The organism is Pseudoalteromonas sp. CO348 (assembly GCF_004208845.1).
Taxonomy (GTDB): domain Bacteria; phylum Pseudomonadota; class Gammaproteobacteria; order Enterobacterales; family Alteromonadaceae; genus Pseudoalteromonas; species Pseudoalteromonas maricaloris.
The window spans coordinates 1-115,343 of the sequence record NZ_SGPI01000011.1 but is presented as its reverse complement, the minus strand read 5'-3'; the positions used below and the strand labels follow the sequence as shown (position 1 = coordinate 115,343).

The following is a 115,343-nucleotide window of genomic DNA, read 5'->3' as shown; positions in this document are numbered from 1 at the left end:
TCACCTCCCCCGTCGGTGAGGTGAGTCGATATGCTTATGCCAATAGATATTAACCTGCGTCTTGCTTTTGCTTCAGCAGCCTTGCTCGCTCTAATTTATATTGTGCAAAGAAAATACTATCCATTTCACTTGTTTGCGGATCGATAAAATAGGCAATATCGCTTCTATATGGTTCGGGTGAGAAGTGTTTGCCATCTTCCCAATAAAGCACAGCGTGTTTTACTAATTCACTCAGATAGGTGTGATCCCACGCATAGTGACAAAAGCCATGGTGCTCCCCCAAGTTGGGTGAGTATTTTTTTTCAATATGCGCCATTTGCCCAGTATTTTTGTAATCTGCAAATTGTTTAGCATCTTGCTCTGCAGATTGGGGATCGGTGAAATAGGCAATATCACGCCGAGGGGGTAAGGCTTGCGGTAATCCAAATTTATCCGTTACGCCACTGCATTTTACGACGATCCACTGAACAAAATGTGCTCCGATAACGTGGTCCCATTTTAACGCAACGTACATATAACCTCCTTATGAACATCATTTATCAATTATTGCAAAGAACTGATCATGCTCGGCTAAGTTTAGCCACTTTTATTGATCTTACTAGTACAAGTTCAGTTGCCCTTAATTCAGATCAAAAAGTTTTTCAAACTATAAAAAAGCGTTACAAGGTATTACAGAAATGCGCTTTATCGCTTATTTTCGCCGATTTAGCGCTAACTTTAGCAAACGTGAATTTCACCTTACTGGCACTTTTTTTACATCCCACTACAATGCAGAAAAAGCAAGATTGGAATATGTCAAATGAACGTGACACGCGGTTCGCTAAAAAATCCAGCGAGTGTAATTGTCATCTTGGTGTTGATTGTTTTATTTGGGCTGTTAAGTATATTTAAACTGCCCATTCAGTTGACGCCAGATATTGAGCAACCACAGATCACGATTTTCTCGGGATGGCGCCAAGCCGCTCCAGAAGAAATAGAATCAGTGATCATCGAACCGCTAGAAAATGCGGTAAAAAACACACCCGGCGCACTTGAAGTTAATACCAACATCAATCGTGGTAACGGCTCTATTACGCTAACATTTGCGGTGGGTGCGAATATGCAACAAGCGATGCTTGATGTGCTAACAAGCTTAAATCAGGCTCCGCCGTTGCCACTTGATGCGCTAGACCCAGTCGTATTCGCCGGCGGTAATAACGGTGAAGCAGCAGCCACTTTGTTGGTCACGCCCAAAGACTATCAATCAAATAGTCTCGACTTTGATATGGCGCAGTTTCAAAAGCAAATCGACGAGTTTATTGAACCAAGACTTGCACGTATTCCCGGTGTGGCACGCGTTGATCTTGCAAGTGAGCGGCCAAAAGAGCTGCGTATTACTTTCGATCCGCACAAAGCCGCAGCGCTTGGTATTAGTTTAGATCAAATCAGTAATGTACTTGCGAGCTCTCGCGATACCTCTGGAGGTCTTGCCAACGTTGGACGTCGTCAATATACCGTGCGATTCACCGGCCAATACGACCTTTCCAGTATGGCCCAAATGCGTGTCGGCTATTCAGGAGACAGGCCAATCTACTTAGGTGATATCGCGAGTGTGGAACGCACCTTCTCAGACCGTTTAGGCATGAGTGGCCGCAATGGTAAACCAGCCTACTATATTCGGATCTCACGGGCCAACGAGGCAAACACCGTTGCCTTACTTGATGAAATCAACCTTGCAATTGATGAATTAAACCAAGGGCCGCTGGCTGAGAATGGCTTGTCGATTGAGCTCAGCTTTGATGCCTCCGTCCACATTCGTAATGCACTTTCTTTAGTAAAAAGTAATTTAGGCCTTGGGGTACTCTTATCTTGTTTAATTCTGTGGCTATTTTTTAGAGGCTTAAAAGCAACTTTGGTGATTGCAGCTACAATCCCCATTTCATTGATGGTCGCCTTTCTCGCACTCAATATCTTTGACCGCAGTCTGAATGTGATCTCGTTGGCAGGGTTAGCGTTTGCAGTAGGCCTTGTACTAGACGCCGCTATCATAGTTCAGGAGAATATCTCACGCTTAAGAGCAGAAGGACTCGATAACAAAAAAGCCGCCTTAAAAGGAGCGGCCCAAGTGACCGGAGCATTATTTGCTTCGACAACCACCAGCGTCGCCATCTTTTTACCTATTCTCTTTATGGCGGGTATTGAGGGACAGCTATTCTCCGATTTAGCACTGACACTCTCGATTGCCGTTATTGCGTCAATGTTGTGTGCTATTACCCTTATTCCACTGGCAAACCATTTGTGGCCAGACTCTGAACTAAAGCCAGATCCTTATCATCAATACTGGCAAAAACTCACAAATTTCATCATGAAGTTGACCAATAACAGAGTAAAGCAACTTACTTGGATTGGCGTATTACTGGGTGGCTCTGTGGTTGCAACCATGACCATGCTGCCAAAAACTGACTTTATGCCAAGAGCTCCTACCGACGGCTTTTTCTTTAACCTAGTGACACCACCTGGCGGCAACGTACAGTTTATGGAAGAAGAGTTGCTGCTGCGCGTGAAAAAACGCTTAATGCCCTATTACCAAGGCGAAAAAGAACCAGGTATTAAAGACTTTAATTTCTATGCGTTTGGTTCTAATGCTGGCGGCTTTATCTATTCAGCCGACCCTCAACGTGTTGAAGAACTGATGAAAGTGGCCAGAGAAGAAATCTTCGTCGACCTTCCCGATACTCAAGTGTTTTTCTTTCGCGGTTCCATGATCCAAGTCGCCAATGGCGGCGATGGTCGCGATATTAATATTGACCTCACAGGTCCCAATATGGACGACTTAATCTCAGCTGCTCAGGTGGCTTTGCAGGCAGTACAAACCGCGCTACCAGAGGCAACTGCCAGACCTCAGCCGCGATTGGATATGGCAGAGCCAGAACTTAGATTAACGCCTAACGATCGCAGGATCACCCAAGCGGGATTAACCCGTCGAGATGTATCTCAAGCGGTACAAGCCTATACCGGTGGATTATTCGTCAATGAGTATTTTGATGGTAACGAGCGTATGAACGTTATCCTTCGTGGTATCCCTTGGCAAAGCCCTGAGGAACTAAAAGCCTTGCCCATCGTAACACCTCAGTCAGGAATTCAAACTCTCGGCGAGTTGGCGAATATAGAACGTACAGTTGGCCCGACGCAGCTGCGACGTGTCAACGGCCGTCGCACGGTCAGCATAGTTGTCACACCTCCGGCTGATATGAGCCTGCAGCAAGTGCAAACCATCTTGAGTGAACAGGTAATGCCAAAAGTGCGCGCAAGCCTGCCGGCCAGTGCTGGTGCTATTTTGGCGGGGAATGCGCAAAAGATGAATTCCGCAATGGAAGAAATGGCACTGAATTTTGTCCTTGCGTTGTTCATTTTGTTTTTGTTGATGACCGCGCTATTTAAGTCTGCCAAAGACAGCGCCTTGGTATTGTTAGTGATGCCACTGGCTATCGCAGGTGGCGTGCTGGCTCTGTATATTTTAAACCTCTTTACCTTCCAGTCCTTGGATTTACTGACCATGATAGGCTTTATCATCTTGCTTGGGCTGGTCGTAAATAACGCCATTTTGCTGGTGGATCAGACTCGCGTTGCGATGGCATCAGGCATGAGCCGTGAAGAATCGGTCAGACAAGCGGTGTTACTAAGAGCAAGGCCCGTTTACTTGAGCACCTTAACCAGTCTGTTTGGCATGCTGCCACTCATGCTCATGCCAGGCGTAGGCTCAGAAATCTACCGCGGCCTTGCGACCGTCATCGTCGGTGGCATGGCTATCAGTGCACTATTTACCTTAGTGTTGATGCCGAGTTTATTGCAACTTGGGCGGCAAACTCCGCCATCCGAAACAAACAAATCAACGGCCAAAGCCCCGCTCAGCCTAGTTGCCAATCAGTAAGTAGTGAGAACAGAATGAAAAACCCGATAAAACAGACACTTCAGGCCCTAGCACTATGTGCTGGGATCGTTGCGCCACAAGCCATCGCCGTGGTGCCAGTCACCGTCGCAGAAGTGACAAAAGCCCCTCTCACGAGCGAAATTGAAGTTAGTGGCACACTGTATGGGAAAGACGACGTGACGCTGACCGCTGGAGTTAGTGGCCGTTTGTTGTACGTAGCAGAACCCGGTACCAGTGTCGCAAAAGACGAAATCTTAGTACGTATGGACACACTTCCGCTGGAACTCGATAAGGCCCGCCAAGCCGAATTATTAAATCGAGCCAAGATCAACTTACGCTTATATCTGCAAGAATTGACGCGATTAAAGAAGCTCGCAAAAACCAGTAGTGCGGCAGAGAGTCAAGTCGATGAAATGCAAAATAAACATGACCTAGCGCTGTCGGATATCGCCTTAGCGGAAGTCGAACTTAGGGTTATTGACGATAAGTTGTCTCGCGCAACGGTCCGTGCACCATTTGATGGCGTTATCAGTGAACGTTTTAAGCGCGCGGGTCGAGAAATAAACCGCGCCGATGAACTGCTCACCATATTAGATATCCATCATCTTGAGGTTCGCTTATATGTGCCCGTTAAATACTTAAAGTTTTTGCAAAAAGGCATAGCGCTGCCAATCCGTTCTGGTGACTTATCGCAGCCAGATAATACGTCAGCAAAAGTCACAGCTGTGATCCCCTCAACCGATCCGCGCTCACAAACCGTTGAAGTGCGTGCAACACTTGCAGCAGATCAAACCCATACGTGGGCAATTGGTCAATTAGTTGATGTGGCAGTGCCGCTCACCAGCAAACAAGCCGTATTGCTAGTTGACCGGGACGCCTTGATATTACGCAAGCAAGGCACCCATATCGTTAAGATAGACGAGCAAAATAAAGCCGAACAAATTCCTGTCACCGTCGGCAATGGCAAAGGCCAATGGGTGGAAATTACTCCTCGCACCAGCGATATCTTACATGCCGGTGATAGAGTCGCCATTCGCGGCGCAGAGCGCCTGCAAACAGGACAAGACGTCGAGGTGACAAACCCTTAATAACAAACCAGTTACTAGCCCAATGAGCTCACTCATGGACGAGCGGCTCATTTTTAAAAGCATCACAGCTTCCGTATGCAGTTGAATTAATTATTCACAGCTTTACGCCTACCATTTTTTAGCTGCTTGGGTAAGGTCAACAAAAACTCCACTCCTTTATCATCTGAATATGCCTTAATACTGCCCTGAAGCACATGGCTCACGCTGTTAAATACAATGGTTAAGCCAAGTCCTAATTGTGCCGCTAGATTTGTACTAAAAAAGGGATTAAACACTTGCTCTGTATTATGATCAGGCAGGCCTCGGCCATTATCTTTATAGCTTAGCTGCCATGCATCATCGTATTCATTCACACGGATGGTAATAAGAGGTTGGTCTTCTACATGATTGTCGATAAATCCGTGTTGCACTGAGTTGTGCATAAACTCCTTCAATACCTCAAGCAAGATATTGGGATAGGTTTGTACCTCAAGGCTATCGTTATCCAACATTAACTTAGCAGTTGGCGCTGTGCGGATCAGCATTTCACGAATGTGTAAATTTAAAAAGTCTGATAATTCTATCGTTTTAAGTTCTGCACTACCAATTGAGGTATTAATTGCTTTAAATCGCTCGACTGTGGCATTGAGGCGATTGGCACTACGGTCAACAATATCTGATGCCACTAAAGCATCCCCTATAAAGTGATTAAGTTGACTAGGCGACAGGGTTTTTTGTTCAAATTTATCTTGAACGTCGCGTAGCGAGCCATTAAGGGATGAGTTTGCGGTGATCACTAAACCTATTGGTGTATTGAGATGATGCGCCATCCCCGAAACCAATCCAGCTAGTGACGACATTTTCTCCGCTTCAACGAGCATTTCTTGCGTATTGGTTAACTCTTTTAATGTGGCCCGTAGCTTGCCATTTCGACGTCGAATTATTTGGATCACTAAAATAGTTGATACGGCATAAATCAACATAAATATGATAATACTCAATAGCCACTTTTGTTGTGCGCTTGCCTCTGCAGCTTGAACCGCCTGCACTCGTTTAAGCGACTCTATTTCTAGCTCTTTTTCAACCATTTCAAGTTCGTAAGAAGCACGAGATAAGGTAATATTGCGCTGCTGAGCATAAATCTCTCGCTCCACTTGGCTTAACTCCTGTGTTAAAGCCAGTGCGTGTTTGCTGTCCCCCTGAAGCTCGGCTATTTTCGCCAACACAGACAAAGCGCTTACCTGCTTACTTTTAGTACTTGTTTGCTTCGCAGATCCCAAGACTTCTTCAGCCAGCTTTTTAGCTTCCGTGATATCTCCTTGTTTGATATCCAAGGTAATTAAATCGAGCTTAACGTCATTGACTTCGCGAACATTACCAAGCCGTTGAAAAGTCACGATGGCTTTCCTGAAATAGGCCGATGCAGCACCCAGTTGACCTCTAGCAAGCGCGACTTTTCCTCTAAACTGTGACGAATACGCTAGATGGTAGTCTGACTTGCTATTCTTTTGAATTTGCTGTGCTTTATCAATAAACTTTGTAGCGTTATCGTATTCACTTTTAGCTATGTAGACTTTAGCAATGTTGTTGTAAAGTAATGATAATGACAGCTCATCTTTATTTGAATTCAGAAAGTGCAGGTACTCGTTATAGTAATCTAACGCAACATCATATTGGCCGAGCAAAAAATAAACGTCAGCAATATTATTTTTTGTTTGGTATACCATGTCCTCGCCTCGTTGCTCCGCAACAATCAATGCATCTTTGTACTGCACTAAAGCAAGCTCATACAATCCTAGTTTAGAATAAACTCCCCCCGACAAATTATAGTATGCATAAATCAGCGATTTATCTTGAGCGTCACTTATCAGCTGTTTGATTTCATTTGTCGTACGCATAGCAGCCGAAAATTGATTCAGCTCCATTTGAAACCAAGCTTTGTAATTCAGGATTTTGATTTTTTGATCTGCGCTCAAACGACTAGTATTTAAGGCTTGTTCAGTGAGTTGAAGCGCAATTTTAGGGTCAACGGTATATTGTTCTCTAATTTGCAGCCGAAGAGACTCAAAATCCTCTTCATTCAGTTCTGCTTGAACGTAAAACGGACACAAAAGCAGCAGAAACACTGCAAACTTAAACATATATTTACCTTTACTAATAATAAAGAACTAAAGATATACAGTAATTTATTTTTATTTCGAATAAAAGAACAATCAGATCCGAGCTGTTTGCCTTTATTCCTTCATATTGCACGCATCTATCGGTGTAATCTCCCTTTTTGATCTATCGTAAAACCAGTTAAACTAGCGCTATCTGAGAGTTAGGGGGTGTTATGAAACGAACCAAATTAGTGAATCAATTAACGGAATTACTGAAGCCATTTCAAATTAACGATTACTGTCCAAATGGTCTGCAAGTAGAAGGGACAGACGAAATCCAAAAAATCGTCACAGGTGTTACCGCCAGCCAAGCTTTAATTGATGCCGCTATTGAACGCGGTGCAGATGCCATTTTGGTTCACCACGGCTATTTTTGGAAAGGGGAAGATCAATGTGTCACTGGCATGAAAAAGCGCCGACTACAAGCCCTGCTTGCCAATGACATCAACTTAATCGCATACCACCTTCCACTGGATGTTCATCCTGAACTCGGAAATAACGCACAGCTCGGTAAGTTACTTGGGCTTGAATATGAAAGACCACTTGAACCTTGGAATAAAAATAGCGTAGCGGTAAAAGGCAAGTTAACGACGCCAATGACTGCTGTTGATTTTGCCGCTTTAGTTGAAGAGAAACTCGGTAGAAAGCCGCTCTTAAATGTTGCAGGCGATCATCCAATCAGCACCATAGCTTGGTGTACAGGTGGTGGACAAAGCTTTATCGATCTCGCAGCAAGCCAAGGCATTGATGCCTACTTAACGGGTGAAGCATCAGAGCAAACCATTCATTCATCAAACGAACAACAGATCCACTTTATCGCGGCGGGACATCATGCCACAGAGCGTTACGGCGCGAAGGCACTTGGTGAATATTTGGCAGCGCAATATGGTTTGGATGTTGAATTTATTGATATCGACAACCCGGTTTAACCGTTTGGTGTGATCTCGCATATGGCTAGAAAAAAGCAGCAGCAAAAACCGGCACCGACAGATAGAAACTTTGCTGAACTAACGCACAAGTTTAAAAACAATATCTATGGCACCAATAAAGGTAAAATCAGAGAAGCGGTGCTCAAGCGTGACTTAAGCGCACAAGTTGACTGGCTAACGCAATCAAGTGGCAAACGCATATTAGATGTTGGCGGCGGACAAGGGCAATTGGCGCTCTATTTAGCTTCGCTTGGCCACCATGTCACTGTGATTGATATTTCAGAAGAGATGCTTGAACTTGCCAAAACGCGCGCGCATGAAGCTGGACTAAATGACCACCTTCATTTTATCCACGCGCCCCTGCAAGCGCTCGATACGCTGAACTTAGGACAATTCGACTTAGTATTGTGCCATGCGGTGCTTGAATGGCTGGTTGAGCAACAAAGTGCGCTTATGCTGCTAAAGTCGCAGCTAAGCGAAACTGGCTTGCTTTCGCTAATGTATTTCAACCATGAGGCGCATCTGATGGCCAATATGGTGTACGGTAACTTCGACTATGTGCAAAAAGGCCTTAAGGTAAAGCAAAAAGTAGGTCTCAGTCCCAATAAACCAATTAGCCAAACTGATATGGCAACTTGGCTGGATGAGGCACAGCTCAGCGTTATGCAAAAAACCGGTGTTCGCTGTTTTCATGACTACTTAAGGGAGTTGAGTAAGGCGGATGAAGGTTTTGATGCTTTGCTCGCCTTGGAGCTTAAATACAATCGCCAAGAGCCCTATGCGTCTCTAGGTCGTTATACCCACTTGATGTTAAAAAAAGCGTAAGTACAGCACTGCTTACGCTTCTTCCGCTCTTAGGGTTAACACCTCAACACCGTCATCTGTTACCAGCACCGTATGCTCCCACTGCGCCGATAGCTTTTTATCTCGGGTTACTACAGTCCAGCCATCTTTTTTGGTTTTAATTTTTGCGCTTCCCTGATTGATCATCGGCTCAATGGTAAAGGTCATCCCAGGCTTTAACGTCATCCCGGTATTTGCTTTGCCATAGTGCAATACATTTGGCGCTTCATGCATTTCTCTACCTATCCCATGACCACAATACTCACGTACCACACTGTAACCGGCTTTTTCAGCCACTTGCTGTACAGCCGCACCGATATCCCCAAGCTTTGCTCCAGGTTTAACTATTTTTATTCCAGCCCACATCGCTTGATAAGTCGTTGCCACTAACTTTTTGGCTGGGAGTAATGCGTCAGGCATCACGTACATTTTGCTGGAGTCGCTGATAAAGCCATTTTTCTCAAGCGTAATATCGATGTTTACAATATCTGAAGACTTTAAGATTTGTGATTTACTCGGCACACCATGGCACACAACCTCGTTTACAGAGCTATTGAGGACGAACTGATAACCATATTGACCAAGGCTGGCAGGACGCGCTTTAAGCTCATCAACAATAAAGTTGTGCACTTTATCATTAATCTCTAGCGTAGAAATTCCGGGTTCAATCCAACTATCAATGTAGTCAAACACCTGCGTAAGCAATCGCCCACTTTCGCGCATCAATTGGATCTCATCAGCGGTTTTGAAGGTAACCTCTTGCATCTCAATTTCCTTTTGGCTGTTGTGACTTCACTCGCGTCATTTCTGCCGTAATGATCTCTGTAAACGTAAGCGTTGGATTGCGCTCGGCAAGTCGCCCAATTTTAATCCAGAACTCAGCCTGTGAATTGATTGAGCGCGACATCACAGTGCTCGCTTCACGGATCTCATCGTGTAGTTCATCTGAAATTTTTACGATACCCATTTATATAAACCATATACATATCATTATGATTCATATAATAACGAAGTTGCGGAACAATGCAAAATCTAATGCCAATTTGCTTATTATTTTGAGGCAAAAGATTTGAAGCAAAGAATTTAAGGCAAAAAAATGCACCGCCTCGGCGGTGCACTCCGTATTTTAAGCTTACGTCACCCAAGCTTAGGTTGACTCACTAAAAGCTATAGCGCATCCCTAATTGCCAATTGAACGGTTCGCCGTGCATTACGTAGCCGTCCCAAGATGAAATACTGTTGTAGTAACTTTCATCCAGTAGATTGTTGAAGTTAAGCGATACACTAAGTTGTTCACTCACTTCATATCTTGCCATTAAATTAAGTAACGCACCGGAAGATTGTGTGATCTTATACGCCTCGCTACCGCCGCCCGGCAATGGCCTTTGTGGTATTGCATAAAAGCTACCTTGCCAATTAATTCCAAGCCCCGCAGTAAAGCCGTCAACAAACGCGCTAAAGTCATAGGTGGTATACAGATTGATCAGCTCTTTGGGCTGATCCGTTAACAGCTCTTTGCCATCTTTTGATTCAGTTTTGTGTTTTGACAGCCCTAAGCTGATATTCCACTGCTCATTGATAGAGCCCGTGAATTCAACTTCAAAGCCTTCTGTCGTATCGCCTTCACCGCGCTGAATATATGGCCTATTGCCCTGCGGAGTTAGATAGCTGTCTGGATAGTTTGGATCGGCAATCGCAAGTCCATTTTCAACATTGCGATACACCGCTGCCGTAAAGTTCAAGGTGTCATCAAGTAACTCACCTTTTACCCCTAGCTCATAGCTTTCGCCTGTGCTTGGGTCGAGCATTTTATCATTGATATCAAAATAGGCTTGCGGCTGAAATGCTTCTGTGTAGCTTGCGTAAACACTATATTGTTCATTGATATCAACCACGATTCCGGCATAAGGCGTAATTTCTGTATCCACCTTTTCATGATAGCGGTTACGAAGAAACTTACCGTTGTTAGGATCATATAGGTCAATATCGTACTCCCAATTGGTGATCCTAGCGCCAACAATAAGTTTAACATCATCATGCGGGTTAACACGCACGGCTACAAATCCACCATTCGAGTCTGTTACCGTCAAACTATCACGGCCTAAATCTTTAAACGGATAGCGCGGCACGTCACCAGTCCAATCGTGAAAATTTAATCCTTCTAATGAAATCGTGGTTTGGTCTGCTTCATTACCAAATGACGTACGCTCTCGCTTGAATTGGTTGTAGCTGAAAATAACATCGTGCGTACGACCAAATAGCTCTACTGGGCCTTGGAGTGACAAGTCTATTGTCTTTTGTTCATCTTCAGAGCTACTTATTACAGCACTGTAACCGAATCCATTATCGCTGCTACCATCTGGGTTGATAGGCCCATCAGGATAGACGAAAAACAGCTGCCCACCTTGCATCTCAATGGTATTGTAAGTCGCGATGGCATGAAGTTGCCAATCGTTTTCAAACGCGTGATCAAGCCCAACAAAATAGGTGTATTCTTCAATTGGCCAGCTACTCCATTTTGCCGTCATCCCGGTGTCACCACGGCGTCCCTGATAGCGACTCCCATCAGCGTAAAAGTATGGTTGAGAGTGGCTATTTATCGCCCCTTTTGAAGCAGTATCAGCATATTCCACACCGAGTCGTAATAAGGTGTAGTCGGTCAGATCTGCCTCAATAGTAGAATATATGGACGTCTTCTCTTGGCTATAACGCTCAATATAAGAATCTCTTTCATAATGTGCAGCAACAAAGCGGCCGCGAATACTGCCTTCTTGGTTTAACCCGCTCGCCACATCCACCTCTGCGCGGTAATTATCCCAACTACCGGCCGAAACCGCCACACTGCCCTTAAATTCATCGCTTGTTGCACGTTTTCTTACTAAGTTTACGGTGGCGGTTGGGTCACCAACGCCAGTTAATAAACCATTTGCACCACGTACAATCTCAACGCGCTCATAAGCAACCGCATCCCCGTTTACATTTGGTCTTCGGCCACCTGGAAACTGTTGCACGCCGTCTATTTGGATTAAATTGACATCACCGCCACGTACAGAAAAACGTGTCCTATCAAGACTGGCTTCCCGCTTTGCATAAAAGCCCGTTGCATGTTCCAAGATCTCATCAATGTTAACCGTTTGCCAATCTTGCATCATTTGATTAGTGATAACGGTCACCGCTTGAGGCGTTTCACGTTGTGATAAAATCATTTTTAATGCTGCTTTGTTCGAAGACTCGGTGTAATTTTTTACACTCGTACCAGTCACATAAATATGCTCTAGTTCTTGAGCCCTGCCATCACCCACAGCATCAGCAGCTAGCGTATCATCAGCAACTAGCGTATCATCAGCAACTTCAGCGGCATGTGCATTGCCGTGTAGTGAGAGCAGCACAAAAGTGGCGCAAAGAGAGAGTTTTAAAGAATGGTTTAGTGTACGTGGAGATGAAGAGCGCATCGTTTTTCCCTAAATTAACTTCATTTTGAAAACGATAGTGATTATCATTTATATTAACTTTTCTTTCAAGTCCCTTTTTTAGTTATATGAAGTTATTTTAAGTGCTATTCAAACGTACCAGCGACCAAACCCTATTGAGCTTTGCCGTTTACCTTTTGTTTTTACCCTCTACTATTTACTCAAAAAGTAGGGAGCACCTACCTCTTCACCACAGGTAAAGACTCCGCCAGCCACTTATTCATATCACCTTCTAGGTGTTTTAAGGTGTAGCCTTTTGGCGCCAGTGCCTCAATAAATATGCCTGCCCTACGCCCTGAGCGGCAGTACACAACAAGTGGTATATCAGTCAATTTAGTCAGTTCTTCCTGATGCGTCTCAATCTCGTTAAAGGGAATGTTTATTGCCCCTTTGATATGTCCTGCGGCAAACTCTTCAGGGCTTCGTACGTCCACTATAGTGTAAGCATCTGCAGACATCTGATTTACCATCAGCGCTTGTTGTGTGATCGTTTCCGACTGTGCGTAGCAAATACTGCTAACAAACCACATAAAGCTAATAATCAGTTTTCTCATTTTTCAGTCTCCTTTTTGTATAATCCATCAAATACTATTTGCCACTTATCGACCCCTTGCTTACTCTGCCAAACTTGACGTACCGTACCATCGGGATTCGCAGTCCATGTTATCTTATCCGTCACCTTAATACCTGCTGCATTTTTCCTATCCCCTTGTAATACCATTTTCCCTTCATGAAACTCACCATCCAACCGTAACAACAGCCCGCTATTATCCACCCAAGTTTGATGCCAACGATGAGTGGATGCATCATAAATATTTATACTCTCACCACGATACCCAAGTTCAGTGGTATAACTTTCTTTAATGACACAACCATCATACTCACGGGTAATGCGATTACGTCCAGACTCAAAGCCTCCTACGCTCGTTACCGACCAATCTCCAAGCCAAAAATCAAACTGTCTAAATCCTTGTTCTTCACATTTAGCTAAGCTATTACAGCTAAAAAACAAAATACTAATAACCAACCATACCTTCATTTCGCTGACTCCTTATACCCAACCTTGTTAGCTTAGCGGGGATTAACCAAACAGCTAAAGAAATCAGAAAATACTCCGATACAGTTAGAAATAGAGATAACAAGGATAACGTTATGGAAATTCAAATGAAGCCACATCACTTTGCCGACGCACTAAACGCAAACAACGAAACATCCACTGCCACAAGTAACTCCACAGAAGATACGGAAGAAAAACCAGCAAATGAAACCATACTGACTGAGTTTATGGATAAAAAGGCAAAGAAATACAAAGGTAACAACCCTAATTTTAAGCAACAATATGAAATGTTAGAACAGTCAGAAGCCCTAATGAAAGAGCAAATCCAACATTTACAACAGCTTATTAGCGAGTTAAAAAAAACACCTCTGCAACGAGCTATAAAGGTATCCACAGTAAGCGATGCTGATATCCCAACAACACAAGAAAATATCCTGAGATATGAGCATACCGGCGCAAAACAGTACCACGATAATGAAACAGAAAAAGAAATTGAGATTTTAACCCAACAACTTGATGAACTTAAATCACAGCATGCAGATATAAAGCAACAGATGATCCAAATGGTACTTGATGAAATGACTAGGCAACGAGATAAAAGGTATGAAGTCTAAATCAGGGCGGGATCGTACTTTAAATTGGCGAGTCTTGGGGTTTGATGATCTGATTGCGCATCGCAATTTTTTATTTAGAGTGGATTGAAGATCTTAGAACCGATGTTAATATCAAACATAATCTTGTCGACGTCTTGTTTTTAACTTTGAGTACCGTGCTTAGTAGCGCTGACGGATGGAAGTCACTTCAAGAGTTTGGTGAATTGCAACTGGATTGGCTAAGGCAGCATCGTCCTTTTGAAAATGGCATTCCAAAACGTCACTGTATTGCTAATATAATCAGATCATTAGACACAGGAGCTTTACTCACGGCACTGTTAAATTGGATTAGCTCCCATCGTAAAGAAGCTCAAAAGCCACACATTGCGATTAATGGGAAGGTGCTTAGAGGTTGCTGAAAAGACAATGTGTACAATGCGCTAAATGTGGTTAGTGCATTTGATGTTGATAATGGGCTAGCCTTGTATCAACAAGCTGCGCAAAACAAAGGCCAAGAAGGTAAAATTACCTGTGATATCATCGACATATTAGCGTGTAAAGGTTGTATTGTGACGCTTGATGCTCAGCATTGCCAAACGAAAACATTGGAGACGATTGTAAAGAATAAGGGCGACTTTATTATCCAAGTCAAAGTCAATCAGCGTAATTTACACAATGCTATCGCTGAGCACTTTAAAATTCACTATGACTACATGGACTCACACGAAGAAGCACAAAGCAATGGTAATGCTCATGGCCGAGGCGAAAGTCATCTAGTTATACAGATACCGATTAAATTACCACAGAAACTCAAAGAAAAATGGCCTCATGTCAAAACGCTGATTGAGGTTGCAAGAGGTCGTAAATTAGGTGACAAAACCAGTTATACCCCCCACTTCCATATCAGTTTAATGGCGGTAGATCCAGGGTTAGTGGCAAAAGCAATAGGCGAACATTGGCACATAGATAATCGGCTTCACTGAGTCTTAGGTGTTGTTTTCAAAGAAGATAAGTTAAAGGTATTAGACCCCGACGGGGCGGCACACATCGCTTTGTTCAACAGAGTATGCTTAAACATAATCAGGCAACATCAAGGTAAAAAAGACAGTTTAGCAGCGAAACGAAGAGGAGCAGCTTAGAACGGTGATTTTAGGACGGAGTTACTTTTTGGTTAAGCTGTGAACAAAGTGGAATTCCCCCTGTGTTCGAGCCAGTTTTGACGATGAATTCAGGGCAGAACTTATCTTCGGTTAATGGCAGTTAACAAAGTGTGCTCTCACCTTGGAGTTTCAGTGAACTTGCTTTTCTCATCGTAAATTTTCCTATTGTTGTTAATGGAAAACTCTACTTATGAACTGCTTCATTTTATGGGGTAGTTGTAATTTTTTATACTTTGAGTGCTTAAAATCATACTCAATTATCAGTTCAAGGAGAGAACGATGGGATTAGTAAGAAGCGGTAAATCAATGTGTCGGATACACCGTATTATCATTGTGTTTCACGCTATATTCGCCACGCATTTTTGTGCGGTGAAGATGAACTCATGGGTAAATCATATGAACACCGACGAGGCTGGGTAGAAGAGCTGCTGCTGTTTTTGCTCAAGTATTTTGTGTAGTGGCCAATACTTTTTGCCCACCTCATTATAAGTTTCCCAGTATTGTTTTTCTTTAATAATCGGTGACCAATCATGAATAGGCTTTTTCATATAGTGGTATATCAAGATATAATATGCTTCTGTTGAAAGGAGAAACAATGAGAAAAAATATATTAGCCATGTTAATGATCGCTTCATTAAATGCGTATGCATCTAAAGTAGTTGTTGTTGACAATTTTGAGCAAATTGAAATTGAGCTTAAGACTTTAAGCGACGGAGATTTCATCAAAACAAATAGCTATAGTTCTGGCACCTATCCTTATGGCAGCGCTATATATAAGGTGATTTCTAGTAGCAATTGTCAAAGTGGTATCGATATAAGGGCAATGCAGGTAAAAAGTGAGAAAGTCTGTGCGGAATTAGTGATTAAGACCGAAATGGAGTTAGAAGCTTTTGGTGTTGAGAAAGTAAGCGTTCCTGATGAGTGTAATGATGAAACTAAGGATAGTACAAAGCAAGTTAATGCAGCCTTGGACAAAGTTAGTACGTTAAAAGTGAATGGCCTCTACTGTGCGTCAAAATTAGAGCTTAAATCAAAGCCAAATAGTCGCCAGTCGATTATTGGCTCAAACCCCTTAATCGCTGGCTTTTACTCAACAAACATACAAGCAAGTACAAATACAGGTATAACAAGTTTTGTTACTACAAATGAACAGCGCTCCTTTCCCATAACATTAATGAACCTAACACTTGATGCGCGCCAAAACCATGATGTGGTGCTCGGTGTTAATTGGTTTTTTGGATACCATTCAGACCTTATTTTATCTGGAGCTAAAACAACGACACTTAATATAAAATCCGACCAAGGCACTATCGTCAATAATGTTTTTAAAAACATTACTTTCAAAGGAAATGTTAGCAAAGCACATATGTTTGTTAAAAATGCGACAGATTGGCATCTAGAAGGCGGTACATTTGAGTCAACAAGTAGTGTGAATTTACAGGTGGACTCTGACAGTTTAGCTGGTGTGTTAATTAATGGTGTGAAATTTAATGGAAAAGTCATAATACCTAATAATTCGTATGGCTCAAGAATTATAAGCAACCAAATCGAAGATCTTAATATTTCTGCGAGCTCTGGTTTTGGTAGTGGTCAAATAGGACCTAACAACAAGATTAAAAAACTTAACGTTACACCGGGAGATAACCGTATTAACCTAGTAAGATCTATTTCTAATACAATCTCAAGCCTTGAATTTAATAGCGAGACAGGGGGAAGTAAAGGGGTTAGATTTGTTTCTCATCTAGATGATATAGGCCAATTCCCCGATAGTCAGCGCAGTACTGATCAATACATTTTCAAAAAATCCAAAGTTAATTACAGAGATGTTACATATAATCTTTGTGGTGAGTTTAATTCTGGAGATTTTTCAAATGGCTTAAATTCTAAAATCTATGGTTGTCAATAAGGGATGATGATGAATAAAAATTATATATTGGTGCTTTTTATTAATGCATTCTTCATTAACCAAACTCTAGCTAGTGAAGAAATTTACTTACACTATAAAACAGTAACAGCCCTTATTAATAGTGAAACTAGTGAAAATTTAGACGGCGAAAAGGTAACTACATTAGGCTATTACAGTGTTGGTGACTTTGGCGCAGCAACTTATAATTTTAGTGTTAATAAAGGTGATTGTATATTTCAGCTTGAAAATTTGGGGCAGACACTTTGTGCTAAATTAGATATGGGAAATACACAAGGTATCAATATTGAAGCATTTGGAGTGAGGAGCAATACCAGCAACCGGAATGAAGTGGAGCACAACAACGCTGCCATTCAACTTGCATTTAAAACCGCTTCCAAAATAGTTTTGAATGGTCAATATGAGGCATGTCAACTGAGCATCGAAGCAGGAACAGCGATATCAGAAATTGCGACAAATGCTCCTTTTTCCTCACAGGGTTCAAGCCGTGATGTTGGATTTATACGTGGTAAAGACTGCCTAGAGATACCTAATACGTTTCTTGAAATAAATAAAAGCGTTATTCTAACGAATATTCATGTAAAAGGAGCACTTTCAGGTACAACCCATAAGCTTCAAAGTGCTATAAAGTTAAATAACGGAAATTTAACTATAAATAGAAGCAACGTTTCAAATAATGGAAATGCAATAATACATGTTGTATCGGGCGATTCATCTTTAACATTAACTGATTCATTTATCAGTGGCAGTGCAAATCATGGTGTATATTTCGATGAGTACGCTAATGGAGGTTTAATTGTTCACGGAGGTTTTTTCTTTAATTATGGATCTGAAGATGCCAGTTTTTCATCAAGCATATTGATTTCAGATAGTGCAACTCCTACTTTGGATATAGACGGGACTCATTTATATCAATACTCTCCTGAAAATAATGTTAGGAGTAAAAATCATATAGCTTTGTGTTTGAGAAGCTGGGGGGATAATTCTAGAATTAGTAATTCTTATTTTGAAAATGACGTCTATATTAATTTCGGGAATCACTGTAAAACAGGTTTGGCTTCACCTAAGTTTAGCTTTAGAACCGCAATTTATAGTATTAATAATACGTTCATGAGGGACTTTTCTTCTAGTGCAACGCTACGTTCAATTGGAAACAATTATATGGGTTTGACCGGTGAGGCTGACTTCCCTAGTAAAATAGATGTTTCAAGTAATTACTACAATGTATTATCTCAGTTTGATCATGTTAGAGATGCTAAAAGTGTTAATTTGCATTACCCCGTGCTTTCAGACACTAAAAGTCTAAGTGCCGCAGATGATAGGTGGGTAGAAAGCTTTAATCTAGAAAACAATCAAAATGATGATGTATATAATACGCTAGTAAATAAACTACATAATCTACCAAGCAAAGAGCAAAAAAGTTGGTTAAACCGCTGGTCTATTAGTCATCAGGCCCATTCAAGTAAACAAGTGATTTCCGACGTTATTGATGGAGCACTAGTACTAGGTAATACAGGTATAGGAGGTGACTGGGCTAATGCACAACGCTTGACTTGGAAAAGCCAAAGAATTCGTATAAAGGGTAGTACGAAGTTGTATATAGCATATAAAGGTTCAGAGGGGCTGGATGGTAAAAGTTCTGCATACAGTGATTTTATTAAGTTTTATTATGTTGTTTATAATGGTGCGGCAGAAGTAAAGAGGGGCACATTCTTTACTAGGTGGGGACAAATAGAGCAGCACTATATTACTCAAGGGTTTGATATTCCACTATCAGGTGAAGGTGAACTGGTATTATTTATCGACGCAAAAACAACTTCAGATACTGAAAAGTATTATATTAATCAGATCAAGGTAAAGTAAGTTATATTAAGTGTACTAGTGTGATTACCAAGGGATACTGACGGTATAAGTACCAAGCGACTTTGACGTAATCACACTATCAATGTTGCCGAGTTTCAGCAAGTTTTGCTAACTGTAACACAGTAGTATTCGTACTTTCCCTTAGCCAGATATTGCGAACGCCGCTAGCATGTATGTCGACGTTTCTTTCAGACTTGAGCAGTCGTGACACTTTGGATTGTCCCATGTATGGGTTAGCTAGTGAGAATTCGATGACAACTTCCTCAATAGCTCTGTCAGTACGATTTTTGTGGTGACGATTTGGCATTTCCTGACGTTTTAACGATTCGATCCCACCTTGTTTTATCAGCTTACGATGGCAGTAAATAGTATCGCAGGGGACACCACTTTGACGTGCCACATTTCCCTAGCTTGTCAGCCAGAGCCAATACATCAAACTTCTTCTGGATCTCATGGTTTTCAGAGAATAGCTTATTAGGCTCACTGACTTCGGTTATCTAGTCGATTCTGAATATTGACGTTTTGATGCTTAGATTGGCCGTACAAAATCAGCCCAGACTGAGCATTACCTTTATTGACAGCGACGTTATTGCACAGCGCTTCGCGCTGTTAAGAGCTGATATAAAATCCAGGCATAGAAAAGCCGTAGTTGTTGAGCTAGGATTTTACGGCAGTTTTGACCTACACGCGCAAGTACTGCGTTAAGCTTATCACCAAGCTTCCCTTTTAAACGGTTAAGACCAGAGTGACCGTCTTGTTTTATGTACCCGATGATTGGCTCTATCGCATTGCGTCGCTTGAGTTTTTTCTTAATACTCGGCGTCACTCAACGTTTCCCATAACGTGTCACCATCATAGGGATTGGAGTGTATTGCATGAGCGCACACCACAAACAGCTCTTTCAATGTAGTTGCGACACCCACTTTGACACCAAACTCATATGGCTTGGCGCTTTTTCCCTCGGAGATACATTCAACACTAGGCTCATGTAGGCTATATAGTTTGTTTTTACTCGTTCTTCTTGCTTCAACAGTTGCTCAGTAATTTTCCGCAAGATGTCTTTTATCACTCATCTGAGATAGTTTTTCTGTTTTTTCAGTGTTTTCTTAATGCGTTTGAATTGTTTGCCATGAACATAACACGCTACTTTTTTGTGCTGTCTTACGGCCAGTTCGTTCATAACTTTGCCTAAGCGCAATGCCAGCTTACTGAGCGAAATTAACCAGTTTATTGCGGTATTGTTCGAGCAACTTGCTGTCTGTTGAGTTAGCAATATTTTTCTCCATGACAGCTTGAACGTTGAATTGTATTGTTTTTAAGACCCGCATCTACCGTGAGTGACAGCATCAACTCAACGCCATCTTCGCCAATTCTCTTGCGAATACGTGTCATGAACTGGGATCGCAAGGCGGCTCATGCGTAAAAAATTGCATGCCACAATAATATTGCCAATACGGGTTTTCGCACCACATGACCACCGTGTTTTCATCAGACAGTTTATGAATTTGTTTCAGGTATTCGAGACCCGTAAGTAGGCGGATAGGCTTTGCGCAAGTACCTTTACCCCTATAATGCTGTTTGAATTTAGCCTCTAGACGCCGCCAATCAATGAGTTTTTCCAGCTTCACGAGCTCGTGACGCGATGAAACGATATCAATAAGTTCGACTCTTTTGTGGAGTGTGCGTGGTTGATTTTGGTGTCATTTTTACACTCAAATTGCAATGTTTTGGTTATGTGGTTCAAAAAAGCTGCAATTTTAGGACAGAGTTACTTTTTGGTTAAGCTGTGAGCAAAGTGGAATCCCACCCTGACTTCATAACAACTGAACTAAATCAATATTATGCAGATTTCTACAACTAAAATTTTGGTGAATTTTAATTCACCTAGGCTACATACTCCAATCTCATCGTTCAACACTATCTATAAAGCTCCATAAAACAAAGATTTTAAACAAAAAAGTAAGTGATGTGACAAAGTTAAAAACCGGACATTTTTTAGAAAATAAAACCACAAAAAAAGGATAAAAAACCACACTGACTTTCAGCTAAAAAATCACAAATCTAAAATACAAAATATAATCAACAAATAATACAAACTGAAAACATTAGCAAAAAACATTTAATTATTAATATCACCTGCTTTTCAAATACAATACCGCCCCTTTAAATATCAATCATCATCCATGGATTCATTGAGCTTCAATAATGCAGTTAAAAAAACTATCTATTTCTAACCAAATAACGTTAAGTTTCACCTTACTTTTTGTCATTTTCATTGGAGTTGGCTTGATGAGCTACCAAGGAATGAAAGAAGTAAACGCCAATCTGAACGACATAGTCAGAACCAGTATTCCATCGATGGAAACCATCAAAGACATTAAAATTGACTTAGCAACGATACGTAAAGATGAGTTTAGTACTGCGTTAAACCCTGAAGACTCAGAGGTACGAAATTGGCTCGCTATATTAAGAGATCTGAAGAAGTCATTGAATGACAAGATAACATTTTATCAATCATTACCTGTCAGCAAAGAAGAAAAGGCACTGTTCAATGCGTTTATTACCGCTTGGCAGCGATACGTCAATGCCACGTACCGTTATGAGAGCCTCATCATCAATGGTGATGCCAAAGAAGCGAATCGAATCATTTTAGATAGCTACCCCCTGTTTGCCAACGCCATGTCTGAGCTTAGTGAACTGGAAGCACTAAATGATAGCAGTGTTGAAAATTCTGAGCGCTCGGCTATATCAGCAGTTAATAGTACCTTATTTACTTTAGCGATTTCTGGATTACTCGTTGCAATAACCATAGTCATTATCTGTATGCTGTTGAGTAAAGCGATTAAGACACCGCTCGCTTTATCCGTGGATCTTGCGAGTAAAATCTCCCGTGGTGAGCTAAATCATGCGATTACACTTGAAGATACAGGCAAGAACGAGCTCGGTTTATTGACCCAATCTTTAGAAAAAATGCGTTCACAGTTACACGCCTTAATCACCATGATCAATGACTCTGCCATTCAATTAACTGCAGCAGTAGAAGAAGTAAATGCCATTTCTTACCAAAATGCCCAAGGTATGAATGTACAACAAAATGAGCTGCAATCCGTCGCATCCGCGATGACACAAATGCAAGCAGCGATTAGTGAAGTAGCTAAAAGTACAGAAATGGGCGCTGAGTCAGCAAATCAAGCAAGTGAAAAAGCCAGAGAAGGCAGCGACGCACTTAAATCAAATATTAATCATATTTCAGACGTTGCGCAAACAGTCACAGCTGCAGGCGAGCTTGCCAATAATCTCGAGAAAAACTCACACAACATTAATGTGGTTGTTGACGTAATTAGAGAAATCGCGGAGCAAACGAATCTATTGGCATTAAATGCCGCCATTGAAGCCGCTCGTGCAGGCGCGCAAGGGCGTGGTTTTGCCGTTGTTGCGGATGAAGTTCGCTCACTGGCCCAACGCACCCAAGATTCAACCACGCAAATTGTTGAAATCGTCAACGACCTACAAACCAAGTCGAAGGAAACTGGCGTGGCAACCAAGACCTGTGAACAAGGTATTGCACTTTGTGTTGAGCAATCAGAAGTCGCTGGCAATATGATCCATCAAATTGAATCTCAAATTGATAGCATCGCAGCCATGAGTACACAGATCGCGTCAGCTTGTCATCAGCAATCAGTGGTTTCAGAGGAGCTGAACAAGAATATCGAGACTATCAATTATTCGGCCGTTGAAATGACCGAAGGTGCCAACCAAACCGCGACGGCGTGTAATGAAATGAGTAAACTTGCCCACGACTTAAAGTCACAAGTCGACAAGTTTACGCTCTAAAATACCGCCATAATGGATAAATAACGCCTAAGCCTACGTACGGCTAGGCGCTATATAATTGAGGCACTTTATCATCGGAAAACTATGCTCGGTAACAGACATCGCAAAAGTTGATTGCTGCGATCACTTCAAGGTTGATTCTACAAACCTCTTAGCCGCCTCATGGTTACTATCTAATTGCAATAACTGCCGATAAGTAACACCTGCATTGGTTTTATCTCCTTTAATAAGATAGGCTTCGGCAAGACTGTCATAGGTATTCACGCTTTTTGGGTGTGCCGTAACATTCAATTTGAAAAATTCAATTGCGGCGTCGTAATAACCGACTTCCAATAATTGATACCCAAAGCGATTTAGCTGGCGCTCACTCAGCCCCTTCCCTTTGCGAACCTGTTGTTGATAGTTTTTAATCGCAACTTCAACGCCGTCAGATAAAATCGTTGCTAAAAGCAGCCGATATGGACTTAACTTAGGCGCTGCTACAGCCCTACCTGCAAGGATTTCAAGTATGCCATCAACCATCTGTGTCAATGGCGCGCCACCTGTATTATCCAATAAAATAATAACCGTTTTGTCCTCCAATACTCTTGCAATCTTAGCCCCAAACCCTGGGATGCCACCAGCATGGTGAACCAGCGTTTTAATTTGACTGGTATCTTCTTTGTCGGTGACTTCCCAGCCAAACCCGTAATTTCTATGTTTAGAGGGGGTAAATAACAATGTCTTGGTCTCAGGCGTTAATAGCTTATCTGTGTATAATGCCCGGTCCCACTTATACATGTCTTGCACCGTTGAATACATTGCGCCTGCGGAAAAAGGTACTGTCATGTCAATAAAATCGGCATGTTTGAACCCCTTCAACGTGCTATCGTAACCATTCGCTAGACCTTTAATTACCTGCTTATGATCGGCAAATCCAGTTTCTTTCATATCTAACGGTACTAATATTTGCTTTTCAAGTAGTTGCCAGTAACTTTTTCCGCTCACAAGCTCAAGGATACGCCCAAGTATAGTGTAGCCGGCATTGCTGTAACGAAACGCAGAGCCCGGCTCAAACAACAAGTCTCCTGAGCAGAAATGGTCGATAAACTCATCGCGGTTATAAGGGTTGTGACTTTGCACTTGGCGAAATTCAGGGTGTTTAAACACATCAGGTAGGCCTGACGTATGATTAAGTAATTGCCTTATAGTAATTTGGTTTCCCGTATCCTTTCGGTATTTCGGTAAATAACTGGAAATATTAGCATCAAGTTCAATCTTTCCTTTCTCAACCTGTTGTAATACCAAAAGCGCGGTAAACTGTTTGGTCACTGATGCTAGCTTAAATTTAGTATTGGGCTGATTTGCTATTTGCCACTCTACGTTGGCAAATCCATAACCTTGTTGCAGTAACACCTCAGACCCTCGAGCAACCAAAGCGGCACCATCAAACTCTTTAATTTCGTGGTACTGCGCGATATAGTCATCTAGTTGTTTTTGCAGTTGAGTCGTCGCCTGAGCAGGCATAGAAAACAAGCATAAAAATAACAGTAAATGGGGTAATGCTTTCATGTAAATCCTTGTTTGTTGTTATGACGAGTCTTACTCTACGTATCTAATATTGGCTTGCCAGTGTGCTTTGGTGACATTGCGTGACAGAACAATTAAAAGCATTTAAATCAATAAAATAAAAAATACAGGATTTATGAGTTGCAGTATCAGTTGAATCAAAAATGGGATTTTGATGTATCTTCTCGCACCATCAGTCATCGCGATGTATCTCATGTACTGACACCGCTTGCGCATAGATTGTTGCTGAACCTGATTGAGCATGCACCTCACCTTGTGAGCCACCAGCAATTAGAACAACAAGTTTGGCTTGGTCGAGTCGTGACTCATGATGCGATTAAAAAACAAATAGCACGGCTACGAAAGCTCCTTGAAGATGATGCCAATAAACCAGAATATATCGTGTCTGAACGCAGCGTCGGATACCGCTTTAGTGCAACCGTTAATAAGATAAATCATAAACCGCAAGCGCCAGCAGTAAAGCGATTTACGACTCTAGCCGGCGGAAGTATCGGCCTAGCTCTGGCGTGTATTCTTGGTATATATCACTCCCCTTTTACCTCACCATTTTCTTCAACAAGCTATGACGCAACATTGAGCATCGCCCAGCAGCACTTTACCCGACAAACTTTAGAAGATAATTTACGGGCGATAGCGCTGTATCAGCAAAGCATCACAACATCACAAGACGTAGATGAGAGTTATAAGGGCTTGAGTCGAGCTTTATTGAGCGACTATAACTTATATAATCAGGTTGCAGACGCGCTGACGAAAAGCCGGATCAATACAGAAAAAGCGCTGGATTTAACACCCGATAGTCCATCAGTAAAACTGCTTTTGGCTCAAGTTCATACTCTTCAAGGGCATTACCATCAAGCACAACAACTTCTAAATGACACCATAGCAAATACGCCGAATTGGCCTCTGTTAAAGTCACACCTAGCCGAGACCTATCTCTTGCAAGGCAACACCATTGATGCATACCCACTAGCACGCCAAGCTTATGAGGCTTCTCCCAGCGAGCCTAAGGTAGTTGCTAGCTACCTCCACTGCCTGCGCAAAATGCACATGGCCAACTGGTTTAGCAAGGTACTTATCAACGCCCGTCCTGAAGTAAAGGGATCTCCTTGGATACAACTAGAACACGTCCAGTTTTTACAGCAACAAACGCAGCATAAAAAAGCCATCCAACACCTTAACTTATTAGCCAAAGCCGCGCCAAATACCCAGACATTAAACTGGTTCACAGCCCTTTCTTATCTAAGTAACAATCATCATGATAAAGCGACCGATGTTTTGGTGCTGACTGCTGAAAAACACGGTAAATACGCATTATTCAGTCAATTATACTTGTCACTCCTCACAGCTAAGCATCAATCAATAAGTAAATATACCGATGATATTGCCAACCAGATAAAGACCGGCAACCAAGACCCTGAATTAGTCTTTAGCCTCGGCCTCATCAGCCTTTACCATCAGCAAAATGACAAGGCTCAGGACTATTTCAAACAGGCTATTCAACAGGGATTTAGTGACGAGTTTAGGTTTAAAGCATTGCCTTTCAACATCACAGGAGATCAAGCTCATTTTGTAGATAGCATTGTTGAGCAACTTACTCTGACTAACTTAAAGAAAAGAATAAAGCGCACACCAAAGTAGTCACTGTGCGCTGTATACCAATAAGTTAATTGGCAGGTCTTAGCGTTTCGATTACCTGAGCATCAACCCAAAAAATATCAGCATCTCTTGAAGGTGTGGTACGGTTAAAAAAACAGATATTTGCCATCGGGCGTTACACTCGCTGACGCCTCCCGCGCACTCGTGTTTACTTTGTCTCCCAAATTAATCGCTTCGCCCCAACTACCGTCTTTCAAACGAAAGCTGATATAAAGATCTGAGTTACCAAACCCTGAATCTCGAACCCCGTCCCATATAATGTAAGAATCATCGGGCGCGATAAATGGATGCGCATTATATAGACCAGTGTTAATTTCAGGACCTAATTTAACCGGTCTTTGGCGTTGACCGTTTTTCACCTCAGAGATCCTAATAACATCGCCACTTTTATAATCGTCAAACACATACGTACCACTCGCAGATGCACTTAACCGCATGATCCCCCAACTTTCTTTATCAAACATAGGGCCTAGACTTTTGGCTTCAGACCAGCTCCCCTCTCGACGCGTCATAACATATTTCCCCATATGCATGGTCACACCATCTGGTGCTAGTAATGGCCTTCCAACTCTTGGACCAACAACCGTTTCATGCCACTGTTTACCTCGCTGCTCGTATGCAATCAAACTCCAACGGTTCACGTTCAGATCCTTTCGCGTAAAATAAAAAGTTTTCATGTCGGGAGAGAAAAACGCATTGTGATCCCTGTGCTCTGTTGACACCGTGCCAAGCGCAAATACTTGAGGTGTGTCCCCAGGAGGTGTTTGGCCAAGATAAGGACCTATTAAAGATACTTCTGCGTTTTGAGCAAGGCTTTTGCTGACCATTACTAAAGTTACGAATAGTATCAACCATTCAGACGTCAATAATTTGTTATCCATTTTTATCTCCCTATTACTAACTAAACTTTTGAAATCAATTACAAAGGGTGATCAAGCTAGCAAGTAGTGAGAGTGATGCCATGAAATTTGGATGAATTTTCGCTGATTTTAACGTTATGCTTTTCTATCTTCTTCATATAAGTTAATGTTTTTATTTGTTTAAGCTAACATTACAGGTGCTGTAAGCGCTATTCATTGAGTTCATCTCAGTTTTAAACGTACCGCTATATTTTATTTATATGTTCACGTTGAGCATGTGATACTCATCTGATATCGGCGCGATTTTTGCAGGATTTTTATTGTAGAATAAGCGTAATGCCATTAGCAGTTTTAACGTCAAAAGTTTAGCCCATGACCAAGATTCAAAGTGTAATCAACAAGCAGTATCCAGAACACATTGCCGTGATCACTGAAAACGGTGAATCCTATACTTATCGAGCGCTGCTTGATGATGTTGCAAATGCAGCAAAACCCTTACAGCAAAAGGCATTACTTTTTATCATCGGAAATAATGATTACCCATGCCTTGTTCATTACCTAGCAGCAATTGAGGCTGACGTCGTAGTACTGTTTTTAAGTGCAAATATGGCAACTGAGCAGCTCGAAACGCTAGTGTGCACATACCGACCTGACTATGTTTTAACCAAAGCAGAGAAAGCAAGTATTTTCTCTAAGTACACAGTTTTAAGCTCACAGGATCAATATCAATTACTATGTGACCCCTTAAATAAACCTCACTCTTTACACCCCCAATTGGCATTTTTGGCTTCAACCTCGGGATCAACCGGCTCACCAAAACTCGTTAGATTTTCTAGACAAAACCTATTGAGTAACGCGCAAGCTATCAAAGAATATTTATCTATCACCCCATTAGAGCGCGCTATTGTACATTTGCCTATTAGCTATTCTTATGGATTATCTATTGTAAACAGCCATTTACTTGCTGGTGCCTCAATTTATCTGACAAATGAAACGATAATGGACAAGTCATTTTGGGAAAATATGACGGCTCACGAAATTACCAGTTTCTCAGGAGTACCATTTCATTATGAATCACTACTGAGAATGAAGCTTGATACCATGAAATTGCCCCATCTTAGAACGATGACACAAGCAGGTGGTAAATTAGCAGAGCGATATTTGTCAAAGATACAAACATTGACGAACAAAATGGGTATTAATTTTTGGGTAATGTACGGTCAAACAGAGGCTTCACCGAGGATATCTTATATGCAGCCTAGTGATTTGAATACGCACCTTGGCAGTATCGGTAAGGCAATTCCGAGAGGAAAACTATGGCTCCAAGATGAGCAAGGTAACGACATCACAGAGTCGGGCGGCATAGGCGAGCTCGTCTATGAGGGAGATAATGTATGCTTAGGTTACGCTGAAACTATTTTCGACTTATCTAAAGGTGATGAAAACCAAGGCACTTTGAAAACAGGCGATTTAGCAAGCTGCAAACAGGGCTATTTCTACATAGAGGGCCGCTTAAAGCGCTTTATCAAAGTGTTTGGAAATCGTATATCTCTGAGTCATGTTGAAGCAACGTTGCAAGAATTAGGGTATGAAAGTGTCGCTTTTGGCACTGATGATAAGCTAAATATTGCCATTGTAAATGGCGAAGAAATTGATCTACGAACACTTAAAAAAACGTTCGCAGAACTATTTTCCATTAATTTTACAGCCATCAAAATTCAAACTGTTTCACACATTCCTCGATTAGAAAGTGGCAAGGTAGATTATCAATGTCTTATGAAGTAGATGAAGTAATATTATCTGATTGGCCACCATACGCATGGCCTAAGCAGCAAAAGCAATCTGTATTAATATCAAAGTTGGCTGAACTAGATCAACTTCATTTGTCTCAATGTCCGCCATTTGCAAAGCTTAAGCAGTCTATGCCTAGTATTGACTTAAATAGCCACCCATTTAGTCCGTTTTTTCCTCTGCCAGTCAGACTATTTAAATCTCAAGAATTAAAAAGTGTACCACAAGAAAGTGTTATTAAGACGATGATGTCTTCGGGAACCTCTGGACAATCCGTTTCCAAAATTTATCTAGATAAAAGAACATCAGCGCTGCAAGTAAAAATACTCTCTAAACTAGTTACTCACTTAATTGGTAAACAGCGCCTTCCAATGCTAGTTATCGACTGTCCGTCTACCGTCAAAAATAGAACAAAGTTTTCGGCTCGTACTGCGGGTATCTTAGGATTTTCAATGTATGGGCGAGACATCACTTACGCATTGAATGATGATATGACAATAAACTTTGATGCTCTCAACGCATTCATAGACAAATATCAAGGACAGAAAAAGTTTATCTTTGGCTTTACTTATATAGTTTGGCTTCATTTTGTTGAAGCCTTAGAGCAATTGAGCAAAAAAATTGATTTATCCGAAAGTATTTTGCTTCATGGTGGTGGCTGGAAGAAAATAGAAGCAAATAAGGTAACCAAGTCACATTTTAAGTCTAGATTAGCTAACGTTACTGCAATCCAGAGTGTACACAATTACTACGGTATGATTGAGCAAACAGGGTCTATCTTTATGGAGTGTAAACAGGGCCACTTCCACTGCTCATCATGGTCTGAAGTAATAATTAGAGATTTTAAAACATTACAACCAGTTAAAGATGGTAATTTGGGGCTTATTCAATTAATTTCTGCACTCCCTCATAGCTACCCTGGACATAGTATCTTAAGTGAAGATATCGGTGTAAAGCTTGGAGAAGATGACTGCCAGTGCGGCTGGAAAGGTACCTATTTTGATGTACTGGGTAGAGTAAAGCAAGCGGAAGTGAGAGGGTGCAGTGATACTTATTCCAAATAACATTCAAGCTCACTTTACCACCTTAGTTGGTTCATCATCTGATTTTCATATTCAACCAACAAGGGCTTGGGAAGAGCAAACCATATCGTTTTTAAATACACTTTCAGCAAGGCTACGACGACATCCAGAGGCAAATACGCTTCCAGATCTAATGGCGCTCGCGTTTTGGCTAAGAAAAGCCAACCTTTTATCAATGAAAACAGGCCCCTACTCAAACAGACTATCTGTAGGGCTGGGTTTAACCTTTCATATTTGCCCAGCAAACGTACCGATAAACTTTGCTTATTCACTCGCATTTGCGCTACTTGCAGGTAATAGCTGTGTTTTGCGCTTGTCATCTAAATCAAACCGCAGCACAGATATTGCGTTACAAACTCTCTCGCAATTATTATTAGAGTCTGAGTACCAATCAATCGCCCAACGAGTTTTTCTTATTCGCTATGCTCATAATGATGATGTCACTGCATTTTGGCTCAGCCAAGCAGCAGGAAGAGTGATTTGGGGCGGTGATCATACCATTAATAAAATGCGCCAATTTGCCACGCCTCCTCGCTCTAGAGAAATAGCGTTTGCAGATCGCTACTCTCTATGTTTGTTTGATGCTACCTACATTAGCTGTTGTTCTGACGACCTTATCAATACCCACTGCCACCATTTTTATAATGATATATATCAGCTAGATCAAGCGGGCTGCTCGTCACCTCAGCTGTGTGTCTGGCTTGGTGATGACTCTTCGGTTATAGAAGCAAAAAGTCGACTTTGGCAATGCTTAGCTGACATTGCGGCAGATAAATACGCGATTGAAGATATTCAGGTACTAAATAAGTTTGTGGATACTTGTAATGCAGCTATTGACCATGAAGATATCGCCAATATTGAAATTGCTTCACCTGAACTTACTAGGATTGAAGTAAAATCCATCAATATTTCTCAACAAAGCTTCCGTGGTACGAGTGGATTAATCTACGAAACCAGAATTAAATCGATAGCGCAGCTTGCCCCGCTAATCAACGAGAAAGTGCAAACTTTGAGCTATTTAGGCGTTGAGAAAAGTACTATTGCTGAGTTTATCTATAGCAATGGCTGTAGTGGAATTGATCGTATAGTCCCCATAGGTAACGCACTGAATATGCACAATTTATGGGATGGATACGATATAATAACGACATTATCCCGAATCGTAACTATCGACTAAGATATTTAAACAAGGCTTTGTAAAAAATGGAAAAATTCAGTTTAAACTGTGTTGAACTACAAGAATATCAACCTAACCGCTACCCTTTTCTCATGATTGACCATGTTGAGGAAGTTATTCCCGGGAAATATGCCAAAGGCTATAAAAATCTAACCATGAATGAGTGGTACTTCCCTGTACACTTTCCTGATGGTCCAAATATGCCTGGCGCCCTGCAACTCGAAGCGTTAGCGCAAATGCTAACGGTCGCGATTACTACTCTTCCCGGCTTAAAGGGTAAAGTAACACATGCCTTGCAACACACCGTGCGCTATAAAAGAGAAGTAAAACCAGGTGAAAAGTTTGAAATTGAAACCGAAGTACTGTCTTGGAAAAGAGGTATTTGTAAAGGCAGGGGCGTGGCAAAGGTTAATGGCGAAATAGCCTGTGAGGCCGATATGATGATTACCATTCCGGAAATCCTCGAGCAATATCTGCCAAAAAAGAAAACTGAGTTATGACCGCTAAAGTAGATATTATTATTGTTGGCTCTGGTGCAAGTGGAGCAGCCGCTGCTTGGCGTCTCAGCCAGGATAGCAACCTATCTATAGTTTGTATTGAGCAAGGTCGCGAATCTAACCCAGCCCAATACCCTACGACCAAAGCGGATTGGGAGCGAGATAAGCAACGGTCAGCGAGTTTTGACCCGAATGTTAGAGCCAACAAAGCTGATTACCCAATTGATAACAGTAATTCCGCTATATCTCTTGCCAATTTTAATGGCTTTGGTGGTAGTACCATCTTATATTCAGGGCACTTTCCGCGCTTTCACCCTTCTGACTTTGCCACATATAAGCTTGATAAGGTTGCAGAGGATTGGCCATTTGACTACCAGACGCTCACTCCTTACTTTAATCAAAATGAAGAGATGATGGGCGTTGCAGGGTTAGTTGGAGATACTGCATACCCTGAATATGAAAACTTATTGCCGCCAGTCGCGATGGGGCGAGGTGCGAAAATATTGGCTCAAGCTTTTAATCGGCTTGGCTGGCATTGGTGGCCGTCATACAGTGCTATCAATACTAAAAACCACCAAAACCGACCTCCTTGCATAAATTTGGGCCCGTGTAATACCGGGTGTAGTCAAGGTGCCAAAGGCAGCGTTGATATTACTTACTGGCCGCAAGCAAAGTTACAAGGCGTTCAAGTAATGACTGAATGCCGTGTTTTTGATATTCCAGTTGATAAAGAACAAAAAGCAACAGGAGTAAAATATTATGACAAACATGGAGATGAGCAATTTTTAGCCGCATCCCTTGTCATTCTCGCTTGTAGCGGGATAGGTACACCTAGATTACTACTAAATAGTAAATCCGAACTTTTCCCTAATGGGCTATTAAACAACTATGACCTTGTTGGTCGCAATTTGATGCTACATCCACTCGCATATGTCGAAGGTGTATTTGATGAACCACTTGATACAAGCATCGGTCCACAAGGCTGTAGTATTTATTCTCAACAATTTTATGAAACGCAAGAAGATAGAGGCTTTAAACGCGGCTACACATTGCACGTATTAAGGGGCTCTTCAGCAGTAGATAGCGCGTGCTCCGGATACATAACGAGAAGAATACCTCTTGGAAAAAACCATCATCAGGCCTTTTCGCAATATTTTAACCATAATATGGGCATTGCCGTCATTTCTGAGGATTTACCAGATCCTGAAAACCGTATAGAGCTTGATTATTCGAAAACGGATAGGTTTGGTATGCCCGGTATCAAAGTGCACTATTCTCTACATGAAAATACAAAAAAAATGCTCGAGCATGGTATCGAACAAACTAAAAAGTTATTCGCCGAAGCCGGAGCGAAAATTTCAGCAGCTCATTATCCTGTGAAACATGCGGGTTGGCACCTAATGGGAACAACCAAAATGGGAGCAGATAAAACAAATTCAGTGGTCAATGAGCATGGGCAAGCACATGAAGTAAGCAACCTTTTCATCGTCGACAGCAGCGTTTTTATCACATCAGGAGCTGTCAACCCAGTCGCTACCGCCCAAGCTTTAACTCTAAAATTTTGTGACCACATCAGTAAAAATATAAAGAGTTGGGTAGTATAATGAGTTTATCGCAATTTCTAGATGTTATTTTACCCTCAGATACAAGCCTTAATATGCCCTCTGCGACGGATCTGCATATAGATAAGGCTTTAGCAAACCTTTTAGAACCACAGCAAATTGAAGAGTTTTTATTCATTTTAAATAATGTTGCGCAAGAAAAGTTTTCGAACTCATTGTCCTCCCTTGATGAAAAAAGCTACTTACTTTGCATTGAAAAAGCTAAGCGAGTGGATGTTTATTTAGTCAATTATATCGTCCAACAATGTCTTACTGCCTACTACACTCACCCTAGCGTGTTAACCAAAATTGGTTCCGGCGCAGTGCCTCCTTTTCCTGACGGGAACTCTTTGGAAAGTGATGACTGGCTGCTGCTTGAGGATGTGTACGAACGTGGGCCTATTTACAGGAAAGTCATATGATACCTTACATTGCAGGGCAACTTGCTAAAAATAAAGTGGCCGTTGTAACTGGCGCAAACAGGGGGATCGGCAAAGCGATTAGCGAGACCTTGTTGGCACATGGTTGCACGGTAATCGCTGCTGTCAGAGACATTGAAACCGCAAAGGCAAGTTTGACACATCAAGATAATCTGCACTTTGTGAAATTAGATCTAAACCATGAAGATAGTGTCAAATCCTCGATAAAAGATATTAGAGCAATTTCTAAAACGGTCGATATATTGATAAATAATGCTGGAGTTGCAATGGGTGGATTGTTTCAAATGACTTCAATGCATGATGTTAAACAGCTATTTGAAGTGAATTTGTTCAATCAGTTATTGCTAACTCAGCAGATTTCAAGACTAATGCAGCGACAAAAACAAGGGTGTGTAATCAATATTCTTTCAAGTGCAACGCATCAAATTGATCTCGGTACACTAGCGTACGGAAGTGTCAAATCTGCGTTTGAGCGCGCGAGTCTAAGTATGGCAGTAGAACTTGCAGATAGCGGTATTAGGGTGAATGCTATTGCGCCAGGTATCACTAGCACCGATATGGCTGAAGAGATGGATGAACAAGCAAGAATAGACTTAGTCGCTAAAAGTTTACTGAAAAAGGCTGCGATACCTCAAGACATTGCAAATACAGCTTTGTTCTTATGTAGTGATTTAGCGACGCACATCACAGGCCAAGTGCTCAACGTTGATGGCGGTTTAATTTAAAGAGGAATGTAATGAGTTATCCAGAATTAACTGAGTTTGCACGTACCATGAGGCAAAAGATACTCGATATTAGCTATCACAGTGGCACATCTACTCATATTGGTGGTGCTCTGTCTATGACTGATGTCATGGCGGTACTCTATGGAAAAGTACTTAATTTTGACGCCCAAGATCCTCGCTGGCCAGAACGAGACCGTTTCATCTTGAGTAAGGGCCACGGTGTACTTGGATTTTATCCTGCACTGCTTGGCGCAGGCATCATTTCTCAAGAAGTTTTTGATACCTTTCAACAAAATGGCAGTGATCTAATCGCCCACCCCGTGATGAATCTTGATTTAGGGATTGAGTCCTCTAATGGTAGTTTGGGTCACGGTATATCAATGGCGGTCGGAATCGCTTTCGCTGCTAAAAAACAAGTAAAGCCTTTTCATACCTATACATTAGTTGGTGATGGTGAAACCAATGAAGGCTCCGTATGGGAAGCTGCTATGTTGGCATCCCACCTAAAGCTGGACAACCTAACCGCTATCATAGACTACAACAAACAACAAAATGATGGCTTTGGAAAAGATGTACTTCACATCGACAATATGGCAGAACGATTTCGTGCTTTTGGCTGGCATGTTATTGAAGTTGACGGTCATGATATTGATGCCATTGTTGAAGCTTTTGAAGAAGCTCCTCTAAATAAGCCTAAAGCCATCGTCGCTAATACGATTAAAGGAAAAGGTGTTTCTTTTATGGAAGGCGATAACGCATGGCATCACAATCGTCTAACTAAAACTAATTACGAAGCAGCTGTCGCTGCCCTCAATAATTCAAATAACGAAAGGAGCGACAATGGAAATAACGTCTAAAAGCGCACGCCAGTGGGCGAGACTCGGTCCGAGAGGGGTGTATGGTCAAGCAATTCTTGCCATAGCAGATAAGCACGATGACCTTATGGTAATGTCAGCTGATTTGGCGAGTTCATCTGGGTTAGAACGTTTTCGCACGACCTACCCAGATAAGTTTCTTAATGCTGGTATTGCAGAGCAAAACATGATTGGCGTAGCAGCAGGACTTGCAAAGGAGGGGTACAATGTTTTTGCCTCTTCCTTTTCACCCTTTATCGCCATGCGGGCAAGCGAACAAATTCGAATGAATTTGGGTTACATGGAGCTAAATGTTAAAGCTGTCGCAATCGGTGGTGGGATAAGCATGGGCTTTTTGGGGAACTCTCACTTCGGAATCGAAGATATGGCGGTCATGCGTGCTATCCCAAATTTAACCGTTGTGTCCCCTGCAGACTGTGTTGAAGTCGTGAAGTTAGTAGAATCCGCTGCTAGTTTCAAAGGCCCCATGTATATACGCCTCACAGGCACAGCAAACTGTCCAATCGTCTACACAGATGATTATGAATTTGAAATAGGAAAATCAATTCTGCTTAGGGAAGGGGTTGATGTAACTCTTATCGCTTGTGGCTCAATGGTTTACCAGTCTTTGCAGGCCGCCGAATTACTCGCGGAGCAAGGAATATCGGCATCCGTTATTAACATGCATACTATCAAGCCTTTGGATGAAGCTAGACTGCAAGAAATCATCGCCAAAGGCAGACCTATTATCACCGTCGAGGAACACTCTAAAATTGGAGGCCTTGGTAGCGCCATTGCTGAATATTTATCGCCTCTGGGCAGTGGTATTCGTCACCTTTCTGTTGCCCTACCCGATGCATACATAAAAACAGGTGATTACGATTATATGCTTGGCGAGCAAGGGTTGGACGCACAATCAATAGCTCAAAAAGCAGTAACATTTCTCACTAAGTAATTGGATTAAAGATGCAATTTGAACATAATCATCATTCTGTCACTCAAGCGCTTGATAATATCGTATCAGCAGTACAATTGAGCTTTAATCAATGTCAAAGTGATGTATATTGGTTGTCAGTTGATTTTCGCATGCTGATTGCTGCAACAGGTGTAAAGCACACAGAAGCGCACAAAGCGGCAGTGTATATTGTTGATTCATTGGTAGAACAACTCAAACCTAATGAGTCTTTACTTATTTCGTCGTTTTACTTTAGTTTTCCTCACAGTAAAGCGTTTTCTCCCTACAAGAGTGAAGTACAAACCGGTGTTTTTGGTGCAATGTTGTTAGCCCAATATCCGCAACATAGAGTTCAACAACCATTTTATTCCTTTTTAGTTTTTGGTCACGCCTACCCCTCTCTCACACAAAATTATATCGCTAAAAGCACTGGACCCGATTCCATTTTTGAGTGGGTGATAAATAACAACACTCAGCTAATCTGCGTTGGGCATCACTATGTAAAATCACTCTCAAGCATTCACCATGCAGAGCATTGTGCCGATGTTGATTATCGCTACGTCAAAACATTTTCAGGTTCGCTGCTCTTACAAAACACCAAAGAGCAGCACATTGAAACTCAGTTTTATGTTCGAGACCTAGATACCTGTGACTTTTCTTCTTTAACCCATACTGGAGATAGAGCCTTTAGAGAAGCAGCAGTTATTGAATCCCAACTCCTATCCACACTAAAAAGACCTCTTCTCATTCACAGCATCAACCTACTCTGTGCACATGAAATGATGTTGCAAGATCTAAATAGTGGAAATAACCGATATGTTGATTACTATGGACCGATGAAACAAGAGCATGAAGTGATCACCGGCAAGGTAGCAGATAAGCTGTACACCAAAGAGTTAAACGCACTAATTAATACCCAAAGCTGCTGATAATTAATGCCCTTTTACGACCAATAGTTATTTCAGGCTATTGGTCGTAAATCATTCAGCTGACTTAGGTACCGCCATTAAGTGTGGAGAGGCATAACTAAATGTGCCTGCGCAAATTTTTGTACCGTCACACAAAGCAATTACTTCGCCCTTACATATCCCCCTTCTCATAGAAAGTATGGTTGCTTCATAGCGCAACTCCGAGCAAGTGGTCACTGTGACAGCCTTCATCAGTTTAACGTTAATATTGTTTACATAAGCCCGATGTTCTCCGTGCTCAAATGAGTCGTAAATCAGTAGCACCAACGTTTGTAACATACCTTCTATCTGCAATGTGCCCGGCATGACACCAGATTTTGGTAAATGACATTCAAAAAACCAATCATCAACGGAGATAGACTTTGTCGCGATAGCCGTTTTCCCTTTCTCAATCAATTCGTAATTATCGATCATTAAAAAAGGGGCGGTTATATTCAAAGCGGTAGATATTTGTTCCGCAGTTTTCATCATCATTTAGCCTCCATATCCACTACAACTCTGCCATATATATTCTGCTCCTTAAAGTTTTCAATAGCACAACTGACCCCTGCTAATTTCACTTTTGTGTAGACATCGCAAAGCGCAGAACTTCGCCAAATTGAGGCCAGTTTTATCAGTAGACTTTTTCTACTTTCGACCGAGGTTCCTTCCGCGTTGATACCTATTAGACTGATCCCACGAAGAATAAAAGGTAATACATTTGTCTCAAAATGCGTCCCCGCAACAAGCCCTGTGCTCACAACAATGCCATTCTCTGATACCTGCTTTAAAATACAAGCGAGCACATCTCCACCAGCCACATCAATGACTGCCTGCCACCTTGAAGGCAATAAGTTTTGTGTCGTCTTCACATCTGACGCATTTAAATCAACAATAGCGGTGACCCCTAAATTCTCAAGGAAAACTTTACCGTTTTCCCGAGTTACACTCACTTCAACGTCATAACCAAGATGCTTAAGAAGTAATACTGCGATACTGCCAAGACCACCACTAGCTCCAGTTACCAGCACCTTACTAGCTGACTTGTCGATACCATGCTTTTCGATTGCTTCAACGGCAAGTGCTGCTGTATACCCTGCGGTTCCATATACCATTACTTCCTCTAGGCACATATTTTCTGGCAATCGGATGAGCCACTCAGCAGGTACGCATATATACTCTGCAAGACCGCCCTGATAATTCATCCCCAATGGCGTACAAAACACAGCTACTCTATCGCCTTTTTTAAAAAGAGCTGAATTTGATTGCTCAACTACCCCACTTGCATCAAGCCCCGGAGTATGAGGGAAGCGGCGAGTCACTGCAGGATTGCCCTGACAGGATAAAATATCTTTATAATTTAAAGAAGAATAGTGCACTTTTACGAGTACTTCAGAACTAGGTAGATGTGTCACTGGCAAGCTTTTAACTCGATATTCAAATTCTCTTGGAGATTTTTTTTCCACTACGAGTGCATTATAGTATTCTGTCATGGCAAGTGTGTTTTAATATATCAAGATACTGACATTCTTTTATAGATGCTATTGATAGTCAACGAATATTCTTTCACAATAATAGTTATTGCTCGTCGTCAAATAGGAACAATAAATGAGTAACTTAGAAAAGTACAATCAGGCCTTTATTACAGCTTTTGACATCACTGAAGCACAGCTCACCGATGACTTCGGCTATCAAGCAATTCCTGAGTGGGACTCAGTCGGTCACATGGGACTCGTTGCAGAATTAGAAGATGCATTTGATATCATGTTAGAAATGGAAGATATCATAGACTTTAGTTCATACGGCGAAGGGAAAAACATACTTAAAAAGTATGATGTTGAAGTTGTATAATAACTAGTTTTAAAAAATGATAGCACAAGCTTAAAGCTTGGCTATCATTCCGTTTCTAAAGCATTTCAAGAACGCTTTGTTGCTCTAACTTACTGATCGCACTTTCCATATCTACTACGCTACAACCCGATAAGTTCGCAATATCTATCGTGTCATGCTTTCCATCACTATAATTGAGTAACATCCTGATATGATTCAACTCTTCTAATTGGCCAACTCTTTCTTTGCTGAAAAAGCTCAATGTCGGGTACAGCCCTCGCTTGCCTAAATTTGGTTCACCATAAGGAAACTTGTTCTCGAACGTTGCTGTCTGCTCCAACGCAATGAGAATCTTCTCAAGTTTGTCGATACTATCCAATATCGGTTTAATCCCCATATTTTCTTTATCGTCTAACGAAGTATGATACTCACTATAACCTGCATGAAAACATCGACTCACGCAACATACTGGAAATTGAAAACCTGGTGAATTGTATTGACGCTCATCTGAACCACTTAATGGGCTGAACGGAATGTTTTGGTGGTGAAAGCCATGTTCATTAAGGTGATATAGCAGTTTATCTAACAATCCATTATCGTTACGACTATGCTTGAATACTAATTCTTCAGGCTCACCACCCATACAGTTAATTACAAGACCTGAAACTAAATTTTCCTTTAAGTAATCGCCCTCTAAATGAAGCAACCCTAAACTACCAATTGTTTCCGGATGCAAAGCAAAGCGATACGAATAACGTCGCTTTGGCCAGCGCTTAATTCGGTGATATAAACCGAGCAGCACCAAAGGCCCACTGATTTCATTATTTGCCATTGATGGATGACATAAATAAGAACTTAGCAGGATTTCCTTTTTTGACTCTCCCTCAAGGACAGTCTGTGCAATATCCAAATGACCATTAACAAATTCACTGTCAATGACCGCTTTATATGTGCCGGGTTTTAACTTATCCCGAGTATTCTGAGATACACAAAACCCCCACCTTTTTTTGTAATAACTGGTCACATATGGAATGGCATTCGGTAACTCAGGAAGACTGTAAAGGTGGTTTTGTAATTCTTCGAGCTCAATCTCACTATTTACAGGCTCAGAGTAATTTACCACTTCTAGATTTAAACGTTTCATATCGGCGACTTTTTGCCCATCCGGATCTAGAAGGTATGCATCATTACAGTGCCACTCTTGTGGAACTGTCCAATCAAACACTGAGGTACCTGTCGGGATAGACTGAACTGTCAAGGGCATATAACGAGAGAAAATATCATAACTCTGACGCAAGCCTGGCCCCGTGATTGAACGCAGTATGGGGAAAAGCTCATCAAAAAGGTCACTATAAAACAACTCTGACTCTTGATATTGCACGTTCTAAACTCCTTATTTCCCGAATATGATACACTTTATTTTTCTAGTGCGTTTATTGTTCTAAATGGATATCGTTGGCACGCCACACATTATTTCCAAAAGATTATCCAATAAAATATAACTCTCAAAAATTACTTATACAACATACTGTTACCTTTTAGTGGTAAAAAGTTACCGTTTTCCTTTGCGTTTAAGCTCTTCCAACCGTTCTCGCTCCGCCAAAATCATCTTTAACATCTGGATGCGAAGCTCCGCTTCTTGCTGTTTAAATTCAGAGAGCTGCTCTTCAAGCACTTCCACTTCATCTACTTTTGTTTGGTCACGGTACTTTTTACTGCCTACGTGTTCGATTAAAGCTTGCTGCTCATCATTAATCGCGTCTGGGTGCTGTTCGACTTTTAAAAATCGCTGTTCTCGGGATTGCATCAGCTTACTAATTCTTTCTTGGAGTTTACGAATTTGCGCTTGAATAAGGTCCATTGCCTTTTCTAAGTTTTCATAATCCTCTTTAAATACAGGGTTATCTTCTTTATAACCTGCTGCTTCATCATCAAGCTCTTTGGAGAGCATCGCGGGTACCTCTTGCTTTTCTTCCGCATCGCTTGGTGATTTCGTCTTTATCTGGTTGGAAGTAACTTGGGCCGAGCCTTGTGATTTCAATTCAGTCTGTTGCTTTAGCGGTGATAAGCTACCTTGATGTATTTGAATATCCATTTTCACTCCTTGGGATAGACACTGTTTGCTATACATATCGGAAAAACCGGATAAAACTTAATTAAATTTACGTTGTGCGTTCCTAATTTCGTTTCCGCTGTCTTCAAACTGACATCAACTCGCGACCAATTTGTCATAAATACCAGCAAAAATACTCGATAAGCTAACTCGGCTAGGAAGTATGTTGGTATAGCCTCTTTTTTCGCGGGAGCGTTATGGAAAACAAGCAAATTGCGGTGGTAACTGGTGCCTTTGGTGGGATAGGTTCTGCTATTACGAAAACACTCATTGAAAAAGATTTTTTTGTTGTCGCGATAGCAAGCGAAAGGCGTAATGAGGCCGACTTTGATCTATGGCTTAACACGCTACAAATAAACCCAGCGGCAGTAAAACCTTTATTCTTGGATGTGACTAATGCTGAGCAATGCCACACAGCGATGACTCAGGTCTTACAAGAATTTGGGAATATCGATCTACTCGTAAACAACGCCGGGATCACACGCGACTCAGCGTTTAAAAAAATGACCCACGCGCAATGGAGCGAGGTGATCAACACCAATTTAAATTCTCTCTTTAATATGACCAACCCAGTCTTTGCGGCAATGTGCGCAAATAAGCAAGGCCGTATCGTTAATATCTCCAGCGTTAATGGCCTAAAAGGTCAATTTGGGCAGGCTAATTATTCCGCCGCAAAAGCAGGCATGATTGGTTTTACCAAAGCGCTGGCCTATGAAGGTGCAAGAAGCGGTGTCACCGTCAATGCAGTAGCACCAGGCTACACAGAAACGCCTATGGTAAGCGCCATGCGTGAAGACGTATTAAATAGCATAAAAGCACAAGTACCGATGCAACGTTTAGCCACGCCTGACGAAGTTGCAGCTGCGGTTGCTTACTTAGCATCAAAAGCAGCCGGTTACATTACTGGCGAAACCCTGTCGCTCAATGGCGGCCTATATATGCAATAACCTAAATAACCTAAATAACCTCAGGTTAAATACCACCGAGGGAGCGAGCTGTACCTGATGTTCGGTGGTGCTAACTAATCACTATCATCCATTGTGTTAATTTAATCGATAACAAGGAAAAGACCATGTACAGCGATTTATTCAAAACATTCAACGAACAAACTGAGCAATTCTTTGCACCAGCGGTACAGTTTAACCAAATCGTAGCAAAAAACATCGAAGCACTATCTAAAATTCAGCTGCACTCGGCTGAACAGATCACTAAAACATCCATTGAGCAGCTAAAGCAAGCGACTGAAATCAAAGATGCAAAATCTATGATGGATTTTAACGCAAGTCAGTTGAACGCGTTAAACGCTCTAAGCCAACAGATGATCCAAGATGGTCAAAAGCTTTCTCAATTAGGTCAAGAATTTAAAGACAGCTTAGAATCTCTTGGTAAAGAAACGCTAAAAACAGCGAAAGCGCAATAACCTGCAATTTTGGGCGACTTAGGTCGCCTTACCCGTTCAAACAACACAAAGGATCTACCTGTATGGGCACTCAAGAAAATATTGAGCAAGGGTTAACTGCGTGGTGGCAATATAACCAAGAATTGTGGCAGCTCGCAGCGACAAATTTTGGTAAAGAGAATCCATTACAAAATGCATTAAATGAGCAAAACCAAGCCGACTTACAAAGTTGGCTCAGTGCACTCAATCAGCAACCGGAAACCTTTATTAAACAGCAAAATGCGTGGTGGCAAACTCAGTTTGCTATTTTTCAAAACAGTTTTATGCCGCAAACTACAGATGAGAAAGAAGACATTATTAGCCCTGAGCGCGGAGATAAACGCTTTATAGACCCAGATTGGCAAGAAAATCCTTGGTTTAACTACCTTAAACAAAGCTATCTTTGGTTTGGACAATCGCTACAAAACACCATTGAAAATACTCCAGGTCTCGACCCAAAACTTAAAGAGCGATTAGCGTTTTTTGCAAGACAGTCCGTTAATTCAGTATCACCGAGCAACTTTGTTTCAACCAACCCAGAATTACTCAAGCTGACGCTAGAAAGTAACGGGCAGAATCTATTCGATGGACTGGCGCGCTTAAAAAAAGATTTAGCCAAAAGTACTGAAATGCTCCGAGTCAGCATGACCAATGAAAATGCCTATACACTTGGAGAAGACCTGGCTTGTACACCGGGTAGAGTGGTATTCCAAAACCACTTGTTTGAATTGATCCAATATCATCCGACTACGGAGCAAGTGCACAAGACTCCCCTGCTTATCGTGCCGCCATTTGTTAATAAATACTATATTTTGGACTTGAGAGCAGATAACTCGATGGTTAAATGGGCACTTGAACAAGGGTATACCGTGCTAATGATGTCATGGAAAAACCCAGATCCAAGCATGGCAAATATTGCGTTTGACGACTATGTCGTCGACGGTGTGTTATGTGCTTTAGAGCAAACAGAAAAACAAACAGGCGAAACGCAAATCCATACTGTAGGTTATTGTATCGGCGGTACTCTACTCACCACATGTATGGCCTATATTGCTGCTAAACGCATCAAACAAAGAGTAAAAAGTGCAACCTTGCTGACCACAATTTTAGATTTCTCGCAGCCAGGTGAACTTGGCGCATTTATCAATGAGCCCACCATTAATGCGCTAGAACAGTATAATAATCAAAATGGCGTGATGTCAGGGCATCTGCTCGGTACTTCTTTTAGTATGCTGAGAGAAAACAGCTTGTATTGGAATTACTTCGTTAATAACTACCTCAAAGGCAAAGCGCCCGCCGACTTAGATTTACTCTACTGGAATAGTGATAGTACAAATCTAACAGCGGCCTGCCACAACTTTATTTTACGAGACTTATATCTCAATAATCAGCTTATTGAAGACAAGTCTGTCAGTATTCGTGGCACTAAAATTGACCTCAGTAAAGTAAAGCAACCTGTCTACTTTCTCTCTACCCGTGACGATCATATTGCGCTGTGGCAAGGCACTTTTGAGGGGGCTAAAAAGCTCAGCAGCCCGCTCACCTTTGTGCTTGGTGAGTCTGGCCATATTGCCGGAGTGGTCAACCCGCCAAGTGCAAACAAATATGGTTATTGGTTTGATGGACAAGACCAAGAAAACCCCGCCCAGTGGCTTGCTTCGGCAAAGCATGAAAGCGGGTCATGGTGGTCGCATTGGGCGCAGTGGCTACATCAAATAAACCCAGAGCAAGTCCCAGCTCGTGCCGCACAAAGTGATGAACAACCGGGGATTTACGATGCCCCCGGAGAATACGTCAAACAGAGTATTTAAGAAACTTACAATCAAATCAATTAGAGGCAAGCAATCTTGCTTCTAATATTTCCCGTTATTGACACATTCTATACATTCGGTCAGTCTAGGACACAAAAATATAGGGAAATAACATGATTGGATTTCTTATACTTGTTGCGGCATTCGTAGCCTTTGTTGGCGTATTACAATATCAAAAAGTAAAAACGACAGCACGTAGACGTAGCTTTATTCAAGATTACGACCTCACACATTTAAGACCCAAACTCAGCCACCATTATCCAGAGCTTACTAATGAGCAACTGACACAAGTTGAGTTAGGCCTTAAGCAGTTTTTTCAAGCGAACTTATTGCTCGAAGATCAATCCTTAGCTATGCCCTCTCGGGTTGTAGATGCGCTATGGCATGAATTTATTTTACACACCCAAGAGTATCACTCCTTTTGTTACGAGGCCTTTGACCGTTTCTTACATCATTGTCCATCTGAGGCAATGAAAGGGAAAAACAAAGCTCAACTTAGTCTACGTAAAACATGGCGAGCCTGCTGTAGCATCGAGCGCATATCCCCGCGAAGACCAGCTGCTTTACCTATATTATTCGCACTGGATGCCTTACTTAATATCCCAAATGGCTATTACTACTCGGCAACCGATTTTCTAGAGCCCATTGCCAAAGGCGATTCCAGCACTACAACCTATGCTGGACACATCGGGTGTACGTCAATGGACAGTGGCGACAGCAGCACCTCTTCCTCAAGCTCTTCAAACTCAAGTTGTAGTAGTGGTTCCAGTTGTGGCAGCGGCTGTAGTAGTTAAACACAAAGTATTTCTAGGATGCGGCCTTTTACATTCGTTAACGTTAAGGCCTTATATTGGCGCTAAAGATTAGCTACTATTTGTACCGGTTTAACTAGTTTTCTTTTGGTGATCCGGTGCCTATTTTCAACAAACATTACAGCCTGCTATTTTCAGCCTTACTGATGTCGGGATGCCACCAGCTGGGCGAAGGTCAATCTTTGTGGAGAATCGCCTCAGAAGGCATCATTTTTGATGGGCAGCTGCAAACGCACCTATCAGCTCCCTCAATTCAATGTGAACAGTGTGAAATCAAACGTCAGACCGATATGCGCCCTTCCGGTCCTGCGGATTACACATTGGTGTCGGAAAACCACAAACTCAAAGCGATTTGGGGTAAAAGTAGCAATGCCGCTTTATATATTCCAAATAACGCCGGAAGAACCTTAATAAACTTGGCTCCGGATACGGAAACGGGTGTCTGGATCATGGACTTAGATACCACGCCAAAGCCACTTAAAGTCGGCAAAGTAAATTATGTGATGCTTGGCGCTGACACTTACCAAGTAGTGATCAGCCCAAATTCACAGCGCACAAACTTCGAGTACGCTGTACTTGTGAAATAACTTTTATTGCGTTTCTAAAATCGTTACTGCATCCGGTTTGAGCCTAACTAGATTCATTCCCTCAGTGACTTTGCTTGCATCAAACACTTCACCGTTTTCATGTGCTCTATGAGCCAAATAACGCTTCGTTTTCTCAATGTCTAACTCGAACTGCTCGAGTACTCCAGTCGCATAGGCTTGCTTTCCAATGGCAGACATTGGAAAAACCATATCGCCATCCCGTACCTTTACGTTTATTTCCTCGCCGTTATCTACTTTCAGTGTCATCCAACAACCGCGTTTTTTGCACACCTTGACCACTTCACCCGACAGCGTGATCTGACTCCCCACAAACTGCTCAGTGTTTTTTAATACATCTGTGGCGGCCACAAGTTTGTTCATATTCGCACCACCACCAAACTGGGTATCACTTGCATAAGATATAGTGCTAAGCAATGCCAACATCAGCAGCAACCTATTTTGTAATTTCATAAAACCTCCTTCTCAAAAATTACAGCCAGTATAAACAAAAATGCCGACTTAAAGTCGGCATTTTTAACATCATTTGCTCTTTGTTCGTTATAGTTTTTTCAGCTTCATATCAGTGCCAAATACAAGGCCATGATCTGCAACATCCATACTAAACTCAAACACCATATTTTGCTGTAAAAGTGCATCAATACCTTCAGGCATTGGTTGACCAGTCGCTTTTGCCGCTTCTAACATTGGCGCTAAAAACGCTTGCATATCCATACTGAAATGCGTCATGCCATTGGTTTCTAGCGCTTGGCTTGCCATTTTCTCAGCAATAATTGTTGCCTTTTCACCCGTAAACAACACTAAGTGATCGCCTTTAACCGCTAGCTTGATATCCATACCCAATGGCTGTGGAGATGGAATGTACTGGTTAATTGAAACTGGAGTACCATCTTCTGGGATTTGAATTTGACCCAGCATAGGTGCAAGCCCTTTTATCGTATTAACAAGTACTAAAGGATCTTCGGCAGACAATGTGACTAGAGCATCAAACGTTTTAGGTTCCGGCATGCCTTGGTCATTTGGCTCCATAACAAGATCAAAAACAGATGCACTCACGCCTTTAACCGAGTTCGCCATGCCTGTCATCATCGCAATAGCCATTGGACTGTTTTGTTTCGCTTGCTGCTGTAGTGCAACGAGTTCAGAACACTTGAATTCAGCTTTAGTAAAGCGGCCCCAAAGGGTGTTTACAAGCGGCGCAACTTTTGCAACATCAACACCATAGCCAAACCCTAGTACTTTCTCTTCACCGTTGGTGACGTGCGCAGGAATAAAGCCACGGATCGACCCAAGCGCTTTCATCAGTTCAGCATCTTTACCCACCACAACAGTATCAACTTCAAAGTCGATTGCGGAATTTGTAAATTTGATATTCTTAGTACCCAATACCGTTGCAGGCCACAGGTTGGCGATTTCACTGTAGTCCGCCTGACACTCAGGAGCACGTACCGCTGCTAATTTCTCAGTACCACCACCTAGCTGCAATAGGTTATCTAACATACGAGTCAAATCAGACTGCTTATTTGCAGTAATGCCATCGACGATAGCCACATGGTTCAGAAACGCAATTGACGAACCATCAAAACCAAACTGCGTATTGTATTGCTCAAGCTTGCCAGATTGCGCCAGTGACTGGGCTGGTTTGGCAATACCCAAAGCAACTTTTAAATCCGCTTCAGTATTAATTGGCGTGTTAAATGTCGTCGTTACCCATTGACCCTGCACGGATGTGATAAGCTCAATTTTAGCTTCTGGCGCGAACTCAAGCTGATAACGCGTTAATGCGACGCCATCAAGCGTATCTTCTTGGTATGTAATTTCGGCATCTTTTGCAGCCATTTTTATTGTGCGCTGAAAAGCTTCAGGATCTGCAAGCTCATAACGCAGCGTCGGTAACAAACCAACGGTGTAGAATACACTTCTAACTGTCTCACCCATACCTAAGATAGCTTTCATTTGCTCAGAGGATGTCATCGCTAGATTGTACTGCTCTAATAACGTCGCCAGAAAATTCAGATGTTTGTCATTTTCTTTTCTAAGCAGCCCAGTTGCTTCTTCAAGGTTTTGTACTTTTCTAAGCGCTTCAGGCATAAAAGATAAATATTTTTGCTGCTCAAAAGGCGTTAATTGCCCCCAAAATACAGCGGTATCAGCCGGAACGTATTCCAGTTGCTCCATCGCAATGCTTGAAGAAGATGATTGAGTGGTTACATAAGCACCAACGGCAATAGCCACCGCACATAAGCCAACGAGAAGTTTTGTATTCATAATTGATTCCTTGTTATCACCACGGCACATAGCCAAACACGTGGTAAATTTATTCTTCCCTACGAACCGCAACGATTGCGCGCGTCAGAGGTCGTTGCATAAAGACAATTGCATGTCCAAAAATGCAGCGGTATTGTACCTCGATTATTGTCTCAATTCCATTAATTGTGAATGGTCAAGCTACTTTCAATATTCGGTCAGTTTTAAAATGAGCTTGATCGTTACACCAATAACCACCAAGCTCTCATTTACAGGATTATTGACTTTCTGCTTGTAGAGTCAACCCTGAAAAAGCGGCGTAACCATAGAGCCCAATATGCCAAGTTCCCGCATTTGGATTGGTGATTGTGCACGTTTCATTATTGCCATTTTCATAAGGCCGACATTCGTAGGTATTACTATTTGGTTGTTGACCAAAACGCAGATATAAATCAGCATCTCCAGTACCACCCGATGCCTTGACTTGCAGGCTCTGTGTCCCCTGTGCCACGTCAAAAGTATAATACTGCCACTGACCTTTACTGGCAGATTGATCCAACCATTGCTGGCTATTGCCTTGATCTGGAGGAGTGTCAGTATAAACCGTAGCCGTTAGCGCAACGCCTGAATAACTCTCATAGCCATCAAGCATGACATAGTAACGACCTGTTTGTACTGGAGTAATCGTACAGACTTCATTATTACCTGATTTATAGGGTCGACAATCGTAGTTTTGTTTCGTTGGCTCCGCATTAAAGCGCACATACATATCTACATCCCCACTGCCGCCCGCCGTTTCAACTTTTAGCTGCGTCGCTCCTGCTGGCACATCAATGTAATAAAGTGTCTGAGAAGACTTAGCACCAGTGACATTCGCTTGTGTTTGACCACTGATAAGTTCAATTGCAGCTGGCGGCTCAACAATGGGGGTTTCTATCACAGATAGATTATTGCTTGCTTTGATCAGATTCAGTTCATCACCAATTTCGGCGGCATACCACCATGTCATATTCATAGGTAACGCGAGCGGATCGGCATCTCGCTGCGCCTTAGATAAGGCAGTTGCATTGCTTGAAAACTCAGCAGTTCGAACAGTAAGCTTATCATTTGTCACACTCAACACTTTAAACTGTTGAATACTCGCAAGGTCGATAGTCCAGCTTTTTGGATCATTGGCGCTTCTCGCCGGTGCACCCCAGCTTCCCTCACCCACATAAACGGTGCCGCCTTGGGTCGTTGCAGTAAAGCCATTGCTGGTAGGCGTTAGTGCGTAAGTCAGTTTATTGATATGAGTATCGGACTCTACCACTAAGTTCATTGCATTATTATAGAAGTCTTGTGCCCACCAAGTGTGTAATATGGTGTTGTCTGACTTACCTGAATAGTGAGGATACATCGGCTTGTGATACTGAGCGATACGCCACGCTGCGCTGTTGCCTTGAGACTGTAAGTCGCTTTTCAGCCAATTGTTCATCGCTGTGGCATAGCTCGACCAGCCACTATTTTTAAATTGGCTATTTAAGGTATAAACCCTTAACAGCCCCGCCACGTTAAAAGCACCATAGGTATCTTTTGCTGTACACGCACCATCTTGGTCATAATCTACGCCAAATACTTGGCATAGCGTTTTGTAGTTATCGTCTTCGTGATTGCCATGTGTTGCTACGAATGGATAAATTCGCTTGTATGCAAGGCCATCAATCAAATCATCCGAAAAGGTTAATTGCCAATCTTTTAAGTATTCACGCATTTCAGAAACGGAGTTTGCATTGGTGTAATCGCCACCATGCATAATAAATAGCGGTCGAATTTTAGCGATCAACTCATTACCTTTACGGCGTGTTGTCCAACCCGTGCGCGTATCACCACCAGCTACAGCAGTGATCCCTGACGCCGTTTGCGGCGCAGTTCTGAACCACAAACGCTGACCGCAACCTTGTGAATCACAAACACGATAATAAACCGCACTATCTGGGGTTAAGCCGGTTAATTTCACAAATGAACTTGAGAGGCCACCGTCAAAGGTATGCGTTGCGCTGACCGCTGCACTTTGCCAGCTCTGCTCATCCGTTGTGGTGCCATATTTAACAATATGATTAGTGCCTGACGTGGGTGTAAATCCTATTGTTGCTGAGGTGCTTGGACTGGTGTCCCACACAAGACGATGGTAGTCACTCGCAGCAAAACTGCTACAAGATAGACCAGCTGCAACCACAAAAGTTGCCATTTGAGTATATTTCATTTCCTTGGTTCCTAGTTTAGAGTAACAGGCTCAGCACGACTTTGAGCCAATGAGAATGGTGTTGACGGCGTAGCCACCAACATGACAAATGCGGCGTTTGCATAAGGGAGCGAAAGCGTCTCTGCAGATTGAAAATTCACGGCCGTTGCCCCTAACCTTTCACGCTTAAACGACTTGGGTAACGGCACGCCAGCCTCACCACTCCAATAGTCACCATTTTTAATGTGTGGGAAAAAATCACTTGCGATATGAGGTTGTCCGGGACTATTTGGTGTTTGAATTAAAGAGCGCAGCTCATCAGGTGTAGGTAAGCGCCACTCGGCACTACCACATAAAGAAGCTTGATTGGTTTTACGGATCAGATCTTGGCTATCGCAGTGGGATGCTTCGAAATAACAATCACCTTGATCAGCATGACCAAATTGACCGTCATACCAAGAGTAACTCCAATAGCCATCGTGAATAGACTCATCATCTCGTTTTACTTCCCAAAGCAGATTAAGCTTTTTGTCATAGACACAATGCCAAGGGCCCTGCCATACAGACAAAAATTGCATGTCATTGGTGACTTTAATAAAGCGTGCATGAGTTGGAATTTCTCGCTCAGGAGCGCTGAATAACAAGTAGCTAATCGCCACAGTGGCAATCGCTAAACTAAGTATTAAACGTGAGGCAACGGTCATAGCATATACCTCAATTGAATCGCTCTGTGGTGACGAGTATGCGCGATTTGCGCGTGATCAAATGCGGAGACCCACATGCAAACACCAGAGCGCAGTTCAACATCAAGGGTAGAATGCGTTTGGTGTTTACGTACCAGCTCTAGCGTCCAATAACCATCGTGCCACTCTCCCCTAGCCCTAACATCGGCTCTATCTCCCTCAAAACGATTTGAACGGTACAACACGGACGGTAACTGTTCGCCAATTTTCGCCATGTCTCGTTGTGGGTTGTAGGTTTCGCTGGCAAACCAATCAAGGACTTTGCGCTCAGTGAGATCTGGCGATGGGATTGGCATTCGCTTTGGCGTAACCTCAGTCGGTGAGTACCAGCGCCAGTTCATCACATAAGCACCGCTTTCTTTGCCATCAGGTTGATACCCTGCGGTGTAGCGTCTTTGCCCAAGTGCAACGCTTTGAGACGGCCCAAAAAAATTATCATCGGCCAAGTACATGTCATTGGTTCTCAGCGCTTTCCAGTGCCATAAATCTCGCGTGCGGCCGTCCGTACTTGCATGATAGCCCTTGCCATGCCAGTTACGGGGCTTGCCTGCAAGCGGCGCATCGCCGTATTGAACGGTGCCATCACCTCCTAGTTCACAGGTTGTCGATAGCATGATGGCAAACTTATCTTCGTAATAAGTGCGCTCGTCAAAGCGATAAAAGCCATTTTCTTGTACTTGCCAACCGTCCGAGGTTTTTTCCAGCGGCAGATGCTCTAGGCTTTCGGTCGGATCTTGCCAGCGGATCAGAAAGAAGGTTTCATCATGGTTGCTCAACGCTTTTATTTCGACCTCGCTACTCCCATCCAAGAAGTTTGCACCACCAAATGTAGTTAATTTAATAGGCTTAGCACGCAACCATTGTGGCTCGTCTCCTTTACCGTCTATTTCAACGTGGCTTTGCCTTGATAGCGGCGCAACTTCTAACCGTAAATGCTGATCTGCAACAATAAGCTGTATGCCAAGGCCGCAAAAATACACCAGAGCAATACTGCAACTGAGTAAAATAAGCGCATTTCGGGGCAATAATACGCTCAGTACTTGCTTGCCCTTAAACACCGTGTGCTTTATGCCATGTAACACCAAATACAAAAAAATGGCTGTCGCTGATAACCCATGAATCACTAAACTTAGACTCTCTGGATTGAGCCAAAGTAACCATCCTGTGACTATACTCAGCACGATAACCAGATACCCAAAGTAGTTAACGGCTTTATCAAACTTACTTGGTGCGCCACGAAACGGTGCGCGAATGGTTGCCACAGTAAAAACAATCGCAATCAAGGTGAGTAAGCAACCAAATAACACATGCATTGACAGCAACGCGCCTTGTGGAAGCAAAGGCGAAAGAAACGCCAGAAAATCATGATTGATAATGCCCAAGCGAGGGCCAGTCAGTAACCCAACCAAGATAACTATTACCGCCATAACATGAAAAATGGCAAAACTACTTCGACGCACAACCGCTCCCAAATAAATAAAGTAAATTTAGTGTAAACAAATAAATTTACATAAATATTTCATATTTGGAAAGATGAGACTTTCTCATCTTGTGAATTAGCGACACGTGTAATGTCGTGTAACTTGATTGTTAATTAGTTTGTACTAAGGTAGTTGATACTTCCACCGTCACGGACAGTTCAACATGAACAATAGACTAGTAATAAAATATGTAAGTGCGGCAGTGGCTTGCACACTGTTTCTCGCAAGTTGTAGCTCACCAAGTAAAAAACCTTCGGTGCCCAAAGAAACGCTCGACCCAGTTGCAGAATCTGGCCAAGTGCCTGAGCGAGTTTGGCTCAATCAAGGGTGGTCAGATAAACTTCGGCAAGGCTTTTGGTTTACAGGCCAAGGGTCACAAATCATCCCTTATACTTGGTTTACTTGGTTAGAGCAGCCCAACAGTAAAAGGCTCTTTCGCGATAGCGAGCATATGGAAATGCTGCGCTACCTGCCCAGTAAAACCACCGCCAATAACCCTTCAGGTTTGCCCATCGGCTTTGCTGTGCATAACAATCAAACCACGGGACAAGCTTGGGTCGGGATGACCTGTGCGGCATGTCACACTAACCAAATTGACTATAATGGCACAAAAATCTTGGTAGAAGGTGCGCCCACCCTCGCCAATTTTGTACTCTTCTTTAGCCGCCTAAATGCCGCGTTAGAAGCGACCCTTAACGATAATCAAAAGTTTAGCCGTTTCGCGATGCGCGTATTAAAAGAAGGAGCATCGCAAGAATTGATTGATGATTTACGAGACGATCTCAAGCATGTGGCGCTTGCAACCGCCGAGCGACAAACCGTTAATGACTTGCCCGAAGACTATCCAGACGATTTTACCAGCTATGCTCGACTTGATGCGTTTGGCAATATACAAAACGCCGGCACGGCATTTGCGCTTGACGACCTTAACAATAAAAATGCGCCCACCGCACCCGTCTCCTATCCATTTTTATGGGGGACGCACCAGTCAAATGTTGTGCAGTGGAATGCTTCTGCCCCCAATATTCCTGTGGTCGGCCCATTAGTACGCAACATTGGGGAAGTTGTCGGTGTGTTTGGTTCGTTATCCATTGAAGAAGCACCGGTTTGGCAGCGCGTTTGGGGGAAACATGCTCGATATAGCTCAACGGTAGACATGCATGCGTTAGGGCAACTAGAAGCGTGGGTAAAAACACTTCTGCCACCAGCTTGGCCTGAGCAATACCTTCCAGGGATTGACACCAATAAGGCGGCACAAGGAAAAATGCTATTCCAAGCAAATTGCGCCAACTGCCATCAATTAATTGACCAAAAAAATCTACTCAAGGATTACGAAGCGGTAAAAGTACCAGTAAACGAGATAGGTACCGATCCCACTATGTCTAATAACGCAAGCTGCCACATGGCAAAAACATTGTTCTTGGAAGGCACAAAAACCGACATTATCGCGGGAGACAAATTCCAAGCGGTGGATAGCGCTATCGATATCCCAGTAAATGGGGTTGTGGGTCTAGTGCTAAAAGATCCCATCAAAGCAATCGAAGCGGGCTTAATAGCAGAACGCACCGGGCCAGATGGTAAGAAAACCACCGTGAAAAAGTCCATTGAAGAGCGCCTCAAAGTCTATTTGGCAAATAGACAACAGTTAACCCCCAATACTAACGAAGATTGTGTGGATGGTTTTTACGACGCGGGTGTCTACAAAGCAAGGCCGTTGAATGGAATTTGGGCAACCGCACCTTATTTACATAATGGCTCTGTGCCAAACCTATGGTCACTATTACAATCACCAGAGTCGCGCCCAGATACCTTCTGGGTTGGCAGTCGCGAATTCGACCCTATCAATGTTGGCTATATTACTCATCAAGGCATGAACGAGTTCAAAGTGAACAAAGCCAGCGGTGAGGTGATGCCGGGCAATGATAATAGCGGTCACGTTTACGGCACTACCTTGAGTGACAATGAAAAATGGCAAATCGTTGAGTTTTTGAAAACGCTATAAACGCCATGTAGCGCTAAAAACAAAGGGCCGAATACAGGCCCTTTGACTTATAACCGAAAACGTTAGTTAAAATGACTCGTGCAACACCACCAGCGCACTTAATTTGCTTGCGCCAAACGTCATCATTTTTTCAAAATCTGACCTTGCAATGGGTACTTGCTGGCAGTCGATAGGGTTTTGGTCATCCTCAACATCAGGGTCATTAAGATATAAACACAACTCATCCAACCCCGTAATAAGCACCCAATGCGGCGCTTTTTTACCGTTTAGCCTATAAGTGCTGATCAAGGCCAATACCGCACTGCCCTGTAACAACCATTGTTCAACCTGTTCAAGCTTTACATCGGCTTGGTGAATAGCAATATCACGATATTCACACTCTTGACGGAATTGCTCATGAACTAAGGTCATCACCTGTTTTTTCTGCGCGCTTCTCACGCCATCTAAAAATAGCGGGCCCGCCGTATTCACCATCACCTCTGCCGCAAAACCACGGCGCTCCGCAGCCAATGCCAATCCAAATGGGTGACAGCCGCCGTGACCTGCGGTCATAAAGATGGTGGTCGCTTCACGCCATATCTCAAGCTCTAAGGCCTGATCGCCCATACAGCCTGGATCTATGCTTGCCATTGCCATCATCAGTGACGCCGGTCCGCAGGTAAAGTCTGTCGTTTGCTGATACCAAGGAGCCTGATGCAACACCGCCTTTTGCGACAGCTTACGCACGCATTTTTGCATTCTTAGCGCGTCATCATGATCCGCGTAATAGTTTTGATACTCGCCAAATACACGATAACCCATGCGTTTATATAAGCCGATGGCCGCGTCATTGCGTTTAGCCACTTCTAAACGCATATATAACCAGCCCATTTCACCCGCTCTGACTTCAAGCTCAGACATCAGTTGGCGTGCGATCCCTTTACCTTGATGATGAGGCGATACCGCCAATGAATAAAGCCTTGCTAGCCGCGTTCCTTGGTGCAACCAAAGCAGCCCATAGCCCACAAGTTCCCCTGCCAACTTTGCAGTGAGCAGCAGGCTATGTTCAAAACTGATGTAATGCTTGAGTTGGCGACGACTCAGTCTATCTGCACTGAAGCAGTTTTGTTCCAGCGCATTCAGTGAGTTCAAATCCTGCAGTGTCGCCTTTTCAAGCACCAACGCGGCTTGCAACATTACTTTTTACCTCTCGCTTCAAGACGTCTTGAAAATTCAGACATCACTTGCATGTACAGCTCGTCACCGAGATATTTGTCTTCAACCCCTTGGTCAATATTCGGGTTGTCGTTTACTTCAAGCACGTAGGCTTTGCTGTTGTGCTCTTTAATATCAATACCATACAAACCATTACCCACAACTGCCGCCGCTTTTAACGCTGCACGTAACACCGCTTTTGGCACTTCAAACGTTGGTAGCGTGTCAAACCCACCCGAGAAATTGCGTTTTGACTCGTGGTTATAGATTTGCCAATGGTTACGTGCCATATGGTAACGGCATGCGTAGATCGCACGGCCATTTAACACTCCAATACGCCAGTCATAATCTGTGTATAAGTAAGCTTGCGCCAACACAATCGCAGAGACGCTCATCAGCTCTTGTAAACGCTCGCCAAGTTCTTCTTTGGTTTTTACTTTAAATACGCCTTTTGAGAACGAACTCTCAGGCATTTTAAGCACCATAGGTAGCGATAACTCAGCAATGAGTTTATCGATTACTTGTTCATTACACTGACTCACAAATCGCGTTTCTAAACTTGGCACCTTCTTGTAATTAAAGGCATCATGTAAAAACACCTTATTACAACAGCGTAGGATCGAGCTTGGATCGTCAATTACCACTAAATCTTTTTGCTCTGCTTCTTGCGCAAGGCGATAAGTATGGTGATCAATCGCTGTGGTTTCACGAATAAATAGCCCATCGTATTGGCCTAAGTTGTATAACTCAGCCGCTTCTAATGGATGAACTTTAATGCCAAGCTTTTCACCCGCTTTAACAAAGCGGCTGATCGCCCCTTTGTTACTTGGCGGCAACTTTTCATCGTGGTCCACCAACATCGCAATATCCCAGCGATACTTTTTGTGACTCTTACGTTTGTTCCACTGAGTGGCATGCACATGACCTAATACTTGAGTACAAAACTCAAGCTGCGCCAACTGTAGAGTCGAAAAGTCGCGACGCTGCACCTGCACACGTACGCCTTTATCTTGCTGCTGTAATGTCACTTTTAGTAAAGGCGCTGGAAATTGCTGAAATAAATACGCCGCCAACTTACTAAACTCAGGCTGTTGGGTTTCGCCCATACAAATGATCAGCTCTGCGTCATCGGTAATCGCGATCCCACGCTTATCAAACCAAGCTTGCGATAAAAACAACGCATTATCACCATCACGTAAACCGTTAATAACTTTTAGACTCGGAAGCACTTGATGATTACGCGCTTCAGCAAGTAAAGAGCAGTAATAACCTTGGCTTAAATAACGGTCACAGTCACATAAATTAATCACTCGAAGTTTTGATTCACCGAGCTTTGGGTACTCTTGCAAATACGTTTCAAACGTCACTACGTTATTTGCCAAAGGCAGTACATCTGCATTTTGATCAACAACGAATAGAGTAGATAGCATCTAAATAATCCTTAGGTGGCGATGCGTTAGCACATCAGTACATGATGGTTTAGGCACCCCACGATTTAACATAGGGTTAGTGGGCAAATTCAAGGCCCACATTAAAGTGGAGTAGTTGTAATCTTAAATATAGCACTTAGCAATTGAGTAATTTTGATTCTCAAGATAAATCTTTCTTGCTGTCAACGACCGGAACAAAATCATTAAATTTCAAAAGGTTAAAAACCATAAAAGCACGTACAATTAAATTTGATTGAAACGATTAAGATTTCTCGTGTTTACAAACAGATATCAAGAGTGAAATAGCACTCGATTGACATGCTTAGGAATGCCACGGGCAGTGAGTGCGTTGGTTGAGGTGGGTGTCAGCGATTTATACTCTTTGCGTTTAAGCGGTTACACTGATTTTCTTAGGTAAAATATAGCCCTGATAACTTTTGAGGGCTGCTAAGGTTTCTTCATAGCCTTTGGTTGGTTGGCCTATACTGCGGTTATACTCAATTCTACGTTCTAAAGCGCCCAAATAGCCTTTATTTTCTACACCGACAAGAGTATCACCTTTAAATTCAAATTCTTCAAAAGGGATATACTGCCATACGCGATCATCTCCAGTGACTTTAGCTAACGTTCTTATGTCTTCTTGAGATACGTTCCGCATATCAAGGCCATTGGTATTCGACTCCCTACTTTCAGAATTTAAAGAAAGTGAATTTTGATTGGCTAAATTTTGCTTTTTTACGACTTCGACAGCGTTGTAGTTACCGTAAATAGCTTGGGTATTTGATATATTCATAATAGAACTCCTTTCTTTTTCGACCTAAATTTACATGCAATAGTCACGCCTTTTTATTTACCGACGCGCTGCGTTTGTTGGCTTCCAACGACTAACAAACGACTACGGAAACAAGTGACACCAGCACTATTTGTACTCCAACAAGCGATTGTTAACAAAAACCACGTGTCTCATAAATATTAAAATGTTAGGCTACAAAAAGTACCCACAATATGGACATGAATATGGCAAATCTGAATACCGTAGAAATAAAGTCTTTTGTTCCAGCTAAAGACTTTGAGTGCTCTAAACGCTTTTATCAGATGATTGGCTTTGAAATGGCTTTTGAAGCTGGAGATATCGCTTATTTTAAATCTGGCTCTTGCTCTTTTTTGCTCCAAGATTTCTATGAGCCATTGCACAGCAACAACTTTATGATGCACCTTTTAGTCGAAGATGCCCAAAGCTGGTATGAACATGTTTTAAAACTCGAGCTGGACAAAGCATTTGGCGTAAAAGTAACTGAACTTGTCGAGCAGCCATGGGGAATGCTCGAATTTTGTATTACTGATCCAAGTGGCGTGCTGTGGCGCATCGCCGAGAATCAGTAACCTAACAAAAATATTGTGGCGTCAATAACTGACTTTATGCTTTGCCGATTTCCAAATTAAACGAATTGGATATGAACAGATAGCACCATTCACTACGTTTATCACGATAGGGAATCGATAATACCCACTGCATATTTGCACCGAAGCTGGGAGTTTGACTAACAAACCAAAACTTACCTACCTTCGGCTCTTCACTTTAGCTTTGACGGTGACTTCCCATACCATTTTAAACAAACCTTATTCAGCGCACTTTGCTCTGTAAAACCGAGTGCGTCTACAATATCGAGCAATTTGGTGTTGCTGATGAGTTGTTCAAATCTATGTTTTCGCTCTTGGTCGAGCAAGGTTCTAAAGCTGGTGTGTTGTATTTTTAGCTTACGCTGCATCGAACGCACACTCATGTTTAATGCCTTAGCAATACTTGCTTGGTTGACTCCGGCCAGTGAGTGCTTTGCCGCCAGTAAATTGGCAACACGCGTTTTTAAATCATGATTATCACAAAGCGCTGATACGCTTTTGGCAACCGCTTGCTCAATATGTTCGTGCATTAGGCTGTCGACGGTAGCGACTGGCATGGTAAGAAAATCTAACGGAAACGACAGTGTATTTTCAGGGCAATTTTGCGATACGGGGCAGCCAAACCAAGTTTGTAAACGTTGTAATTCTAGGTCACACACGCTAAAGCTAAGCTGGAGTTGGCTAGGCGATAAAGTTGATCGCAAAAGCTGCCGTGCAGCGCTCACCCAAGCGGTCATATTACGCAAAATGGCTTGCTTACCCAGCGAGGTTTTTGGTTGCCAAGTTAACTTGGCATTGTCGCTATCACTTGTGAATACGGCGAGGCCAATATCGGCGACAATGGCGTCGTAATGCAATAATGAGGTAATAGCCTGCTGTAAGTCTTTACTGGTTTCGACCAAATAACCAAGCGCCCCATAGTCATGCAGCTGAATGGCTTTACCCAGTTCAAAGCCAATTAGGGGATCGCTGCTTAACTCCCGCCCTACCTCCAGCAACCCCTCATACTCAACGAGTGTTACACGTTCAGGCCGTGACGCTACCAGCTCAGCAAACTCGCCTTGCAGTCTCTTGTCATCGGTAAAATGGTCATGGAGATATACCCATGCACTATAAAAATATACAAACGAAGTGGAGTGCATTGCAGTTCCTTTTGTCGTATTTGGACAAATTGTTGGCGCAGTTTGGCAGGATTGTCAATGGCTAACCCGCTACGCTTGTGCATATAAAGTACCAAAGCTTTGGCTAAAGAAGGAGCTGTATATGATTGATGTATCACTAATTTTACTGGCACTCAGTCCCGTCTTTTTACTTTGTGTTGCATGGGAATATATTAAGCACCACGAGTACTATGATTGGCGAGATTCATTACTCAATGCCCTACTTGCGTTGCTCCATCAAGGCAGCGACGCGCTGGCTTTGCTTGTGCTGATGCCGCTCTTTTACTGGCTCCATCAATTTGCCTTATTCACAATCGAATTAAATATCTTCACTTTGCTCTTTGGGTTTATCTTGCAAGATTTTTTGTATTACTGGTTTCACCGCGCATCACATTGCACTCACTGGCTTTGGAGTGCACACGTAGTCCATCACAGTTCTAACAACATGAACTTTACCACCGCATTTCGCCAAAGCTTGCTATACCCTATTGTCGGTATGTGGCTGTTCTGGCTGCCTATGATACTGCTTGGATTTACCCCGCCCCTGGTATTTGCCATCGTCGCAATCAACTTGGCTTTTCAATTTTTTGTCCATACACAAACGGTTAATCGATTAGGGATAGTAGAGCGAATTTTTAATACCCCTTCCCACCACAGAGTCCATCACGCCAGTAATCCTGACTATATAGATAAGAACTTTGCTGGGGTGCTGATCATTTGGGATAAGCTTTTTGGCACCTTTATTGAAGAGTGTGAAGACATAACAATTTGCTATGGAATAAGAGGTGCGCCCCCAAAGCAAACCCCTTTAGACGTTAACTTTGCTCAGTGGCGTCATATGTTCTACTGCTTTTCACAAGCAAACACCTTAAAGAGCAAATGGTTGGCGCTGTTTGGTTACCCAACCCACTTACCCGACAAGTTAAAAAATACGGACTCTGCCAAATCCTAGAGCTATTTATACCGCTCTGCCTTTTCTACAAGCGCTTGGCAGTACATTCTTAGTTTATCGCGAAGCACTCTCACACTTGGGTTGATCATTTGCTTTGACGGGCAGATCAACCACAGCGGCTTACATTCAACGCGGTAGTCATTTAATATACTTTGCACCACACCTTGCTCTAGTTGGTCTGCAACATCTATCGCGGATCGCAATGAAATACCCGCACCTTGCGCACACCAGCGCTTTACCACATCCGCATCATTACTGGTTCTACGCCCTTTAAGCACCACTTTGTAAGTTTGTTCATTTTTCGTCAGTTTCCACGTATCAAACTTACTGCCTCTGATCAAAAAGAATAGCCCTTGATGCTCGCTTAATTCCTCATGATCCTTTGGCGTGCCTTGTTTTTCTAAGTATTCCGTAGAGGCACACAGCAGCAATGGCACATCACAAATTTTAAAGCCGTAGAAGCTACTGTCTTCAGGCGCACCATAGCGCAGCGCGATATCAACACCGTCACGATAAAAGTCGAGATTGTGATCATTAAGAATAAGCTTCAGGGCAAGTTTAGGGTATTCATCCAGTAATTCGTCTAGCCAAGGAAGGAGGATATTACGGCCAAAATCTGACGGTGCGGTTAACCTTAGCTCACCGTCAATTTCGTTGTCGTTGTCGAGCACCTGCTTTTTGCCATCAGCCAAAAGCGCAAGTGCCTGCTCGCAAATTGGCAAGTAAGTTTCACCTTGCTTTGATAGCCTTAAGCTGCGCGTAGAACGCACAAAAAGTTGAAAGCCAAGGAGCTTTTCTACTCGCTTTATCGCAGCGCTCGCCGTAGCAACCTGCATATCTAACTGCGCAGCCGCCGCACTAATATTGCCAAGTTTAGCCGTTTTCATCACGACAATTAAATCTTGTGTATTCATTTTCAAAAAATTTTTGAAACTATTTAACTCATTATCATCTTTTTATTGATTATGTAAATCCATATTATGTCTTTAAAGCAATTTTAGGAGTCTGATATGTACACATTACGCGATGCAATTCACAATCGTTATTCCACAAAAGCCTTTGATCCTAATAAAAAAATTAGTGATTCAGATATTGACCTACTCAAGCAGGCGCTAAGACTAAGCCCGTCTAGCACCAACGTTCAGCCATGGCATTTCGTCATCGCAAGTACTGAGGCTGGCAAAACTCAAGTGGCAAAAAGCACACAAGAGAATTACAAATTTAATGAAGCAAAAATACTAAATGCATCGCATGTTGTTGTATTTGCTGCAAAACAAAATATAGATGATGCACATTTAGATAAAGTGCTTGCCAAAGAAAGTGCCGATGGCCGGTTTGAAAAAGGCTCTGAGATCGAGGCACAAATGAACAATGGCCGTCGCTATTTTGTCGGCTTAAATCAAACCAGCGATGAAGCAATCAAAGCATGGACTGGCAAACAAGTTTATTTAAATCTTGGACAGTTCTTGCTCGGTGCGGCATCTCTTGGCATTGACTCAGTTCCTATCGAGGGTTTTGATGCTGAAATCCTCAGCAATGAGCTTGGGTTAACTGAGCAAGGCTTTGACGCTCTTGCCATTGTCGCATTGGGCTATCGAGACGAAGGTGATTTTAATGCTAAATTACCTAAATCTCGCCTTGCTATCGACGATATCATTACCGAAATCTAATACTCAGTTTGGCGCTGATAATGGCTAGCTATATAACGTCAGTGCCACTCCAACTTCTGTTGGAATACCATTTCAAACACCTCAATGTAAACCAATGTGAATGAAACAATAAATTCACAACTACCCTCTCCCCAGTTTTGTATTAAATTTATCCATACTTTTCAATAACATTACAGTTATTTGAAATTATTGGTAATTTTTTAATGTGAATTTTTTAACTCTGTTGTGAAAATTCTGCTTGAAACATTGAATATATTATTGTTAATTAAAAGTGAAGAGTGAATTCACCTTTAAAAATAACGAAATGACAACAAGTAAACTCAGTCCTCGCCACTGGTTTTGTACCTGCCAGCCGAGAGACTGTAGCAACCTCAACAGGAAGAAATAATGAAGCTACTATCACGCACACTATCTACAGGGTTACTCGCGGCAGCCGTAACCGCATCACTGAATGCTCAAGCAATGAATAAAGACCTAGCGGTAAGTGTTGATGTCGACACAAAAAGCAATGGCGATGTTGTTGCGACGCTAAACATCACCAATCAGGGTAAAGGCAATCAGAAAATCTTAAGCTGGTATACAGACCTTGAAGAAGAGCATATTTTCAAAATTACGCGTGATGGTAAAGAAGTTAATTTCTTTGGTCCTCACTACAAACGCCCAGCACCTACTGAAGCTGACTTTATCAAGCTAAAGTCTGGCGAAACGCTCACTAAATCATTTGAGCTTTCAGGCCTTTATGATCTTAGCCAGCCAGGTAACTACGAAATTAGTTATGATGTTGAATCATTTGATCTTTTCGGTAAAAAAGAAATCCCAAGCATGACTACAAGAACGATGGGTCAGCAATCGATGATGCGTGCCGATGTAGCAGAACTCAGCTCAAATTCGGTCAATCTATGGCTTGAAGGCGTTGCGATGACGAAGGGCAATGTTCAAGTCAATGCAAAACCAGCTGCAGGCGCGGCTGATTGTACTGATGGCACTTGTTTTACAGGTCGTTGTAGTAACAGTGAAAAAACCAGTATTTTGTCAGCACTAAATGCTGCAGATCAGATCACTAATGACTCCGTTGCTTACCTAAATAGCCACTCAGCAAGCAACCCATCTACGCGTTATCAAACTTGGTTTGGCGCAGCGACAAGCAGCCGTTATGCAACCGTGAAATCTAACTTCAATGCCATCAATGATGCAATCGACAACCAAGATCTCACTTTTGACTGTAGTTGTAACAAATCATACTTTGCTTATGTATACCCAAATCAACCATACAAAGTCTATCTATGTCGCGCATTTTGGAGCGCAAATGAGCTAGGTACAGATTCACGTGCGGGTACGATTGTTCATGAGTTAAGTCACTTTAATGCCGTTGCTGGTACAGATGACATCGTTTATGGCCAATCTGGTGCGAAAAACTTAGCAAACTCAAACCCAAGTCAAGCAATTCAAAATGCTGACAGCCATGAATATTTTGCGGAAAACACTCCGTACCAAAACTAATCTCGACTAGTTATCCCTGAACGAGTATCGGGTTTAGGCAACCGTCTAAACCCGATACTATTCACAGCGATTTCAGCTAACATGAAATATACTTCTTAAATTCATCTATTTGCTGAGGAATTTCATGACTTGGGTTATCGTCGCGCTGTGTGGTTTTATCCTACTTGCTACGTTATTGCCACTTGCTAAGCATCCGCATTGGAGTGTTAGAGCAATGGAGTTCCCACGGCTTCAGCTCACTGTTATTACTGCATTTACACTACTGCTATCCATTTTCTACCTTGATCTTCAAAGCGTAGCCGCGCTTGCTGTCATTGCTCTATTAGGTTGTTTAAGTTTTCAACTGTGGTGGATTTTACCCTACACCACGCTTTGGCCAGTCGAGGTAAAAAAAGCGACAACCGATGCTGACACAATCAGTTTGATCACCGCCAATGTCCTGCAAACCAATCGACAATTTAATCTACTATTGGAGCAAGTCCGGACACATCAACCTGATCTTTTAGTCACGTTAGAAAGTGATGAGCTATGGGAGCAACAATTAGACTCGTTGTTAGATATACTGCCCTACAGCGTTAAATGTCCACAATGCAATTTGTATGGCATGCACGTTTATTCTCGCTACCCGCTAGACGAGGCAAAATGTGAGTATATCGTTGAAGAAGGCGTGCCTTCGATACATGCAAGACTCAAGCTCGCTCCCCATATCATGATCCAAACCCATTTCTTGCACCCGGCACCGCCGAGCCCCACCGAGAACGAAACGGCCATTGAGCGAGACGCAGAACTGGTGGTTGTTGCCAAACGCGTCATAAATGAGCCTTTGCCCACCATAGTCACTGGCGATCTCAATGATGTTGCTTGGTCACCAACCACGAGGTTATTTAGGAAAATAAGTGGGCTTCTTGATCCGAGGGTTGGCCGAGGTATGTTTAACACTTTTCATGCACAGTACCCGTTTGTACGCTGGCCGCTAGATCATTTGTTTTCGAGTCACCATTTCACAGTGATCGATATTAAAAGGCTCAACAACATAGGGTCTGATCACTTTGCGCTTTATGCAAAACTCGCTTATCAACCGGTCAAAAATGAAGATGAAGCAGGACTTGAGCTGAAAAAGAAAGATATACATCGCAGCAAAGAAATTATTGAAAATGCCGTGGCAAAGCCGAATTGCAAATTATGATAACCTGAGGTTTGGATAAGGAATGAGCTAGCTCATTGTTTTTTAATCACCTTAAACTATCTTCTTATCTAGCCAGAGAGTTTTGGGGATAACTAGGCGAATTTACGCACCAATAGCTGGCTATTGGAAGTGAATTCAACGCAGTTAGCGCTAAAACTGGCTGCTAGAAAGGCATTAATTATCCGAAGCTCAGGTTATGATAGTGACTTTAAGTACGGTGAGTATGAACGAGAGCTATAAATAGAGGTTTTTAAATAACATCAGCTTGAAGCCAGTATCGCGTACTGACTTCAAGCCGAAAAGTATATTTACGACTTCAAAGAGTTAATCCAAGTCTTGATATCTTCTTCAACAAGCGCCATTGGCCTTGCGCCTTTTAACAACACCACGTCGTGGAATGCTTTAATATCAAACTTATCACCTAGCTGTTGCTTAGCGTGCTCTCTAAGTTCAACCAATTTAAGCATACCTAATTTATAACCAAGCGCTTGACCTGGCCAAGCGATATAACGGTCGATAGCCGATACCACATCACTCATCGCCGTACCGGTTGCATCAGCAAAATAGGTGATCGCTTGGTCACGTGTCCACTTTTTATAATGCAGGCCCGTATCAACCACCAGTCGAGCAGCACGATATGCCTCAGCTTGCAGACGCCCTAAGTCTCCAAATGGGTCGTCCTTATACATCCCCATTTCATAAGCCAATAGCTCTGAATACAGCGCCCAGCCCTCAACATAGCCATTAAATGAGGCATTTTGACGCATCAAACCGATTTCTGTTTGCAACATATTAAGCGCAATTTGGAAGTGGTGACCAGGAACCGCCTCGTGATACGTTAAGGTTTTCATGCCAAAGCTTGGTACTGCTTTCATGTCTTTTAGGTTGATTGAAAATACCCCTGGGCGACTTCCATCAAGCGATGGACCGTTGTAGTAACCACCCGGTGCACCCGCTTCCACGGCTTTTGGTATACGTTTAACTTCAACAGGTTGCGGTGGAATAGTAGAAAAATAATCTGGCGCTTTTTGTAAAATTGTCCCTATTTCACCACGCAAGAACGATAATAACGCTTCACGACCTTCGTCAGAATCCTCATATAAGAATCTCGACTCTTCATTGAGCTGCTTCATCCGGTCACCAACAGTACCTTGTGAATAGCCATTTTGCTTGAGGATTTCGTCCATACGCTTTGAAATACGCTCCACCTCAGCAAGGCCAATTTGGTGGATCTCTTCCGCGCTCATATCAGAATCTGCCAAATAGGTGATCTCATGCTGGTAGAAAGCTTCGCCATTTGGTTGGGCCCAAATGCCAACATTTTCAGGCGCTTTGCTCTCTAGAGCGTGCATAATCGCAGACACATTTTTAAATTCAGGATAAAGCTTTTGCTCAACAATTTGTGTTGCCTGTGCAGCATATTCAGCGGCGGCTTTATCCGTAATACCATCAATATTCGCAAGTTTATCTTTAAACGACGCAACCAAAGGATGTTCTGCACCACTTGGCGCCGTGAAGTTATCTAAATAACCTAGCGTGTTTGGAAATAATACTTTTGGTAAAATTACGCCTTTATTGGCATCCGCTTTTACCTTACTTGCAACTTGCTTCGTGACTTCAACAAAGGCATTTAGGCGCGCAACATAGTCTTTTGCATCTTGCTCGCTCTCTATTCCATGTTGGTCTTTAAGCACATTCGGAATATCCAGCAATGGGCCGGACAATTGATTGACAATATATGGCAGGTGTCCGCCCCAAGTATCAATATAACCTGCTGAGAAGCCCTTATCACCAGCATAATAACGTGCAATAACTTCATTTACTTTAAGGTGCAACAAGTCATCAGAGTTCGCCACGCCCGATTGTAATTGTTTTAATTTATCTGCGGCTGCATTCATATCCACCTGGAGCGCCTGCATTCCGACAACCGAGTAATCCGGCAGTCTATTAGCATAGTGACCATATTCATTACTTGATAATTTGAGCGAAGTGGCTAGTGCGGGTTCATGGTTAATAAACTGCTTGGTGTACTGTTCTACGACTTTGTCGATTTCTGCACGAGAGAGAGTTGATTCAGTGGTTTTAGCAACAGATGTAGTTTCCGTTACCGGCTTGTCTTGAGCACATCCGCTCAAACCTAGCACGACAGAGAGTGCTACCAAGCTTATTTTATTCATTATTACGCCGCTCCATTAGGGTTGTTGTCAAAGCTAAAAATACCAGTGCAGATCAGACTGGTGATAGAATAGTCATACCAATTTGACTGAACACTTGTTCAATTTGGTATAAGCACTTCATTCATTGAGAAATCAGAATGCAATAAAGTGCTCACGCTATTCTCATAGATGCAACTACAAGTAACATATTTGCGCTTTTGTTACAGCTATAAAAGATAGAATCCTGCAAAATAAGTTACTTTCTCTACACCTGAACTAAAGTTCATAACCTTAGATAGAGTGCTTAGTCTTCAAGCAGCAGAGGTTCAGGTATTGCGTTGTGGCCAAATGCAGAGTCAGCAATAATCTGCTGCACGCGACCAGATGACTTGTCAAACACAAAGCAAGCATGTGGCCTTTGCTCCAACTGTAAGCTGATGGTGATACTCAAACTTTTAGGTAAAGCCTGCGCTATCACATCTCTCGACGCTTCTGTAAAGAGTACAGATTCAGGGGTAAATTGATAAAACTGCCCAAACTGTAAATCACAATGCTCGCCTTGCTGTAAGTCCTTCCTATATTCGTATTGATACAGCTTGCTGCCACAACCGGGGCCAAAATAATTGGTTGTCAATGCCGTAAAATTGTAGTCCCGCACTTGCGGAATAAAACAGCGCTGAGTCCCCCGCTTTGGCATTGGATGCCAAATTTGTGCACATACTTTAAAAAATGGTCGTTTATTTTCATAAAGTACATATAGATCATCATTGTCCAACATTCCTCGGGCATGATGTTGGTAATTACTGCTGCCCGCAACTTGAGCCGCGAGAAATTGCTTGTTTTGCGAAAGCCGATACAACATCTCAGCAAGCAGTCTTAATGTACTGTCATCCAAGCAGTCTGGACCAGTATATAAGCTAGAAACACAATTAATAAAATCACTAAAATTAATTGCCCCATGACTATAAAAGTTGTCGAATTGGCGTGCCATATTTCTTCCTTGTGTGTGAGCGTTTTAGTCAGACGAATAACGAGTACGTCAGCTAAAATTCGTATTTTTTAAAACAGAAACTTGCATATATCCGATTGCAAACTGCGCTGCTTTTTTCTTAGTCCCTAATTAAAGCTAATGCAGACTGGGGAGAACGCAACAAATTAATTACAATTTTGGTGACAGCATAGTTAAGACTATTAATGAGATGAGTCAGAGATGGTAGTTTAGAGTTTATACGCTATACAGAGAGTAAGTGAAGCATGAGTATATGTCATAAAAACTTCATGCAAATTTATGCACTTAATCCCACGCGCAACAGAGACTGAGCCGAGCGCAATATTTATATTATATTTTCATCGTTTCGAATGGCACTAATCAGTAAAACAAGATAAATCACAGCCCAAACTTACTTCGATTTGGACTCGGTAATCACCTCGTCTTGGCTAAACACCTCAACCTGAGTTGCTTGAGATGAGATGCTATGAGCATCAGTTGTTAACGTTAAGATAACAAACAGTACAGTCATCACTGCAAATGCAATATTGACCGTTTTCCCTAAAAAGCGTGTTTTTAACATCACGATTTCTCCTAAACTTATTCCTACTAAGCTTAGTCGAAATCGTGAGCAAAAAGGTTTAATTCAAACAAAAATAATTTACTAAATGCAATTATCAAAACGTGTTGGTTTATGTGCTAGCCAACATTCGAATTAATTGGTTTTAACGCCTTGATAAGCCTGAGTTCCCCATAATGGCACCGTTGACAAGCTATGCTTAAAGCTACCAGAGGTTTCCTTAGTGGTATAGGCTAAGTACATCAAGGTTTGATTTTTTGCATCAAAGATCCTTCTCACTTTCATTGATTTAAAAAACACACTTTTTGATTTTTTAAATACCACTTCGCCTGAATCACTTTTATCTATATTCGCCAGCATTGCCGGTGTTATTTCACTCGTTTGACGGCAAGAAATAGAGCTATCGCTTGGGTCCGAAAAGCTCAAATCATCTTCAACACTCGCCACATGACAGGTCACACCCGTTACAACGGGATCAACCATAGAGTCTAATTTTATATCTTTGAGCGTAAATAGACCGAGTGACACATCACCAACTTCACTGTCAGAGCAACCTAGTAACGTACAAGATGCCAACAATGCAAACATCAGCTTTTTCATTGTTTTTCCTTAAGATAATCGACGTACAAAAGAAACATACGGAGTTAATACTCTAAGCTATTTGAAAATTTTCGCAAATCACCTTATCTAAAAAAGAGATAACCATTCAAATAATCAAAATAATTATTCACAAAATACGAATAAGCATGTTAGCATGCGCCGCAGTTTCAGGGTGGCTAAATTTACCTAAACCATGAACAAAACATGGCTAATTTATTCACCACCGGTTGTATGAAATTCTCTCTAAACTCGGGACAGAAATGCACCACCTGCATAGTTACCCATTTCTAAAGATTGAAATTTCGTCACGTTTAATTCTTAATTTGAGGTTCCACCATCCATGAGTAAGCTCCATCCAAGCTTAGTCGCACTAGCTGTTAGTTCGAGTTTTTTTGTTGTTAATCAATCACAAGCAGAAGAAAGTAAGATTCAAGAAAAGTCAATTGAACGAATTCAAGTAACAGCCACTCGACGCGCAGGCACAGTTCAAGAAGCGCCATTAAACATTACTGCCGTCGACAGCGATGTGATGAGCGACCAAAATATTGGCGACCTTGAAGATGTAGCAAGATGGGTTCCTGGTTTGACAATCACAGAACAAGGTGGCCGTGAGGGCTCACCTATTATTGTTCGTGGCTTGAATACTAATTCGTCGGAACGTGCTTCTGACTCAGGGACAGTGGCAACTTACCTCGGCGAAATCCCAATCAATGTGGATTTGCGACTAACCGATATCGAACGTGTTGAAGTCTTGATCGGCCCACAAGGTACGCTTTACGGTGCAGGCACGCTAGGTGGTGCGATTAGAACCATGCTTAAAGCGCCAGTGCTTGACGTTATTGAAGGTAAACTAAGTGGTGACTTATTCAGTATCAATGAAAGTGACAGTCATGGTCATGAAGTAGGTGCTGTCTTCAATATGCCTATAGTGATGGATGAATTAGCCGTTCGCGCGAGCATTAACCGCTATCACAACCCCGGCTTTATGGATTACAATTATGTGGTTAAGCAAGCCGGTGTTTCAAACCCAGATCCTGATTGGTCAGATACTGAGGATGTAAAAGCAAACATCAACGCAGTTGCGGATGCAAATGATGAAACCATAACAACCACACGGGTTTCTCTACGTTGGTTGGTGAGCGAGAACATCGATACCACGCTGAACTATTTTCATCAGAAGCAAGAAAATGGCGCTAACTCAATTTCACAATATCAAAGCCTTGCAGCACAGCACCCGCTTGCCGATTCTATCAAACCATACGAGTCAGCGTACCGTGTGCTTGAACCTAACGAGCAAGAAGACGACCTGCTTAGCCTTGAAATCAACGCCGATTTAGAGTTTGCTGATTTAGTTTCGGCATCCGGTTGGTCAAGCAAAGAACAACAAGGCCAACGAGATCAAACCGATCTACTTTATGATATTTGGCCGGGTTATGCGGATTTTCCTAGTTTTACCGCTTTGACTAAAGATACTACTGATCAAGACACTTTTACCCAAGAGATCCGTTTAGTCTCTAAAGGGGATGACGCGCTAAATTGGATTGCAGGGGTATATTACAGCAAACAAGAAATTAGTTCGGACGATAGAGAGTACACGCCAGGACTCACGGCGTTTTGGGGCGATGAAATCGACAATATTGAGCAAGATCTTGAGTATATTGCACTGACCAATGCCACCAGCAAAGAGTCAGCATTGTTTGGCGAAATTGGCTATGCTTTTTCAGACGATTTTAATATCACAGTGGGCGCTCGTTTCTATCGCTATGATGTTAAAACTGAGTCAGCGGCTGAAACCCCGCTCTATTCTGGTGGCCTGCCAAGCCTTGAGCAAATTTCATTTGAACAAGTCAGTGCCAAAGACAATGGTAGTTTGTTTAAGTTTAATGCCAATTACACTTGGCAAGATGGACTGCTGACGTACTTCACTGTCAGTGAAGGATTTAGGTTAGGCGGTGGTAACGGTTTGGAGTCGTGCCCAGAAACACTACCAGAGCAACAGATCATCTGTGCACTGCCGCATGAGCTTAGCTATAAACCAGATACCACCACTAACTATGAGCTGGGATTAAAATCTACATGGCTGAATAACAAGCTGCATTTTAATGCCGCATTATTCAGTGTTGATTGGGAAGATGCACAGATTTCATCCGTGACGGTAAACGGCCAAGAGATCATTACCTCTAATGCTGGATCTGCGAACTCTAGTGGGATTGAGTTATCGACCCGGGCTATGTTGAACGATCAGTGGACGGTGTATGCAACCTATTCTTATGCAAAAGCACAGCTAACTGATGATGCACCAGCCCTGTTTGCGGTATTCAAAGAAGGTGACTATAGCGCTGAAGAAATCGCGCTTTACCAGCCGTACTATGACGGTACAGATGGTGACCGCCTACCTGGCGCGCCAAAACAGCAGTTCTCATTCGGTTTAAGCTACGAGCAGGAAGTGTTCGACGACAAAATGCTTAACGTTAATTATGGAGTAACCGCACAGAGTGACGTATACACGAAAGTCGGACTCAAAGCTGACGGAGAGGTATTACCAGGATTTGCCTTGTCTAACCTCAGTGCTAAGCTTTCAAGCGAGCAATGGGCCGTCACTTTTTATGTCGACAACCTGTTTGACAAATTTGCTTTCACCTCGGTAAGACGCGACAAGTCTTGGGCTGGTGAAGCTAAATTCGCGGCGTTAAACAAAGCCTTGCCAGAGCAGCAGCGAGTGTACGGACACTATGTCACAACACCTCGTACCGTTGGGGTCAAGCTTAACTACCAGTTTGAGTTATAATCAGCAAAAAACTAAAATAGAGAGTGAAGTTACCTTCACTCTCTTTACGTTGCGATGACATCATACAATCAGATCCAAAGCTATATTCAACAGCGTCAATTTCAAGCGGCGCATCACGCATTAGTCGCTCGCATTAATACCAATGCCAACGATCACCACGCGTACGCCTTATTGGCCGAATTGAATATCGCTCTCGGTAACCTCAGCAAAGCGCTAAAAATTTACGACAAGTGCCTAAGTTTATTTCCCTGCGCACTTTACTCATTGAGCGCTGCCAAACTTGCGCTTTTTACCCAAGCACCATTAGTGGCAAAGCGCTATATTCTGCATTTGCTAGGTAACACACAATTGTCAGGGTCAGAGCACGATACCCTCGCAAATATCTTACTGAGATTAAACCAATATACTGACGCTGGTTGGCATTTTAGCCATGCCTACACTCGCTCACCACACTGTCCTGAAATCGCGCTCAACTATGCAATGCATTTAAAGATGTCTGGTGAATTAGCACAAGCACGGACGCTGCTTGCCTTTTTAGTGCAAACAAACCCAAGTAATGCAAAGTGCCAGTTAGCCTACTCAGAGCTGACTCCTGTAGAATTAGCATCGACTCGCATCGCTCAGTTAGCAACTGAAATAACAGCGCAAACTGCTCCACTTACATTACAACGGCTTTACCATGCCCTGGCACTCGAATACGAAAAGCAGGAAAATTATCCCAAGGCATGGCAAAGCTTTATTGCCAGTAAACAAGCGATAAGTGCCGAGATTTCCTATTCATCTAAACAAATGACTGGCTATTTTCAAGCACTCGGCAAACTTCTAGACAAGCCTATTGATTTTGCTCCAGAGCAAACGCTTGCACCAGTATTTATCATTGGGCTACCACGCTCAGGCACCAGTTTAATGGAGCAGATCTTAGCGCAATTGTCACTACAACCGCTGGGAGAGACCAATATATTGCCCCAAGCACTTAGGTTTTCTCATGACTACAACAGCAATATTCAACATATCAGCCACGCCTATGAAGAAGCTAACGCCATTGAGCAATACCGCCTCTTCACTGCGCAGTCCGTTACTGGTGCTCAACGTTTTATAGACAAACAACCATTTCATTTTTTCTTTATCGATTTACTCGCAAAGGCGTTTCCACGCGCAAAATTTGTCGTGATGAAGCGAGACAGAACAGATACTTGTATCGCAAACTTCCGTCAGCTATATCAAACGAATAGCCCCTTCCATGGCTACTCATACCGGATGCAAGATATTCAAGCTATGTATGATAATACATATGCGTTTTTGCAAGATGCTGCGCAACAACATCCGACTCAAATTAAGTTTGTGAATTATGAATCGCTGGTAGAAATGCCTCAGGCAGTGATGAAGGAAGTCTGTCAATTTCTCGAGTTGGATTGGCAAGACAATGCACTTCACTTTTATAAGCAAGGTTATTACTCAGCGACAGCCAGCAAAATGCAGATCAGACAGCCATTGAACAATGCAAGTGTGGGCAAATATCGAAATGTATACCCAATATAGGAATATTGCCCCATTGCAGTGATGATGCTAACGTTAGACAAAAGGAATACAAAACAATAACGATATGAAGCAACTACTCTCTATTATATTTCTAACTGCATTAGCGGCCTGCACGCCATCAGAAATTACCAAGATAGAGCAAGCATTAACCCTTGCTCAACAGCAACGAAATTTAGATGCCCAACTTAACGCGCTCAAGTCGCTCAATGAATATGATAATAATAAGTGGCGAGCGTTATACCTAGAAACATTGAATGCCTCCACTTTGCTATCCGATGCACAACGCGCCTATGACAACGGCAACATTGTTACAGCCCAGATAGGAGCTGGACAATCCAAAGATATTAATAACTCATTGCAAGCGGATACATTGCTGCGTGCGTTATCTATCGATTACCCACTGACTGAATTGATTGATGAATTAGTCCAATTGCACACGACAGCAAGTAAAAATGAAATATCGTTCACCTCTTTTTTTAACCACTCTCCTAGCAAGTGGAATACTATCGAGATCAATCAAAAGCTGCTTGCCATAAATACTAAGATAAAAACAATTACTGAGCAGATTGAAACACTGCAAAATATTCAAAGACAATCTCAAAGTTACCAAGCAGTATTAGTAGAAGCAAAACGGCAACGAGGTTTACTAGTTGAACAGGAAGCTATTTTTTTACGCCACTTGCAACAACAGTTCAGTGTTTTACATCAAGCTCAATTTGCAAAGATTTATCAAACAGTGGCCGAACAACTTAATAACTTTGACGAACGAGTAGTAGCCTCAATGATCCGCCAAGATCAAAACAAGTTAATTGAGACGATGCAGCATCAAAGCGAGCTGTTGTACAATATTGATCTCATGCTAAAGCAGGCAGGTTCTGAAAGACATGCTGAATTTGAGCCTTTTTATCTTGCCTATATTCAATTACTGAATAAACCCAAAGATTACAGAGAGTATGTACGCAAGGGGGAAGCAGCGCTCACTTTATTTGAGCACGCCGGAGCCCCTCATAATTTTTATCAACAGTATCAAACATTAGTGTCAGAGCCACTAACACTGAGCGATGATTTACTCGCTTTTGCACGCTCACAAAATGAATCAAAGTTTTTGTATAGAAAATACTAGCGACTAGCTATCCACCATGCGAGCAGCACAATGGCCGTTGTGAGAATAACGGCTTTTATTTTATGTTTTTTAATTAGCTTTTCGGCCTGATCACCAGCAAAGTAAACGACCGCCGCCAAGCCAAAATAACGTAGTGAACGGGCAATACAGGTTGCAATTAGAAATTGTAATAGTGAAAATTTTGTGGCGCCTGCTGCTAACATGGCAATCTGAAAAGGTACTGGCGCAATACCTAAGGTCAACACAAACCAAAACCCCTGACTTTGCATCTGCGCTTTCACTTGCTCAAACTGAGACTGACTCGACAGCAGCTCAATAACGGAATCCCCCACTGCATCAAATAAATAGTAACCCAACGCATAACCAAATAAGGCACCAATCACACACCCAACCGTCGCCATTAACGCAATTAGCCATAGCTTTTCTCGCCTTGCTTGCATAAGCGGCACCATCACAGCTTCAAGCGGAATAGGCACGATGGTTGACTCTAAAAAAGAGGCAACCGTGATCCCTTTGAGCATATTTTTTGATTCCACTAATCGCTTGGTCTTCTGCTTCAATTCAGCCGTTAACGCCATCACACTTCCCCCTGATTTTTCCAGTAATGGAGACAAGCATAGCCTAAGCTAAGTTTCTCCTTCCTGAATTAAGCAGTGCTTTATATATGCGGGTATTTGTATGTGCGGACAAATGCGATACCCTGTTTTAGAGTGAATTATTGGGGGATGTTTCTGTGAATTATTTGGCGCATTTGTACTTTGCCAAACCGACTGCCGCATCGCACTTTGGCAACTTGCTCGGTGACTTTCAAAAAGGCGTGAATATACAAGCACTACCTAAACCTGTGCAACTTGGTCTACAAACACATAGGCAAGTCGATAAATTTACCGATAGCCACTCGATTACAAAATCTGCTAAACAACTTTTTTCGCCCACGCGTCGCCGTTTTGCAGGCATTGCACTGGATGTGTTATATGACCACTTTTTGATTAAACACTGGCAGCAATATCACAGCACCTCGCTTGACGACTTTAAGCGTCAGAGCTTTTCCCTGCTTCACGATAACTTGCACATCATGCCCGTACACATGCAACGAGTCGTTAGCGCAATGACACAAAATGATTGGTTTGCCACCTATGAATCCGTGGCCGGTGTGGGCCATGCGCTCGATAACATCGCTAAACGTATTCGTTTTCAAAACCAATTTGCTGGCAGTGAAAGGGATATTACAAAGCACTATCAACAACTAGAGTCAGGATTTAATGTCTTTTTTCCACAATTAATTGCTCACATGCAACAACAACTCATAGAATCTGAAATTTAGAGTAAATACTCCTCTATATTTGCTCTATGGTTATCAACTATAATGCAGAGATATTTGTTGGTAATGGGGTTTTTTGCAGTGTTAAACAGAGTTAGGTTGCTTTTTGTCCAAGCACTATTTACGCTATTTTTACTTTTAACTCCGTTTTCCAGCCATGCTAGTGCACTGTTACCCACACTTGAAACGTTAAAGCAGCTGTTAACCGATAACCCATCTGTTGCGCTTGAAGAAATTGACACACTCCTAAACAAAAACACGACTCCAACTTATCTTTCAGCAGCTTGGTTTAAACTCAGCCTAATGAAGATTGAAGCCCACTCTTTGCTTGGCCATTATGAAACTGCTTATCAGGCGATAGATGAGCTCAATCAGGTGTTAGATAAAGTGGCAGACCCTGATGCCAAGAGTAAATTGCTATTGAGCCACGCCACGGTGCTACTTAGTCAAAATCGTGCGACAGAGGCAGAAGAAAAGCTTGAGCTGGCACTCAACACCACCTCTCAAGCCGATGAGCGGTTAATTGCAGATATTCATGATCGCCTTGCTCATATTAACCGCTTTCGGGCAAACTACCGTAGCGCGCTAAATCATGCTGAGCAGGCCATCCAAATTGCAAAACGCATTAATGATGTTCCGCGACTCGCAAGTTTCTATAACCAAATTGGCATTGTTTACGATTACATGGGCCAAATTGAACAAGCTATCAGCTATCATGAACAATCTCTTATGCTTCAGCGCAAACGCAATAACCAGCAAGGGATCTCCAACTCACTGTACAACATCGGCGAACTCTACCGTGATTTAGAAGAATTTCCTCTTGCACTATCACATTTTGAGCAGGCGCTCAGGGTTGATAAGCTATTAGGTAATCCGCGTCATATCGCCAACAGTTACGGTAAGATTGGCCAAGTTTTATATCAACAGGGAGAGTATAAGCAAGCTCAGGTGTTTATTCTAAACGGCCTTGCCCTAACAAAAAAAATGGAGGCTGACAGCGACACGGCTTGGCAATTAAGTAATTTAGTCAATGTCCAACTAGCTCAAGGTGATGTGAATGAAGCCTTAAATAGTGCAAATGAAGCGCTTACGCTTGCGATAAAATCCGGTGCCAACCGAACAGAGCGCACCGTTAGGCTGGCACTTGCTAATGTCTATTTGGCTCAAGATAAAAGTGAAGACGCCAAAGAACAGCTTGAACTATTACTAAAGCAACCTCAGCTTGGCACTCAAACGCAAAGCGATATTCACAAACAGCTGGCCGCAATTTATCAACAAGCAGGCGCATTTGAAGCCGCACTTGCTCAATTAAAACAATATCAGCAAGCACAAACTGAACTAAAGAAGGTTAGCGATAAAAACAAAGCGTACAAAATGGCATTAAACATAGAACTTGTGAAAAAGGAACAAGCACTTAGCCTGTTACAAAAAGAGCAGTCTCTGCAACAAGCAAATTTAGAAAACCTAAAGTTGCAGCGAGGCTTGGCCATCGCCTCTGCGCTGTTGCTGCTCGCAGGGCTTGCCATATATTTTTTAAGACAACGCCAGAAACAAAAACTAGAAGCCTTAGAACAGCACATGGCCGCGCGAGCTTTAGAGCAAAAAAACCAATTGCTCGCCGATATTTCTCACGAGTTGCGTACCCCGTTAACCGGACTAAAACTGACAATTGAGGCGATGCAATTTAATATCGAGCCTGATATTGATGTCGCCTATAAAAAAGTGAACAGTAAAATCAACCAACTAGATACCTTAATCTCGGACATTTATCAGTCCGCTCAGTTTGACAATAATGTGATGTCGTTAGAGATCAGGCCACTTGATATTAATACCCTTGTTAAGGATTGCTGCTCTGAACTCACGCCTGTTTTTGCGAAAAAGCAGCAATCTCTGCGCTGTAATTTAAGTGAGCAAGTCTTGCAAGTAGAAGGCGACCCACAGCGTCTAAAACAGGTCATCCTGAACCTTTTACGGAACAGTCATTTTTACACTGATGCAGCAGGAACCAGTCTAATACATACACGCTTAGTCGACTCATATGCCATTATCACAGTGGAAGATTCAAGCCCAGGAGTAGCAACCTTGGAGCTAGATAAAATTTTTGAACGACTTTATCGCTGTGAACACTCCAGAAGCCGGGATCTTGGCGGCTCGGGGCTTGGACTTGCGATTAGCAAACATATTGTGTTGGCGCATCATGGTTCTATCAACGCCAATCATAGCCCGCTTGGCGGGCTACTCGTTGAAGTGAAGCTTCCGATTAAATCCGCTCAAAACGATATAGGCCACGCCAAATCACCGCAGTGATCTCACCTTTGTCATTCGTTTCAATGGTGACATCTGCGCCCCCTTCAAGCTCAATCAGGGTGTCTTCCTCTGTGGCAACGAATGCCATCAGGTTATCGCGGGCCATATCTAAGACGTTAAATCGCGTACCATCTCGGGTGATTTTCATTTTAAACTGATGATCTTTCTCATAAGCATACAGACCTTCCAATTGCTTTGCGCGTGCCTCAGATAATGTAATCGCTGTTATTTTTTTACTACGTAGAAAATCCCAGCCGTAATGTTCGCTGATGGCAATGCGAAGCTCACCAAATACGGTACTCGCTGAGTCGCCATTGGACATCAATATCATCCCCTCGCCTTTTTCTACATATGCTTCAAAACGGTTGCTAAAGCCTTTATTTTTCCCACCATGGGTGAAGATAAGTCCTTGCTCACGCTGTTCAAGCTCTGGTCCCAAGCCCCATACGTCATGATGAACTTCAAGCATTTGCTTCGCCAACTCTGGCGTGATGGGCCCCACGGTATTGCCGGCATACGCTTGTTGTACGGCCATAATATATTTAGCAAGATCCACCGGAGTGGTCCAAAGACCAGCAGCGGCTTGTTCTGGATAAACATGCCAGTCCCCCTCGACTTGCTCGCCTTTATCGTCAAACGCAGCACTGGCTTTTGACCATAGCGTTTTCGGCAGTGGTTGCGCATAGGTACTGTTGTGCATCCCTAGCGGAGTTAAAATTGCCTGTTGGACATACTCTTCAAATGGCATTTTTGTCACATCTGCCACGAGCAATTCCATTACCGTGTAACCACCGCCAGAATAGCGCCAAGCTTTACCTGGCAAAGTGTCAACCGTCACTAAGTCGGTATTGCCTTTCCCCATTAAGACTTCAACATCGGTTGGAATTTTACTACCACGCACGTAGCCCGGAAAACCATGTTGAGTGAGCCCCGAGGTGTGAGTCATTAACTGTCTCAAAGTAACAGGATTGGCTTTGGTAAATTCGTTCGTTGGTACTTTCCAAGAGGTGAGATATTGATTAACGTCAGCATCTAAATCGACTTTACCATCTTGTGCTAGCTTTAATACCGCAAGCGCTGCAACGGGCTTACTTATTGACCCTGCCTGAAACAGCGTTTCAGTGGTCACTTTTCGATTTTGCTTTTTATCTGCAATGCCAAAACCCTCAGCCCACACCACTTTACCATCTTTGATCACGGCAAGGCTTAAGCCCGGCAAATGCGTTTCTTGAAGACGCGTCTGCAAATCTACAGGTTGGTATTTTTGGCCTTCTAACTGCACTTTAGGTAAGAGGTTATGAGCAACTTGTTCAACTTGATGTTGAGCCGAGTCAGTGGCGAAGGATGTCTGACTTAGCAAAGACGAGCAAAATATGGCGCAGTACAATAGTTTCGACATGATATTTCCCTTGTTATTATCGTTATTCACTCACTTTACACACTGATAAATGTGCCGTGAATGAATAACAGTATAATCATGAGATGAAGAAAAATGCACCTACATCAACTTTGTGCCTGAGACACTCGGCGATTAACGGGGTAACGCTCGAAATCCTCCCAGTAATGAATACCACCTATCATCTCTTTTACTTGATAGCCCATTTTTGCGAGCTTATAGGCGGCCTTTGTTGCGCCATTACACCCAGGACCCCAACAATAAACCACGATTGGCGTAACCTTGTCATACTTAGTCATCGTCAGTTCACTTATGTCTGCGCTTGGCATATTGACTGCGCCTTGAGCATGACTTTTGGCAAAGGCTTCATTCGACCTGACATCAAATAGCACAAAATCCTGCTGCCCCGTTAACATCGCCTGATAAACATCAGCACAATCCGTTTCGCAAGCCAGCTTCATTGCAAAATACTGTGATACTTCTACTTTCATCTTTTAACTCCTATTTAAATAACCTGAGCTGCGGATAAATATTTAACCTCACCCGAGGTCAACTACGTTACGCACTCGACTGGCGTTAATGAATTCATATTTTTTGAAGGCGATGTTCATCATTTCAGAATAGGCAATCGCAGCAAGCTAATTTAAACTGGTGGTATTCAATACGTAATTGAGTTTAGTGCAATGGAGTTTTACCATTTAAGGTCGTTTGTTGCGGTTGCAGAGGCCCAAAATCTAACAGCAGCAGCGAAACGACTGTACACCACACCACCTGCTATCAGCGCCCATATCAAAACGCTTGAGGAAGAACTCAATACCGTGTTGTTTCACCGTTCTAGTAAAGGGATGCAGCTCACAGAACAAGGTAAGATCTTGCTAGACAAAGCTAAGTTAACGCTTGCAAGTGCAAATGATTTAATGCATACCGCAGCGCAAGCCAAAACACTGCTCACAGGCGAGTTCAGACTTGGCTTGAACCACCCTATCGGCACCTCGAGCGAACTTGGCACACTGATAAAAACCCTCAACCAGCACTTTCCAAGTCTTTCTTTTTCGCTGGAATTACTCTCAAGTGGTGTCATCGTCGACAAACTCAGTGATGGCCTACTTGATGGTGGGGTTATTTATGGCGAAGTACCTGCACATTTTAGCGCTGTACCGCTCACAGAAGTTGCAGTTACCACCGCTTATCCTGCATCTTGGCCTGTGCCATCACATAAAGCCGAATTAGCACAGATGACGTGGATACGTATGGGAAAAGGCTGCCCTTTTGATAAGCAACTTGATCAACAGCTAAGCGAAGTAAACGCGGTAAATATTAATGCTGCGGATGAGCGCTCCCGCTTGGCTTTAGTTAAGGCAGGGCTCGGCGTGAGTTTTATTGAAACCAACGCCATTGCAGATCAAGGAGCAGAGGTTGCCTTGTCTAGTTTGCTAGACTTTTCGCTCCCTGTACATTTTGTTGTGGCAAATCAAGCGCTCACAGAGCCTAAAGTGAACGCCGTGTACCAAGTCGTTTGTGCGTCTATTGATGCTGCGCAAGGATAATCCCCTGCTGCTTTTTCGGCATTTTTTCGACTACAAGGCGAAATGAGTTATCCATCATCCGCTCAAGTTCTCCAGTTGGAATAGAACCATCGAGCACCACCGTGTTCCAGAGCTTTTTATTCATGTGGTAACCCGGTAACACCGCACTAAAAATATCTCGCAGCGCTTGCGCTTCATCAGGATCGCATTTGAGATTTACGCGCCAATGGGGATGCTCGTCATCTTCTTTGCCCATTTTACCAAGCGCCAACGTCGCGAACATTTTGTCTTTCACTTTATATACATCAACGCCTTCACCAAAAGTTTGACTTACGCTGGTATAAGGTTTTGCAAGCAAGTAGTCGTGTACTTGTTGATGGTTCATCTTATTCTTCTGCCTTTAGATTAATCGTTGCCGCTTAGTAGTAAAGCATAATACCAAGCGGCGTAGTAGCATAAATTACTCAACCTGAGGTTTGAATAAGAAATACGCTAACTCATTGTTTTGAAGCTCAGGTTACTCAGGTTGTGGTGCCTGCCCTTGCCAACTCCAACTTGGAAATAGTTCGCCATTCACGACGGCATTATTACCAGAAAACAGCGAGTGCGGCCTTTCTTGCGTTACCCAATTTGTCGCAGAGGAGTGCTCCAACTCAAAAACCACGTTCCCAAAGAAGCTGTAAGGCCCTGACAAAGTCGAGTTTCTATAAGCAGCAAACAAGGTTTGGCCGCCCATCATCAGTTCGCCAACACTACTTTGCTGGTCGATTTCGGCGGCGCCTTTACTCCAGATCATCAATAGATTTATATGCGACTGCCCATCTGCTAAAAAGTAGCCATTTCCAGCAACTTGTACTGCGTCGAACTGGTTCCCTTGCGTACTTCTAGCATTGGCGGTGTCAAACACATATGCTGTCATCGCCTGATTGCCGGCTACAAATTCAGCAAAAGCCCCCCCTGCTATTTTCACTTTAGCTTGGTTTAGATTACTTAAGTAAAGATTACTATTATCTGTCACGATATAGTGGTATTCAGGCTCAGTGCCTTGCACTTGAGTCGCGACATTATCCAATCTTGCCATTCCCTGCGCCGTCACCGTTACGCTACTTTGCTGAGCGGTGCTGACAAGCCCTAAGTTATTGAGCTTAACCGAACCAGACTCCACTAATACGGTCGGCTGCACGCCGCTTAACGCCGCAGAGATAACATCTTGAGTATTATCAGACCCCGAAATGGTGATACCTGGTCTCGTGATCTTAATTGGGCCCTGACATTGCCCTTGAATAGCATAGGTAATTTCATCGACAGGCCAACTTACTTGCTCAACTGCACGTTTCAGTAAGCTGGGGTTAGTATGACAGTTGATAGCAAAAGTATACGACCCACTGATACTTTGTGATGCGACTTGCTTTGCCAAGACATGCAGCCTTTTGACATCGCTGTCATTTATGTCCTTTGCAAAAACATGGGAAGCGCAGATAGCGGATGCAACTAAACAGGTTGCAAATATGCTTGTACTTAATTTCATTTCCTTATCCTTTACACGGTTAATCCTGCCAATTGCAGTACCCTAAATCCTAATACAGATCCTTTGTTTTGCCAGGGCCTGTTGATCTTTGCTGTTTGACTTTTGTTCTCCTGAGTGTGTTTTGGTTGCGACGCTCGACTTGCCGCCTAGTAATCTAGGCAAAAGTTGAGCAACAATGAACAAAGCGCACTCAGGTGAACCCAAAGGGCAGTGCTTGATTGGCATTTCTTCTGTGTTGCCCCACAAGGATGTGGGGTAAGGTGACTTTGCAGGAGCACAAAGTCTTTATCGCCTGACTTACATAGAACAACTATGCTACGCAGACTCTGCCTTGTATAAATACCAATCAAGCTGCTGCAAAAACAAACTTGAAAGATAAACAGGCCCTCGATATAAAATGCACTGTATATTTAAACACTACTGACACTCCCTGACACAACATCGTGGTTTACTCTTTTTGAACTCAAAAAGGAGAAAGACCATGCAACAAAATGTCGTAGAGATTGTAAAATTTAAATTGGCTCTTGGTGCTACAGAGAGTGACATTATGGGTGTAAACCCAGCATTTACCGAGTGGGTTGAACAGCAACCTGGGTTACTATATCGTTCGTTGACTAAAGACAGTCAGACTGGCGAGTATTTAGATATTATTTATTGGCAATCGATGGAGCATGCTAAAGCGGTTTCGGCGCAATTCCCAACAACCGAAGTATGCCAAAGATTAACGCAATACATAGACAGCGAGAGTGTCACCATTAGTCACAGTAATGTACTCTCTCAAACCCCATGTAGCGGTTAATTAATCTGAGATTTGAATAATACCAATTGAATTAATTCTCTAATCAATTTGAAGGGTGAAATAGCATATTAGCTTCGTTAAAAATTTCTCATTTAGAACAACTAAATAGCAAAATTTTTGCCTTGCTACTAAAGCCATTTCCCCGCTTCAAGATAGATCATTTACTTAATACAACTGGTATAACAAGGAAAACTCGTGCATAAATCAGAACGTCTCTTTCAGTTAGTGGATCTGCTCAAGGGTCGACGATTAGCGGTTACCGCTAAATCATTGGCCGATCACTTTACGGTATCTGAGCGTACGATTTATCGCGATATTCAGGACTTACAAAGTTCTGGCGTGCCAATTGAGGGGGAAGCAGGTGTCGGCTATATCATTGGTGACTACCCACTGCCCCCTATGATGTTTAGCTATGATGAACTCACCGCATTGTTACTTGGTAGTAAAATGGTTGGAGCATGGACGGATCCCGAACTTAGCGCGCATGCAAAAGCGGCCATTGCCAAAATAGAGGCCGTGCTACCCGCTCACCTCAAACAACAGCATGACCACTCCCCTTATTTGGTCTCGAGTTTTAAGCACGGACCACAACAACAATCCTTTAGCGCTACACTTAGGCTCGCCATTGCGGCTAAGCAGTGTGTACAACTTGAATATCAAGACGTTGCAAAGCAACAAACCCAGCGTATTATCGAGCCACTCGGATTGGTTTATTGGGGTGGAAAGTGGACGCTGGTCGCATTTTGTCAGCTCCGCAGTGATTACCGTGAATTTCGCTTGGACCGTATCACCGCGATACATAAAAGTGAGCTGACCTTTACCGTACGTCCTGATAAAAACCTCAATCATTATGTTGAGTTAGTTAAAGCCAAATACGCCGAAGAAATTGCACAATACCAATGCCAAGCGCCTGATAAAAGTAGCAACTAATTCTAAGCTCACTGCCCGATTCATATTTTGTTACTAATACTTGCGCATCTAAAACCAACCTTTTCAAACTGCACCGCGACTAATTTTGTGAATCAGACTTATTCCTTCGAGGTGCTTATGAAAACCACAAAATCAATATTCATAATTTCGGTAACACTGGCTTTGAGTGCCTGCGTTGGCTACTCCAATGCCAATCCAACCGAGCCGCAAACGCAAGGTAGCTACCAGCTTATCGCTTACCAAGACTGTAACCCAATAATCACACACACCATGGACGCCGAACAGGTGGCCGCATACAAAGCACTCAAAGCGGCAGAGCTTGATATGTCAGCTTCTGAGTTACCAATGAAAGATATTGAAGACAAGCTCGCACTGCTCAGCAAAGAAATGGAAGCCATTAGTAAAGAGGCCATACAAGAAGACGACGATCGGCTTGTGATCAATAAAGCACTACTGGCTAAACAAGAAGAAAAGGCCAAGCAGATTGAGGCAGTAATTGAAAGTCACGCCGCCAATTTTGATGCCATTGACGACTATGCCGAAAAAATCGAAGCCGCAGCAAATCGTTTTGATAAGGCGTTAAAACCCATAATCGGTGACTTAAAAGAGGTCAATATTAATATCATCGAACCCGGTGAAACCCCAAGTGCCCGTTGCCTCGCGTCAAGCTAAGCAAGTTGAACTGATTGAATGGAGGAAAATATTCCTCCAACTGTATTTGCTCATCGCTGCTCTTACTATTTAGACAAATTGGTATGGACTTTAACTGGCAGGCGGTTTTGAGCAAAATATGGCTACTTCATTAAATGCTTTATGCGTATTAGTTCACATATAAAATATGTTATGTTTGTTCATGCTAGCCTCAGCTGTTTAGTTATTTAACAAATTAATTATGGCTCTGCTTTATATAAAGCGAACCCACGAAAAAAAGAAGGCTAGCACGGTGTGGAAGTCATTATATCTATATTTCGGAAGGTCGGCAGTGAATGATATTGAAAGGAATAAGTTAATCAAAACTAGCTGGGATTTGCATCGTTTGGTAGAAAATAGCTACCTTGGCAATCCCGCTACCAAAGGCGATGAAGAATGGCTAGAAAAACAGCGTATTCTATTAGCTGATATGGCTATTCATCTATTACAAACGGCTATTAAGCCAGGTAACATAGAGCTTGATAAATTAAAAAATAACCTGCACTCAATTCTAACAATCACAGATCAATTTTTACCCCACTCAGGACTTAAAGAAGCAACAGAGAAACTTTACGAGTAAACATATAACACATGTCCAAGTTAGTATTGCCATAGTTTGGTTTCCTGTAGTACTCATATTTTGCAGTTGACTATAGCGATAACAGCCGGTGTTATTTATTGCATTACTGATACTTTTGCATGTTGAGCAAATGACGGGACAATTTTGGTTTGTACTCTGCACCGTGTTTGTCGCAGCACGATATTGGCACAGCTACGAGCACGTACTGGGCAGTAACTTACGATTAAGAACCCTAGCATTTGGGTTAAGTAGCTTTTGCTTGTTTTTTGCCTGGTTTAGCTTCTTGTTCGATAGGGTGTAAAAAGTCTCTGGTCAAAGGGTTTTTACACTGGCTAAGTTACGCACAAGTTTGTTACATTAACTACAACAATAACCTTAGGTTTTCGTTGTGCTGCAGTCTAGGTTGAATGACGTCAAAATATACAGCAACTTTAGTGGGAAGCTTACGCTCCTACTCGCTGTTATTTACGGCGCCGTATTTTTGTTTAGCTCCTCAATTTTTGCGCTTGATGACAATTGCTCGCTCACGATTGCTCACGGCAACTCGATTTCGCTTGCTATCAATACCACGTCTTATAGCAAAATTGAGCGCGGCAACAACACCGTCTCTATAGCCTGCAATTTAAATGAGGACAGCGTTATTTCATTTGTAGATGTTGGCCTTAATCACTATCAGTGGCGAGTCAACGCCCCGTCGCCAGTTAAGTTCTCACAGCCCGCATTTATCATTCCAAAAGGTAGGTACACAGCAACCTTAAGCTTAGATTCTATGCAAATTCATACGCCAAGATTTAGGCTGATGAGCATGGGGAAATTTATTTGGGAAAGTCAAAAAAGCAGCCTAGTCATGGGCGCATTTTATGGCCTTTGCTTTACCTTGATTTGCTATGTATTGATCATGGGTAGTCGCCTCAATGATCCTATATTTAGACTCTACGGCGCTTATATCTTCTGCCTTTGTGGATTTGTATTATTCCAAGAAGGACAATTAAATCTTTTTGTTTCATCTCAGTATAAACCATTACTCAAACACGCATATTTACTTAGTATTGGTCTCACTGTGGTTTCGGCAACCTGGTTTATGTTGAGTATCCTACTTGTTGACAAACAGTGGCCAAAACTCGTGTTGGTACTTAAAAGTGCCGCGGGTATCGTGATGCTCCTGAGCATACTTAAAATTCCCACTCAACAAGCACAATTGTCCTACTTATTAAGCCAAATTATGGCCTATATAACCCTCGTTATTGTCGCCACTATCTTTGTGCTATCTGCTCTTCAAACCAAGCGCAAAATTGGCGAAGCAAGTTTGGTTTTTGCGGCACTGAGCCTAGTATTAGTTGGTATGGTATTTCGCGTGCTGTTAGTGGGATATAGTCCATTTATGCAGCGCTATGCACTTATTTTTGCGTTTGCCATTGAGTCTTTACTGCTTGCCGTTGCCGTATCTAAACGCATTGGACGGCTCAGACAGCAAAAGCAACAAGCTGAAAATGAAGCAAATTATGATCAATTGTGCGGCATTTTTAACCGTCGAGGCTGGTACAAACAAGCCAACGTGCTAGTCGAGCAATTTAATAAGCGTGGTGGTGTTTTGGCATTATTTTACATTGACTTAGATAAGTTTAAGTTGATTAATGACCAATTTGGTCACGATGCTGGAGATAAGGCGCTTGCCCATGTTGCGACGTTTTTGTCATCAAGTATCAGAAAACAAGATATTGTAGGACGCCTAGGTGGCGATGAGTTTGCAGCCCTGTGCTTATTTGACGACACACAGTCTGCAGAAGAAAAAGCACAACAGCTGCAACAACAGCTCAATACCTTGCAATTTAGCCATGGGAAACAAAAAGTGGTAATTCAAGGTAGTGTCGGACGAGCATTTTCCCAACACCCGATAACAGATATCAGCGATTTAATCGCACAAGCTGACAAACAGATGTATCAGCAAAAAACCTTATCTTAAAGCTTAGGCTGCCTTAAGGTAAGGCTCTTGGCCTTTGTGCTTTACGCTACGTTGATAACTACCTTTGCCTTTTTTGCTTTTTTCAACTTTCGCCTTAAACAACGGGCTGGTTACCAACGCTTTTAGTGCGTTGTCTTTAATTTCACCACGCTGGTGCGCATGCTGAAGTTTGCTTTTTTTAGTCATGACTTACTCCAAATAAGAATCATATAAATTGATAGTGTTGATGCATAATTTCCGACCATCAACAAGCGCGAATATTAACCTAAATGCTTTAAAGCGCAATGGCTTTTAGCAATAAATTTTCGTCTTTTTTGACTGCTATTTTAAAGTTAAGTTCATACCTACACTCTATACTTAAATGCAGCCCTTTCAAGTCAAGCTAAACGTTCGCGACAATGACCGATATCAAGATTGCAACCGGGATCAGCATACATTATCAGGACGAGGGAGCGCCTCACGCCCCCGTCATTATTTTGATAATGGGTCTTGGGGCACAAATGACAATTTGGCCAGATGAATTGTACTTTGGGCTAGTCAATAAAGGTTTTCGGGTGATCCGTTTTGATAATCGCGACACGGGATTATCGAGCCACTTGGATCATCTTGGTTCACCGAGTGTGATAAAAACCATGCTGAGTAAAAAGCTTCCCATCCGCGCTTCTGTTCCCTATACCCTAGAAGATATGGCTGAAGATGTTGTCGCTTTGATGGCAGGACTTAAGATTAAACGCGCCCACCTTGTTGGTGCTTCTATGGGCGGGATGATTGCACAAATCGTTGCCGCTAAGCATAAAAAGAAAGTGGTAAGTTTGACCTCAATTATGTCAACCTCAGCATATCCCAAGTTTACCGCAGCAAATGTAAAAGTCATGCTGCAACTAGCAAAAGCACGGCCAAAGTCAGACTGCCACCAATCTGCCATTCAATACAATATAAAACTCAACCAGCTGATCGGCAGTCCCGCCTACCCTCAAGACGAATGGACGCTACATCAACAAGCCAAACACAGTATTGAACGCGCACATAACCCGCAAGGATTTAAGCGTCAGCTTGCGGCGATTGTCGCAAGCCAATGTCGCAAGCACACGCTGGCAAAGATCAAAACGCCTACACTTGTTATCCATGGTACAGACGACCCTATTTTTCCCGCGGCCGCTGGCCAGCAAACCGCCGCTACTATTCGCAAATCTAAACTAAAACTGGTCAATGGGATGGGCCATGACTTCCCTCCAATGCTCATGCAAAAGATTGCCAAATGGGTGGCAAAACACGTAACAAAAGCAGAGCGAAAGCGATTGAAAAAGAAACAACACAAACAAATTGCAACCCAGGAGACTGCGAATAAAAAAGTCCCGAAAAATCAATCAAACACACCCCAACAAAACACACTTCACAATAAATAACATTCCCTGACATTACGCCCTGTAACGCCTGACAGTGCTAGCCTTCGCATCGTAATTCAAGCTAAATCAGGAACACCAATTCTATCCTTATCGTTAAATTAAAGTAAATTTCTATTTGACAAACGTACATAAAAGCAACAACAATTAAACCGTTCCAAACCAATTTGGACGCCAAAATAAAAATAGCCATGGATACAACATCAACAGATATCTACCCACAAAAAGTGGAACGATACAAAAGAGGTCAACATGAACATCATTATAGCTAAAACGCGATTCCAACATTCTTTTATAGCAGCCGCTTTAGTGAGCCTGGGCTTAAGCTCGGCGCACGCAAACAGCGATCTGACTACTGCCAATGCCGCTGCTATCAGCGCTTCAGGAGAAAACCAGCCCTATGAGGGCAAAGTCAACGCATTTGATAATAACCACTACAGCAAGTGGCTTACTTTTTCAGCTTCCGGTTGGATAAGTTATGCGTTTAACGAAGCGGTGAATTTAACAGCTTACACCCTCACTTCCGCGAACGATGCGCCACAAAGAGATCCCAAAAATTGGACGCTTCAAGGCTCTCAAGACGGTCAAGTGTGGTTCACTATAGATTCGCAAAACAATCAAAGTTTTGCTTCGAGACATCAAACTAAGCAGTTCAATGTCAGTATCAATCAAGCGTACCGCTTTGTGCGCTTAAATGTCACCGCAACGCAAGGTGCCAATTTATTACAGCTTGCAGAAATCGAATTTATCGGTGCTCCGGCAAACGGTGGTACAACCTTGCCATTTAACCGAAGTGGTAGCGTTACCCCTGGCCAATGGGCGCATTTTGGGCCATTTACAAGCTCAGCTCCTATCACAGCAACCTTGACTGGCAGCGGTGATGCGGATCTATACCTAAAAGCAAATAGCCAACCGACCACCGCAAGTTATGACTGCCAAAGTATCAATGATGCCAGCTCCAACGAGCGCTGCGATATAAGCTCAAATGCGCCGGTTTATGTTTCTGTATACGGTTTCCAAAGCGCCAATTATGAATTAGCCGTCAGTAGCGATAGCACACCACCAAACGACACGTGGCAACGTCCGGAAGTAAACTTTGTTGATGTAAATCCTGAAACACAAGGCTCGGCATTATTTAAACGGATCATTCCAAACCCAGCTGCACACATGGCTGAACGCTGTGTAGATGTAGCAAAAGTGCTATACCGCGACGCCAGTGAATCCCAGCGTTTTAGAAAATTACAGTTTGAGTTGAGAGCCAAAGATCATTGGGGTAAGGATTTCGTTGCCTATAAGATGGGACAAGACGGTTCGGGTGAGATGACTATCGTCGTTAGCACTGCGCACTTAGAGCGTATTTATCGCGATAATAATAACAACGATGCCGTGATCCGTGATGAAATCGACGGCATTTTATTCCACGAAGTCACCCATGGTTACAATAACTCGCCGCTGACTCATGACAGCTATGGTGATGGCAAGGCAAACTGGGCATACACCGAAGGTCTAGCTGATGCCGTGCGGATCGGTGCTGGTTTTCATAAGTCACGCTCACCAGATATCATCAACGCTAAACGCTGGCTTAGTGGCTACACCACAACTGGATTTTTCTTACATTACGTCAAACAACAGCACGACTCTGAGTTTATCTACAAGTTTAATAAAGCGGCGAAAGATATGGGTAATTATACCTGGTCATTTGATGCTGCATTTCAACATATCTTGGGCCGAAGTGTTGAAGATGTTTGGAACGAATATGTCGCCTTTATCCAAAATGGCGGACAACTGGAGTATTAATTTTTAAATCGTAACTCTGCCACGTAAAAGAGTCTAAGAGATTCCTTTACGTGGTATCCGTTAATTTTGTGGCGCCTGTTCATGGGACATTGTTTTCAATTTAATCGCAAGACCACAGGAGAAGTAGATCTTCACCACTCCAACAATGATCAAATGAAAGTTCGGGTGTGAAAGCAAATCTAAGTCATAGAGATAGGCTGCTTTTATTGGCGCGTCGCCGTTTTCTATCATGGCGACTAGCCAATGATAGATTGCAATCCCCTCTTTGATCACCCCGAGCACTATCAAGGCTACGCCCGTTAAAAACAACAAGCGACAATACCACAGCGCAGTTTCTAAACCCGGACAGCGTAAATTACGAAATGGAATAAATTTCATGTCAATCCTTTATTTACGTCTTGATTGCTCGATTTTGATTAGCTCAACGGTATGGTGCAACAAAGATAAATCTCCTTCTTTACCATGCCCTGGGATAACCATGTTTGCTTCTGGATATCGGCTTAATACCTTGTGTATAGACGCTTGCCACTCATCAACCGAAGCATCCTCCAAGTTACCTAAATTTTTACTCGCCACACTTTTCACAAAGCATCCTGCGAATAAAATTTTAGATTGTGGCAGCCACACGACAATATTGTCTTTCGAGTGCCCTGCACCTGGGTAATAGGTTTCAACGACACCTGACTTAATCGCTGATGAGGCTTGCGGCAAATTATATAACGCAATCGCGCTGTGTTTTTGGGCTAATAGATGGTTAGTTTGGGCTGATGCATAGGTTGGGATCTGATGTTTATTTAATACCGCTAGGCCACCGCTTGCATCTTGATGGTAATGCGTGACCACCGCCCCTTTAACATTGAGCTTGCGGTCCTCAGCCCACAATAGCAGCGCTTCTGTGTCTTGCTCAGTCCAAGGTGTATCAACAATGTAAGCATCTTGACCGTCGACCACAACCAGACCAGAGCCGGCCACTAGCCCCCAAGGTTCAACGTGTAGCGAAGATTCATGTTTATAAACATGCTCAGCAATCGGCGTTACCACTAAAGTCGACGTTTCCGTTGCAACTGTCACGCAGGGTAACAAGAATAAGAAAGGAGCTAAAAACTTCATCTGAAGTTGTTCGTGTTAATTAAAAGTGACGAAAGACTATCAAGTTTAAGAATATAAAGTCCAGCGAAATGAAACGTCACACTGCTAAATAACGGAAATCTATTTTTGGTGTTAAACACGTATGGGAGAGTAAATTGTTATGTTTTCTATGGTTTAGTTATTGGTTGTATATACGCCTAACATAGTTTCACATCAGGCGTAATAGTATTACAATCTGCATAAGTTCTGATTGCGCTTAAGGAACCTTACAGTAGTACTTGCCTGTAGGAGCTGGATTACATGCCATTCGGCCTGTTAACGTATCTGTCCCTCTTGCGCCTGCAACATCTTTAGTTTGAGCAGTTGCAATTTCTTTACCTAATAAGCTTTTTAAGTTGGTTTTTTTTATAGTTAATTTCATGTTACTTCCTTATTTTCATTGTTATACTCAAGTAATACAGTACCCAAAAAAAACAGAAAAACAACCCCCAAATAGAAACAAAAAAGACTTTTTTAAACAATTTGATACCAAAAAGCATCAAAGTGACAACAAAAGTTACTACCGTCTTATTTCCCCAACTGAGCTAGTATTATAGGTCTAAAAAATGCGCGGCAATCTAAAATCGCCACGCAAATGGTTGGAGAAGTGTAAACTAACCTACCAGTGCAAGCAAAATGCCGGCAGCAACCGCACTACCCAATACACCCGCGACATTGGGGCCCATCGCATGCATCAGCAAGAAATTATGTGGATTACTTTCAAGGCCAACCTTATTGACCACGCGCGCAGCCATCGGGACTGCGGATACCCCAGCAGCGCCAACTAACGGATTAATGGGGGTATCGCTAAATCTATTCATGGTTTTAGCCATTAATACACCTGCTGCGGTACCAATCCCAAAAGCCACGGCACCTAGTGCTAAAATCCCCAACGTCTCAACCGTTAAGAATTGATCAGCTGCCAACTTTGAGCCCACCGCCAAACCGAGGAAAATGGTGGTGATATTAATCAACTCGTTTTGCGCCGTTTTACTCAAGCGGTCTACTACACCACACTCTTTCATCAAGTTACCCAAGCAGAACATACCAACCAAAGGTGTTGCTGCAGGTAAAAACAATATCGTTAGGCCCAGTACCGCCAGAGGAAAGAGGATTTTCTCGGTTTTTGATACATGGCGCAGCTGCGGCATCGCAATCTGACGCTCTTCTTGCGTCGTGAGTGCTTTCATGATTGGTGGTTGAATAATTGGCACTAACGCCATATACGAATAGGCTGCCACCGCAATTGCCCCTAGTAACTCTGGTGCAAGCTTAGACGCGAGGAATATCGCAGTTGGTCCATCTGCACCGCCAATAATAGCGATTGCTGAAGCGTCTTGCAGGGTAAATTCAAAACCCGGAATATAGTTCAGCAAAATAGCCCCAAACAAAGTGGCAAAAATCCCAAACTGCGCAGCGGCACCAAGCAACAGCATCTTGGGGTTGGCTATCAGTGCACTAAAGTCCGTCATCGCGCCCACCCCCATAAAGATCAGCAAGGGGAATACTCCGCTGTCTATACCAATGTAATACACGTAGTACAAGAGCCCACCGGGATCGGCAAGCCCAGCAACAGGAATGTTCGTGAGTATGGCACCAAAGCCAATAGGCACTAATAGCAACGGCTCAAAGCCTTTGGCGATCGCAAGATACAAAAGTCCGCAGCCCACTGCCATCATGCAAAGTGCAGGCACGGTGAAGTTGGCAAGCCCTGTTGCTTGCCATAAATTAAGTAACCCTTCCATCACGACATCCTTATGCTAAAGACATGATGGCATCGCCAGCACTGACGGAATCGCCTTCAGAGACGAGTAGTTCTGCGACTTGACCACTGTGTGTTGCACGCACCTCGGTTTCCATTTTCATGGCTTCCATGATGAGTACTACATCGCCTTCTTGCACCTCATCTCCTGCGCGCACCATAAGCTTAAAGATGTTGCCGGCAAGTGGGGCATTCAAAGTTTCACTGGAGTTCACCGAAGTTGATTGCGGAATGAGCTCACTGTCTTTGACTTGTACTTCTTGTAACTCACCTCCCGGCGCAACCACTACATCGTATACTTTGCCATCCACTTTTACGCTGTAACGCTCAGTAGCTGATGACTTAGCTTTAGCAGGCGCCGCTGCAGCTTTTTGTTGTTGGCTTTCAACAAGCGTCGGTTTTGGCTCAAACGCATCTGGGTTGTTGCGGTTTTTCAGGAATTTAAGGCCAATCTGCGGGAATAATGCATAGGTAAGCACATCATCAATAACCTCGTCGGCTAAGGTAATTTGTTCCTCTTTTGCCGTCGCGACTAGTTCGCTTTGTAAACTATCCAGCTCAGGTTCAATTAAGTCTGCAGGACGGCAGGTAATAGGCTCTGCGCCTTCAAGCACTCGTTGTTGCAAAGCTTGGTCGACTTGCGCTGGTGTCGCTCCATATTCGCCTTTCAGCACGCCAGCTGTTTCTTTGGTTATAGACTTGTAACGCTCACCGGTAAGTACGTTTAATACCGCTTGCGTCCCGACTATCTGTGAGGTTGGTGTTACGAGCGGTAAGTAGCCAAGTTCTTTACGCACACTTGGAATTTCTTTTAGTACTGCGTCAAGCTTGTCACCTGCACCTTGCTCTCGCAGTTGATTTTCCATATTGGTTAACATGCCACCAGGCACTTGTGCAGATAGAATACGACCATCTACTCCTTTTAAGCTGCCCTCAAAAGCTGCATATTTCTTTCTCACTTCACGGAAATAGGCTGCGATCTCTTCTAGCTCTAGTAAATCAAGCCCTGTATCACGTTCTGTACCTTCCACAATCGCCGCGATAGTTTCTGTTGCACTATGACCATAGGTCATACTCATCGAAGATATCGCCGTATCGAGCATATCGATACCCGCATCTATGGCTTTTTGATAAGTTGCAGTACTGAGCCCAGTGGTTGCATGGCACTGCATTGCGATAGGAATAGAGACGGACGCTTTGAGCCCAGAGATTAACTTTTCGGCATCATAGGGTTTCAGTAATCCAGCCATGTCCTTGATACAAATGGAATGACAGCCTAAGTCTTCGAGCTGCTTAGCTTGCGTGAGCCACATTTCCAGCGTATGAACAGGGCTTACGGTGTACGAAATCGTGCCCTGCGCATGCGCGCCCACTTTGATGGCCGCTTTAATAGCCGTTTCTAAGTTGCGCACGTCGTTCATTGCATCGAATATTCTAAATACATCTACCCCGTTATGGTGGGCACGTTCAACAAACTTTTCAACAACATCATCAGCATAATGACGATAGCCCAATAGATTCTGACCACGCAGTAGCATTTGCTGTTTGGTTTTTGGCATTGCAGCTTTCAGTGCACGGATCCGCTCCCATGGATCTTCGCCTAAATAGCGAATACACGAGTCGAAGGTTGCTCCCCCCCATGACTCAACAGACCAATAGCCCATATTGTCGAGCTTCTCAGCGATAGGAAGCATATCTTCCAAGCGCATTCTGGTGGCGAGTAATGACTGATGCGCATCGCGCAGCACTAATTCGGTTAGCTTTAACTGTGACATGCAAAACCCCTATTAATTGTTTTTTCTGTAGGCTGCAACGGCAGCGCTAATGGCTGCAATATGTGCCTGTGGCACACTCCGTGACGATGTTGCTCTAGTTGTTTTTGATCTTGTGGTACTTGGCTCTACTTCTTTAAATTGAGCAGCAAAGTTGGCCAATAGTCGCATCGCAAAAATCAAAATGGACAGAAAAACAAAAACACCAACCATACCGGTCAGCATTAGATTTCCTGCTTGCAGTAGCTGCGATCCAATATCCATTTTTACCCCTTACTTGCTATTTGGTTTTCCTGCTCGATGTTAACGAACTGGTATAAACCTTCACTTTTTGTAGATATTTATTCACCTTATAACAAAAAATGTTCCACTGTAAAGTCCGGTGTAAATTGGTATTACCAAAACATTTAACTCACAAATAATCAGTGAGTTAGCAAGGAAAGCACTAATAAATGTGGAAAATTAACGTAATAAATATGAAAAATATTCAAAATAGCGCTAACTAATATTGAGTTCCTAATGAATATAGAAAGAATTTTTGATTGCGCAAGATAAATTGTAAATTGGACTGACCAAAAGGTAACGTTTACGTAAACGTCATGCTGTATAACACGTATTTCGCTGGATATAGTAAAAGGGAACTGCAAACAATTTATTCGCATTACAGCTTTTTCAATATAGATGGGTATAATAAGGGGAAATTTTTGCCACAACGAACGTCTATGCCCTCCCTTGAACAAAATGAAAATTTATCTTTTCAAAGCCAATTTAAGTTAGATAAAGCCTATTATCGAGAGTGTTTTGAAGAATCTGAAGCCAATGGGCTTGCTGTTAAACCGAAATATGGCTTGCTTGTACTGCTAATTACACTGGGGCTGTTTGCTATTTACGGTTTGCAGGAGCACTACGTCGGGAACTTTCTTATTCTATTGGCTGTAGTTGAATGCGTTGCTTTCTACTATCGCAAAGCTTGGTGGGTGATAAGACAGTCGTATTCTCGCGCTGCCGGCAATATCGTCGAGGTTTCAATCTCTAAAATAGGTATTAGCACCAAAGCGACACATGCCGAATTTTCTTACCCATTTGACGACTTAGATAAACTCGTTGAAACGAATAGAGGTTTTTTGGTGTTTCACCAAAACAAACCGAGCTATATCAGTAAATCTGGACTTAACGAAGGAGCGATTGCTTTTTTGTCTGAGCAAAGCCAGAAATAAGAAACCCCGCAGTGGCGGGGTTTTTTATGCCAGTCAAACCATGTTAACTAACATCGTAATTCAGTATTTGGTCAATTACATATTGCCCGGGCTAGATTTCTCAGCCTGAATTCGCATGTAAATTTCTTCACGGTGAACTGAAACATCTTTAGGCGCATTTACACCAATACGTACTTGGTTACCTTTAACACCTAGTACTGTTACAGTCACTTCATCACCAATCATCAGGGTTTCACCTACTCGACGAGTTAGTATTAGCATTCTCTTGCTCCTGTTATTCCAAAATTTAAAAGATTCCGCGTCAAATCCATTTTAAATAAAAGTTCCCAGAAAAGTAAGCAAAAACTTCTTTTACTCAGTACTTTCCAATTCGAATTTGGCATGTAAAGCCCGTACAGCTAGCTCTAAATATTTTTCTTCTACTAGTGCCGAGATTTTTATCTCTGATGTAGATACTAATAGAGTGTGAATATTTTCTTCGGCCAATGCCATAAAAAAGAGACCAGCAACACCTGAATGAGATTTCATCCCGATGCCAACCGCTGAGATTTTTGCCACGTTAGCATTAACCTCTACCGTTGCGCCACCTAAATTTTGTGCATGTTGCGCTAAAACTTCTTCCGCCAGAATACAATCATTTGCGTGCACAGTAAAAGCATAGTCTATTTTTTTCTCACTGTGGTTCAAATGGTTAATCATATCGACTTCGATATTATGCTCACCAAGAAGAGAAAGTATATTGGCAAGATTACTAGGTTTTGCATCTACATTGTTAACTAAGATAAGCGCTTCGTCTTTGACACTCGCTACCCCAGAGACCACTTTAGTGTTTTTCATCTTACCTTCCTCATAGCTAATTAAGGTGCCGTTATCAGGAGAAAACGAAGAAAGTACGCGCAGTGGTACATTATATCGACCGGCCGCTTCAACCGAACGGATCTGCAAAACTTTAGCGCCTACACTTGCCAGCTCCAACATCTCAGGAAAAGTAATATGTGATAGACGCCTTGCATTTGGCTCTATTCGTGGATCGGTAGTGTACACACCGTCGACATCAGTATATATCTGACATTCGTCTGCTTGCAAAGCCCCTGCGATTTCAACTGCTGAGGTATCTGTACCACCACGCCCCAACGTGGTGATATTGCCTTCTTCATCGCGTCCTTGAAATCCGGCAATAATGGTTATTCGGTTATGCTCAAGCTCTTGCTTTAAGCGGGTCGTGTCTATTTCTGTGATCCGCGCTTTAGAGAACATGTTATCGGTTTTAATACCAACCTGATCGGCAAGTAAGCTCACGGCAGAATGCCCACGCTTAATGATGGCCATCGCCAATAACGCGATAGAAACTTGTTCGCCGGTGGTGATCAACACATCTAGCTCACGAGAACTGGGACGAGCATCGATTTGTTGGGCAAGGGAAATGAGACGGTTTGTCTCGCCTGACATTGCAGACAACACGACCACCACTTGGTGGCCTTGTTGTTGCGTTTTGATAACGTGTTCAGCAACCGCCTCAATACGCTCTACCGAACCTACCGAGGTGCCGCCAAACTTTTGTACAATCAGCGCCACTTGCTGATTACTGCGTTACTTCATTTAACCAAGTTGGAACACTGTTTAGTGCTGCGTCTAGGTTTTCTGGTTGTGAACCACCAGCTTGCGCCATATCAGGACGACCGCCACCTTTACCACCGACTTGAGAAGCCATGTGATTAACTAGCTCACCTGCTTTTACCTGACCAACTAAGTCTTTCGTTACGCCAGCGATTAGGCTTACTTTATCGCCATTTGCTACACCTAGCGCAATGACACCTGAGCCAATCTTGTTCTTCAGATCATCGACCATGCCACGCAGTGCTTTAGACTCAGTTCCTGCAACGTTCGCTACGAGCAATTTAATCCCATTCACTTCCGTTACAGAGTCAAGTAGCGTTGCACCCGCGGCACTTGCTAGTTTGTCATTTAGTTGAGCAACTTGCTTTTCAAGGCCTTTTGACTTTTCAAGTAGCGCAGATACTTTTTCTAGCACTGATGAGGTATCACCCTTAACCAAAGCCGCAATTTCAGAAAGCACTTGCTCTTGCTCATTAACATAAGCGATAGCATCAGCACCTGTTACTGCTTCGATACGACGAACACCCGCTGCGATACCGCCTTCTGATACAATCTTGAAGAGACCAATATCACCAGCGCGCTTCACGTGTGTACCACCACAAAGCTCGATTGAGTACCCACCAATTGAAACGACTCGAACTTCATCATCGTACTTTTCACCAAAGAGCGCCATCGCTCCTTTGTCTTTGGCAGCATCGATATCCATCAACTCAGTTTGCAGAGCAAAGTTACGGCGGATCTCTGCGTTCACTGCATCTTCTACTTGCTGCAACTGTGCTTTAGTGACGCCTTCAAAGTGTGAAAAGTCGAAACGCAAACGATCTGGCAGTACCAATGAGCCCTTTTGAGTAACATGATCACCCAATAAATCACGCAGTGCTTTATGTACTAAGTGCGTTGCAGTGTGGTTTTTCTTCACTCGCTCGCGGCGCTCAGCATCAATACGTGCATCGGCTTTATCGTTAACACCAATGCGACCAACCACATGACCATGGTGTGCAAATGCATTACCTAACTTTTGTGTGTCAGTAACCACAAACTCGCCGTTAGCCACTTTTAGTACACCCGTATCACCAACTTGGCCGCCTGACTCAGCATAGAAAGGCGTGCGGTCAAGGATAACCACACCTTGTTCACCATCTTCTAAAGTATTGGTATGTTGACCTTCTTTAAAGATTTCAACCACAGTGCCGGTATAGTGCTCAGCGTCATAGCCTTTAAAGTCAGTGTTTTTATCAGACTTCAAGCGCTCGTTGTAATCTGCACCGAACTTGCCAGCCGCTTGCGCTTTTTTACGCTGCTCTTCCATGCATGCTTGGAAGCCGCGCTCGTCGATCGTCATAAAGCGCTCACGCGCCACATCTGCCGTTAAGTCTGCAGGGAAACCGTAAGTGTCATACAGTTTGAACACCAAATCGCCTGGAATAACGTCACCTTCAATACCAGCTAGGCTTTCCTCTAGAATAGTTAAACCACGGTCTAAGGTTTTACCAAACTGATCTTCTTCAATACGCAATACTTTTTCGATAATTGCTTGTTGCTTCACTAATTCAGGGTAAGCTTCACCCATTTGCTCAGCAAGTGCAGCAACTAACTTATAGAAGAATGCCCCTTTTGCACCGAGTTTATTACCGTGGCGAACTGCACGACGAATGATACGACGTAGCACGTAACCACGACCTTCATTCGATGGCATAACGCCGTCAGCAATAAGGAACGCACACGAACGAATGTGGTCAGCTACTACACGTAGTGATTTATCTTCTAAATCTTGAGCATCTGTTACTTTTGCAGCTGCTTTAATCAGCGCTTGGAACAGATCAATCTCATAGTTTGAGTGCACACCTTGCATAATTGCAGAGATACGCTCAAGGCCCATGCCAGTATCAACCGACTGCATTGGCAGCGGTTCCATTGTGCCGTCCGCATGACGGTTGTACTGCATAAATACTAAGTTCCAGATCTCAATGAAGCGATCACCGTCTTCTTCTGGTGAGCCCGGTGGTCCACCCCAAATGTGTTCGCCGTGGTCATAAAAGATTTCAGAGCAAGGACCACAAGGACCCGTGTCGCCCATTGACCAAAAGTTATCCGCCGTTGCAATACGGATGATCCTGTCTTCAGGAACACCAACTTGTTTTGACCAGATCTCAAATGCTTCGTCGTCTTCATGGTAAACCGTGACTAGTAGCTTTTCTTTTGGCAGCTTGATCACATCCGTAAGGAAACCCCAAGCAAACTTAATTGCGTCGGTTTTAAAATAGTCACCGAAGCTAAAGTTACCTAGCATTTCGAAGAAAGTATGGTGCCTTGCGGTATAACCTACGTTTTCAAGGTCGTTATGTTTACCACCAGCACGAACACAGCGCTGTGAACTGGTTGCTCGCGTATAAGGGCGTTTTTCCGCACCCAAGAAGGCATCTTTAAACTGCACCATACCAGCGTTGGTGAACAGTAAGGTGGCATCATTACCCGGAATTAACGAGCTTGAAGGCACCACTTGGTGCTGTTGTTTAGCAAAGAAATCTAAGAAGCTTTGCCTGATTTGTGCGGTAGTCATATGCTGCATGTGATCATTCACCCTTTATTTCTTCTTGCTCTGCTGCAGTCATTGCAGCTTCAATTGCAAAATCTATTTCATCAAAACTAAAGCCACGATAACTCATGTAACGTACGCGCTTAGTTTTTTCTTTATATTCTATCGGTTGTGCGCAAAGACCGTACTTTTTTTCATAGGTTTTTGCGGCTTGCATGTACCAATCAATTTCACGCTCAGCGATTAGCGTATGCAAAGTCTCTCGGCTCACACCCTTTTGCCCTGCATCCATTAATACACGCTTTTCTCCAAGTCCTTTTGCAATCTGGCGGTTTAAAAAGCTCTCTGCATAGCGGTTGTCATTAACGTAATCGAGCGACTTTAGCCAAGATACCAATTGCTCCGCGACTGCCGCTGTAGCCCCTTTTTGCAGTAGCTTTTGCGTCAATCCTAACTCAGAGTACTCTTGTCTCGACAATAACCAAACCGCATAGTTTTTTAGCTTTTTAACTTCTTGTTCGTCCATCAGGCGTCAAAGCGTCCTGAGTCAGACTGAGAGATGTTAGCATTTTCATCATTTTCCTTCTTTTCAACGATAATTGGCATAAACATCGCCTGAAAAGAAACAAAAAAGCCTATCATGGCGACTGGCATGATAATAATCGCCGGGATCATCGATAGCGGTATAGACGCGACGATAAGCGCTGCGACGACTAAGCCGTAAATACTCAGCGCAGCCATATTATGATAAAAAGCGGCAAGCGAGCACTTCATCGCGTGAAAAATACGTTTTTCACCTTGGAAAAAGACCTGAGGCACAACAAAAGCAAAGGCCATCATAATGACCGATTGTGCAATCACAAATACGGCAACTTCGGCAAAACTAATATTGCCCGCGATAAGTCCGATAAGTTCATTCGGATCGGTGTTTGGGCCAACACTCTCGAGTGCAGTCGCCACATCACTAAATAGCACACCGGCAACCATAGTCAGCAACAGTGCACCTGCCATTTGATAAATACCAACTCGGAACAAGTGTAATCGGCGGCCTTTCGCTGCAAAAGGCTCAAAAATGTCAGCCAACTTTATTGGTTTATTGATCTGTTTATTGATAACGGCAAGATAGAAGCCAGCGCTTAAAAAAGGACCAGACAAGGCTGCGATAATATGAAAAATAGGTGCGAACAGGGGTAATAGGCTTACTACCGCCATGAAAATGTACATCAGCATGAAAGTCATAGGCTGGGTTTTGAAAATTGCCCACCCGGCTTTTAGCCACTGCACGCCCATGCTTGCTTTGAATGTTCTAATTGGTGTCGACATAGTCCACTTAATTTAAGCTATAACGTCTTTGATTATACTGATTACCGCGTCGAGTGAAAAGGCATGAAAGGCGGATTTGTCAGCGCTTTTTAGCATATTTTAAACAAATACTGATGGTAGACGTAACCTACTTGGACATCTTAAGTTTTAAGGGATTGGAAAGAGAATAGAATGTTTGATATGACAAGCCAACCGAAGCACTTACCTAGTCGGCTTGTTGTGATAAGCATATACGCTTAGGCTAATCCGCTTTTGATATCTTTTTGATATCCAGCATGTGGGCACCGTGTTGGATCTTCGTTTTTAGATACTGTTCATTACCAGAAACCCCTGCCTTAACGTGTGCCTGAGTGCCAACTACTTCATCGACGGTAATACCCGCATTTCTCAGCGCCTTTAGCTTTCTTGGATTATTCGTCATTAACTTAACGTGGTTTAATCCGAGCGCCTGAAGCATCAACACGGCATCAGAGAAATCTCTTAAGTCATCTTCAAAGCCGAGGTGGTTATTTGCCTCGTAGGTGTTCATCCCTTGTGATTGCAATACATAAGCATCGATTTTATTGTACAGGCCAATGCCACGACCTTCTTGGCGCAAATATAACAAAATGCCGCCTTGTTTATGCATCGCCTCGATACATTCATTTAACTGTTCGCCACAATCACAACGAGAAGAATGAAAGACATCGCCGGTTAAACACTCTGAGTGCATACGAATTAGGGGAATTTGCTGCTGACTGTCTGCGCTATTAAATACCAGCGCAACATGTTCTTGGCCGTCTTTTAGCCCTGAAAAAGAAACTATTTCTGCAGGGATATTACTATGCTGCCCTACATTCAGCCCGACTCTCGCTCTTACTTCTGCCACGTCTTAATCTTGCCTAATGTGATAATATAACAATATGCTACCATAAATGGGATATGGTGTCTCTAAGTTCATTATACAAGGGCAAGACGGACATCGCATTGGTAAATGTCAAAATTCGAACTAGGCTATATAAAAAGGAAAGCGAAAACATTTATAACTCATGCGCTCTGTTTTTATCTGCCTACTATTTTTAACCACATTCAGCTACGGCTCTGACATCGATTTCAGTGGCTTTGCTACGCTCAAGGCGGTTAAAACAGACTCCCATACTGCCAAAATCAGAGAGTCCATTTCACAACCGCACGGTGTAGAAAGAGATGAACTCGACTTTTCATTTTCATCTTTGGGCCTACAAGCCGAATGGCATGCTAGTGATAACTTGGAGCTTGTTGGACAGCTGCTGTTAAAAGAACAACATGATGACCGAGTGAAAAACGCTATTAAACTGGCATTTTTACGTTACCACTTAAACTCAAACTGGCAATTCCGGGCAGGACGTACCGGGTTAGATCTATTCTTAATGACTGAATATCGAGATATCGGCTACTCGATGGATATGGAACACCCTCCCGTTGAATTTTACTCTATTATCCCACATCAGAACTTGGATGGCGTTGACATGCAGTACCGCACGCCGCTTGATCAGGGCATCGCCAGTATCAAGGCATATTGGGGGCGCTCCGAGTCACCTATCTACAGCGATTATGAGTTTTTTTGGAATGTAGAACTTAAATCTATCTTGGGTGTAGCGGTACAGTACGAAACGTTAAATTGGCTGTTTAGAGCCAACTATACAACAACACAAGCAGCTAATGAACACGAGCAGCAAAAGCAATTACGCGATGCACTCACGCAAGTTCCCCTACAAGTTTGGCCAACCAAAAATGAGCTTATCGATTCTCTTTATATCATCGACAAGCGCTTCACCTACAGCGCAGTCAGTATGAGATACGATGACTCAAATTGGCTACTACAGAGTGAAATATCGCTGACGGATTCCAACTCCAGCGTGCTCAACCACTTAAAAGCAGGCTACATCACTCTGGGCAAGCGCTTTGATTTAAATACCTTGTCTTTCACCTACTCAGTTGCCAAGTCCGATAATGAGCCAAGTGTAGAGCCTGGTCCACTCGTCCCATTACCTGAATTAATGCAAATTTACGAGGCGGCTTCCATGCACTCTGGTTTTTATCAACTGGATCAGCATAGCACTTCCCTAACGTGGCGACGTGAATTGAGCCCAACATTAGCGCTAAAGTTCAATTGGAAACATACCTCTGCTGACCATTTGCCCAGCGCTTTCTACCTTCACAATACAGAGCAATTTAGTGATCCTGACCTTTCCTTCAACACCTTTACGCTTAGTTTTAATTGGGTGTTCTGATGAATAGGTTACTTATTGCTGTTTTCTTCCTTGTTTCTTACCCAATTTCAGCAACAGCCGATATTGCCGTCATCGTTAACAAAGACAACCCCATCGAGTCGATATCGCAGCGCCAACTGATAGACATGTACATGGGAAAATACGTTGCTTTTCCCAACGGCGATATGGCCGTGACCTATGACTACGAAAAATCACACCCTTTAAGAGGCCCTTTTTTTCTGGCACTGACAGGACGTAATGAAAGCCAAATCAACGCCTATTGGTCAAGAATAAAATTCAGCGGCAAAGTTTCTCCCCCTCAGTCATTTTCCTCACCGTCGACTATACTTGAAAATATCAGAAATACGCCAAATGCAATCGGCTATGTTCCAGCAGACTTTGTGACCGGTGATGTGAAGGTAATTTACCAAATCGATGACTAAATATGGGCTGATCGTGCGACTAGCACTCGTGCTTGTTGTCTCGACTTTAATTTTTTCAATGCTTTACGCTAAGTTATATCACGACCATATTGTTGAGCGTGAACTTCGGCGCTCTAATACTATTATCGGGCAAATTGGCCAAACCGTGTCGTCTTCTTCCTCTATTGCGACTTATCTCAATGACAAAGACCTTGCTGTAGAAGTTATTAATGGCCTAGTCAGTAACGACGTTATCTCTTCTGCCGCAATCAAAAGTGAAGAAAAGTGGCTCGCTCAAAGCGTAGGATTTAAGCCGAAAAATGCTACCATTATTAAGCTTAATCATCCGTTTTTGTTGAGTGAAATCGTAGGTGAGATCTATATTCAACCAAATTCCGTTTTTATCGAGCAAAGTGCTAGAGATATCGCTCGTTCAAGCGTTCAAACTTTGTTGGTCGTCATCATCCCGATATTAATCATCTTTACCGTCGTGACACACTTCATAGTAACGAAACCCCTAAGTAACTTAAGTAGTCAAATTGCTAGGGTTATTCCTGGAGCCCCCTTGAATTTAGTCGTGCCTAAAGGACATGAATCAAGTGAAATCGGTGATATTGCAAGCAATACCAATCAACTTATTGCAAAAACCGCTTCTATGTTCGAGCAAGAACGGCAACTACGAGCTGATATCGAAATCCTTGAGAAGCGCTTTAGACTCATGTTTGAGCGCTCATCTTCTCCCACTCTACTGGTAAAAGACAAAGGTGAAGTGATATTAGCTAATGATGCCGCTTGTGATTTGCTGGCAGGTATGGCAATTGACCTTGATGAATATTTTCCCGAAAGTTTTGGTCGCTACTGCAAAACTCCGGATATTCTCTACACCTTTACGGAGCATACCTTGGAGCTTAACCAGCCAACTCAATCAGAGTTTGAGTTTATCAACCCCATGACCGAACAACCTGTTTGGCTGAGTGTCATCATGCTGAGAGTGGAAAGCAGCGGACAATTCTATTTACAGGTGTTTTTATCAGATATCACGCTGAGAAAAACCGTGTTTCAAGAACTCAATAAAAAGGCTAACCGCGATAAGCTAACGGGCCTCTATAATCGCCATGGTACTGAGATCAAGATCAACGAGTGGTTAGATACCGAAACTCCATTTAGCTTATTTATTATTGATTTAGATGAGTTTAAACCAATCAATGATATTTATGGCCATAACGCCGGCGACGCTATGTTAAAGCATATCGCCACTCAAATTAGTACTCAGGTTAGAGAACAAGATGTGGTTTGTCGCTGGGGAGGTGATGAGTTTTTAATTGCCTTGCACTGTGCCAAAAATGAAAAGTTGCAGCGCATCGCTGAAAACCTGCTAGAGGCGATAAACACCGAGATGATTTGGCAAACGCCAGAAGGGAAATCACTGCCACTGCGAGTTGGCGCGAGCATAGGTATTGCAAGCTACCCAAGAGACGCGGTTGAGCTAAGCCAATTAATTGAGTGTGCTGATGTCGCTATGTATACGGTAAAAAAAGACAAGAAAAACGCCTTTCAATTTTACTCTTTAAGCGCTTAGTTCTACCGCTCAAGTTATACCAATTCGCTTAATTAAGTGATCTATTTTGAGGCGAGAGAATCTTGTCGATAACTAGGCGAAAATTTTGCTATTTAGTTATTCTAAATGAGAAATTTTTAACGCTGTTAGCGTCAGATTTACTCCTTCAAATTGAGCAAGTATTAAGACTAATTGGTATTAGTGTGTACCGATGTACGACAGTCCACCAGCACACCTAACTTGCCTTTATCTACTGAAAGTGACTTATCTGCTGCATTGCCTCTTGAATATATTCAAAGTTTGGCTCTTGCTCTGATGGCCTGTTAGTTTCATCGAGCGTCTCGTAGGTTCCCATGGGCGAGACTTCAATAATTTGTTGCTTACTCACAACCGCATATTTGTTGTAGCTACTAAGTAGTAACCAATTTCTCTCTTTAACGGGCCCGGTTAGGTTATAACCCGTACTATACTCTTCAGGCGTGTTTTTAATCCCTAAGTACTCATTCATCAACGTCGGAGCCAGGTCTAAGTGACTGGTTATCACATTTGAGGCTTGCCAATGCTGCCACTTTTCGCTTTTTGGTCCAACAACAATAAATGGCACCTTTATCTGCGGCTCAGTAAAATTACTATTATGTCCCCAGTAATTAAGCTTGTTGTCATTCAGCTCTTCACCATGATCTGACGTGATAATCACCAGTGTATTCTCTATATCAAGCTGCGCTAATACCGATTCAGCAAGACTATCTACAAAGTGTGTACTGGTAAGATAACGATTTAAAATTGGTTCTCTATCATAATCGTTGTCCAATAACATATGGTTAATGGGACCGTGCATTGGCTCAAACCCGGCATGGTAACCCTCAGGAACTGCGTAGCCATGGATTGCATCATAAAAGAGAAAACTGAAAGACGGCTGGTTTGGATCTTTATTAGCATGCCATTTAGCCCAATTTTTGGTGATCTGCTCATCCCTAGCTAAAACGTCATCACCTTCAGTATGTGTTTTCAAGCCTATAATGTTGGCAAAGACTGTTTCATTGAACTCAGGGCGAACAAGCTGAGCAGAAGAGAATATTCCAAGTTGATAGTTCAACTCCCGCATTCTGTCCATCAATAACGGTGTAACACGATTGTTGTAAATGTCCTGCCAAGCGGTGCCTGGCAAGCCATAAAATAACCCGGTTATCCCTGTACGTGTAGAATTTCCAGTAGAGAAGTGTTGATTGAAGACCACTCCCTGTTGTGAGAATCGCCAAATATTGGGAGTCACTTGCGCTGTAAAAGCATCATACCGCCATGAATCCAGCACCACAAAAACAATATCAAGAGGCTTCTTAACTGGCTCTACTTCAATAGGTTGTAAAGGATAGTTAAATTGTCCTTGTGTTAAAGACATGGATTTCTGCTGCGCCAATGCAGCTTCATCTAGCAAATCATATCTACGCAAAAAGGAGTTTGCTGTTGCGGGTTTGTAGAGGGGTAAGTACTTACTGAACCCTGTGATCGGTTGATATACCGTCGCACTTGCCCAAGCATGAATAGTATTGCTCGCCAACAGCGCAAAAATGGTTACGCTGGTAAACTTTCGACCAAAACGCAGCTGCATTACAGCTCGGGGTTTACTTAACCACGTTGACAGGTAAAACTGGAAAACAAATATCATAACAAAAATGGCTATCGCTTGAGCCCATGCAATTGGCGAGAACTCAATAACTTGGCCTGCAAGCAGCATATCGACAATAACACCGTTAATATGAAACTTGTAAAGCTCAAAGCACAAGCTATTTGCAATAAGTGCTACGAAAAACAATGCATAAAATAAAGCAAAGCATACGGATCTCACTTTATTTGACTGTAACCATACTAAAGGCATAGCGACAATACTCACTAATGCTGTGAGTAAAGCCATATGGCTCCACGTTGATACGGAAACGTAAAATAATGTCAGTCCTTGATAATCGGCAGGGTTGGTATTTACAACGTTTATGGTAATTAAGATTGAGCAAAGAGAGTTGATAAGAACCAACCAGCCGAACTGGTGAAACCGATGACGCAATAGCACAGTTCAAATTGTTCCTTTAATAGAAAATTTGACTGTTATATTACCGTTCTGACATATTAGTGTCACATTAAAAATTGTGAAAAAGTTTAACGCCGAAACAAGTCGCTTTGTTAGTACTGTTTCAATATCGTTTCTTTATAGTTTTCTGCTTTTATTTCAACTTGATACTTGCTAGCCAGTGAATCCAGCTCTGCTTGCCACATCGCCAAATCATCCATCGTTATGGTATTGTCATCCAATTGCCATAGCTGACGAGATCCCGCATAGCTATACTGAATCGCCGTCATCGCATCTACATCCCCCTGCTGCGCTGCCTGTTTTAACTTTGCCATTTTACGGGTGATTTTGTTCAGTGATTGCTTTAAGTCCCACACATAACTTACTTCGGTCATAAAGGGATGCGCTTTGTGCTTTTTGAGCACGAGCCCAATGACGATGCTGGTCACGACTACACCAGTTAAATTCCAATGAAAATGGCTACCATCAACATCAGGAAATAATTGGATCAATAACTGAGCAATCCCTAAACTACCGATTGTTAGCGCTGCAACGCAAGCAATGATAACTTGATTTAGATGTTTGCGATAACGCGCCTTGTTGATCTCAACTAACTTCATAACAACCTATGATCACGAAAAATTAAATAATGTACTCTGCTCCTCGTGCATTGTAATCCAAGGCCTGTAACCAAACCAAGATACATATCAAAAAAATCTAAAAACTTTCACCCCGTTTCCGTTACTCAAACGTTCTATGTTACGAAAACAACATAACGGGGATAAAATCATGACGATATTAGCCACTCTTCAACGGCCTAATTCAGCAATTCCAAAACTCGCACTATCGCTTGTTGGCGCAGTTATTATTACTTTTGCCACCTTTGGCTTTATGCAAAACTTGGTCTCTCAAGAGCTCACTCGCCCCATTATCGACATAGAAGTATTTGATCTTACTATTGCAGCGGATCGAGAGGACTCTCCAGTCGAAGAAAAAAGGGTAATGCCAGAACCACCAAAACCAATAACGGCCCCGATTAGACCTACTGAAAATATCGTTGATACAGGAGATAATCTACAAATTAGTAGCGAGACACCTCGCTTAGATTTAGGTAAGTTTACTAACACAATGACGCTGCAATTCTCCACCGATGGGCAAGCGACTCCACTTGTTAGAAGCAACCCTAACTATCCGCCCGCGGCTGCTAGAGATGGAGTGGAAGGCTGGGTAGAAATGGAGTTTGCCATTTCTCCACAAGGCGAAGTGATTGATGTTAAAGTGACGAATGCGGAGCCTAAAAGAGTATTTGATCAGGCTGCTGTCAGAGCACTAAGGAAATGGAAATATAGACCACTTATTGTTGATGGAAAACCGCAGCCGCAATACGCTCAGCGCGTTGTATTAGAGTTTACACTGGAACAATAACAGCCATTGATACGTAATCAATTTGAGTCGCTGAGTCACGAAGTAAACTTCTTAATTTAGCTTATTGATATTAGGGTCTGTTGACCCTTGAGACTTAGGATTGCCTATGCTGAGTAGCTTGAAAATGTGGCGTGCTCGCGCCACCAGCAACGTAGAAGATCCGCTTTATGAATATGCGACGACGGGTAAAGTAAAATACCTAGAGCAAGTCATTGAGCGCTATCAAAGTGATTTATTTCACTTTCTAAAAACACAAACACAGGCGGCGTCGGCAGAAGATATATGTCAAAAAACATGGCTAAAAGTCATCGAAAAGAAAAGCGCTTATCGACAGCAGGGTCACCCCAAGGCTTACTTGTTTCACATTGCACGTAACTTGCTAATCGATTCAATCAGGGCCTCAGGTAAACTCTCTGAGTTGACAGATAGTAAAGTAGGTATGACCAACTCCAATGAGTTTACAAAAACATCGGAGGAACAGTGGCTATACCAGCAAATTGCTGCACTTCCTTTATTACAAAAAGAGGCGCTAAGCTTACAGTTAGAGGGCTTCAGCTTAGCTGAAATAGCGCAAATTGTAGGGGCCACACAAGAGACTGTAAAAACTCGAATTAGATACGCAAAAGAGACACTAAAGTCTCAAGTGGGTGAAAACCATGAGTAATTTAGACAAATTTGACGCCAAGTTAAAAGCGGCTTACCAAGCTAGCAAGCAGGACAAACCGTTAACTTTGGCTACTCGCATCAAGGTGCGACTAGTTAGCTTTGCCCATCATTTTTTGGGTCGTATAGAAACTTGGCAGTGGAGCGCGGTTACTTGTTCAGTCGCTTTACTTTTCACCTTATGGTATCAAAATCAACATGTTGATATTGATAAAGAATATAACTCAAGTGCTCATTTAGTTAGTTATGGAGATTTTCAACACATCGAAACGCATGAGCTACAGCAGGGCCAGTATCTTGCCCGTATAGACGAACAGAAAAAAGTGCTGGATGCTAGATTTGAGGCTGCGCAACAACAAGTTCAAGAACAGCGTTACGGTCGACTCGTTGCGATTAACGATGATGCTTGGTTAATTGAAGAGTGTAATACCCATACTCTCATCGAGTTAAAACAGAGCTTACTTAGCGCCATGCCGCAACCAAAAACCAGTGTCATTAATTTTAATACGCCAGTTATGCTAGCACTGTCGACCGCCAACCAAGGGCAAATTATTGCAATTGAAAGTATAGGGCAAAACCAAGTTTTGGCTTGCCCCTAACAGGCGCTCTTAAATCATAATAAGGCTGGCAATAAAGAAGCAGATAATAGCTAATACGCCCCCCACCAGTGCATAGGGTAATTGGGTTTTAACATGAGTCAGTAGGTCACACCCTGATGCCAGTGCCGATACCGCGCTGGTATCAGAGATAGGCGAGCAGTGATCGCCAAATATACCACCGCTTAAAATAGCACCAAGCACAAGCGACGGCGGCAAGCCAAGCGCTTGAATCAGTGGCACACCAATCGGTATTAATATGGCAAAGGTGCCCCATGATGTGCCAGTTGTAAATGACATGATTGCACCTGTAATAAAGAGTACAGGTACTATCAAGTAAATAGGCAGATAGTCACCAACTAAAGACGCAACAAAAGTCCCTGTTCCCAACTCTTTTAAACTTGCACCTAGAGTCAAAGAGAGTAACACAATGCTTACCAATGGCAGCAGCTCCCCCATCCCCTTAAAGCCAACATCCATTAGCTCGTGATGACTAAATCTCTTACCAGTTAAAAGCAGCAGGTACGCAACGGTTGAAGCTAAAATTGTGGCATAAAGTACTGACTTAGAACCACTACCATTTGCCAATACACCATCGCCTGTCCAAAACATAAATCCAATCATACTTACAATCAGCGTTAATAAAGGGATCAGCATATAACGCGATTTGGTGGCACTTGGCCCACTACCTATTTCAGCTGTATGGTGCTTTAACTCTTGCTCTGCGGCCCTCATCGGTCCATGAACTTTATCAAAGACAATAGTATAGAGAACAATTAACAGTGCAATAATCGCATAAAAATTAAACGCGACACTACCCCATAAAATACTCACTGCCGACTGCTCAAGTTCGTAGTTACTCAGCAATCCAAGCACATAAGCACCCCAACCATTAAGCAAAATCAAAATACATACAGGAGCGCTAGTACTATCGATGATATAAGCCAAGCGAGCCCGACTCATCTTGAACTTATCAAATAGTCCCCTCGCAACAATACCAGAGGTTAGTACACTCATATTTGATTCGATGAACACTGCCGTGCCAGTAAACATGGTTAGTAAGCCAACCTGACGTTTACTTTTAGCGACGCCTCGATTAAGCAGCATATTCACCGTTGCAGCAACTCCACCTGACTCTCTAATGTAGGCGAGCAATGCACCTATCACGATGCTAAAAATCAAGATCCGGCTGTTACCTGCCGATGTCGCAACCTCAATAACACGTTCAATACTGCCTACGAATGTGCCGGCAATTAGCGACTGCTGACCATGTAGAGCCAATAAAAATTCGGAAGAAACTAGCGCTAAAATCAATGCGATAATCACTTCTTTACGCCAAAACACGACTGCAATTGCAATCAAAGGTGGCAAAATCGAGTACCAAGCCATATAGTTTAATCTATAAATTCAAAACACTTAGCTTAAGTTAAGCGGTTTAAAACACCAAGTCTTTGCGACTAAATTAAATTTAAGTCAACATTTAACCCCAATACTGGTACAATGAGTGTGTTTTGTGCAATGATATTCCTTTTTGGTCTATCGTAACGTTCCAATTGAACCTATAATATGGACAGATTAATTTAGTTCGGATTGAGTATCGCATGTCTACATTTGTCAAAATAAAAGCACTTCGTCCATCACTATCAAATAGTGAAGCAAAGCTTGCTGACTTTACCTTGAACTCGGGCGATAAAATCCGTGCGCTTTCCTCCGTTGAGCTGGCACGCGAAGCCGGTGTCAGCCAATCTAGCGTCGTAAAATTTGCCCAAAAGCTGGGTTATAAAGGATTTCCAGCATTTAAACTTGCCGTTGTTGATGCGCTCAACGAGCAAACGGATACCAGCGCACCAATTGATGAGTTAATTTCCAGTAATGACTCCATCGAGTTAATCGCAGATAAATTACAACTAAAACAGCAAAATGTTATTTCCGAAACTCGAAAACTTAACTCAGCAAAACAGTTTGAGAACGCAATTCAGTTGGTGAAGAACGCACGAAAAGTCATTGTGTGTGCACTTGGTAGTACTTTCACTATGGCCCAAGATTTAACTTGGAAACTCCAAAAGCTTGGTATTCCGGCAATTGCTCAGGTTGATGAAATCAGCGCCTCTAGCTTTATTGCAACGATGGGGAAAGACGATCTTTTTATTGTGATCAGCAATACAGGAACCAGTAAGAGCTTGCTAACCTTGACTAATCAAGCATTGGACAATGGTTGTAAATGTCTTGCCATTTCTCGTTATGGTAGCCACTCACTTGCGGAAATGGCAGATGCGATACTGTATTGCATCAATGAAGGAGAGCCACTTAAACATTCAGGCATGCTGTCTCGTACTTCTCAAGCCTACCTTATTGATGTTTTATTCACGGCACTTGCACAATCAAACCTGCATTGGCAAAAACGCGTGGATAAGGCCAATGAAAACATGCAAGTATTGCGTGGCGAGTAAGACTTAAGCCACTCACGGCAGACTCGTGCTGCCGTTTACCTCTAGCAAGAACCCTTACAGTCTCGGGTATAATAAATACTTTTTCCGCTGCTTTAAAAAATCTTGTACATCCTGCTGCCACAGTTTTCTCAACTCTGATGCCGATTGGCCAGACTCAATGGCTTTGCGGATTTTGTCCGTGCCTGCAAGCTTATCGAGAAAATCGGGGGACTGAAAAAACGCTTTATTCTCGTGCTTGAACTGTGCGTATGCAGCAACAAACCAAGTTAGATCAAAACCTCGTACATTGCTGTTTCTTAAGTCCAAGCCAAACGCAGTCACACCATTTAATTTAGGATTGGAAGCCGCACCTAGTACTGGTCGGGGAGTGAACTGAAACTCGCCCAATTTAGGATCTGGATAGCCAAAAACTTGAAATGGAAAATCCGTTCCACGACCAACAGAAATAGGTGTCGCTTCAAAAAAGCACAAAGATGGATACAAGTAGATTGCTTGTTGGTTTGGTAGGTTAGGACTTGGTGGTATCGGCAATCTGTATTCAGTGTTACCGCTATAGTTTCGCATTGGAAATACACGTAACTGTGGCGCTTTAAGCGAGATTAACCACCCTTCTCCTTTAATCATAGTCGCCAGTTCGCCAACGGTCATGCCATGCAATACGGGAATGGGATGCATACCAACAAAAGATTGAAATGGTTTTTCTAATAATGGGCCATCAACATATGCGATATTTGGATTTGGCCTATCAAAAACCCAAAATTCAATATTTGCATCGGCTGCGGCTTCCATCGCGAGGTGCATAGTGCTGATGTATGTATAAAAGCGCAACCCCACATCTTGAATATCAAAAATAAGCACATCGATATCTTTGAGCTGCTCAGGCCTTGGCTTTTTATTACTGCCATAAAGCGAAATGATTGGTAGCCCAGTTTTCACATCTTTTGCATCATCTACTTTAGCACCCGCATCATAATTACCACGAAAACCATGTTCCGGTGCAAAGACCTTTTTAACATCCACTTCTTTATTAAGTAAGTAGTCAACTAGATGTTGGTCGTCAACGCGGGATGTTTGGTTTACGATTAATCCGACGCGCTTACCTTTTAACACAGGTAAATACTCTTCTGCGCGCTCAACACCTAATGTAAGCGCTTCAACAGTTAAAGGAACACAACAAAAAACAAGTAGTAAACAAATTCTGAGTGATTGAAACATATAATGCTTTCTCTAAATAAATACGCGATTAGGGTATCAGTCAGAAAAAAAATGAAAAGTGTTTCGGGAGTTTAATCATGCAGTAGTGAATCTCTGAGCGTTGTCGTATTCAACTTCCGTAACAGATCGCAGGGTGAACCTCCGAGCGTCGATGTATTCAACTTTCGTAACAGCTCGCAGGGTAAACCTGCTCCTACATGGATATTAGACACAAAAAAACCGACTTTCGTCGGCTTGTTTATCTCTTTATTTTAACCACTTGAGATAAGTAGTGGATGCAGGACGTATGTTGTGGAGAGTGAGTCTTCGACTGCCTTCGGGTACGACTTACGCAAAAGATCGCAGGGTGAACCTGCTCCTACATGGATATTAGACACAAAAAACCGACTTTCATCGGCTTGTTTATCTCTTTATTTTACCACTTGAGATAAGTAGTGGATGCAGGACGTATGTTGTGGAGAGTGAACCTCCGGCCGCCTGTTTTTACTTTCATTCTTTAACCACTTGAGGAAAAGTGGCGGACGCAGGAGGATTCGAACCTCCGACCGCCTGGTTCGTAGCCAGGTACTCTATCCAGCTGAGCTATGCGTCCG

Annotated in this window: 105 protein-coding genes, 1 tRNA gene and 3 pseudogenes; 55 read left to right on the top strand and 54 right to left on the bottom strand. The window is 42.8% G+C overall.

All coding sequences use genetic code 11. The annotated features are described in order from the left end of the window. Positions 1-49: 49 nt before the first annotated feature. Complete coding sequence (locus EXT48_RS04165) at positions 50-514, bottom strand: hypothetical protein (RefSeq protein ID WP_130163669.1); 465 nt, start codon at positions 512-514, stop codon at positions 50-52. A 285-nt stretch (positions 515-799) separates the two neighbouring features. Between EXT48_RS04165 and EXT48_RS04160 the strand changes: the two genes are divergently transcribed. Further along, positions 800-3,910 (top strand): efflux RND transporter permease subunit, encoded by a 3,111-nt coding sequence (locus tag EXT48_RS04160; RefSeq protein WP_130163668.1) that lies wholly within the window; start codon positions 800-802, stop codon positions 3,908-3,910. 14 nt (positions 3,911-3,924) lie between these two features. After that, positions 3,925-4,998 carry an efflux RND transporter periplasmic adaptor subunit gene (locus EXT48_RS04155; protein WP_130163667.1) on the top strand — a complete coding sequence of 358 codons (1,074 nt, stop codon included), beginning with the start codon at positions 3,925-3,927 and terminating at the stop codon, positions 4,996-4,998. 86 nt (positions 4,999-5,084) lie between these two features. On the opposite strand, the gene EXT48_RS04150 is transcribed toward EXT48_RS04155, so the two are convergent. Continuing rightward, positions 5,085-7,118 (bottom strand): tetratricopeptide repeat protein, encoded by a 2,034-nt coding sequence (locus EXT48_RS04150; RefSeq protein ID WP_130163666.1) that lies wholly within the window; start codon positions 7,116-7,118, stop codon positions 5,085-5,087. Between the two features lie 191 nt (positions 7,119-7,309). On the opposite strand from EXT48_RS04150, the gene EXT48_RS04145 reads away from it, so the two are divergent. Both EXT48_RS04145 and EXT48_RS04140 read left to right on the top strand, forming a co-directional pair. After that, the gene (locus EXT48_RS04145) at positions 7,310-8,065 is read left to right on the top strand and encodes a Nif3-like dinuclear metal center hexameric protein (protein WP_010375821.1); all 756 of its coding nucleotides are present in this window, start codon (positions 7,310-7,312) and stop codon (positions 8,063-8,065) included. Positions 8,066-8,086: 21 nt separating this feature from the next. After that, positions 8,087-8,890 carry a methyltransferase domain-containing protein gene (locus EXT48_RS04140; protein WP_130163665.1) on the top strand — a complete coding sequence of 268 codons (804 nt, stop codon included), beginning with the start codon at positions 8,087-8,089 and terminating at the stop codon, positions 8,888-8,890. 12 nt (positions 8,891-8,902) lie between these two features. Here EXT48_RS04140 and map read toward each other — a convergent pair whose 3' ends face one another. The 5 genes from map to EXT48_RS04115 form a co-directional block, all read right to left on the bottom strand. Continuing rightward, a complete protein-coding gene (gene map, locus EXT48_RS04135; RefSeq protein ID WP_130163664.1) occupies positions 8,903-9,673 on the bottom strand; it encodes a type I methionyl aminopeptidase in 771 nt (256 codons plus the stop codon). A 1-nt stretch (position 9,674) separates the two neighbouring features. Beyond that, positions 9,675-9,875, bottom strand: a complete 201-nt coding sequence (locus EXT48_RS04130; RefSeq protein ID WP_010606564.1) for a ParD-like family protein — start codon at positions 9,873-9,875, stop codon at positions 9,675-9,677. A 193-nt stretch (positions 9,876-10,068) separates the two neighbouring features. Next, entirely contained in the window at positions 10,069-12,360 is a 2,292-nt protein-coding gene (locus EXT48_RS04125; RefSeq protein WP_130163663.1) for a TonB-dependent siderophore receptor, read from the bottom strand. Between the two features lie 197 nt (positions 12,361-12,557). Continuing rightward, positions 12,558-12,932 carry a rhodanese-like domain-containing protein gene (locus EXT48_RS04120; RefSeq protein WP_130163662.1) on the bottom strand — a complete coding sequence of 125 codons (375 nt, stop codon included), beginning with the start codon at positions 12,930-12,932 and terminating at the stop codon, positions 12,558-12,560. Further along, on the bottom strand, positions 12,929-13,417 hold the full coding sequence (locus tag EXT48_RS04115; protein ID WP_130163661.1) for a hypothetical protein: 489 nt from the start codon (positions 13,415-13,417) through the stop codon (positions 12,929-12,931). The genes EXT48_RS04120 and EXT48_RS04115 overlap by 4 nt, the downstream gene beginning before the upstream one ends. Before the next feature lie 113 nt (positions 13,418-13,530). Here EXT48_RS04115 and EXT48_RS04110 point away from each other — a divergent pair, with 113 nt between their 5' ends. The 5 genes and pseudogenes from EXT48_RS04110 (at position 13,531) to EXT48_RS04090 (ending at position 18,975) form a co-directional block, all read left to right on the top strand. After that, positions 13,531-14,049, top strand: coding sequence for a hypothetical protein (locus EXT48_RS04110; protein WP_130163660.1), 519 nt, complete (start codon positions 13,531-13,533; stop codon positions 14,047-14,049). Positions 14,050-14,108: 59 nt separating this feature from the next. Further along, positions 14,109-15,167, top strand: a pseudogene (locus EXT48_RS04105) (ISAs1 family transposase). Between the two features lie 323 nt (positions 15,168-15,490). Further along, positions 15,491-15,628 (top strand): annotated as a pseudogene (locus tag EXT48_RS04100) (transposase); the annotation flags it as partial. Positions 15,629-15,783: 155 nt separating this feature from the next. Further along, positions 15,784-17,094 (top strand): hypothetical protein, encoded by a 1,311-nt coding sequence (locus tag EXT48_RS04095; RefSeq protein ID WP_130163659.1) that lies wholly within the window; start codon positions 15,784-15,786, stop codon positions 17,092-17,094. Positions 17,095-17,103: 9 nt separating this feature from the next. Further along, entirely contained in the window at positions 17,104-18,975 is a 1,872-nt protein-coding gene (locus tag EXT48_RS04090; protein ID WP_130163658.1) for a hypothetical protein, read from the top strand. A gap of 79 nt (positions 18,976-19,054) precedes the next feature. On the opposite strand, the gene EXT48_RS04085 is transcribed toward EXT48_RS04090, so the two are convergent. The 4 genes from EXT48_RS04085 to EXT48_RS24075 all read right to left on the bottom strand — a co-directional run bounded on the left by EXT48_RS04085 (position 19,055) and on the right by EXT48_RS24075 (position 20,603). After that, positions 19,055-19,375: a helix-turn-helix domain-containing protein gene (locus EXT48_RS04085; protein WP_130163657.1), complete on the bottom strand. Its 321-nt coding sequence runs from the start codon at positions 19,373-19,375 to the stop codon at positions 19,055-19,057. A gap of 186 nt (positions 19,376-19,561) precedes the next feature. Next, positions 19,562-19,801 carry a hypothetical protein gene (locus tag EXT48_RS04080; RefSeq protein ID WP_130163656.1) on the bottom strand — a complete coding sequence of 80 codons (240 nt, stop codon included), beginning with the start codon at positions 19,799-19,801 and terminating at the stop codon, positions 19,562-19,564. A 440-nt stretch (positions 19,802-20,241) separates the two neighbouring features. Further along, positions 20,242-20,367 carry a hypothetical protein gene (locus EXT48_RS23990; RefSeq protein WP_275446429.1) on the bottom strand — a complete coding sequence of 42 codons (126 nt, stop codon included), beginning with the start codon at positions 20,365-20,367 and terminating at the stop codon, positions 20,242-20,244. After that, positions 20,364-20,603, bottom strand: a complete 240-nt coding sequence (locus tag EXT48_RS24075) for a transposase (protein ID WP_165384083.1) — start codon at positions 20,601-20,603, stop codon at positions 20,364-20,366. The genes EXT48_RS23990 and EXT48_RS24075 overlap by 4 nt, the downstream gene beginning before the upstream one ends. Positions 20,604-21,180: 577 nt before the next feature. On the opposite strand from EXT48_RS24075, the gene EXT48_RS04070 reads away from it, so the two are divergent. After that, positions 21,181-22,809, top strand: a complete 1,629-nt coding sequence (locus tag EXT48_RS04070) for a methyl-accepting chemotaxis protein (protein WP_130163655.1) — start codon at positions 21,181-21,183, stop codon at positions 22,807-22,809. Between the two features lie 123 nt (positions 22,810-22,932). On the opposite strand, the gene EXT48_RS04065 is transcribed toward EXT48_RS04070, so the two are convergent. Continuing rightward, positions 22,933-24,360: a serine hydrolase domain-containing protein gene (locus tag EXT48_RS04065; RefSeq protein WP_130163654.1), complete on the bottom strand. Its 1,428-nt coding sequence runs from the start codon at positions 24,358-24,360 to the stop codon at positions 22,933-22,935. 138 nt (positions 24,361-24,498) lie between these two features. Between EXT48_RS04065 and EXT48_RS04060 the strand changes: the two genes are divergently transcribed. Next, positions 24,499-26,016: a winged helix-turn-helix domain-containing protein gene (locus EXT48_RS04060; protein WP_130163653.1), complete on the top strand. Its 1,518-nt coding sequence runs from the start codon at positions 24,499-24,501 to the stop codon at positions 26,014-26,016. A gap of 25 nt (positions 26,017-26,041) precedes the next feature. Here the strand turns inward: EXT48_RS04060 and EXT48_RS04055 are convergent. Beyond that, positions 26,042-26,915, bottom strand: a pseudogene (locus EXT48_RS04055) (hypothetical protein). A gap of 351 nt (positions 26,916-27,266) precedes the next feature. Here EXT48_RS04055 and EXT48_RS04050 point away from each other — a divergent pair. Genes EXT48_RS04050 through EXT48_RS04005 form a run of 10 tightly spaced genes read left to right on the top strand, consistent with a single transcriptional unit; the run spans position 27,267 to position 36,945 of the window. Continuing rightward, the gene (locus EXT48_RS04050; protein ID WP_130163652.1) at positions 27,267-28,679 is read left to right on the top strand and encodes an AMP-binding protein; all 1,413 of its coding nucleotides are present in this window, start codon (positions 27,267-27,269) and stop codon (positions 28,677-28,679) included. Further along, positions 28,664-29,749 carry an acyl-protein synthetase gene (locus EXT48_RS04045; protein WP_130163651.1) on the top strand — a complete coding sequence of 362 codons (1,086 nt, stop codon included), beginning with the start codon at positions 28,664-28,666 and terminating at the stop codon, positions 29,747-29,749. Before EXT48_RS04050 ends, EXT48_RS04045 begins: the two co-directional genes overlap by 16 nt. Then, positions 29,730-30,944, top strand: coding sequence for an acyl-CoA reductase (locus tag EXT48_RS04040; RefSeq protein WP_130163650.1), 1,215 nt, complete (start codon positions 29,730-29,732; stop codon positions 30,942-30,944). The genes EXT48_RS04045 and EXT48_RS04040 overlap by 20 nt, the downstream gene beginning before the upstream one ends. A 26-nt stretch (positions 30,945-30,970) precedes the next feature. Beyond that, positions 30,971-31,444: a 3-hydroxyacyl-ACP dehydratase FabZ gene (fabZ, locus tag EXT48_RS04035; protein WP_039496798.1), complete on the top strand. Its 474-nt coding sequence runs from the start codon at positions 30,971-30,973 to the stop codon at positions 31,442-31,444. Next, positions 31,441-33,045, top strand: a complete 1,605-nt coding sequence (locus tag EXT48_RS04030; protein WP_130163649.1) for a GMC family oxidoreductase — start codon at positions 31,441-31,443, stop codon at positions 33,043-33,045. The genes fabZ and EXT48_RS04030 overlap by 4 nt, the downstream gene beginning before the upstream one ends. Then, positions 33,045-33,464 carry a hypothetical protein gene (locus EXT48_RS04025; RefSeq protein WP_130163648.1) on the top strand — a complete coding sequence of 140 codons (420 nt, stop codon included), beginning with the start codon at positions 33,045-33,047 and terminating at the stop codon, positions 33,462-33,464. The genes EXT48_RS04030 and EXT48_RS04025 overlap by 1 nt, the downstream gene beginning before the upstream one ends. Further along, positions 33,461-34,207 carry an SDR family NAD(P)-dependent oxidoreductase gene (locus EXT48_RS04020; RefSeq protein WP_130163647.1) on the top strand — a complete coding sequence of 249 codons (747 nt, stop codon included), beginning with the start codon at positions 33,461-33,463 and terminating at the stop codon, positions 34,205-34,207. Before EXT48_RS04025 ends, EXT48_RS04020 begins: the two co-directional genes overlap by 4 nt. Positions 34,208-34,218: 11 nt before the next feature. Continuing rightward, on the top strand, positions 34,219-35,064 hold the full coding sequence (locus EXT48_RS04015; RefSeq protein ID WP_130163646.1) for a transketolase: 846 nt from the start codon (positions 34,219-34,221) through the stop codon (positions 35,062-35,064). After that, entirely contained in the window at positions 35,048-36,016 is a 969-nt protein-coding gene (locus EXT48_RS04010; protein ID WP_130163645.1) for a transketolase family protein, read from the top strand. The genes EXT48_RS04015 and EXT48_RS04010 overlap by 17 nt, the downstream gene beginning before the upstream one ends. Before the next feature lie 11 nt (positions 36,017-36,027). Continuing rightward, positions 36,028-36,945 carry an AAC(3) family N-acetyltransferase gene (locus EXT48_RS04005; protein ID WP_045989171.1) on the top strand — a complete coding sequence of 306 codons (918 nt, stop codon included), beginning with the start codon at positions 36,028-36,030 and terminating at the stop codon, positions 36,943-36,945. 51 nt (positions 36,946-36,996) lie between these two features. On the opposite strand, the gene EXT48_RS04000 is transcribed toward EXT48_RS04005, so the two are convergent. Together EXT48_RS04000 and EXT48_RS03995 are read right to left on the bottom strand one after the other, a co-directional pair. Then, on the bottom strand, positions 36,997-37,458 hold the full coding sequence (locus tag EXT48_RS04000) for a 3-hydroxyacyl-ACP dehydratase FabZ family protein (protein ID WP_130163644.1): 462 nt from the start codon (positions 37,456-37,458) through the stop codon (positions 36,997-36,999). Beyond that, on the bottom strand, positions 37,455-38,456 hold the full coding sequence (locus EXT48_RS03995; RefSeq protein ID WP_069018920.1) for a YhdH/YhfP family quinone oxidoreductase: 1,002 nt from the start codon (positions 38,454-38,456) through the stop codon (positions 37,455-37,457). The genes EXT48_RS04000 and EXT48_RS03995 overlap by 4 nt, the downstream gene beginning before the upstream one ends. A 115-nt stretch (positions 38,457-38,571) precedes the next feature. Between EXT48_RS03995 and EXT48_RS03990 the strand changes: the two genes are divergently transcribed. Further along, a complete protein-coding gene (locus tag EXT48_RS03990; RefSeq protein ID WP_039496786.1) occupies positions 38,572-38,814 on the top strand; it encodes an acyl carrier protein in 243 nt (80 codons plus the stop codon). Between the two features lie 55 nt (positions 38,815-38,869). Here EXT48_RS03990 and EXT48_RS03985 read toward each other — a convergent pair whose 3' ends face one another. Together EXT48_RS03985 and EXT48_RS03980 are read right to left on the bottom strand one after the other, a co-directional pair. Then, a complete protein-coding gene (locus tag EXT48_RS03985) occupies positions 38,870-40,174 on the bottom strand; it encodes a DUF4910 domain-containing protein (RefSeq protein ID WP_045989169.1) in 1,305 nt (434 codons plus the stop codon). Between the two features lie 171 nt (positions 40,175-40,345). Further along, the gene (locus tag EXT48_RS03980; protein ID WP_130163643.1) at positions 40,346-40,888 is read right to left on the bottom strand and encodes a hypothetical protein; all 543 of its coding nucleotides are present in this window, start codon (positions 40,886-40,888) and stop codon (positions 40,346-40,348) included. 215 nt (positions 40,889-41,103) lie between these two features. On the opposite strand from EXT48_RS03980, the gene EXT48_RS03975 reads away from it, so the two are divergent. From EXT48_RS03975 to EXT48_RS03955, 5 genes are all read left to right on the top strand, one after another. Next, on the top strand, positions 41,104-41,853 hold the full coding sequence (locus EXT48_RS03975; RefSeq protein ID WP_039496779.1) for an SDR family oxidoreductase: 750 nt from the start codon (positions 41,104-41,106) through the stop codon (positions 41,851-41,853). A 125-nt stretch (positions 41,854-41,978) separates the two neighbouring features. Continuing rightward, positions 41,979-42,326 (top strand): phasin family protein, encoded by a 348-nt coding sequence (locus EXT48_RS03970; protein ID WP_017216260.1) that lies wholly within the window; start codon positions 41,979-41,981, stop codon positions 42,324-42,326. A gap of 62 nt (positions 42,327-42,388) precedes the next feature. Beyond that, positions 42,389-44,155 (top strand): class I poly(R)-hydroxyalkanoic acid synthase, encoded by a 1,767-nt coding sequence (gene phaC, locus EXT48_RS03965; RefSeq protein WP_130163642.1) that lies wholly within the window; start codon positions 42,389-42,391, stop codon positions 44,153-44,155. 113 nt (positions 44,156-44,268) lie between these two features. Further along, positions 44,269-44,949, top strand: coding sequence for a hypothetical protein (locus EXT48_RS03960; protein ID WP_130163641.1), 681 nt, complete (start codon positions 44,269-44,271; stop codon positions 44,947-44,949). A gap of 116 nt (positions 44,950-45,065) precedes the next feature. Continuing rightward, positions 45,066-45,554 carry a hypothetical protein gene (locus tag EXT48_RS03955; protein WP_130163640.1) on the top strand — a complete coding sequence of 163 codons (489 nt, stop codon included), beginning with the start codon at positions 45,066-45,068 and terminating at the stop codon, positions 45,552-45,554. Between the two features lie 3 nt (positions 45,555-45,557). Here EXT48_RS03955 and EXT48_RS03950 read toward each other — a convergent pair whose 3' ends face one another. From EXT48_RS03950 to EXT48_RS03930, 5 genes are all read right to left on the bottom strand, one after another. Beyond that, positions 45,558-46,025, bottom strand: coding sequence for a DUF4920 domain-containing protein (locus EXT48_RS03950; RefSeq protein ID WP_130163639.1), 468 nt, complete (start codon positions 46,023-46,025; stop codon positions 45,558-45,560). Positions 46,026-46,112: 87 nt separating this feature from the next. Next, positions 46,113-47,840: a hypothetical protein gene (locus EXT48_RS03945; protein ID WP_130163638.1), complete on the bottom strand. Its 1,728-nt coding sequence runs from the start codon at positions 47,838-47,840 to the stop codon at positions 46,113-46,115. A 256-nt stretch (positions 47,841-48,096) separates the two neighbouring features. Continuing rightward, a complete protein-coding gene (locus EXT48_RS03940) occupies positions 48,097-50,061 on the bottom strand; it encodes a pre-peptidase C-terminal domain-containing protein (protein WP_130163637.1) in 1,965 nt (654 codons plus the stop codon). A gap of 11 nt (positions 50,062-50,072) precedes the next feature. Beyond that, complete coding sequence (locus tag EXT48_RS03935) at positions 50,073-50,744, bottom strand: DUF1566 domain-containing protein (protein ID WP_130163636.1); 672 nt, start codon at positions 50,742-50,744, stop codon at positions 50,073-50,075. Beyond that, on the bottom strand, positions 50,741-52,243 hold the full coding sequence (locus EXT48_RS03930; RefSeq protein ID WP_130163635.1) for an ethylbenzene dehydrogenase-related protein: 1,503 nt from the start codon (positions 52,241-52,243) through the stop codon (positions 50,741-50,743). Before EXT48_RS03930 ends, EXT48_RS03935 begins: the two co-directional genes overlap by 4 nt. Before the next feature lie 184 nt (positions 52,244-52,427). On the opposite strand from EXT48_RS03930, the gene EXT48_RS03925 reads away from it, so the two are divergent. Next, entirely contained in the window at positions 52,428-54,266 is a 1,839-nt protein-coding gene (locus tag EXT48_RS03925) for a di-heme-cytochrome C peroxidase (protein WP_130163634.1), read from the top strand. Between the two features lie 66 nt (positions 54,267-54,332). Here EXT48_RS03925 and EXT48_RS03920 read toward each other — a convergent pair whose 3' ends face one another. The 3 genes from EXT48_RS03920 to EXT48_RS03910 all read right to left on the bottom strand — a co-directional run bounded on the left by EXT48_RS03920 (position 54,333) and on the right by EXT48_RS03910 (position 57,683). Beyond that, positions 54,333-55,442 (bottom strand): GNAT family N-acetyltransferase/peptidase C39 family protein, encoded by a 1,110-nt coding sequence (locus tag EXT48_RS03920; protein WP_088530045.1) that lies wholly within the window; start codon positions 55,440-55,442, stop codon positions 54,333-54,335. Then, complete coding sequence (locus tag EXT48_RS03915) at positions 55,442-56,890, bottom strand: RimK family protein (protein ID WP_130163633.1); 1,449 nt, start codon at positions 56,888-56,890, stop codon at positions 55,442-55,444. The genes EXT48_RS03920 and EXT48_RS03915 overlap by 1 nt, the downstream gene beginning before the upstream one ends. Positions 56,891-57,278: 388 nt before the next feature. Further along, entirely contained in the window at positions 57,279-57,683 is a 405-nt protein-coding gene (locus tag EXT48_RS03910) for a hypothetical protein (protein WP_130163632.1), read from the bottom strand. A 224-nt stretch (positions 57,684-57,907) separates the two neighbouring features. On the opposite strand from EXT48_RS03910, the gene EXT48_RS03905 reads away from it, so the two are divergent. Continuing rightward, positions 57,908-58,273, top strand: coding sequence for a VOC family protein (locus EXT48_RS03905; protein ID WP_130163631.1), 366 nt, complete (start codon positions 57,908-57,910; stop codon positions 58,271-58,273). A 191-nt stretch (positions 58,274-58,464) separates the two neighbouring features. Here EXT48_RS03905 and EXT48_RS03900 read toward each other — a convergent pair whose 3' ends face one another. Continuing rightward, a complete protein-coding gene (locus tag EXT48_RS03900) occupies positions 58,465-59,433 on the bottom strand; it encodes an AraC family transcriptional regulator ligand-binding domain-containing protein (RefSeq protein WP_130163630.1) in 969 nt (322 codons plus the stop codon). A 121-nt stretch (positions 59,434-59,554) separates the two neighbouring features. Between EXT48_RS03900 and EXT48_RS03895 the strand changes: the two genes are divergently transcribed. Continuing rightward, positions 59,555-60,403 (top strand): sterol desaturase family protein, encoded by an 849-nt coding sequence (locus EXT48_RS03895; protein WP_130163629.1) that lies wholly within the window; start codon positions 59,555-59,557, stop codon positions 60,401-60,403. A gap of 2 nt (positions 60,404-60,405) precedes the next feature. On the opposite strand, the gene EXT48_RS03890 is transcribed toward EXT48_RS03895, so the two are convergent. Then, positions 60,406-61,317, bottom strand: a complete 912-nt coding sequence (locus EXT48_RS03890; RefSeq protein WP_130163628.1) for a LysR family transcriptional regulator — start codon at positions 61,315-61,317, stop codon at positions 60,406-60,408. Between the two features lie 96 nt (positions 61,318-61,413). Between EXT48_RS03890 and nfsB the strand changes: the two genes are divergently transcribed. From nfsB to EXT48_RS03875, 3 genes are all read left to right on the top strand, one after another. Then, on the top strand, positions 61,414-62,073 hold the full coding sequence (gene nfsB / locus EXT48_RS03885) for an oxygen-insensitive NAD(P)H nitroreductase (RefSeq protein ID WP_130163627.1): 660 nt from the start codon (positions 61,414-61,416) through the stop codon (positions 62,071-62,073). Between the two features lie 387 nt (positions 62,074-62,460). Next, positions 62,461-63,573: a M35 family metallo-endopeptidase gene (locus EXT48_RS03880; RefSeq protein WP_130125934.1), complete on the top strand. Its 1,113-nt coding sequence runs from the start codon at positions 62,461-62,463 to the stop codon at positions 63,571-63,573. A gap of 124 nt (positions 63,574-63,697) precedes the next feature. Continuing rightward, a complete protein-coding gene (locus EXT48_RS03875; protein WP_130163626.1) occupies positions 63,698-64,759 on the top strand; it encodes an endonuclease/exonuclease/phosphatase family protein in 1,062 nt (353 codons plus the stop codon). 308 nt (positions 64,760-65,067) lie between these two features. Here EXT48_RS03875 and EXT48_RS03870 read toward each other — a convergent pair whose 3' ends face one another. From EXT48_RS03870 to EXT48_RS03860, 4 genes are all read right to left on the bottom strand, one after another. Then, the gene (locus tag EXT48_RS03870; RefSeq protein WP_130163625.1) at positions 65,068-66,936 is read right to left on the bottom strand and encodes a DUF885 family protein; all 1,869 of its coding nucleotides are present in this window, start codon (positions 66,934-66,936) and stop codon (positions 65,068-65,070) included. 283 nt (positions 66,937-67,219) lie between these two features. Continuing rightward, positions 67,220-67,906 (bottom strand): transposase, encoded by a 687-nt coding sequence (locus EXT48_RS03865; RefSeq protein WP_130163624.1) that lies wholly within the window; start codon positions 67,904-67,906, stop codon positions 67,220-67,222. A gap of 409 nt (positions 67,907-68,315) precedes the next feature. Next, complete coding sequence (locus EXT48_RS23690; protein WP_162484726.1) at positions 68,316-68,489, bottom strand: hypothetical protein; 174 nt, start codon at positions 68,487-68,489, stop codon at positions 68,316-68,318. A gap of 129 nt (positions 68,490-68,618) precedes the next feature. Then, on the bottom strand, positions 68,619-69,083 hold the full coding sequence (locus tag EXT48_RS03860; protein ID WP_045964078.1) for a CreA family protein: 465 nt from the start codon (positions 69,081-69,083) through the stop codon (positions 68,619-68,621). A gap of 340 nt (positions 69,084-69,423) precedes the next feature. Between EXT48_RS03860 and EXT48_RS03855 the strand changes: the two genes are divergently transcribed. The 3 genes from EXT48_RS03855 (at position 69,424) to EXT48_RS03845 (ending at position 74,533) form a co-directional block, all read left to right on the top strand. Then, positions 69,424-71,871: a TonB-dependent receptor gene (locus tag EXT48_RS03855; RefSeq protein WP_130163623.1), complete on the top strand. Its 2,448-nt coding sequence runs from the start codon at positions 69,424-69,426 to the stop codon at positions 71,869-71,871. 54 nt (positions 71,872-71,925) lie between these two features. Beyond that, the gene (locus EXT48_RS03850) at positions 71,926-73,410 is read left to right on the top strand and encodes a sulfotransferase (RefSeq protein WP_130163622.1); all 1,485 of its coding nucleotides are present in this window, start codon (positions 71,926-71,928) and stop codon (positions 73,408-73,410) included. Positions 73,411-73,474: 64 nt separating this feature from the next. After that, on the top strand, positions 73,475-74,533 hold the full coding sequence (locus EXT48_RS03845; RefSeq protein ID WP_130163621.1) for a hypothetical protein: 1,059 nt from the start codon (positions 73,475-73,477) through the stop codon (positions 74,531-74,533). Here EXT48_RS03845 and EXT48_RS03840 read toward each other — a convergent pair. Continuing rightward, the gene (locus EXT48_RS03840; protein ID WP_130163714.1) at positions 74,530-75,111 is read right to left on the bottom strand and encodes a YqaA family protein; all 582 of its coding nucleotides are present in this window, start codon (positions 75,109-75,111) and stop codon (positions 74,530-74,532) included. The two genes, EXT48_RS03845 and EXT48_RS03840, sit on opposite strands and share 4 nt — an antisense overlap. A gap of 155 nt (positions 75,112-75,266) precedes the next feature. Here EXT48_RS03840 and EXT48_RS03835 point away from each other — a divergent pair, with 155 nt between their 5' ends. Next, on the top strand, positions 75,267-75,857 hold the full coding sequence (locus EXT48_RS03835) for an ACP phosphodiesterase (RefSeq protein WP_130163620.1): 591 nt from the start codon (positions 75,267-75,269) through the stop codon (positions 75,855-75,857). Between the two features lie 96 nt (positions 75,858-75,953). Further along, positions 75,954-78,161 carry a tetratricopeptide repeat protein gene (locus EXT48_RS03830; RefSeq protein WP_240703343.1) on the top strand — a complete coding sequence of 736 codons (2,208 nt, stop codon included), beginning with the start codon at positions 75,954-75,956 and terminating at the stop codon, positions 78,159-78,161. On the opposite strand, the gene EXT48_RS03825 is transcribed toward EXT48_RS03830, so the two are convergent. Together EXT48_RS03825 and EXT48_RS03820 are read right to left on the bottom strand one after the other, a co-directional pair. Further along, on the bottom strand, positions 78,115-79,560 hold the full coding sequence (locus tag EXT48_RS03825; protein ID WP_130163619.1) for a serine hydrolase: 1,446 nt from the start codon (positions 79,558-79,560) through the stop codon (positions 78,115-78,117). The genes EXT48_RS03830 and EXT48_RS03825 overlap by 47 nt on opposite strands. Positions 79,561-79,664: 104 nt before the next feature. Next, positions 79,665-80,048, bottom strand: a complete 384-nt coding sequence (locus tag EXT48_RS03820; protein WP_130163618.1) for a rhodanese-like domain-containing protein — start codon at positions 80,046-80,048, stop codon at positions 79,665-79,667. 192 nt (positions 80,049-80,240) lie between these two features. Between EXT48_RS03820 and EXT48_RS03815 the strand changes: the two genes are divergently transcribed. Further along, positions 80,241-81,104: a LysR family transcriptional regulator gene (locus EXT48_RS03815; protein ID WP_130163617.1), complete on the top strand. Its 864-nt coding sequence runs from the start codon at positions 80,241-80,243 to the stop codon at positions 81,102-81,104. On the opposite strand, the gene EXT48_RS03810 is transcribed toward EXT48_RS03815, so the two are convergent. Both EXT48_RS03810 and EXT48_RS03805 read right to left on the bottom strand, forming a co-directional pair. After that, the gene (locus EXT48_RS03810; RefSeq protein ID WP_130163616.1) at positions 81,082-81,468 is read right to left on the bottom strand and encodes an MmcQ/YjbR family DNA-binding protein; all 387 of its coding nucleotides are present in this window, start codon (positions 81,466-81,468) and stop codon (positions 81,082-81,084) included. The genes EXT48_RS03815 and EXT48_RS03810 overlap by 23 nt on opposite strands. Before the next feature lie 132 nt (positions 81,469-81,600). Further along, entirely contained in the window at positions 81,601-82,611 is a 1,011-nt protein-coding gene (locus EXT48_RS03805) for a hypothetical protein (RefSeq protein WP_130163615.1), read from the bottom strand. Positions 82,612-83,092: 481 nt separating this feature from the next. Between EXT48_RS03805 and EXT48_RS03790 the strand changes: the two genes are divergently transcribed. From EXT48_RS03790 to EXT48_RS03765, 6 genes are all read left to right on the top strand, one after another. Next, positions 83,093-83,410 carry a hypothetical protein gene (locus tag EXT48_RS03790; RefSeq protein ID WP_010375910.1) on the top strand — a complete coding sequence of 106 codons (318 nt, stop codon included), beginning with the start codon at positions 83,093-83,095 and terminating at the stop codon, positions 83,408-83,410. A gap of 195 nt (positions 83,411-83,605) precedes the next feature. Then, positions 83,606-84,340 carry a YafY family protein gene (locus EXT48_RS03785; protein WP_130125926.1) on the top strand — a complete coding sequence of 245 codons (735 nt, stop codon included), beginning with the start codon at positions 83,606-83,608 and terminating at the stop codon, positions 84,338-84,340. 117 nt (positions 84,341-84,457) lie between these two features. Further along, entirely contained in the window at positions 84,458-85,012 is a 555-nt protein-coding gene (locus tag EXT48_RS03780; protein WP_130163613.1) for a hypothetical protein, read from the top strand. A 310-nt stretch (positions 85,013-85,322) separates the two neighbouring features. Next, the gene (locus EXT48_RS03775; protein ID WP_130163612.1) at positions 85,323-85,610 is read left to right on the top strand and encodes a hypothetical protein; all 288 of its coding nucleotides are present in this window, start codon (positions 85,323-85,325) and stop codon (positions 85,608-85,610) included. 88 nt (positions 85,611-85,698) lie between these two features. Then, entirely contained in the window at positions 85,699-85,911 is a 213-nt protein-coding gene (locus EXT48_RS03770) for an MAPEG family protein (RefSeq protein WP_276320162.1), read from the top strand. Between the two features lie 87 nt (positions 85,912-85,998). Next, entirely contained in the window at positions 85,999-87,573 is a 1,575-nt protein-coding gene (locus EXT48_RS03765) for a diguanylate cyclase (protein ID WP_130163611.1), read from the top strand. Positions 87,574-87,576: 3 nt separating this feature from the next. On the opposite strand, the gene EXT48_RS03760 is transcribed toward EXT48_RS03765, so the two are convergent. Beyond that, entirely contained in the window at positions 87,577-87,759 is a 183-nt protein-coding gene (locus EXT48_RS03760; protein ID WP_010606219.1) for an alternative ribosome-rescue factor A, read from the bottom strand. Positions 87,760-87,971: 212 nt separating this feature from the next. Between EXT48_RS03760 and EXT48_RS03755 the strand changes: the two genes are divergently transcribed. Then, complete coding sequence (locus EXT48_RS03755) at positions 87,972-88,979, top strand: alpha/beta fold hydrolase (protein WP_130163610.1); 1,008 nt, start codon at positions 87,972-87,974, stop codon at positions 88,977-88,979. A 249-nt stretch (positions 88,980-89,228) separates the two neighbouring features. Next, the gene (locus EXT48_RS03750; RefSeq protein ID WP_130163609.1) at positions 89,229-90,773 is read left to right on the top strand and encodes a basic secretory protein-like protein; all 1,545 of its coding nucleotides are present in this window, start codon (positions 89,229-89,231) and stop codon (positions 90,771-90,773) included. A gap of 60 nt (positions 90,774-90,833) precedes the next feature. On the opposite strand, the gene EXT48_RS03745 is transcribed toward EXT48_RS03750, so the two are convergent. The 6 genes from EXT48_RS03745 to EXT48_RS03725 form a co-directional block, all read right to left on the bottom strand. Beyond that, positions 90,834-91,151 (bottom strand): hypothetical protein, encoded by a 318-nt coding sequence (locus tag EXT48_RS03745; protein ID WP_017216300.1) that lies wholly within the window; start codon positions 91,149-91,151, stop codon positions 90,834-90,836. A gap of 9 nt (positions 91,152-91,160) precedes the next feature. Beyond that, on the bottom strand, positions 91,161-91,883 hold the full coding sequence (gene bla, locus EXT48_RS03740; RefSeq protein WP_130163608.1) for a subclass B1 metallo-beta-lactamase: 723 nt from the start codon (positions 91,881-91,883) through the stop codon (positions 91,161-91,163). 235 nt (positions 91,884-92,118) lie between these two features. Continuing rightward, entirely contained in the window at positions 92,119-92,283 is a 165-nt protein-coding gene (locus EXT48_RS23685) for a hypothetical protein (protein WP_165384082.1), read from the bottom strand. Positions 92,284-92,515: 232 nt separating this feature from the next. Then, complete coding sequence (locus tag EXT48_RS03735; RefSeq protein WP_010606214.1) at positions 92,516-93,646, bottom strand: sodium ion-translocating decarboxylase subunit beta; 1,131 nt, start codon at positions 93,644-93,646, stop codon at positions 92,516-92,518. Between the two features lie 10 nt (positions 93,647-93,656). Next, a complete protein-coding gene (gene oadA / locus EXT48_RS03730) occupies positions 93,657-95,438 on the bottom strand; it encodes a sodium-extruding oxaloacetate decarboxylase subunit alpha (protein WP_130163607.1) in 1,782 nt (593 codons plus the stop codon). 12 nt (positions 95,439-95,450) lie between these two features. After that, positions 95,451-95,699, bottom strand: a complete 249-nt coding sequence (locus tag EXT48_RS03725) for an OadG family protein (RefSeq protein WP_130163606.1) — start codon at positions 95,697-95,699, stop codon at positions 95,451-95,453. A gap of 440 nt (positions 95,700-96,139) precedes the next feature. Here EXT48_RS03725 and EXT48_RS03720 point away from each other — a divergent pair, with 440 nt between their 5' ends. Continuing rightward, positions 96,140-96,652, top strand: coding sequence for a YcxB family protein (locus EXT48_RS03720; RefSeq protein WP_240703341.1), 513 nt, complete (start codon positions 96,140-96,142; stop codon positions 96,650-96,652). A 75-nt stretch (positions 96,653-96,727) separates the two neighbouring features. Here the strand turns inward: EXT48_RS03720 and csrA are convergent, their stop codons facing one another. The 6 genes from csrA to ribA form a co-directional block, all read right to left on the bottom strand. Then, the gene (gene csrA / locus EXT48_RS03715) at positions 96,728-96,913 is read right to left on the bottom strand and encodes a carbon storage regulator CsrA (RefSeq protein ID WP_010375935.1); all 186 of its coding nucleotides are present in this window, start codon (positions 96,911-96,913) and stop codon (positions 96,728-96,730) included. A gap of 90 nt (positions 96,914-97,003) precedes the next feature. Beyond that, complete coding sequence (locus tag EXT48_RS03710) at positions 97,004-98,227, bottom strand: aspartate kinase (protein ID WP_130163605.1); 1,224 nt, start codon at positions 98,225-98,227, stop codon at positions 97,004-97,006. Between the two features lie 7 nt (positions 98,228-98,234). Continuing rightward, entirely contained in the window at positions 98,235-100,838 is a 2,604-nt protein-coding gene (gene alaS / locus EXT48_RS03705) for an alanine--tRNA ligase (RefSeq protein ID WP_026000859.1), read from the bottom strand. 4 nt (positions 100,839-100,842) lie between these two features. Continuing rightward, positions 100,843-101,331, bottom strand: a complete 489-nt coding sequence (locus EXT48_RS03700; protein WP_039493582.1) for a regulatory protein RecX — start codon at positions 101,329-101,331, stop codon at positions 100,843-100,845. Then, complete coding sequence (locus EXT48_RS03695; protein ID WP_069018961.1) at positions 101,331-102,128, bottom strand: BPSS1780 family membrane protein; 798 nt, start codon at positions 102,126-102,128, stop codon at positions 101,331-101,333. Before EXT48_RS03695 ends, EXT48_RS03700 begins: the two co-directional genes overlap by 1 nt. A gap of 241 nt (positions 102,129-102,369) precedes the next feature. After that, entirely contained in the window at positions 102,370-102,996 is a 627-nt protein-coding gene (gene ribA, locus EXT48_RS03690; RefSeq protein ID WP_010606207.1) for a GTP cyclohydrolase II, read from the bottom strand. Positions 102,997-103,156: 160 nt separating this feature from the next. Between ribA and EXT48_RS03685 the strand changes: the two genes are divergently transcribed. The 3 genes from EXT48_RS03685 to EXT48_RS03675 are packed head-to-tail and all read left to right on the top strand — an operon-like array spanning position 103,157 to position 106,360. After that, positions 103,157-104,380 carry a hypothetical protein gene (locus EXT48_RS03685; RefSeq protein ID WP_130163604.1) on the top strand — a complete coding sequence of 408 codons (1,224 nt, stop codon included), beginning with the start codon at positions 103,157-103,159 and terminating at the stop codon, positions 104,378-104,380. Further along, complete coding sequence (locus EXT48_RS03680) at positions 104,380-104,802, top strand: hypothetical protein (protein WP_069018962.1); 423 nt, start codon at positions 104,380-104,382, stop codon at positions 104,800-104,802. Before EXT48_RS03685 ends, EXT48_RS03680 begins: the two co-directional genes overlap by 1 nt. Continuing rightward, the gene (locus tag EXT48_RS03675) at positions 104,795-106,360 is read left to right on the top strand and encodes a sensor domain-containing diguanylate cyclase (RefSeq protein ID WP_130163603.1); all 1,566 of its coding nucleotides are present in this window, start codon (positions 104,795-104,797) and stop codon (positions 106,358-106,360) included. The genes EXT48_RS03680 and EXT48_RS03675 overlap by 8 nt, the downstream gene beginning before the upstream one ends. A 229-nt stretch (positions 106,361-106,589) precedes the next feature. Here EXT48_RS03675 and EXT48_RS03670 read toward each other — a convergent pair whose 3' ends face one another. Continuing rightward, a complete protein-coding gene (locus EXT48_RS03670; RefSeq protein WP_240703340.1) occupies positions 106,590-108,404 on the bottom strand; it encodes a DUF3413 domain-containing protein in 1,815 nt (604 codons plus the stop codon). A gap of 110 nt (positions 108,405-108,514) precedes the next feature. Next, positions 108,515-109,021 (bottom strand): DUF3087 domain-containing protein, encoded by a 507-nt coding sequence (locus EXT48_RS03665; RefSeq protein ID WP_130163601.1) that lies wholly within the window; start codon positions 109,019-109,021, stop codon positions 108,515-108,517. A gap of 169 nt (positions 109,022-109,190) precedes the next feature. On the opposite strand from EXT48_RS03665, the gene EXT48_RS03660 reads away from it, so the two are divergent. The 3 genes from EXT48_RS03660 (at position 109,191) to EXT48_RS03650 (ending at position 111,088) form a co-directional block, all read left to right on the top strand. Further along, a complete protein-coding gene (locus EXT48_RS03660) occupies positions 109,191-109,826 on the top strand; it encodes an energy transducer TonB (RefSeq protein WP_130163600.1) in 636 nt (211 codons plus the stop codon). Between the two features lie 106 nt (positions 109,827-109,932). Then, complete coding sequence (locus EXT48_RS03655; protein ID WP_130163599.1) at positions 109,933-110,490, top strand: RNA polymerase sigma factor; 558 nt, start codon at positions 109,933-109,935, stop codon at positions 110,488-110,490. Then, positions 110,483-111,088, top strand: coding sequence for a hypothetical protein (locus tag EXT48_RS03650; RefSeq protein ID WP_130163598.1), 606 nt, complete (start codon positions 110,483-110,485; stop codon positions 111,086-111,088). The genes EXT48_RS03655 and EXT48_RS03650 overlap by 8 nt, the downstream gene beginning before the upstream one ends. 9 nt (positions 111,089-111,097) lie before the next feature. On the opposite strand, the gene EXT48_RS03645 is transcribed toward EXT48_RS03650, so the two are convergent. Then, positions 111,098-112,474 carry a Na+/H+ antiporter NhaC family protein gene (locus EXT48_RS03645; protein WP_069018969.1) on the bottom strand — a complete coding sequence of 459 codons (1,377 nt, stop codon included), beginning with the start codon at positions 112,472-112,474 and terminating at the stop codon, positions 111,098-111,100. Positions 112,475-112,686: 212 nt separating this feature from the next. Between EXT48_RS03645 and EXT48_RS03640 the strand changes: the two genes are divergently transcribed. Beyond that, positions 112,687-113,535, top strand: a complete 849-nt coding sequence (locus EXT48_RS03640) for a MurR/RpiR family transcriptional regulator (protein ID WP_130163597.1) — start codon at positions 112,687-112,689, stop codon at positions 113,533-113,535. 54 nt (positions 113,536-113,589) lie between these two features. On the opposite strand, the gene EXT48_RS03635 is transcribed toward EXT48_RS03640, so the two are convergent. Continuing rightward, complete coding sequence (locus EXT48_RS03635) at positions 113,590-114,750, bottom strand: exo-beta-N-acetylmuramidase NamZ domain-containing protein (protein WP_130163596.1); 1,161 nt, start codon at positions 114,748-114,750, stop codon at positions 113,590-113,592. 515 nt (positions 114,751-115,265) lie between these two features. Next, positions 115,266-115,342, bottom strand: a tRNA-Arg gene (locus EXT48_RS03630). Position 115,343: the final 1 nt, after the last annotated feature.

Coding starts and splice junctions, on each gene's coding strand:
- EXT48_RS03665 (WP_130163601.1), bottom strand. CDS start 109,021: ATGAAGTTAGTTGAGATCAACAAGGCGCGTTATCGCAAACATCTAAAT.
- EXT48_RS03680 (WP_069018962.1), top strand. CDS start 104,380: ATGAATAGGTTACTTATTGCTGTTTTCTTCCTTGTTTCTTACCCAATT.
- EXT48_RS04145 (WP_010375821.1), top strand. CDS start 7,310: ATGAAACGAACCAAATTAGTGAATCAATTAACGGAATTACTGAAGCCA.
- bla (WP_130163608.1), bottom strand. CDS start 91,883: ATGAAGTTTTTAGCTCCTTTCTTATTCTTGTTACCCTGCGTGACAGTT.
- EXT48_RS03925 (WP_130163634.1), top strand. CDS start 52,428: ATGAACAATAGACTAGTAATAAAATATGTAAGTGCGGCAGTGGCTTGC.
- EXT48_RS04130 (WP_010606564.1), bottom strand. CDS start 9,875: ATGGGTATCGTAAAAATTTCAGATGAACTACACGATGAGATCCGTGAA.
- EXT48_RS04045 (WP_130163651.1), top strand. CDS start 28,664: ATGTCTTATGAAGTAGATGAAGTAATATTATCTGATTGGCCACCATAC.
- EXT48_RS04020 (WP_130163647.1), top strand. CDS start 33,461: ATGATACCTTACATTGCAGGGCAACTTGCTAAAAATAAAGTGGCCGTT.
- EXT48_RS04110 (WP_130163660.1), top strand. CDS start 13,531: ATGGAAATTCAAATGAAGCCACATCACTTTGCCGACGCACTAAACGCA.
- fabZ (WP_039496798.1), top strand. CDS start 30,971: ATGGAAAAATTCAGTTTAAACTGTGTTGAACTACAAGAATATCAACCT.
- EXT48_RS03640 (WP_130163597.1), top strand. CDS start 112,687: ATGTCTACATTTGTCAAAATAAAAGCACTTCGTCCATCACTATCAAAT.
- EXT48_RS03910 (WP_130163632.1), bottom strand. CDS start 57,683: ATGAATATATCAAATACCCAAGCTATTTACGGTAACTACAACGCTGTC.
- EXT48_RS03745 (WP_017216300.1), bottom strand. CDS start 91,151: ATGAAATTTATTCCATTTCGTAATTTACGCTGTCCGGGTTTAGAAACT.
- EXT48_RS23990 (WP_275446429.1), bottom strand. CDS start 20,367: ATGACACGTATTCGCAAGAGAATTGGCGAAGATGGCGTTGAGTTGATG.
- EXT48_RS03825 (WP_130163619.1), bottom strand. CDS start 79,560: ATGTCGAAACTATTGTACTGCGCCATATTTTGCTCGTCTTTGCTAAGT.
- EXT48_RS04070 (WP_130163655.1), top strand. CDS start 21,181: ATGCAGTTAAAAAAACTATCTATTTCTAACCAAATAACGTTAAGTTTC.
- EXT48_RS04015 (WP_130163646.1), top strand. CDS start 34,219: ATGAGTTATCCAGAATTAACTGAGTTTGCACGTACCATGAGGCAAAAG.
- EXT48_RS04065 (WP_130163654.1), bottom strand. CDS start 24,360: ATGAAAGCATTACCCCATTTACTGTTATTTTTATGCTTGTTTTCTATG.
- EXT48_RS04095 (WP_130163659.1), top strand. CDS start 15,784: ATGAGAAAAAATATATTAGCCATGTTAATGATCGCTTCATTAAATGCG.
- EXT48_RS03935 (WP_130163636.1), bottom strand. CDS start 50,744: ATGACCGTTGCCTCACGTTTAATACTTAGTTTAGCGATTGCCACTGTG.
- EXT48_RS03895 (WP_130163629.1), top strand. CDS start 59,555: ATGATTGATGTATCACTAATTTTACTGGCACTCAGTCCCGTCTTTTTA.
- EXT48_RS03805 (WP_130163615.1), bottom strand. CDS start 82,611: ATGAAATTAAGTACAAGCATATTTGCAACCTGTTTAGTTGCATCCGCT.
- EXT48_RS03675 (WP_130163603.1), top strand. CDS start 104,795: ATGACTAAATATGGGCTGATCGTGCGACTAGCACTCGTGCTTGTTGTC.
- EXT48_RS03645 (WP_069018969.1), bottom strand. CDS start 112,474: ATGGCTTGGTACTCGATTTTGCCACCTTTGATTGCAATTGCAGTCGTG.
- EXT48_RS03660 (WP_130163600.1), top strand. CDS start 109,191: ATGACGATATTAGCCACTCTTCAACGGCCTAATTCAGCAATTCCAAAA.
- EXT48_RS03875 (WP_130163626.1), top strand. CDS start 63,698: ATGACTTGGGTTATCGTCGCGCTGTGTGGTTTTATCCTACTTGCTACG.
- map (WP_130163664.1), bottom strand. CDS start 9,673: ATGCAAGAGGTTACCTTCAAAACCGCTGATGAGATCCAATTGATGCGC.
- EXT48_RS03855 (WP_130163623.1), top strand. CDS start 69,424: ATGAGTAAGCTCCATCCAAGCTTAGTCGCACTAGCTGTTAGTTCGAGT.
- EXT48_RS03970 (WP_017216260.1), top strand. CDS start 41,979: ATGTACAGCGATTTATTCAAAACATTCAACGAACAAACTGAGCAATTC.
- EXT48_RS03945 (WP_130163638.1), bottom strand. CDS start 47,840: ATGAATACAAAACTTCTCGTTGGCTTATGTGCGGTGGCTATTGCCGTT.
- EXT48_RS03735 (WP_010606214.1), bottom strand. CDS start 93,646: ATGGAAGGGTTACTTAATTTATGGCAAGCAACAGGGCTTGCCAACTTC.
- EXT48_RS03880 (WP_130125934.1), top strand. CDS start 62,461: ATGAAGCTACTATCACGCACACTATCTACAGGGTTACTCGCGGCAGCC.
- EXT48_RS03700 (WP_039493582.1), bottom strand. CDS start 101,331: ATGGACGAACAAGAAGTTAAAAAGCTAAAAAACTATGCGGTTTGGTTA.
- EXT48_RS03975 (WP_039496779.1), top strand. CDS start 41,104: ATGGAAAACAAGCAAATTGCGGTGGTAACTGGTGCCTTTGGTGGGATA.
- EXT48_RS03950 (WP_130163639.1), bottom strand. CDS start 46,025: ATGAAATTACAAAATAGGTTGCTGCTGATGTTGGCATTGCTTAGCACT.
- EXT48_RS04025 (WP_130163648.1), top strand. CDS start 33,045: ATGAGTTTATCGCAATTTCTAGATGTTATTTTACCCTCAGATACAAGC.
- EXT48_RS03685 (WP_130163604.1), top strand. CDS start 103,157: ATGCGCTCTGTTTTTATCTGCCTACTATTTTTAACCACATTCAGCTAC.
- EXT48_RS04010 (WP_130163645.1), top strand. CDS start 35,048: ATGGAAATAACGTCTAAAAGCGCACGCCAGTGGGCGAGACTCGGTCCG.
- EXT48_RS04115 (WP_130163661.1), bottom strand. CDS start 13,417: ATGAAGGTATGGTTGGTTATTAGTATTTTGTTTTTTAGCTGTAATAGC.
- EXT48_RS03870 (WP_130163625.1), bottom strand. CDS start 66,936: ATGAATAAAATAAGCTTGGTAGCACTCTCTGTCGTGCTAGGTTTGAGC.
- EXT48_RS04150 (WP_130163666.1), bottom strand. CDS start 7,118: ATGTTTAAGTTTGCAGTGTTTCTGCTGCTTTTGTGTCCGTTTTACGTT.
- EXT48_RS03865 (WP_130163624.1), bottom strand. CDS start 67,906: ATGGCACGCCAATTCGACAACTTTTATAGTCATGGGGCAATTAATTTT.
- EXT48_RS03780 (WP_130163613.1), top strand. CDS start 84,458: ATGAAAACCACAAAATCAATATTCATAATTTCGGTAACACTGGCTTTG.
- csrA (WP_010375935.1), bottom strand. CDS start 96,913: ATGCTAATACTAACTCGTCGAGTAGGTGAAACCCTGATGATTGGTGAT.
- EXT48_RS03850 (WP_130163622.1), top strand. CDS start 71,926: ATGACATCATACAATCAGATCCAAAGCTATATTCAACAGCGTCAATTT.
- EXT48_RS04140 (WP_130163665.1), top strand. CDS start 8,087: ATGGCTAGAAAAAAGCAGCAGCAAAAACCGGCACCGACAGATAGAAAC.
- EXT48_RS04120 (WP_130163662.1), bottom strand. CDS start 12,932: ATGAGAAAACTGATTATTAGCTTTATGTGGTTTGTTAGCAGTATTTGC.
- EXT48_RS04160 (WP_130163668.1), top strand. CDS start 800: ATGAACGTGACACGCGGTTCGCTAAAAAATCCAGCGAGTGTAATTGTC.
- alaS (WP_026000859.1), bottom strand. CDS start 100,838: ATGCAGCATATGACTACCGCACAAATCAGGCAAAGCTTCTTAGATTTC.
- EXT48_RS04005 (WP_045989171.1), top strand. CDS start 36,028: ATGCAATTTGAACATAATCATCATTCTGTCACTCAAGCGCTTGATAAT.
- EXT48_RS04090 (WP_130163658.1), top strand. CDS start 17,104: ATGAATAAAAATTATATATTGGTGCTTTTTATTAATGCATTCTTCATT.
- EXT48_RS03840 (WP_130163714.1), bottom strand. CDS start 75,111: ATGGCGTTAACGGCTGAATTGAAGCAGAAGACCAAGCGATTAGTGGAA.
- EXT48_RS03960 (WP_130163641.1), top strand. CDS start 44,269: ATGATTGGATTTCTTATACTTGTTGCGGCATTCGTAGCCTTTGTTGGC.
- EXT48_RS03845 (WP_130163621.1), top strand. CDS start 73,475: ATGAAGCAACTACTCTCTATTATATTTCTAACTGCATTAGCGGCCTGC.
- EXT48_RS03755 (WP_130163610.1), top strand. CDS start 87,972: ATGACCGATATCAAGATTGCAACCGGGATCAGCATACATTATCAGGAC.
- EXT48_RS03635 (WP_130163596.1), bottom strand. CDS start 114,750: ATGTTTCAATCACTCAGAATTTGTTTACTACTTGTTTTTTGTTGTGTT.
- EXT48_RS04030 (WP_130163649.1), top strand. CDS start 31,441: ATGACCGCTAAAGTAGATATTATTATTGTTGGCTCTGGTGCAAGTGGA.
- EXT48_RS04050 (WP_130163652.1), top strand. CDS start 27,267: ATGACCAAGATTCAAAGTGTAATCAACAAGCAGTATCCAGAACACATT.
- EXT48_RS03750 (WP_130163609.1), top strand. CDS start 89,229: ATGAACATCATTATAGCTAAAACGCGATTCCAACATTCTTTTATAGCA.
- EXT48_RS04165 (WP_130163669.1), bottom strand. CDS start 514: ATGTACGTTGCGTTAAAATGGGACCACGTTATCGGAGCACATTTTGTT.
- EXT48_RS03725 (WP_130163606.1), bottom strand. CDS start 95,699: ATGGATATTGGATCGCAGCTACTGCAAGCAGGAAATCTAATGCTGACC.
- EXT48_RS03860 (WP_045964078.1), bottom strand. CDS start 69,083: ATGAAAAAGCTGATGTTTGCATTGTTGGCATCTTGTACGTTACTAGGT.
- EXT48_RS03760 (WP_010606219.1), bottom strand. CDS start 87,759: ATGACTAAAAAAAGCAAACTTCAGCATGCGCACCAGCGTGGTGAAATT.
- EXT48_RS03905 (WP_130163631.1), top strand. CDS start 57,908: ATGGCAAATCTGAATACCGTAGAAATAAAGTCTTTTGTTCCAGCTAAA.
- EXT48_RS03990 (WP_039496786.1), top strand. CDS start 38,572: ATGAGTAACTTAGAAAAGTACAATCAGGCCTTTATTACAGCTTTTGAC.
- EXT48_RS03980 (WP_130163643.1), bottom strand. CDS start 40,888: ATGGATATTCAAATACATCAAGGTAGCTTATCACCGCTAAAGCAACAG.
- EXT48_RS03915 (WP_130163633.1), bottom strand. CDS start 56,890: ATGCTATCTACTCTATTCGTTGTTGATCAAAATGCAGATGTACTGCCT.
- oadA (WP_130163607.1), bottom strand. CDS start 95,438: ATGTCACAGTTAAAGCTAACCGAATTAGTGCTGCGCGATGCGCATCAG.
- EXT48_RS04155 (WP_130163667.1), top strand. CDS start 3,925: ATGAAAAACCCGATAAAACAGACACTTCAGGCCCTAGCACTATGTGCT.
- EXT48_RS03890 (WP_130163628.1), bottom strand. CDS start 61,317: ATGAATACACAAGATTTAATTGTCGTGATGAAAACGGCTAAACTTGGC.
- EXT48_RS03790 (WP_010375910.1), top strand. CDS start 83,093: ATGCAACAAAATGTCGTAGAGATTGTAAAATTTAAATTGGCTCTTGGT.
- EXT48_RS03695 (WP_069018961.1), bottom strand. CDS start 102,128: ATGTCGACACCAATTAGAACATTCAAAGCAAGCATGGGCGTGCAGTGG.
- EXT48_RS04125 (WP_130163663.1), bottom strand. CDS start 12,360: ATGCGCTCTTCATCTCCACGTACACTAAACCATTCTTTAAAACTCTCT.
- EXT48_RS03900 (WP_130163630.1), bottom strand. CDS start 59,433: ATGCACTCCACTTCGTTTGTATATTTTTATAGTGCATGGGTATATCTC.
- nfsB (WP_130163627.1), top strand. CDS start 61,414: ATGTACACATTACGCGATGCAATTCACAATCGTTATTCCACAAAAGCC.
- EXT48_RS03655 (WP_130163599.1), top strand. CDS start 109,933: ATGCTGAGTAGCTTGAAAATGTGGCGTGCTCGCGCCACCAGCAACGTA.
- EXT48_RS03820 (WP_130163618.1), bottom strand. CDS start 80,048: ATGAAAGTAGAAGTATCACAGTATTTTGCAATGAAGCTGGCTTGCGAA.
- EXT48_RS03995 (WP_069018920.1), bottom strand. CDS start 38,456: ATGACAGAATACTATAATGCACTCGTAGTGGAAAAAAAATCTCCAAGA.
- phaC (WP_130163642.1), top strand. CDS start 42,389: ATGGGCACTCAAGAAAATATTGAGCAAGGGTTAACTGCGTGGTGGCAA.
- EXT48_RS04000 (WP_130163644.1), bottom strand. CDS start 37,458: ATGATGATGAAAACTGCGGAACAAATATCTACCGCTTTGAATATAACC.
- EXT48_RS03810 (WP_130163616.1), bottom strand. CDS start 81,468: ATGAACCATCAACAAGTACACGACTACTTGCTTGCAAAACCTTATACC.
- EXT48_RS23685 (WP_165384082.1), bottom strand. CDS start 92,283: ATGAAATTAACTATAAAAAAAACCAACTTAAAAAGCTTATTAGGTAAA.
- EXT48_RS03650 (WP_130163598.1), top strand. CDS start 110,483: ATGAGTAATTTAGACAAATTTGACGCCAAGTTAAAAGCGGCTTACCAA.
- EXT48_RS03815 (WP_130163617.1), top strand. CDS start 80,241: ATGGAGTTTTACCATTTAAGGTCGTTTGTTGCGGTTGCAGAGGCCCAA.
- EXT48_RS03940 (WP_130163637.1), bottom strand. CDS start 50,061: ATGAAATATACTCAAATGGCAACTTTTGTGGTTGCAGCTGGTCTATCT.
- EXT48_RS03920 (WP_088530045.1), bottom strand. CDS start 55,442: ATGTTGCAAGCCGCGTTGGTGCTTGAAAAGGCGACACTGCAGGATTTG.